The sequence below is a fragment of the Qipengyuania sp. CAU 1752 genome, from assembly GCF_054482615.1.
Genome location: NZ_JBTLRE010000001.1, coordinates 2,385,900 through 2,499,517 on the forward strand (window position 1 = coordinate 2,385,900; position 113,618 = coordinate 2,499,517).

106 protein-coding genes, 1 tRNA gene and 1 pseudogene (2 of these 108 cut by a window edge) are annotated in these 113,618 nt (G+C 62.3%); 45 read left to right on the forward strand and 63 right to left on the reverse strand.

The window, feature by feature from the left end; genetic code table 11:
* Both serA and ACXYL9_RS11700 read right to left on the reverse strand, forming a co-directional pair.
* Positions 1 to 1,258, reverse strand: partial view of a phosphoglycerate dehydrogenase gene (gene serA, locus ACXYL9_RS11695; protein WP_459039665.1) — the 5' portion only. 326 nt of this gene lie to the left of the window's left edge; 1,258 of the gene's 1,584 nt are visible here — the first part of the coding sequence; its start codon is at positions 1,256 to 1,258; the stop codon falls past the left edge of the window.
* 98 nt (positions 1,259 to 1,356) lie between these two features.
* Positions 1,357 to 2,523, reverse strand: coding sequence for a phosphoserine transaminase (locus ACXYL9_RS11700; RefSeq protein ID WP_459039666.1), 1,167 nt, complete (start codon positions 2,521 to 2,523; stop codon positions 1,357 to 1,359).
* A 174-nt stretch (positions 2,524 to 2,697) separates the two neighbouring features.
* On the opposite strand from ACXYL9_RS11700, the gene ACXYL9_RS11705 reads away from it, so the two are divergent.
* The gene (locus ACXYL9_RS11705; protein WP_459039667.1) at positions 2,698 to 3,843 is read left to right on the forward strand and encodes a glycosyltransferase family 4 protein; all 1,146 of its coding nucleotides are present in this window, start codon (positions 2,698 to 2,700) and stop codon (positions 3,841 to 3,843) included.
* Here the strand turns inward: ACXYL9_RS11705 and ACXYL9_RS11710 are convergent.
* The 3 genes from ACXYL9_RS11710 to ACXYL9_RS11720 form a co-directional block, all read right to left on the reverse strand.
* Positions 3,840 to 4,298, reverse strand: a complete 459-nt coding sequence (locus ACXYL9_RS11710; RefSeq protein WP_459039668.1) for a hypothetical protein — start codon at positions 4,296 to 4,298, stop codon at positions 3,840 to 3,842. The genes ACXYL9_RS11705 and ACXYL9_RS11710 overlap by 4 nt on opposite strands.
* A gap of 19 nt (positions 4,299 to 4,317) precedes the next feature.
* Complete coding sequence (locus ACXYL9_RS11715; protein ID WP_459039669.1) at positions 4,318 to 4,773, reverse strand: hypothetical protein; 456 nt, start codon at positions 4,771 to 4,773, stop codon at positions 4,318 to 4,320.
* A gap of 106 nt (positions 4,774 to 4,879) precedes the next feature.
* Positions 4,880 to 5,470 (reverse strand): PadR family transcriptional regulator, encoded by a 591-nt coding sequence (locus tag ACXYL9_RS11720; RefSeq protein WP_459039670.1) that lies wholly within the window; start codon positions 5,468 to 5,470, stop codon positions 4,880 to 4,882.
* A gap of 140 nt (positions 5,471 to 5,610) precedes the next feature.
* Here ACXYL9_RS11720 and ACXYL9_RS11725 point away from each other — a divergent pair, with 140 nt between their 5' ends.
* The 3 genes from ACXYL9_RS11725 (at position 5,611) to ACXYL9_RS11735 (ending at position 7,919) form a co-directional block, all read left to right on the forward strand.
* Positions 5,611 to 6,933: a replication-associated recombination protein A gene (locus ACXYL9_RS11725; RefSeq protein WP_459039671.1), complete on the forward strand. Its 1,323-nt coding sequence runs from the start codon at positions 5,611 to 5,613 to the stop codon at positions 6,931 to 6,933.
* On the forward strand, positions 6,926 to 7,807 hold the full coding sequence (locus ACXYL9_RS11730; RefSeq protein ID WP_459039672.1) for a hypothetical protein: 882 nt from the start codon (positions 6,926 to 6,928) through the stop codon (positions 7,805 to 7,807). The genes ACXYL9_RS11725 and ACXYL9_RS11730 overlap by 8 nt, the downstream gene beginning before the upstream one ends.
* Positions 7,808 to 7,843: 36 nt before the next feature.
* A tRNA-Thr gene (locus ACXYL9_RS11735) sits at positions 7,844 to 7,919 on the forward strand.
* A gap of 24 nt (positions 7,920 to 7,943) precedes the next feature.
* On the opposite strand, the gene queF is transcribed toward ACXYL9_RS11735, so the two are convergent.
* Complete coding sequence (gene queF, locus ACXYL9_RS11740; RefSeq protein WP_459039673.1) at positions 7,944 to 8,417, reverse strand: preQ(1) synthase; 474 nt, start codon at positions 8,415 to 8,417, stop codon at positions 7,944 to 7,946.
* A 116-nt stretch (positions 8,418 to 8,533) separates the two neighbouring features.
* On the opposite strand from queF, the gene ACXYL9_RS11745 reads away from it, so the two are divergent.
* The 9 genes from ACXYL9_RS11745 to ACXYL9_RS11785 all read left to right on the forward strand — a co-directional run bounded on the left by ACXYL9_RS11745 (position 8,534) and on the right by ACXYL9_RS11785 (position 17,113).
* A complete protein-coding gene (locus ACXYL9_RS11745) occupies positions 8,534 to 9,688 on the forward strand; it encodes a hypothetical protein (RefSeq protein WP_459039674.1) in 1,155 nt (384 codons plus the stop codon).
* 4 nt (positions 9,689 to 9,692) lie between these two features.
* Positions 9,693 to 10,586, forward strand: coding sequence for a sulfurtransferase (locus ACXYL9_RS11750; RefSeq protein ID WP_459039675.1), 894 nt, complete (start codon positions 9,693 to 9,695; stop codon positions 10,584 to 10,586).
* Complete coding sequence (gene metC, locus ACXYL9_RS11755) at positions 10,538 to 11,791, forward strand: cystathionine beta-lyase (protein WP_459039676.1); 1,254 nt, start codon at positions 10,538 to 10,540, stop codon at positions 11,789 to 11,791. The genes ACXYL9_RS11750 and metC overlap by 49 nt, the downstream gene beginning before the upstream one ends.
* Positions 11,788 to 13,020 carry a mechanosensitive ion channel family protein gene (locus tag ACXYL9_RS11760; protein WP_459039677.1) on the forward strand — a complete coding sequence of 411 codons (1,233 nt, stop codon included), beginning with the start codon at positions 11,788 to 11,790 and terminating at the stop codon, positions 13,018 to 13,020. The genes metC and ACXYL9_RS11760 overlap by 4 nt, the downstream gene beginning before the upstream one ends.
* Positions 13,021 to 13,153: 133 nt before the next feature.
* Positions 13,154 to 13,948 carry a uroporphyrinogen-III C-methyltransferase gene (gene cobA, locus ACXYL9_RS11765; RefSeq protein ID WP_459039678.1) on the forward strand — a complete coding sequence of 265 codons (795 nt, stop codon included), beginning with the start codon at positions 13,154 to 13,156 and terminating at the stop codon, positions 13,946 to 13,948.
* Positions 13,936 to 14,232, forward strand: coding sequence for a DUF2849 domain-containing protein (locus ACXYL9_RS11770; protein WP_459039679.1), 297 nt, complete (start codon positions 13,936 to 13,938; stop codon positions 14,230 to 14,232). The genes cobA and ACXYL9_RS11770 overlap by 13 nt, the downstream gene beginning before the upstream one ends.
* Positions 14,232 to 15,866 carry a nitrite/sulfite reductase gene (locus ACXYL9_RS11775; protein ID WP_459039680.1) on the forward strand — a complete coding sequence of 545 codons (1,635 nt, stop codon included), beginning with the start codon at positions 14,232 to 14,234 and terminating at the stop codon, positions 15,864 to 15,866. The genes ACXYL9_RS11770 and ACXYL9_RS11775 overlap by 1 nt, the downstream gene beginning before the upstream one ends.
* A complete protein-coding gene (locus ACXYL9_RS11780) occupies positions 15,859 to 16,335 on the forward strand; it encodes a DUF934 domain-containing protein (protein WP_459039681.1) in 477 nt (158 codons plus the stop codon). The genes ACXYL9_RS11775 and ACXYL9_RS11780 overlap by 8 nt, the downstream gene beginning before the upstream one ends.
* Entirely contained in the window at positions 16,328 to 17,113 is a 786-nt protein-coding gene (locus tag ACXYL9_RS11785; RefSeq protein ID WP_459039682.1) for a phosphoadenylyl-sulfate reductase, read from the forward strand. The genes ACXYL9_RS11780 and ACXYL9_RS11785 overlap by 8 nt, the downstream gene beginning before the upstream one ends.
* A gap of 61 nt (positions 17,114 to 17,174) precedes the next feature.
* On the opposite strand, the gene ACXYL9_RS11790 is transcribed toward ACXYL9_RS11785, so the two are convergent.
* The 30 genes from ACXYL9_RS11790 to ACXYL9_RS11935 form a co-directional block, all read right to left on the reverse strand.
* Positions 17,175 to 17,567 carry a hypothetical protein gene (locus ACXYL9_RS11790; RefSeq protein WP_459039683.1) on the reverse strand — a complete coding sequence of 131 codons (393 nt, stop codon included), beginning with the start codon at positions 17,565 to 17,567 and terminating at the stop codon, positions 17,175 to 17,177.
* Between the two features lie 93 nt (positions 17,568 to 17,660).
* The gene (locus tag ACXYL9_RS11795; protein WP_459039899.1) at positions 17,661 to 18,560 is read right to left on the reverse strand and encodes an NAD-dependent epimerase/dehydratase family protein; all 900 of its coding nucleotides are present in this window, start codon (positions 18,558 to 18,560) and stop codon (positions 17,661 to 17,663) included.
* A gap of 20 nt (positions 18,561 to 18,580) precedes the next feature.
* Positions 18,581 to 19,723 carry a glutamate 5-kinase gene (gene proB, locus ACXYL9_RS11800; protein WP_459039684.1) on the reverse strand — a complete coding sequence of 381 codons (1,143 nt, stop codon included), beginning with the start codon at positions 19,721 to 19,723 and terminating at the stop codon, positions 18,581 to 18,583.
* Positions 19,708 to 20,763 (reverse strand): GTPase ObgE, encoded by a 1,056-nt coding sequence (obgE, locus tag ACXYL9_RS11805; protein ID WP_459039685.1) that lies wholly within the window; start codon positions 20,761 to 20,763, stop codon positions 19,708 to 19,710. Before obgE ends, proB begins: the two co-directional genes overlap by 16 nt.
* A gap of 154 nt (positions 20,764 to 20,917) precedes the next feature.
* The gene (locus tag ACXYL9_RS11810) at positions 20,918 to 22,075 is read right to left on the reverse strand and encodes a hypothetical protein (RefSeq protein WP_459039686.1); all 1,158 of its coding nucleotides are present in this window, start codon (positions 22,073 to 22,075) and stop codon (positions 20,918 to 20,920) included.
* A 205-nt stretch (positions 22,076 to 22,280) separates the two neighbouring features.
* Positions 22,281 to 23,027: a Bax inhibitor-1/YccA family protein gene (locus ACXYL9_RS11815; protein WP_459039687.1), complete on the reverse strand. Its 747-nt coding sequence runs from the start codon at positions 23,025 to 23,027 to the stop codon at positions 22,281 to 22,283.
* Between the two features lie 124 nt (positions 23,028 to 23,151).
* Positions 23,152 to 23,970: a pyrroline-5-carboxylate reductase family protein gene (locus tag ACXYL9_RS11820; protein WP_459039688.1), complete on the reverse strand. Its 819-nt coding sequence runs from the start codon at positions 23,968 to 23,970 to the stop codon at positions 23,152 to 23,154.
* Between the two features lie 58 nt (positions 23,971 to 24,028).
* On the reverse strand, positions 24,029 to 24,535 hold the full coding sequence (locus tag ACXYL9_RS11825; protein ID WP_459039900.1) for a type III secretion system chaperone family protein: 507 nt from the start codon (positions 24,533 to 24,535) through the stop codon (positions 24,029 to 24,031).
* 146 nt (positions 24,536 to 24,681) lie between these two features.
* Entirely contained in the window at positions 24,682 to 26,436 is a 1,755-nt protein-coding gene (locus ACXYL9_RS11830; RefSeq protein WP_459039689.1) for an SPOR domain-containing protein, read from the reverse strand.
* Positions 26,437 to 26,559: 123 nt separating this feature from the next.
* Positions 26,560 to 28,275, reverse strand: a complete 1,716-nt coding sequence (gene ftsZ / locus ACXYL9_RS11835) for a cell division protein FtsZ (protein WP_459039690.1) — start codon at positions 28,273 to 28,275, stop codon at positions 26,560 to 26,562.
* Between the two features lie 149 nt (positions 28,276 to 28,424).
* A complete protein-coding gene (gene ftsA / locus ACXYL9_RS11840) occupies positions 28,425 to 29,678 on the reverse strand; it encodes a cell division protein FtsA (protein ID WP_459039691.1) in 1,254 nt (417 codons plus the stop codon).
* The gene (locus ACXYL9_RS11845) at positions 29,678 to 30,505 is read right to left on the reverse strand and encodes a cell division protein FtsQ/DivIB (protein WP_459039692.1); all 828 of its coding nucleotides are present in this window, start codon (positions 30,503 to 30,505) and stop codon (positions 29,678 to 29,680) included. The genes ftsA and ACXYL9_RS11845 overlap by 1 nt, the downstream gene beginning before the upstream one ends.
* A gap of 64 nt (positions 30,506 to 30,569) precedes the next feature.
* Positions 30,570 to 31,541, reverse strand: a complete 972-nt coding sequence (locus ACXYL9_RS11850; RefSeq protein WP_459039693.1) for a D-alanine--D-alanine ligase — start codon at positions 31,539 to 31,541, stop codon at positions 30,570 to 30,572.
* Positions 31,538 to 32,065: a DUF4262 domain-containing protein gene (locus ACXYL9_RS11855; protein WP_459039694.1), complete on the reverse strand. Its 528-nt coding sequence runs from the start codon at positions 32,063 to 32,065 to the stop codon at positions 31,538 to 31,540. Before ACXYL9_RS11855 ends, ACXYL9_RS11850 begins: the two co-directional genes overlap by 4 nt.
* Positions 32,066 to 32,074: 9 nt before the next feature.
* The gene (murB, locus tag ACXYL9_RS11860) at positions 32,075 to 33,046 is read right to left on the reverse strand and encodes a UDP-N-acetylmuramate dehydrogenase (protein ID WP_459039695.1); all 972 of its coding nucleotides are present in this window, start codon (positions 33,044 to 33,046) and stop codon (positions 32,075 to 32,077) included.
* Entirely contained in the window at positions 33,043 to 34,467 is a 1,425-nt protein-coding gene (gene murC, locus ACXYL9_RS11865) for a UDP-N-acetylmuramate--L-alanine ligase (protein ID WP_459039696.1), read from the reverse strand. The genes murB and murC overlap by 4 nt, the downstream gene beginning before the upstream one ends.
* On the reverse strand, positions 34,464 to 35,738 hold the full coding sequence (locus ACXYL9_RS11870) for a UDP-N-acetylglucosamine--N-acetylmuramyl-(pentapeptide) pyrophosphoryl-undecaprenol N-acetylglucosamine transferase (protein ID WP_459039697.1): 1,275 nt from the start codon (positions 35,736 to 35,738) through the stop codon (positions 34,464 to 34,466). Before ACXYL9_RS11870 ends, murC begins: the two co-directional genes overlap by 4 nt.
* A complete protein-coding gene (locus ACXYL9_RS11875; protein ID WP_459039698.1) occupies positions 35,735 to 37,006 on the reverse strand; it encodes an FtsW/RodA/SpoVE family cell cycle protein in 1,272 nt (423 codons plus the stop codon). Before ACXYL9_RS11875 ends, ACXYL9_RS11870 begins: the two co-directional genes overlap by 4 nt.
* The gene (gene murD, locus ACXYL9_RS11880) at positions 37,003 to 38,379 is read right to left on the reverse strand and encodes a UDP-N-acetylmuramoyl-L-alanine--D-glutamate ligase (RefSeq protein ID WP_459039699.1); all 1,377 of its coding nucleotides are present in this window, start codon (positions 38,377 to 38,379) and stop codon (positions 37,003 to 37,005) included. The genes ACXYL9_RS11875 and murD overlap by 4 nt, the downstream gene beginning before the upstream one ends.
* Positions 38,376 to 39,446: a phospho-N-acetylmuramoyl-pentapeptide-transferase gene (mraY, locus tag ACXYL9_RS11885; RefSeq protein ID WP_459039700.1), complete on the reverse strand. Its 1,071-nt coding sequence runs from the start codon at positions 39,444 to 39,446 to the stop codon at positions 38,376 to 38,378. Before mraY ends, murD begins: the two co-directional genes overlap by 4 nt.
* A gap of 17 nt (positions 39,447 to 39,463) precedes the next feature.
* A complete protein-coding gene (locus ACXYL9_RS11890; protein ID WP_459039701.1) occupies positions 39,464 to 40,930 on the reverse strand; it encodes a UDP-N-acetylmuramoyl-tripeptide--D-alanyl-D-alanine ligase in 1,467 nt (488 codons plus the stop codon).
* On the reverse strand, positions 40,927 to 42,411 hold the full coding sequence (locus ACXYL9_RS11895; protein ID WP_459039702.1) for a UDP-N-acetylmuramoyl-L-alanyl-D-glutamate--2,6-diaminopimelate ligase: 1,485 nt from the start codon (positions 42,409 to 42,411) through the stop codon (positions 40,927 to 40,929). The genes ACXYL9_RS11890 and ACXYL9_RS11895 overlap by 4 nt, the downstream gene beginning before the upstream one ends.
* Entirely contained in the window at positions 42,408 to 44,129 is a 1,722-nt protein-coding gene (locus ACXYL9_RS11900) for a peptidoglycan D,D-transpeptidase FtsI family protein (protein WP_459039703.1), read from the reverse strand. The genes ACXYL9_RS11895 and ACXYL9_RS11900 overlap by 4 nt, the downstream gene beginning before the upstream one ends.
* Positions 44,126 to 44,689 carry a hypothetical protein gene (locus ACXYL9_RS11905; protein ID WP_459039704.1) on the reverse strand — a complete coding sequence of 188 codons (564 nt, stop codon included), beginning with the start codon at positions 44,687 to 44,689 and terminating at the stop codon, positions 44,126 to 44,128. Before ACXYL9_RS11905 ends, ACXYL9_RS11900 begins: the two co-directional genes overlap by 4 nt.
* On the reverse strand, positions 44,686 to 45,624 hold the full coding sequence (gene rsmH / locus ACXYL9_RS11910; RefSeq protein ID WP_459039705.1) for a 16S rRNA (cytosine(1402)-N(4))-methyltransferase RsmH: 939 nt from the start codon (positions 45,622 to 45,624) through the stop codon (positions 44,686 to 44,688). The genes ACXYL9_RS11905 and rsmH overlap by 4 nt, the downstream gene beginning before the upstream one ends.
* Positions 45,621 to 46,118 carry a division/cell wall cluster transcriptional repressor MraZ gene (locus ACXYL9_RS11915; protein WP_459039706.1) on the reverse strand — a complete coding sequence of 166 codons (498 nt, stop codon included), beginning with the start codon at positions 46,116 to 46,118 and terminating at the stop codon, positions 45,621 to 45,623. Before ACXYL9_RS11915 ends, rsmH begins: the two co-directional genes overlap by 4 nt.
* A 299-nt stretch (positions 46,119 to 46,417) precedes the next feature.
* A complete protein-coding gene (locus tag ACXYL9_RS11920) occupies positions 46,418 to 47,173 on the reverse strand; it encodes a Gldg family protein (RefSeq protein ID WP_459039707.1) in 756 nt (251 codons plus the stop codon).
* 1 nt (position 47,174) lies between these two features.
* On the reverse strand, positions 47,175 to 47,558 hold the full coding sequence (locus tag ACXYL9_RS11925) for a hypothetical protein (protein WP_459039708.1): 384 nt from the start codon (positions 47,556 to 47,558) through the stop codon (positions 47,175 to 47,177).
* A 34-nt stretch (positions 47,559 to 47,592) separates the two neighbouring features.
* Entirely contained in the window at positions 47,593 to 48,606 is a 1,014-nt protein-coding gene (locus ACXYL9_RS11930) for a cysteine synthase A (RefSeq protein WP_459039709.1), read from the reverse strand.
* Positions 48,607 to 48,648: 42 nt separating this feature from the next.
* Positions 48,649 to 48,966, reverse strand: a complete 318-nt coding sequence (locus tag ACXYL9_RS11935; protein WP_459039710.1) for a 2Fe-2S iron-sulfur cluster-binding protein — start codon at positions 48,964 to 48,966, stop codon at positions 48,649 to 48,651.
* Positions 48,967 to 49,071: 105 nt separating this feature from the next.
* Here ACXYL9_RS11935 and ACXYL9_RS11940 point away from each other — a divergent pair, with 105 nt between their 5' ends.
* The 3 genes from ACXYL9_RS11940 to ACXYL9_RS11950 are packed head-to-tail and all read left to right on the forward strand — an operon-like array spanning position 49,072 to position 52,544.
* A complete protein-coding gene (locus ACXYL9_RS11940; RefSeq protein ID WP_459039711.1) occupies positions 49,072 to 49,689 on the forward strand; it encodes a DNA-3-methyladenine glycosylase family protein in 618 nt (205 codons plus the stop codon).
* Between the two features lie 46 nt (positions 49,690 to 49,735).
* Positions 49,736 to 51,700 (forward strand): S9 family peptidase, encoded by a 1,965-nt coding sequence (locus ACXYL9_RS11945; protein WP_459039712.1) that lies wholly within the window; start codon positions 49,736 to 49,738, stop codon positions 51,698 to 51,700.
* A gap of 34 nt (positions 51,701 to 51,734) precedes the next feature.
* Positions 51,735 to 52,544, forward strand: coding sequence for an SDR family oxidoreductase (locus ACXYL9_RS11950; RefSeq protein ID WP_459039713.1), 810 nt, complete (start codon positions 51,735 to 51,737; stop codon positions 52,542 to 52,544).
* Between the two features lie 5 nt (positions 52,545 to 52,549).
* On the opposite strand, the gene ACXYL9_RS11955 is transcribed toward ACXYL9_RS11950, so the two are convergent.
* A complete protein-coding gene (locus ACXYL9_RS11955) occupies positions 52,550 to 52,840 on the reverse strand; it encodes a 4a-hydroxytetrahydrobiopterin dehydratase (protein WP_459039714.1) in 291 nt (96 codons plus the stop codon).
* A gap of 62 nt (positions 52,841 to 52,902) precedes the next feature.
* Between ACXYL9_RS11955 and ccmA the strand changes: the two genes are divergently transcribed.
* Positions 52,903 to 53,481 carry a heme ABC exporter ATP-binding protein CcmA gene (gene ccmA, locus ACXYL9_RS11960; RefSeq protein WP_459039715.1) on the forward strand — a complete coding sequence of 193 codons (579 nt, stop codon included), beginning with the start codon at positions 52,903 to 52,905 and terminating at the stop codon, positions 53,479 to 53,481.
* The gene (locus ACXYL9_RS11965) at positions 53,478 to 54,137 is read left to right on the forward strand and encodes a heme exporter protein CcmB (protein ID WP_459039716.1); all 660 of its coding nucleotides are present in this window, start codon (positions 53,478 to 53,480) and stop codon (positions 54,135 to 54,137) included. Before ccmA ends, ACXYL9_RS11965 begins: the two co-directional genes overlap by 4 nt.
* On the opposite strand, the gene map is transcribed toward ACXYL9_RS11965, so the two are convergent.
* Both map and ACXYL9_RS11975 read right to left on the reverse strand, forming a co-directional pair.
* Positions 54,134 to 54,964 carry a type I methionyl aminopeptidase gene (map, locus tag ACXYL9_RS11970; protein ID WP_459039717.1) on the reverse strand — a complete coding sequence of 277 codons (831 nt, stop codon included), beginning with the start codon at positions 54,962 to 54,964 and terminating at the stop codon, positions 54,134 to 54,136. The genes ACXYL9_RS11965 and map overlap by 4 nt on opposite strands.
* Positions 54,965 to 55,008: 44 nt before the next feature.
* Entirely contained in the window at positions 55,009 to 55,833 is an 825-nt protein-coding gene (locus tag ACXYL9_RS11975) for a DUF4163 domain-containing protein (protein WP_459039718.1), read from the reverse strand.
* A gap of 66 nt (positions 55,834 to 55,899) precedes the next feature.
* On the opposite strand from ACXYL9_RS11975, the gene ACXYL9_RS11980 reads away from it, so the two are divergent.
* From ACXYL9_RS11980 to ACXYL9_RS12010, 7 genes are all read left to right on the forward strand, one after another.
* Positions 55,900 to 57,297, forward strand: coding sequence for a leucyl aminopeptidase family protein (locus ACXYL9_RS11980; RefSeq protein WP_459039719.1), 1,398 nt, complete (start codon positions 55,900 to 55,902; stop codon positions 57,295 to 57,297).
* A 79-nt stretch (positions 57,298 to 57,376) separates the two neighbouring features.
* Entirely contained in the window at positions 57,377 to 57,718 is a 342-nt protein-coding gene (locus ACXYL9_RS11985; protein ID WP_459039720.1) for a hypothetical protein, read from the forward strand.
* Complete coding sequence (argC, locus tag ACXYL9_RS11990) at positions 57,718 to 58,650, forward strand: N-acetyl-gamma-glutamyl-phosphate reductase (RefSeq protein ID WP_459039721.1); 933 nt, start codon at positions 57,718 to 57,720, stop codon at positions 58,648 to 58,650. Before ACXYL9_RS11985 ends, argC begins: the two co-directional genes overlap by 1 nt.
* A 245-nt stretch (positions 58,651 to 58,895) precedes the next feature.
* Positions 58,896 to 59,234, forward strand: a complete 339-nt coding sequence (locus ACXYL9_RS11995) for a P-II family nitrogen regulator (RefSeq protein ID WP_459039722.1) — start codon at positions 58,896 to 58,898, stop codon at positions 59,232 to 59,234.
* Between the two features lie 25 nt (positions 59,235 to 59,259).
* Positions 59,260 to 60,669: a type I glutamate--ammonia ligase gene (gene glnA, locus ACXYL9_RS12000; protein ID WP_459039723.1), complete on the forward strand. Its 1,410-nt coding sequence runs from the start codon at positions 59,260 to 59,262 to the stop codon at positions 60,667 to 60,669.
* A gap of 167 nt (positions 60,670 to 60,836) precedes the next feature.
* On the forward strand, positions 60,837 to 61,808 hold the full coding sequence (locus ACXYL9_RS12005) for a hypothetical protein (RefSeq protein ID WP_459039724.1): 972 nt from the start codon (positions 60,837 to 60,839) through the stop codon (positions 61,806 to 61,808).
* Positions 61,809 to 61,820: 12 nt separating this feature from the next.
* Positions 61,821 to 62,378, forward strand: coding sequence for a fasciclin domain-containing protein (locus ACXYL9_RS12010; RefSeq protein WP_459039725.1), 558 nt, complete (start codon positions 61,821 to 61,823; stop codon positions 62,376 to 62,378).
* Positions 62,379 to 62,436: 58 nt separating this feature from the next.
* Here ACXYL9_RS12010 and ACXYL9_RS12015 read toward each other — a convergent pair whose 3' ends face one another.
* Both ACXYL9_RS12015 and ACXYL9_RS12020 read right to left on the reverse strand, forming a co-directional pair.
* Positions 62,437 to 63,267, reverse strand: coding sequence for an arginyltransferase (locus tag ACXYL9_RS12015; RefSeq protein WP_459039726.1), 831 nt, complete (start codon positions 63,265 to 63,267; stop codon positions 62,437 to 62,439).
* A gap of 158 nt (positions 63,268 to 63,425) precedes the next feature.
* On the reverse strand, positions 63,426 to 64,679 hold the full coding sequence (locus ACXYL9_RS12020; protein WP_459039727.1) for a threonine ammonia-lyase: 1,254 nt from the start codon (positions 64,677 to 64,679) through the stop codon (positions 63,426 to 63,428).
* 85 nt (positions 64,680 to 64,764) lie between these two features.
* On the opposite strand from ACXYL9_RS12020, the gene ACXYL9_RS12025 reads away from it, so the two are divergent.
* From ACXYL9_RS12025 to ACXYL9_RS12040, 4 genes are all read left to right on the forward strand, one after another.
* Complete coding sequence (locus ACXYL9_RS12025) at positions 64,765 to 65,670, forward strand: NAD(P)-dependent oxidoreductase (RefSeq protein ID WP_459039728.1); 906 nt, start codon at positions 64,765 to 64,767, stop codon at positions 65,668 to 65,670.
* The gene (locus ACXYL9_RS12030) at positions 65,667 to 67,325 is read left to right on the forward strand and encodes an amidohydrolase (RefSeq protein ID WP_459039729.1); all 1,659 of its coding nucleotides are present in this window, start codon (positions 65,667 to 65,669) and stop codon (positions 67,323 to 67,325) included. Before ACXYL9_RS12025 ends, ACXYL9_RS12030 begins: the two co-directional genes overlap by 4 nt.
* 115 nt (positions 67,326 to 67,440) lie before the next feature.
* On the forward strand, positions 67,441 to 67,650 hold the full coding sequence (locus ACXYL9_RS12035; RefSeq protein ID WP_459039730.1) for a hypothetical protein: 210 nt from the start codon (positions 67,441 to 67,443) through the stop codon (positions 67,648 to 67,650).
* Between the two features lie 170 nt (positions 67,651 to 67,820).
* Complete coding sequence (locus tag ACXYL9_RS12040) at positions 67,821 to 68,042, forward strand: hypothetical protein (protein ID WP_459039731.1); 222 nt, start codon at positions 67,821 to 67,823, stop codon at positions 68,040 to 68,042.
* A 179-nt stretch (positions 68,043 to 68,221) separates the two neighbouring features.
* Here the strand turns inward: ACXYL9_RS12040 and tatC are convergent, their stop codons facing one another.
* The 9 genes from tatC to ACXYL9_RS12085 form a co-directional block, all read right to left on the reverse strand.
* Complete coding sequence (gene tatC, locus ACXYL9_RS12045) at positions 68,222 to 69,025, reverse strand: twin-arginine translocase subunit TatC (RefSeq protein WP_459039732.1); 804 nt, start codon at positions 69,023 to 69,025, stop codon at positions 68,222 to 68,224.
* A 9-nt stretch (positions 69,026 to 69,034) separates the two neighbouring features.
* The gene (gene tatB, locus ACXYL9_RS12050; protein WP_459039733.1) at positions 69,035 to 69,445 is read right to left on the reverse strand and encodes a Sec-independent protein translocase protein TatB; all 411 of its coding nucleotides are present in this window, start codon (positions 69,443 to 69,445) and stop codon (positions 69,035 to 69,037) included.
* Between the two features lie 21 nt (positions 69,446 to 69,466).
* Positions 69,467 to 69,697 carry a twin-arginine translocase TatA/TatE family subunit gene (tatA, locus tag ACXYL9_RS12055; protein ID WP_459039734.1) on the reverse strand — a complete coding sequence of 77 codons (231 nt, stop codon included), beginning with the start codon at positions 69,695 to 69,697 and terminating at the stop codon, positions 69,467 to 69,469.
* Between the two features lie 61 nt (positions 69,698 to 69,758).
* The gene (scpB, locus tag ACXYL9_RS12060) at positions 69,759 to 70,430 is read right to left on the reverse strand and encodes an SMC-Scp complex subunit ScpB (RefSeq protein ID WP_459039735.1); all 672 of its coding nucleotides are present in this window, start codon (positions 70,428 to 70,430) and stop codon (positions 69,759 to 69,761) included.
* Positions 70,427 to 71,239, reverse strand: a complete 813-nt coding sequence (locus ACXYL9_RS12065; RefSeq protein ID WP_459039736.1) for a segregation and condensation protein A — start codon at positions 71,237 to 71,239, stop codon at positions 70,427 to 70,429. Before ACXYL9_RS12065 ends, scpB begins: the two co-directional genes overlap by 4 nt.
* A complete protein-coding gene (gene nagZ / locus ACXYL9_RS12070; RefSeq protein ID WP_459039737.1) occupies positions 71,236 to 72,252 on the reverse strand; it encodes a beta-N-acetylhexosaminidase in 1,017 nt (338 codons plus the stop codon). The genes ACXYL9_RS12065 and nagZ overlap by 4 nt, the downstream gene beginning before the upstream one ends.
* Positions 72,253 to 72,348: 96 nt before the next feature.
* Positions 72,349 to 73,098 carry an SPOR domain-containing protein gene (locus ACXYL9_RS12075; RefSeq protein ID WP_459039738.1) on the reverse strand — a complete coding sequence of 250 codons (750 nt, stop codon included), beginning with the start codon at positions 73,096 to 73,098 and terminating at the stop codon, positions 72,349 to 72,351.
* A gap of 1 nt (position 73,099) precedes the next feature.
* Positions 73,100 to 74,845, reverse strand: a complete 1,746-nt coding sequence (gene argS / locus ACXYL9_RS12080; protein ID WP_459039739.1) for an arginine--tRNA ligase — start codon at positions 74,843 to 74,845, stop codon at positions 73,100 to 73,102.
* Between the two features lie 86 nt (positions 74,846 to 74,931).
* Positions 74,932 to 75,588: a hypothetical protein gene (locus ACXYL9_RS12085; RefSeq protein WP_459039740.1), complete on the reverse strand. Its 657-nt coding sequence runs from the start codon at positions 75,586 to 75,588 to the stop codon at positions 74,932 to 74,934.
* Between the two features lie 70 nt (positions 75,589 to 75,658).
* Here ACXYL9_RS12085 and ispH point away from each other — a divergent pair, with 70 nt between their 5' ends.
* From ispH to rnhA, 3 genes are read left to right on the forward strand one after another with little or no spacing between them, the layout of a single operon-like run.
* Positions 75,659 to 76,636: a 4-hydroxy-3-methylbut-2-enyl diphosphate reductase gene (ispH, locus tag ACXYL9_RS12090; RefSeq protein ID WP_459039741.1), complete on the forward strand. Its 978-nt coding sequence runs from the start codon at positions 75,659 to 75,661 to the stop codon at positions 76,634 to 76,636.
* A gap of 10 nt (positions 76,637 to 76,646) precedes the next feature.
* The gene (gene thrB, locus ACXYL9_RS12095; protein WP_459039742.1) at positions 76,647 to 77,618 is read left to right on the forward strand and encodes a homoserine kinase; all 972 of its coding nucleotides are present in this window, start codon (positions 76,647 to 76,649) and stop codon (positions 77,616 to 77,618) included.
* 29 nt (positions 77,619 to 77,647) lie between these two features.
* A complete protein-coding gene (gene rnhA, locus ACXYL9_RS12100; RefSeq protein ID WP_459039743.1) occupies positions 77,648 to 78,085 on the forward strand; it encodes a ribonuclease HI in 438 nt (145 codons plus the stop codon).
* A 26-nt stretch (positions 78,086 to 78,111) separates the two neighbouring features.
* Here the strand turns inward: rnhA and ACXYL9_RS12105 are convergent, their stop codons facing one another.
* The 3 genes from ACXYL9_RS12105 to ACXYL9_RS12115 form a co-directional block, all read right to left on the reverse strand.
* Positions 78,112 to 78,288, reverse strand: a complete 177-nt coding sequence (locus tag ACXYL9_RS12105) for a YegP family protein (protein WP_459039744.1) — start codon at positions 78,286 to 78,288, stop codon at positions 78,112 to 78,114.
* 63 nt (positions 78,289 to 78,351) lie between these two features.
* Positions 78,352 to 79,446, reverse strand: coding sequence for an NAD(P)/FAD-dependent oxidoreductase (locus ACXYL9_RS12110; RefSeq protein WP_459039745.1), 1,095 nt, complete (start codon positions 79,444 to 79,446; stop codon positions 78,352 to 78,354).
* 15 nt (positions 79,447 to 79,461) lie between these two features.
* Entirely contained in the window at positions 79,462 to 80,451 is a 990-nt protein-coding gene (locus ACXYL9_RS12115) for an alpha/beta fold hydrolase (protein ID WP_459039901.1), read from the reverse strand.
* Between the two features lie 81 nt (positions 80,452 to 80,532).
* Between ACXYL9_RS12115 and ACXYL9_RS12120 the strand changes: the two genes are divergently transcribed.
* From ACXYL9_RS12120 to ACXYL9_RS12150, 7 genes are all read left to right on the forward strand, one after another.
* On the forward strand, positions 80,533 to 81,036 hold the full coding sequence (locus ACXYL9_RS12120; RefSeq protein WP_459039746.1) for an A24 family peptidase: 504 nt from the start codon (positions 80,533 to 80,535) through the stop codon (positions 81,034 to 81,036).
* Between the two features lie 87 nt (positions 81,037 to 81,123).
* On the forward strand, positions 81,124 to 82,236 hold the full coding sequence (gene cpaB / locus ACXYL9_RS12125) for a Flp pilus assembly protein CpaB (protein ID WP_459039747.1): 1,113 nt from the start codon (positions 81,124 to 81,126) through the stop codon (positions 82,234 to 82,236).
* A gap of 77 nt (positions 82,237 to 82,313) precedes the next feature.
* Complete coding sequence (locus ACXYL9_RS12130; protein ID WP_459039748.1) at positions 82,314 to 83,951, forward strand: type II and III secretion system protein family protein; 1,638 nt, start codon at positions 82,314 to 82,316, stop codon at positions 83,949 to 83,951.
* A 14-nt stretch (positions 83,952 to 83,965) separates the two neighbouring features.
* Positions 83,966 to 84,625, forward strand: coding sequence for a CpaD family pilus assembly protein (locus ACXYL9_RS12135; RefSeq protein ID WP_459039749.1), 660 nt, complete (start codon positions 83,966 to 83,968; stop codon positions 84,623 to 84,625).
* Positions 84,625 to 85,908 (forward strand): AAA family ATPase, encoded by a 1,284-nt coding sequence (locus ACXYL9_RS12140; protein ID WP_459039750.1) that lies wholly within the window; start codon positions 84,625 to 84,627, stop codon positions 85,906 to 85,908. Before ACXYL9_RS12135 ends, ACXYL9_RS12140 begins: the two co-directional genes overlap by 1 nt.
* A gap of 74 nt (positions 85,909 to 85,982) precedes the next feature.
* Positions 85,983 to 86,954 carry a type II secretion system F family protein gene (locus ACXYL9_RS12145; protein WP_459039751.1) on the forward strand — a complete coding sequence of 324 codons (972 nt, stop codon included), beginning with the start codon at positions 85,983 to 85,985 and terminating at the stop codon, positions 86,952 to 86,954.
* Positions 86,955 to 86,969: 15 nt separating this feature from the next.
* The gene (locus tag ACXYL9_RS12150; RefSeq protein WP_459039752.1) at positions 86,970 to 87,965 is read left to right on the forward strand and encodes a type II secretion system F family protein; all 996 of its coding nucleotides are present in this window, start codon (positions 86,970 to 86,972) and stop codon (positions 87,963 to 87,965) included.
* A 57-nt stretch (positions 87,966 to 88,022) separates the two neighbouring features.
* On the opposite strand, the gene ACXYL9_RS12155 is transcribed toward ACXYL9_RS12150, so the two are convergent.
* From ACXYL9_RS12155 to ACXYL9_RS12175, 5 genes and pseudogenes are all read right to left on the reverse strand, one after another.
* Complete coding sequence (locus ACXYL9_RS12155; RefSeq protein WP_459039753.1) at positions 88,023 to 88,490, reverse strand: MarR family winged helix-turn-helix transcriptional regulator; 468 nt, start codon at positions 88,488 to 88,490, stop codon at positions 88,023 to 88,025.
* Between the two features lie 52 nt (positions 88,491 to 88,542).
* A complete protein-coding gene (mtnP, locus tag ACXYL9_RS12160) occupies positions 88,543 to 89,415 on the reverse strand; it encodes an S-methyl-5'-thioadenosine phosphorylase (protein ID WP_459039754.1) in 873 nt (290 codons plus the stop codon).
* Positions 89,412 to 90,283: pseudogene (locus tag ACXYL9_RS12165) on the reverse strand (crotonase/enoyl-CoA hydratase family protein). Before ACXYL9_RS12165 ends, mtnP begins: the two are co-directional and overlap by 4 nt.
* Before the next feature lie 159 nt (positions 90,284 to 90,442).
* Positions 90,443 to 91,228 (reverse strand): SDR family NAD(P)-dependent oxidoreductase, encoded by a 786-nt coding sequence (locus ACXYL9_RS12170; RefSeq protein ID WP_459039755.1) that lies wholly within the window; start codon positions 91,226 to 91,228, stop codon positions 90,443 to 90,445.
* Between the two features lie 30 nt (positions 91,229 to 91,258).
* Positions 91,259 to 92,431 carry an acetyl-CoA C-acetyltransferase gene (locus tag ACXYL9_RS12175; RefSeq protein ID WP_459039756.1) on the reverse strand — a complete coding sequence of 391 codons (1,173 nt, stop codon included), beginning with the start codon at positions 92,429 to 92,431 and terminating at the stop codon, positions 91,259 to 91,261.
* 137 nt (positions 92,432 to 92,568) lie between these two features.
* Between ACXYL9_RS12175 and ACXYL9_RS12180 the strand changes: the two genes are divergently transcribed.
* Genes ACXYL9_RS12180 through ACXYL9_RS12190 form a run of 3 tightly spaced genes read left to right on the forward strand, consistent with a single transcriptional unit; the run spans position 92,569 to position 95,896 of the window.
* Positions 92,569 to 93,312: a 2OG-Fe(II) oxygenase gene (locus ACXYL9_RS12180; RefSeq protein WP_459039757.1), complete on the forward strand. Its 744-nt coding sequence runs from the start codon at positions 92,569 to 92,571 to the stop codon at positions 93,310 to 93,312.
* 2 nt (positions 93,313 to 93,314) lie between these two features.
* Positions 93,315 to 94,997, forward strand: coding sequence for a 2OG-Fe(II) oxygenase family protein (locus ACXYL9_RS12185; protein ID WP_459039758.1), 1,683 nt, complete (start codon positions 93,315 to 93,317; stop codon positions 94,995 to 94,997).
* The gene (locus tag ACXYL9_RS12190) at positions 94,994 to 95,896 is read left to right on the forward strand and encodes a class I SAM-dependent methyltransferase (protein WP_459039759.1); all 903 of its coding nucleotides are present in this window, start codon (positions 94,994 to 94,996) and stop codon (positions 95,894 to 95,896) included. The genes ACXYL9_RS12185 and ACXYL9_RS12190 overlap by 4 nt, the downstream gene beginning before the upstream one ends.
* A gap of 173 nt (positions 95,897 to 96,069) precedes the next feature.
* On the opposite strand, the gene ACXYL9_RS12195 is transcribed toward ACXYL9_RS12190, so the two are convergent.
* A complete protein-coding gene (locus ACXYL9_RS12195) occupies positions 96,070 to 99,042 on the reverse strand; it encodes a TonB-dependent receptor domain-containing protein (RefSeq protein WP_459039760.1) in 2,973 nt (990 codons plus the stop codon).
* Positions 99,043 to 99,261: 219 nt separating this feature from the next.
* Here ACXYL9_RS12195 and ACXYL9_RS12200 point away from each other — a divergent pair, with 219 nt between their 5' ends.
* Positions 99,262 to 99,801, forward strand: coding sequence for a hypothetical protein (locus tag ACXYL9_RS12200; RefSeq protein ID WP_459039761.1), 540 nt, complete (start codon positions 99,262 to 99,264; stop codon positions 99,799 to 99,801).
* Between the two features lie 97 nt (positions 99,802 to 99,898).
* Here ACXYL9_RS12200 and ACXYL9_RS12205 read toward each other — a convergent pair whose 3' ends face one another.
* From ACXYL9_RS12205 to ACXYL9_RS12220, 4 genes are all read right to left on the reverse strand, one after another.
* Complete coding sequence (locus ACXYL9_RS12205; protein WP_459039762.1) at positions 99,899 to 101,893, reverse strand: alpha/beta hydrolase family protein; 1,995 nt, start codon at positions 101,891 to 101,893, stop codon at positions 99,899 to 99,901.
* 117 nt (positions 101,894 to 102,010) lie between these two features.
* A complete protein-coding gene (locus ACXYL9_RS12210; protein ID WP_459039763.1) occupies positions 102,011 to 105,472 on the reverse strand; it encodes a TonB-dependent receptor domain-containing protein in 3,462 nt (1,153 codons plus the stop codon).
* Between the two features lie 334 nt (positions 105,473 to 105,806).
* Positions 105,807 to 108,386, reverse strand: a complete 2,580-nt coding sequence (clpB, locus tag ACXYL9_RS12215) for an ATP-dependent chaperone ClpB (protein ID WP_459039764.1) — start codon at positions 108,384 to 108,386, stop codon at positions 105,807 to 105,809.
* A 144-nt stretch (positions 108,387 to 108,530) separates the two neighbouring features.
* Positions 108,531 to 109,970, reverse strand: a complete 1,440-nt coding sequence (locus tag ACXYL9_RS12220) for an ATP-binding protein (RefSeq protein WP_459039765.1) — start codon at positions 109,968 to 109,970, stop codon at positions 108,531 to 108,533.
* Positions 109,971 to 110,097: 127 nt separating this feature from the next.
* On the opposite strand from ACXYL9_RS12220, the gene ACXYL9_RS12225 reads away from it, so the two are divergent.
* A complete protein-coding gene (locus tag ACXYL9_RS12225) occupies positions 110,098 to 112,311 on the forward strand; it encodes an acylase (protein WP_459039766.1) in 2,214 nt (737 codons plus the stop codon).
* Positions 112,312 to 112,360: 49 nt separating this feature from the next.
* Positions 112,361 to 113,618 carry the beginning of a M16 family metallopeptidase gene (locus ACXYL9_RS12230; RefSeq protein WP_459039767.1) on the forward strand. 1,655 nt of this gene lie beyond the right edge of the window, so 1,258 of the gene's 2,913 nt are visible here — the first part of the coding sequence; its start codon is at positions 112,361 to 112,363; its stop codon lies off the right edge, out of view.

Consider the following 113,618-nt stretch of genomic DNA (forward strand, 5'->3'; position numbering starts at 1 on the left):
TGGCAACGGTCACACGCACCAGCGTGTGAAACACGCCTTCGTGACTGTTGCGAATCTCGCGCACCTCGATCCCCCGTTCTTTTGCCAGATAAGGTGCGTTGACCATGTTCACGCTGTCCGAATAGCGCCGCATGAGGCCGGCCAGAACCGCGCCGGTGATCGGCTTGGGATTGAGTTCGGCGGCATCGCCTTCGAGCTCGATACTGATCTTGGGCAGGTTGCCGTGGGAAAGCTGCCCGACCAGCGAGCCGAGATTTTCCGCCAGCGCCATATAGGGCCGGAGCTTGGGAGCTTCCTCGGCGCTGAGGCTGGGCATGTTGAGCGCATTGGTGACGCCGCCATTGACGAGGTAATCGGCCATCTGCTCGGCCACCTGCAGCGCGACATTGACCTGCGCCTCGGTCGTGGATGCCCCCAGGTGCGGAGTCGAGATGAAGCCGGGCGTGCCGAACAGTGGGCTGTTCGTAGCCGGTTCGGAGGCGAACACATCGAGAGCGGCGCCCGCGACGTGGCCGGTTTCGAGCAAGTCCTTGAGAGCTTCTTCGTCGATCAGTCCGCCACGCGCGCAATTGACGATGCGAACGCCCTGCTTGGTCTTTCCCAGGTTTTCGCGGCTGAGGATATTGCGCGTCTCGTCTGTCAGCGGGGTGTGGAGCGTGATGAAATCGGCCCGCTCGAGCAACGCGTCGAGGTCGACCTTCTCCACCCCGATTTCGACTGCGCGTTCGTCTGTCAGGAACGGATCGAAGGCGATTACCTTCATCTTGAGCCCCTGCGCGCGGCTGGCGACAATCGAACCGATGTTGCCGGCGCCGATCAGGCCCAGCGTCTTGCCGGTAACCTCGACGCCCATGAAATCGCTTTTGGGCCATTCGCCGGCCTGGGTGCGGCGATCAGCGGCGGGGATCTGGCGAGCCACTGCCATGATCAGCGCGATGGCGTGTTCGGCGGTGGTGATGGAATTGCCGAACGGCGTGTTCATCACCACCACGCCCTTGCCACTGGCGTAGGGGATGTCGACGTTGTCGACCCCGATCCCGGCGCGGCCGATGACCTTGAGGTTCGTCGCGGCGTCGAGGATTTCCTTGGTCACCGTGGTCGAGGACCTGATGGCGAGACCTTGGTACTCGCCGATCCGCGCGGCGAGTTGTTCGGGGGTTTCCCCGGTGATCACGTCGACATCGCAACCGCGCTCTTCGAAAATGCGCGCGGCATTGGGATCCATCTTGTCGGAAATCAGAACCTTGGGCTTGCTCATGACGAAATCTCCTCGTCAAAATCCGGCTATTGCCGGACAGAATTGTGATGGGGGACGGTGTCGACCCGTGCTGACAATGCAGCAGGGCCGTCAACCGATCAGCCGTGCTTGAGGCTTTCGTAAGCCCATTCGATCCACGGCAGCAGGCGCTTCAGGTCCTCCTGCTCGACCGTGCCGCCGCACCAGATGCGCAGGGACGGCGGAGCGTCGCGATAGCCGTTGAAATCATAGCCCACGTCGCGCTCTTCGAGCATCTTGGCGATTGTCTTGGGCACCGCTGCCTGGTCCTCTGCGGATAGGCTTTCGTACCACTCGCCCTGGAAGCGAAAGCACACGCCGGTGTTGGTACGCATGGCTGGATCGGCGACCATATTGCGCAGCCACGGCGTGCTCTCGATCCAGTCGCTCACGATCTTGGCGTTGGCGTTGGCGCGTTCGAACATCGCCTGCCGCCCGCCAATCGACTTCGCCCATTCGAGCGCCGCGATATAGTCCTCGGTCGCCAGCAACGAAGGTGTGTTGATAGTCGCGCCTTCGAAGATGCCGGTGTTGATCTTGCCGCCCTTCTTGAGACGGAACAGCTTGGGCAAAGGCCATTCGGGATCGTAGCTTTCAATTCTCTCCACCGCCTTGGGGCTGAGGATCAGCATCCCGTGCTGCGCTTCCGACCCCATGACCTTCTGCCAGCTATAGGTCGTTGCATCGAGCTTGGCCCAGTCCATTTCCATCGCGAAGATGGCGCTGGTCGCATCGTTGATGGCTAGGCCCTCGCGGCCGGGGGCAAGCCAGTCGGTATCAGGGATTTTCGCTCCGCTGGTAGTGCCGTTCCAGGTGAAGACGACATCGTTGTCCTGCGGGATCGAGGCGAGATCGGGGATTTCGCCGTAATCGGCATCGAGCGTAGTCAGCTTGGGCAGCTTGAGCTGCTTGGCCGCGTCTTGAATCCAGACATTGCCGAAGCTTTCCCATGCCGCCACCGTCGCCGGGCGGGCCGGATCAAGCATGGTCCACATCGCGCATTCAAGCGCGCCGGTGTCCGATGCTGGCATAATGCCAACGAGGAAATCATCGGGAATGCCGAGCAGTTCCTTCGACAAGTCGATGGCATATTTCAGCCGCGCCTTGCCGATGCTCGAACGGTGCGAGCGACCCAATGAATCGGTTTTTAGCTTATCAAGGGACCAGCCGGGAAACTTGACGGTGGGACCGGACGAAAATTGAGGACGATCCGGCTTAAGTGCCGGTTCGCTGGCATGCTTAGTCATGTATTCTCTCCTTCCAGAGAGCTCGCGCGGCGTTGGGACCGCGTGGCCCACCGGCGGCACTAAAGTTGCTCGGAATTAAGTCAATGCGAAATAGGTATGCATCGGCGAATAGCTTCGTGGATCGGATCAACGCCCTCTCGCCAAGCTCGTTCCTGATGCCTATGGACTTGGCCTATGAAGACGAACGATTTGCGGATTGCGTTATTCAGTGGGAACTACAACTACACCCGCGACGGCGCGAACCAGGCCCTGAACAGGTTGGTGGACTACCTTCTGAGGCAGGGGGCATCCGTCCGCGTCTTCTCACCCAAGGTGGCCGAACCCGATTTCGAACCGACGGGTGAATTGTTCGACGTTCCCAATATCCGCATGCCGGTGAAGGGTCGTGGCGAGTACCGGATGCCGCTCGGGCTCAATGCACGGGCGCGCAAGGCGCTCGACAGGTTCGAGCCGAACATGGTCCACGTCTCGTCACCCGATCCCACCGGCCACGCGGCTCTGAAATGGGCGCGCAAGAACGGCATCCCCGTTGTCGCATCGGTCCACACCAGGTTCGAGACCTATCCGCGGTACTACAACGCTGCATTCCTCGAACCGGCGATTGAATGGATCTTGCGGCGGTTCTACAATCGCTGTGATGCCCTGGTGGCCCCTTCCCAAAGCATGATCAACGAATACAAGGCGATGGGGATGCACCAGGATATCAGCCTGTGGACGCGCGGGGTCGACCGCGAGATGTTCGATCCCTCGCGCCGTGACCTCGAATGGCGACGTTCGCACGGGCTGGCCGATGACGATGTCGCCATCGCCTTTCTCGGCCGATTGGTGATGGAAAAGGGGCTCGACGTCTTCGCCGAGGCGATCATCGCCCTGCGCAAGCTGCAGGCGCCGCACAAGGTGCTGGTGATAGGCGACGGTCCGGCGCGCGAATGGTTTGAGAAAGCCCTGCCCGGAGGCATTTTCGTTGGCTTCCAGACCGGTAGCGACCTCGGCCGGGCGCTTGCGAGCGCCGATATCTTCCTCAACCCGTCGATCACCGAGACCTTCGGCAATGTCACTCTGGAAGCCATGGCGAGCGGGTTGCCGGTGGTCGCCGCCTCGGCCACGGGCGCTTCAAGCCTGGTTATCGATGAAGAGACGGGCCGCCTGGTACCGCCGGGCGACACCGACGCTTTCGCCGAGGCGCTTGCACCATACTGCACCGACGATGCGCACCGCCTCGCCCACGGTCAGGCCGGCGAAAAGCGAAGCCGCGAATACAGCTGGGACGCAATCAACCAAGCGGTGGTCGAAACCTATCTGCGGGTCGCCAATCGCTAACGCAGCACACCGGCGGCGGTCATCTGGCGCGCGTAGAATGCGAACAGGATGATCGTAGCCCAGATGACAATCGAGAATATCACGGTGAACGGCGAATTGAGCGCTTCTGGCATTTCGGTTGTGTAAGTGTAGATCGTCGAACCGACGAGCCCGATCATAGATACGATCATTGCGTGATAAGCAAACCGGCTGCGCGCCAGTAGCAGCAGCGCACCGGCCACCGCAGCCCACACGCTCAGCGCCCACATCGCGTCAACCCAGGCCGGGAAGGCATCGTAATAATCGAGAATCACCTGCAAATCGGTGCCGACGCTCTCGGCCATCTCACCGAGATAATCCTCATTGCGTAGCTGCGTCTGGACATAATCCCATGCGCCCCCGGCGAACCACAGCACACCGAAGATCCCTGCGACCCACAAATGCCAAGGAGCCCTTGGCCGCATAGGTTCATCCATTACCTGATCTGCCAGCCGATCAGCTGAGTAACCCTCGCTTGCGCATTACCCATGCGTACCAGAGCAGCATTGCCGCGATCAGCAACACCACGCCCATCATCGGCGAATTGCCCATCTCTTCGAGTTGGGGCGGATAATCGACCCCCGACTGGTAGATCATCGAGACGAGAACACCGGCAATCGACACCGCGAAGGCCATCACGGCCCAGCGGCTCCGGAACAGCAGCAGGAGCGAGCCGGCAAGTCCGCCCCAGACCCCGAAGGCCCAGGCGGCATCGGCCCAGGCCGGAGCCTGTCCGAGCAATTCCAGCATCGCATCGGTTGTTGCCTGATCGATACCCATGCTGGCAAACCAGCCCTGGTTGGCGGTTTGCGTCATGGTATAGTCGATCGCGCCGAAACCATTCCATAAGGTGGCCGCTATGCCGACCACCCACAGGTGCCACGGCGTAGTTTGCTTGCCCAATCTGTTCATAATGGCCCTCTCCTCGCCACCGCCCTTCACTGGGACGATTGGAAAACCATGCTAGCACGTCGGAACCTGCCCTCAAAACGCGTTAATTTGTTGTGAGCCAGACCCTTCAAAGCCGCTCGATCTTGCGCGCCACCTCGTCGATCATGTCAACGATTTCGCGTCGCGCCTTTTCGTCGAGTTCGCCAGCTTTGAACTTGTATTTAAGCACATTGGCAAGATTGCCCGCCGCGCGGAACAGTTCATGCGGCGTGCCTTCACTAGCCGACCGCCGACCATAAGCGGTGAGACGCTCGATCAAGGCCGCGACTTCATCGGAACGATCATCGAGTTCCCCCCGGCCGCTGGCGGTGACTTCATAGGCTTTGCGGCTCTCGTTTCCTGACGCCTCGGCTATTGCGCCTTCGTCCTGCAACAAGGACAGCGTAGGATAGATCGTACCCGGACTTGGCGAATAAGCGCCATCGGTCATGTCCTCGATGGCCTTGATCAACTCGTATCCGTGGCGCGGCTCGTCCGCCACGAGCTTGAGCAAGACCAGGCGCAACTCGCCAGGACCGAACATGCGCCCCCGCCGGCGCCGACGGCCGCGATGCATTGTGGACCCGTCCCAGCCGCCCCATGCAGCGTCCGCCCCCGAACCAGACCATGAACCCGACTGCGATGCAGCCATCATGGCGATGAATGGCCAGCCGTTCATTCGCATCCTGCGGCGATACCGATGCCCATGCATAATCGTCCTCCTGCGTAACAGTTAAGATTGCTCTAAGATATATCTTAGAAGCATCTTAGCAAGTCTCCGATGCATTTTTCCGACCAAGCGCCTATCTATCCCGATCAATGGCCGACCTGTTCCAAGACGATCCCCCCTCGCCCCCTTCGAAGGACCAGCCGCAAGATGATGCGCCGCTGGCCGATCGCCTGCGCCCGCGCACGCTCGACGAGGTCATCGGGCAGGAGCACCTGACCGGCCCCGAGGGTGCGATCGGACGAATGGTGTCGGCCGGTCGGCTGTCGAGCATGATCTTGTGGGGCCCGCCGGGCACCGGCAAGACCAGCACCGCCCGGTTGCTGGCCGATGCCGTGGGCATGCGCTTTGTTTCGATCAGCGCGGTGTTCTCGGGCGTGGCGGACCTCAAGAAGGCCTTTGCCGAGGCCGACAAGATGGCGACGGCAGGCCAGCGCACCTTGCTGTTCGTGGACGAGATTCACCGGTTCAATCGCGCACAGCAGGACGGATTCCTGCCCTTTGTCGAGCGGGGCACGGTAACGCTGGTGGGCGCGACGACCGAGAACCCCAGCTTCGAGCTGAACGCCGCCCTGCTCAGCCGCGCGCAGGTTCTGATCCTGCACCGGCTCGATGCGGCTGCACTGGGAAAATTGCTCGACCGGGCTGAGCAACTTGCAGGCCCCCTCCCCCTCACCAACGATTCGCGCGAGGCCTTGATTGCCAGCGCCGACGGTGACGGGCGCTTCCTGCTCAACCAGGCCGAAACGCTATACAATGCCAAGATTGATGTGCCGCTTGATCCGGCCGCGCTGGGCCAGTTCCTGCAGCGGCGCGTCGCAGTCTACGACAAGGACCGCGAAGGGCATTACAACCTCATCAGCGCGCTGCACAAAGCGTTACGCGGATCGGACCCGCAAGCATCGCTTTATTACCTCGCCCGGATGCTCACCGCAGGGGAGGAACCGCTATACCTCCTGCGGCGGCTGGTCCGGATCGCCAGCGAGGATATCGGGCTGGCCGATCCGCAGGCACTCGTCCAATGTCTCGCCGCCAAGGATGCCTATGAATTCCTGGGCAGTCCGGAGGGCGAACTCGCCATCGTCCAAGCCTGTCTCTATTGCGCCACCGCACCCAAGTCGAACGCTGCCTATGCAGCGCAGAAGGCTGCGTTTCGCAGCGCGCGGGAGACTGGCAGCCTGACGCCGCCGCAAAATATTCTCAACGCGCCGACCAAGCTGATGAAAGACATCGGCTACGGCAAGGGATACGCCTACGACCACGACGCCGACGACGGCTTTTCTGGTGACAATTACTGGCCGCAGGAGATGGAACCGCAGACTTACTACGTCCCCGTCGAACGCGGTTTCGAGCGCAAGGTTCGTGAACGGATCGAATATTGGGACAAGCTCCGCCAGCAACGCCGCGATGCGTGAATTCGGACATTTCCTCGCCATCGACTGGTCGGGCGCAAAGGGCGAACGCCAGAAGGGCATTGCGCTAGCCTTGGCCGACGCTTCGGGCGAACCACCTGCGCTGCTCCGTCGTGCCAAGCCGTGGAGCCGCGCGGAAGTACTGCATTTCCTGCGTGACGACCTCCCGCCCGACACGCTGGTTGGCATGGATCTCGGCATCGCCCTCCCGCACGCCGATGCGGGTGCATACTTCCCTGGCTGGGAGGCCAGCCCGGCAGACGCGCGGGCGCTGTGGGAACTGATCGACCGTACCTGTGAAAATGATCCGAACCTCGAATGCGGCAGCTTCCTCGCCCATCCGCAGGCGGCGCGCTATTTCCGGCACGGAGGTGGCGAGATCGGCAACCTGTTCCACCTCGACGATGCACCTACCCGCGAAGGGCGGTTTCGCCAGGCCGAACATGCCCAGAAGGCTCACGGCGTGCGGCCGGTGAGCAATTTCAACCTTGTCGGCGCGGCTCAGGTCGGCAAGTCGACGCTAACCGGCATGCGCCTGCTCCACCGACTGCAGGGTAGTCTGGCCGTGTGGCCGGTCGATCCACTGCCAGCAAGCGGTTCGGTGCTGGTCGAAATCTACAGCTCGATCGCGGCCCGCAGCGGCGGTGTGAGCGGCACGCGCAGCAAATTGCGTAACTACACGGAACTCAACCAGGCGCTGGCACAACTTGGGTCGCCACCTGTTGCAGGGACCGGCGCAATTGACGACCATTCTTCCGACGCACTGCTGACCGCCGCCTGGCTGCGCAAGGTCGCCCACGACCCCGCATATTGGAATCCCCACGGGCTGACTCCCGAACTGGCGCAAACAGAGGGCTGGACATTCGGCGCGTTATGAGAGTAGCGGCGGCGCGCACCTCGCAAGGATGCAAGGGCCGGCTTAGCTCAGTTGGTAGAGCAGTTGATTTGTAATCATCAGGTCGGGGGTTCGATTCCTCCAGTCGGCACCACCCCCATGGCTGTGGGAACCAACATCAACCCCGGCCGCGATACCCCGGCACGCCCTGGTCGGGTACCCATAGGCCTTCTGGCGCGGGACCGGTCTGCCAGAACACGTCGATGGGGATACCGCCGCGCGGGTACCAATAGCCGCCGATGCGCAGCCACTTGGGCTTCATCTCGGCCGTCAGACGCTGCCCGATGCCGACCGTCACGTCCTCGTGAAAGCCGCCGTGGTTGCGAAAACTGCCGAGAAACAGCTTGAGGCTCTTGGACTCGACGATTTTCTCGTCCGGCGCGTAGTCAATTACCAGATGCGCAAAATCGGGCGCGCCCGTCACCGGGCACAGGGAGGTGAATTCAGGCGCGGCAAAGCGCACCAGGTAGAGCGCTCCCTCGCGGGGATTGGGCACGTAATCGAGCCGCGCCTCCTCGGGCGAGCCCGGCAGCGGAGTCGATTGGCCAAGAAATTGCGGGCCGTTGGCTTCATGTGCTGGTGTGTCGCTCATGCCGCGCATCTGCCGCGAACTTGCGCAAAGGGCAAGCTGGCCGTTTGACGCGTGTGATTCAGAGCCTATTCAGCGCCGCCGCCCATTGAGCACAAACGTCCGGGGCGCCAGAACACATGAAGACAAAGATATTCCTCCCTCTCCTGGCCCTTGGCCTGGCCGCGGCACCCGCCGCGAGCGTCCTTGCGCAATCTCCGGGCACGTTCTCGCTGCCACCCAATCCCACGCCAACGCCAACCCCGAGAGTGCAGGGCCCAGTTGACGATACCGGCGTCGTGCCAAGAGGTCCGCGGGTGATCCCGACCGCGTCGCCGACGCCTGCCCCGACTGCGACGCCTACGCCGACACCAACCCCGACGCCAACCGAAACTCAGCGCCCGCGACCGACGGCCACCTCGACCATTCCGGCCCCGCGCCCGGGCATCGCAGCGCCGACGCCTGCGCCTTCTCCGGTCCGGCCCACTCCCGCAGCAACTGCTTCGCCATCCGAGCCGCGCGACGAGGGTTCGCGGCCGGCTCCTGGCCAGCCGGATGCGCCCACGGCAACTGATCCACTCCCTTTCCCGCAGAACACCGCTGCGCCGACAGAAGCCGCCACTGATATCCTCGACGAAGGTGAGTCGATCGGCTGGGGCTGGATCATTGCTTTGCTGGCGGTGCTGGGGATCGCGATCGCTGCTTTCGTCTCGTGGCGACGACGGTTCGGCAGCGTGGAGGCTCCCCAAATCGTCAAGCCCGTAGTCGCGCCATCCGGCCCGGCGACAGGCGCGGGCGCTGCTGCGCTCGACGATCCGATGCGTTTCCTCAAGATCGAGCTTGAGCCGGTCCGGATGAGCCGTTCAATGATGGCTACAACGCTGACTTATCGACTGACTCTTTCCAATCGCGCCGATGTCGCCATGCGCGGTATCGTCATCGCCGGCGATCTTACCAGTGCGCACGGCCGCGCCCCGATCGCAGAGCAGATGGCCGATGGCACGACCATGCTGCCTGACATCCATACGCTCGAGCACCTCGGCCCTGGGCAAAGCAAGATCCTGGGCGGAGACATTCGTTTGCCGCTCAAGGATGTCCGGCCAATCCATCAAGGCAATGTGCCGATCATCGTACCTCTGGCGCGGATCAAGCTCGCGGTGGCGGGTGGCGACCCCACGCCCTTCACCTTCGTCATCGGCAAGCGACCTGCCCAGCTCGGCGGGCGGTTGCAGCCCTTCCGCCTCGATACGCCGCCGCAGACCTATCAGGATATCGACAGCCGACCGCTCACCTGAACGGTTGAGCATCTCGACGCGGGCAGCGCGGCCCGCTACCGCTGGCGGCATGGAAATGCTGGTATCGACCGAGTGGCTGGCGCAGAACATGGGCGAAAGGGATCTCGTTGTCCTCGACGCTTCGCTGCACCTACCATCCGCCGAGCGTGACGCTGTCGCCGAATTCGCCGCCGCGCATATTCCCGGCTCCCGCTTCCTCGGCCTCGCCTCGCTCCATGATCCTGCCTCCTCCATGCCCGGCAAGATTCCTGATGCCTCAACTGTCGAAAAGCGTTTGAGCGAGCTGGGTATCGGAGACGACACCCAGATCATCCTGTACGACGATTCCACCTTGCGCACAGCTTGCCGGGCCTGGTTCCTGCTCAACCTGTACGGGATCGAGCGACTGGCCGTACTAGACGGTGGCCTGGGCAAATGGCGCAGCGAGGGCCGCCCTCTGGTCCACGGCGATGAAAAGCCTGCCCGCGGCGATATTTCCTGCCGCACCCCGGACCGTATCGCCTTGCGCACAAAAGCAGATATGCTGGAAAATATCAGAAGCGGCACCGAACAGGTCGTCGATGCGCGCGATGCGGAGCGTTTTGCGGGAACCGTGGAGGACCATGTCCACGGCCTGCCCGGTGGCCACATCCCCGACGCCTGCAGCCTGCCGTTCCCGCAGCTACTCAATGAAGACGGCACTTTCCGTCCGGCGAGCGAACTGCGCGCCGCGTTCGAGGCGGCCGATATCGATATCACGCAGCCCGTCGTCACCACCTGCGGCAGTGGCGTGACCGCCTCCGTATTGGCCTTCGCCCTGCGATTGATCGGCGCGTCCGATGTGGCGCTCTATGATGGAAGCTGGGCCGAATGGGGTGCGGACCCGGATACGCCCAAGGAAACGGGAGCAGCACGCTGACCGGGAAACGCTCAAAGCGCACCGGCACGCGGCTGGTCGGGGCCGGGAGGCGCAAGGACTGGACCGGGCCGGTGGTCAATCCGCCTATCTGGCGCGCGAGCACACATCTTTACGAGAACGAGGCCGCCCGCTTGGCGGCCCAGGGCAACAATGTTGACGGTCAATTCTATTACGGCCGTCGCGGGGCACCCACCCAATGGGCGCTGAGTGAAGCACTGACGCAGATCGAGCCAGGTGCCTTCGGTACGGTTCTCTATCCAAGCGGGACAGCGGCGATTGTGCAGGCGCTGATGGCGGTGCTGCGCCCCGGCGATGTGTTGCTGGTGACCGACAATGCCTATGAACCCAGCCGCAATATCGCCAGCGGCATCCTCAAGAAGTTTGGCGTTGAGCCGCACTTCTTCGACCCGCGCGATATCGGCGCTTTCGCGGACGCATTCTGCAACAAGACCAGGGCTGTGCTGCTCGAAAGCCCTGGCAGCCTGACGATGGAGGTGCAGGACGTACCCGCGCTCGCCTCCGTCGCGCGCGAGAAAGGCGCAGTCTCGCTGCTCGACAACACCTGGGCTTCTCCGCTCGGTTTCCCCGCGCTCGATCACGGCTGTGATATCTCCATCATGTCCCTGACAAAGCACGTTTCTGGCCATTCCGACGCGATGATGGGCTCGGCCGGTGCGCGCGACGAGCGTCTCTACAAACGACTGCGCCAGACCGCGCAGCAGATGGGCAACGTCGTCTCGCCCGACGATGCAGCACTGATGCTGCGGGGGCTAAGGACCATGGAGGTCCGGCTCGAACGTGAGACCGCGAGCGCGTTTCGCATCGCCGACTGGCTGGCCGGGCGTGACGAGGTAGCGCATGTGCTGTGCCCGATGCGCGCCGGTTCACCCGGGCATGAACTTTGGCAGCGCGATTTCACCGGTGGCTGCGGATTGTTGTCCTTCGTACTGCGCGGACGGTCCGAGGCGCAGCGTGCGGCATTCATCGACGCGCTCGAGCTGTTCGGCATCGGCTATAGCTGGGGCGGGTTCGAAAGCCTCGTCATCCCGTTCGATCCCGCCAGTATCCGCACCGCCACACCGTGGCCGCCGGCAGGCTGGGAGGTGGACGACAGGCTCGGCATTCGGCTATCCATCGGTTTGGAAGACCCGCATGACCTGATCGAAGACCTCGCGCAGGCGTTGGGAGCAATGGAAACAGCATGACTCCTGGCCTGCCGAAGACACCGATAGCCACGCCAACGGCGTCGCCTTCTGCGACTCCCACGTCTGGACCTGTCCCTCTCGTCGATCCGGCCACCGGCAAACCGCTGCTCGACCCGGAAACAGGCGAACAGTTGATTGGCATCGCCGCCCCGCAGACGACCCGCTACCTCGATCCCGAAACCGGCGAGTTGCTGGTCGACCCTGAAACGGGTGAACCGCTGCTGGCGGCCACCCCGCCATCGCCCGAACCCAGCCCGACAGAACCGATCAAGGCAGCGAGCGAAGCCAAAGACGCGGTGGCCGAGCAAAGCGAGACCATTGGCGACATGGTCGCGGCGATGGATTCGATGGCCCTCAAGCTTGGCGATATGAGCATTTCGCTATGGGATGTCGTTTTTGCAGCCGGCATCATGCTGCTCGTCATCATGGGCGCCTGGATAATGTCCCGGCTCGCCCACGCGGCGGTGTCGCATTTCACCCGTTTGGACGATACCCAGAAGTTGCTGTCGGAAAAGCTCGTCAGCATCGTTATCTGGGCGACGGCATTCTTCGTCGGCATCGACTTGTTGGGCATCGACCTGACTGCGTTTGCTGTGTTTTCCGGTGCCTTCGGCCTCGCCATCGGTTTCGGTTTGCAGAAGACCTTTGGTAACCTGATTGCCGGGATCATCCTGCTCATGGACAAGTCGATCAAGCCGGGCGACGTCATCGCCATTGCCGACCAAGCCGGCCAGTCGACCTTCGGCCAGATCCGCAAGATCGGCATTCGTGCAGTTTCGATCACCACCCGCGACCAGCGTGAATATCTCATCCCGAACGAGAACCTGATGATCAACCAGGTCGAAAACTGGTCCTATTCCAGCCGTAACGTCCGCATCCAGGTGCCGGTCGGCATCAGCTACAATTGCGACATCAAGCTAGCCGAGAAACTGATGCTGGAAGCAGCCAAGAGCTGCAAACGGGTCAAGAACACCCCGCCGCCGGTCACATGGCTCGAAAGTTATGGGGACAGCTCGGTCAATTTCGTTGTCCATTGCTGGATCTCTGACCCGGAAGATGGGGTCGGCAACGTCAAATCCGAAGTGCTCAAGAAGCTGTGGGAACTGTTCCAGGAATCCGACATCGAGATCCCCTTCCCCCAGCGCGACATCAACCTGCGCGGGAACCGGCAATTCGACCAATTGGTCGCGGCGATCAGCCAGCGGGTCAAACAGGACGGGAAAGACTAGCTAGGTGCCGGCAAACCGCGGCTGCTGAAATATCGTCTTCGGGCGGCGATAGGTCCGATTTCAAAATGCAAACTACCAATGGCTCCAGCCATTCTCGCTGGCGGTCCGTGTCGTGCGCGTCGATTGTTGCAGCATGGCAAAGACTGGAACCATCTATCTTGTTGGCGCGGGCCCGGGTGATCCCGACCTGCTAACACTGCGCGCGGCGAGGCTGATCGAGCGCGCCCCTCTGATCGTTCACGACGGGCTGGTAGACCCCGCCGTTCTCGCTCTGGCGCAGCCCACGGCCCGATTGGTCAGCGTTGCCAAGCAGCGTTCCCGGCACACGCTGCCGCAGGACCAGATCAACGCTTTGCTGGTGCGGGAAGCTTCGGCCGGACTTGATGTCGTACGGCTCAAAGGCGGTGACCCGTTCGTGTTCGGGCGCGGAGGCGAAGAAGCCGAGGCGGCCCGAGCCGCCGGCGTGCCGGTCGAAATCGTCCCCGGCATCAGCGCTGCCAATGGCGCGGCGGCGGCTGCGCACATTCCGCTGACCCACCGCGACCATGCCAGCATCGTCAGCTTCGTTGCCGGCCAATGCAAAGGGCTCACCGAGCAGGATTGGGCTGGCCTTGCCGGCAAGGGTCGCACGCTGGTCATCTACATGGGTGTCAAGACCGCCCCCCAGATCGCCGAGAAACTCATGGCCGACGGGCTTGCCCCGGATGTCCCGGTGGCGGTGATTGAAAACGCAGCCCGCCCGCAGATGCGGGTGCTGCGCGGGCTGCTCGCCGGCCTGCCGGAACTCATATCGCGAGAAAAGGTCGTTTCACCGGCCTTGATCGTGATTGGCGAGGTCGCCGCACTTCCCCCGTCTAGCGGTGACCTCGCCTCCCTCGATATGGCGCTTGTGGCGCACTCAACGGAGGTTGCGAAATGCGTATCCTGACCGGCAATGATTTGAAATCCGGTGCGGTCGTGTGGTGGGACGGCGCTGACTGGTCGCTGCATGTCGATCACGCGGTCGATGTCGGTGAAAGGGCCGAGGAAATCGCCGCCCGCGAAGAATCTGCACGCCGGGTCAACGTGCCCTACGCGATCTTGGCGGAACGCGATGGCAATGGCATCCGCCCGGCCCATATCAAGGAACGCGTACGCGCACTGGGCCCGACTGTGCGCCCGGACCTGACCCTCAAACCTACCGAGCCCGATGCCGGCAACTGGGTAATCTGATGTACGCTTATGACCAATACGACCAGGCAATGGTCGATGCGCGGGTAGCGGAATTCCGCGACCAGGCGCAACGCCGTCTCGACGGCAAGCTAACTGAAGACCAGTTCAAGCCGCTGCGGCTGATGAACGGGCTGTATCTGCAGCTTCATGCCTACATGCTGCGTGTCGCCGTCCCCTATGGCACGCTCGACAGCCGACAAATGCACGCGCTGGCCGAAATCGCCGACAAGTACGACCGCGGTTATGGCCATTTCACCACCAGGCAAAACATCCAGTACAACTGGATCAAGCTGGAAGATGCCGCAGATATCCTGGCCGATCTGGCCAAGGTCGAGATGCACGCCATCCAGACCAGCGGCAATTGCATCCGCAACATCAGTTCGGATCATTTTGCCGGAGCCGCTGCGGATGAGCTGATCGATCCACGCCCCTATGCCGAACTGCTGCGGCAGTGGTCGAGCTTCCACCCTGAATTCAGCTACTTGCCGCGCAAGTTCAAGATCGCGGTAATCGCCAGCGACACCGACCGCGCAGCGATGAAGCTGCACGATATCGGCATCCAGATTGTCCGCAACGATGCAGGCGAAATTGGTGCCGCATTCTATGTCGGCGGGGGCATGGGGCGCACACCGATGATCGCGCCGTGCATCCGCGAATTCGTGGCACTGGATCAGTTGGTCACCTATGCCGAGGCATGCCTGCGAGTCTACAACCGCCACGGTCGGCGCGACAACAAGTACAAGGCTCGGATCAAGATCCTCGTCCACGAATTGGGTGCGCAGGAATACGCGGCTCAAGTCGAGGCGGAGTTTGCACATCTGCTCGACCAGGGCGTCGAGCCGCCGCTGGCCGAGCTCGAACGGATCGCGACCTTTTTTGCCGACCCGCCTTTCGAAGATGACGCTGCTGCCGAGATCGACCGCTCGGACCCCGATTTCGCGCTGTGGGTCGATCGCAATACCCATCCACACAAGGCGTCTGGCTATGTCTCGGCTATTATCAGCCTCAAGCCAGTTGGCGGTATTCCGGGTGACGCCAGCGCCGATCAGATGCACCTGATGGCCGAACTGGCGAAGGACTACTCCTTCGACGAATGCCGGGTCATGCACACGCAGAACATTGTCCTGCCGCATGTAAAAATCGCCGATCTCCACGCGCTTTGGAGCAAGCTCGACGAAGCGGGGCTGGGTTCGCCCAATCTCGATACGGTCGAGGATATCATCGCCTGTCCGGGGCTCGATTATTGCAGCCTTGCCAATGCCCGTTCGATTCCGGTGGCTCAGAAGATCCAGCGACGCTTTGCCGACACCGGTCGCACGGCCGAACTGGGCGAGCTGAAACTGAAGATATCGGGCTGCATCAACGCTTGCGGCCATCACCACGCCGGGCACATCGGTATCCTTGGCGTCGACCGCAAGGGGACCGAGAACTACCAGCTCCTGCTCGGCGGGAGCGAGGCTCAGGACACCTCGCTCGCCAAGATCACCGGCCCCGGCTTCGACGAGGATGGCATCGTCGACGCGGTCGAGAAGGCCACCGATGTCTACCTCTCCAACCGCCAGGACGGCGAGCGTTTTCTCGATACCTATCGCCGCATCGGCATGGCCCCGTTCAAGGAAGCTTTGTATGACTGAAAGCCCATCCCCCGCCACCGATCGCGTCGCCGGCACCAGCCCCGATGACGTGCAGTTCCGCTTCCGCGACGACGAGATGGCCGATCATGCCCAGGTCACCGTGGACGCTTTTCTCGAACAGGCCGAAGCCGCTGCTGTGCGGATCGAGCCAGGCGACGATGCCCGCGCTCTGATCCCGCATCTCGAACGCCTCAAACTGGCCGAAGTGAACTTTCCGGCCTTCGGTGACGGGCGCGGCTACTCCTCCGCCCGGGTCCTGCGCGAAGCTGGCTATGCCGGTGAATTGCGCGCCGTGGGTGATGTGCTGGTCGACCAGCTCGGATACATGCGCCGCTGCGGCTTCGACAGTTTTGCCCCCGATGCTCCGATTGCCGCGAGCGATGCCGAGGCTGCCCTTGCGCGGTGGCCGCATGCTTATCAGAACGCCGCCGATGTGCGCCGCACCATCCCCGAGGCGCGCCATGAATGAATTGCGCGCAATCGACCGGCTCGATGCCGCTCCGCGCTTTGATGACCAGGATGCAGTCCGCCTCAACCGCATGTTCCGTGGCAGCAGTACGCAGGAGATGCTCGAAGGGGTAATTCAGGACGATCTCGCGGGGGAGGTCGCCGTGGTCTCCAGTTTCGGCGCCGAAAGCGCAGTGTTGCTGCACCTGATTGCGCAGATCGATCCCGGCGTGCCGGTGCTGTTCCTTGAAACCGGCAAGCATTTTCCCGAAACGCTGGCCTATCGTGACGATCTGGTCGAACAGATCGGCCTGAAAAACCTCGTCAACCTATACCCTTGCCTCGGCGAGCTCGAAACGCGTGACGAGACGGGGCTGAGGTGGTCCTATGATCCCGATGGTTGTTGCGAACTGCGCAAAGTCCGTCCGCTGGCCCGCGCCATGGCGGGCTATGATGCCAGCTTTACCGGTCGCAAGGCATTCCAGGGGGGCCAACGCGCCAATCTGCCGCGGTTTGAAATCGACACTTCGGACGCGCAGGGGCGGCTCAAGATCAATCCGTTGATCGACTGGGACGCGAGCAAGATCGAAGGTTATTTCATCCAGCACGATCTGCCGCGCCATCCGCTGGTGGCGCTCGGCTATCCTTCGATCGGATGTTCGCCCTGCACCCACAAGGTCGCCCCTGGCGAAGACCCGCGCTCGGGTCGCTGGAAGGGCTGGGACAAGACCGAATGCGGCATCCACACGCCGCTCACCGACGATGGTGAACTGCCTCCGGGCTACGATCCCGCATTCTGATCAGTGAATGGCGAGGCGGACACCGGCCTCGTGAACGGTGCCCGCCTGCCGTTATCTCGCGTCAGCTATCGACGCGTTCTACGACCGACGTCTCACCGTCGGGATTGGTCGAGCGCCAGACACCGTCTTCGTCGATCTCTTCGGTATTACAGATCTGCGAGGACCCTTCAGCGTCGGAGGTGTAACAATAGGTGGCTGCATCCTTTTGCTCCCAGCGACCGGTTTCGGTCACTTCGCCGTCCACGGTCGTGGAGTAAGTGCCATCTTCGCGCACATCTTCCATCACGACAGAGCCGTCGGCACGGGTGACGCGATACTGGCCCGGTGTCGGCGCGCCATCGGCGGCCAGCGCCACTGCGGTCACGTCTTCGGTAGGCGCGGGTTCGGGCGCAGGCTCGGACTGCTGGCAAGCAGCCAGGCTGCCTACGGCTGCCAGTAGAAATAGATTTTTCATGGGGTTCCCCTGCTAGTGGTGGCAGTCATTGCTGCCTCGATTCGCGACCCCGTTGACGACGCTAGGACCAAACCTCACGGCGCCCTAGCAAATTTAGCGCAGCCACCCCTTGTCACGATACCACTGAGCGGTGGCCTTGAGGCCTTCGCGAGTGGCGATGACTGGTTTCCAGAGGTTTTCCGGTGGCTTGGCAGCAGGTGTTGAGACCCAATCGGGGTGGCACATATAGCCGACCCGATCGGGCGTTAGCTTGGCATTGTCACGGCGCACCAGCCCGTCGAGCTTCGCTGCCACGCCCAGCACTGCATCCGGCAGCCGCGGAACAAACGGGCGCTTGCCTACCGCCCAGCCAATTGCACGCGCCAGTTCGCCATGCTCCCACCCGGTGGGCTTGCCATCGTCTGGCTCGTAAATCTGCCCGTGGGTTTGCTCGTCCGAAGGTGCCATTGTCAGCAATAACCGGGCCAGGTCATCGACATGGATCAGCGAAGCGCGGCCCTGCCTGGGCATCGGCACGATACCCAGCTTCGCCATTTCGAACAGCTCGAGCATCTCTCCGTCTCGCGGGCCGTAGACGGCTGGTGGACGCACGATGGTCCAGTCCAACCCGCTCGCCGCAACCAGCTTTTCCGCGCGCCGCTTGGATGCACCATAGCGCGACAATTCGGGCTCGCGTGCAGCCAGGGATGATACAAAGATGAAGCGCCGTACCCCCACCTCGCGCGCGGCGTCGATCATGTTGAGCGTACCGGTGACATTAGCCGCTTCGAATTCACGCGGATCGCGTGCGCGAACCTGCCCGGCAACATGGATCACTGCGTCGGCACCATCGACCAGCCGCGTTAGCGCCGCCCGGTCGGCCAGATGGCCCTCAACCCACTCGACCGAGCGCCTGTCCGCAGGTACGCGCCGCGCGAGTGACCGAAGCGCGACATCCATTCGTTCGGCACAGTCGACCATCGCCTGCCCGACAAACCCCGTCCCCCCAGTCATCGCGATCAGGTTCGGCTGGCTCACAGCATCACCATGTGATCGCGATGGATCACCGCCGCACGCGGGGCGTAGCCAAGGATTTTCGCCTGATCGCTGTCGCGCTTGCCGGCGATGGCCTTTACCTCGGCCACCGCATACTCGCTCAATCCTTGCGCCAGTGGCTCACCCGAGAGTGCACATATCTTGACCAGATCGCCGCGAGAGAAACTGCCTGATACGCCCACGATTCCTGCTGCAAGCAGGCTCGCTCCGCCGCGCAGCGCCTCGCCACAGCCTTGATCCACCCGCAAGGCGCCGAGCGCTGCCATGCGTCCGCCGAGCCAGCCTTTGCGTCCACCGGGTCCGCCGCGAGCCAAGAATAGTGTGCCGACGCCGTTTTCGAGAACCCGGGTCAGGGGGTGGTCGACCGTTCCATTGCCAATCGCCAGCGCGATCCCCGCGCGGGTGGCAATTTCGGCAGCTTGCAGCTTGGACACCATTCCACCCGAACCGAGGCCAGAGCCACTATCGGCGCTGGCCATGTTCCGCACGCTGTCGTTGATCCTGTCGACCACGGGAATCCGCTGCGCATCTGGTGCCGAGGGGTGGCGGTCGAACAGTCCGTCGACATCGCTCAGCAGCAGCACCGCGCTCGCCCCTGCCGCCTGGCCCACCCGCGCAGCGAGCCGATCGTTGTCGCCAAAGCGGATTTCCTCGGTTGCAACTGCGTCGTTCTCGTTGATGACCGGTACCGTTCCGGCATCCAGCAACCGTTCGAGTGTCGCCGCGGCATTGAGATAGCGGCGCCTGTCTTCGAGATCATGCAGGGTCAGCAGCAATTGCGCCGCCGTCAATCGATGTTCGGCAAGGGCTTCGGACCATGCCCGTGCCAGGGCAATCTGCCCAACACAGGCTGCCGCCTGTGCATCGGCAAGCGAACGTCGCCCACGTTCTGCGAGGCCGAGCTTTGCCGCACCGATTGCAATCGCGCCCGAACTGACGATGACGATCTTCTGGCCCGCTTCCCGCCGCGCGGCAATTTCCGCAACAATGGAGCGTAGGCGCTTTTCGCGTGGCCGCCCGTCAGGACCGACCAGCAGGGCCGAGCCGAGCTTGATCACCAGCAACGGACACGCCGCCGGATCGCGCAGCTTGGCCAGGCTGTCGATCAGATTGGCGACCATTCGGCGTCATCCCCGGTGTCTTCTTCCGGCGCGGCATTGGTTTCCGTCGATGTACGATCAGGTAGGTAACCAAGCACCGAATCGAGCAAGGCCTCGAGTCCCGCCCCGGTAGCGCCCGAAATCGCGAAGACCTCTGCGGCCCCGGCATCGAGCAGTTCCTGAGCGAATGCTGCGACCAATTCCTCGTCGGCGAGGTCGAGCTTGTTGAGAGCAACCAGCTGCGGCTTGTCGACAAGACCGGCCCCGTAGGCTTCCAGCTCACCATTGACCGTAGCAAAGGCCTCTGCCGGGTCGGGTCCAGCGATGTCGATCAAGTGGATCAGCACGCGGCACCGTTCGATATGACCCAGGAAACGGTCGCCGATCCCGGCGCCGTCGGCCGCGCCTTCGATCAGGCCGGGAATATCGGCGATCACGAACTCGCGGCCCTTGTGCCGAACTACGCCCAGCTTGGGCACGAGGGTGGTGAAGGCATAGTGCCCAACCTTGGCCCCGGCGTTGGAAACCGCATTGATCAGCGTGCTTTTGCCGGCATTGGGCAGGCCTAGCAGCCCGACATCGGCAAGCAGCTTGAGCCGCAGCCAGACCCACATTTCCTGGCCCGGTACGCCGGGCTGGTGCTGGCGCGGGGCGCGATTGGTCGAGCTCTTGTAGCTGGCATTGCCGCGTCCGCCCATGCCGCCTTCAAGGAAGACCATGCGCTGTCCGACCTCGGTAAAGTCGGCCAGCACCTCTTCCTTGTCCTCGGACAGAATCTGGGTGCCCACCGGCACCTTGATGATCATGTCGGGCGCGCCCGCGCCGGTCTTGTCCTTGCCCTGGCCGTGGGCGCCGCGCTTGGCCTTGAAATGCTGCGAGTAGCGAAAGTCGATCAGCGTGTTGAGGCCCTGGACCGCCTCGAAGATGATGTCGCCGCCCTTGCCGCCATTGCCTCCGTCAGGCCCGCCGTATTCGACGTATTTTTCCCGTCGGAACGAAACCGCTCCGGGGCCACCGGCCCCCGATTTCAGGTAGATCTTGGCTTGGTCAAGGAAATGCATAGCCGCCCAACTAGTGACTCGGCGGCAAAAGCGCCAGTATCAGCGCTGCGAAATCGTTATGCGCAGGATGCAGCTGGCGAAGCGCCCGACTGTTGCTCACCGAAAACGCACTAGGCCCGGCGCGCCAAATCGCGGCGCGCCGAGGAGGCGAGCCTTACTCGTCGTCGTCCTGTGGAGACGGCTGCACGACTGGTTCGGAGGTGAAAACCACTTCCTGTCCGGGCGCGGGACGGGGCGCCACGGGTGCGGTCCCGAAACCCGGCGTTGCAGTCGCCGCTTCCATCGTGGCGGACGCTGGCAGGTCTGCGGCCGCTGGACCCGATTGCAAGACTGGCTGCTGCTGGATTGTCGGCGCAAGGTCGACGGCGCTTGCGCCGGGATCCAAGCTTGGCAGCGTCGTCGGGGCCTCGCTGCTCACAGACGGCAGTTGCGAAACAACAGGCGCCGTCACCATATCGTCATTTGCCGGCAATTCGGCCACGACCACCGGGGCACTCTGCCCAGGGGCCGGCAACACTTCGACCGTGCCGGTTAGAGCATCAATCGCCAGCCCTTCGGGTGTTTCGCGGTAGATGACCTGCTCACCCGGCGTCGGTGCGAGCGAGCCAGTACGAATGCCCACGGGAGCCGGAGTGCCGGGAATTGCATACGGCCCGTAGGTTGCCGTCCAACTGGCCAGATTGCTCTGGTAGGCAGCGTAGGAATTGTAAAAATCCTGGAATACGGTTTCGAGCTGGGGCAGCGCAGTGGCGGCAAACCCTTCGAGCGTTGCCGCGTCGACCATCAGCGAGTTGTTACTGACTTCCAGGGCCGCGTCGCAGAACGGCCGCATGGCCGGGGGTAGCGCGTAGTAATTATAGACCTTGGTCATGTAGGTGTCATAGGCGGCCATGCCCTCGGACCGGCCGTAGCTGTCGCGAAATTCCGCGATGACGGAGTTGTTGGCCGCCCGCAGAGGACGCTCCAGCCGGTCGAGGAACGACTTGTAGTTGGGCAGGATCGCCGCATAGCGCGGATCGAGACAATTGAGCGCCGCCACGTTGAGCGCCGAGCGCAGGTTCCAGATCCTTTGCGCGTCCGAAATCCCGCTGTTCACCGTCAACCGCGAGCCATCAAGGCCAACCGCCGGGATTGCCATCATCGCCGCGGCGCCCATTGGCGGGCGCGGCTTGGCCGGGATCAGTTCTACTGGCGGCGGCGGCGGAGGAGGAGGAGGAGGCGGTGGCGGTGGCGTGGCACAGCCTGCCAGCAGTGCGAGGCCTGCTGCGGCGGCGGCGACGCGCAGCCGTAGAGCGGCAGGGCGGGGATTCACTGAATTAGCCGGGGAAATGACATTCATGCAGGGTGACTCTCTCTCACACGCGATAATCATGTCTCGCGCACTCTGAACGGCGAGTGATGAAACGCGACCCTAATCACACCTGCGCAATAAGAAAATGCCCGAGGTGCGGATTGCACCCCGGGCACGTTCAAGTGAGTCTTTCCTGCGACAGTTGCCGCCTGGTGACCCGCGCGTGTCAGTCGCGCGCGGCGCCCATGAAGCGTAGGAGGAACAGGAACATGTTGATGAAGTCGAGATAGAGGTTCAGCGCCCCCATGATCACGACCTTGTCCATCAGCGGCGTTCCGCGCACCGAGGTGTAGATGTTCTTGAGCTTCTGGGTGTCATAGGCGGTGAGGCCTGCAAAAATCAGCACGCCGAGGAAACTGACAGCCCACATCAGCGCAGGTGACTGCAGGAACATGTTGATGACGCTGGCGATAATCAGGCCAACGACGCCCATGATCAGGAAGCTGCCCCAGCCGCTCAGGTCCTTCTCGGTGGTGTAACCCCACAGGCTGAGCCCGGCAAAGGCACCGGCGGTGGCGAAGAATGTCACCGCGATGGAGCCTTCGGTGTAGGCGTAGAACAGCGTCGAGAGCGACAGGCCCATCAGGGTCGCGAAACCCCAATACATGAGCTGCAATGTGCCCTTGCTGAAGCGGTTTTGGCCGAAGCTCATCGCGATCACGATGGCGAGCGGCGAGAGCGCCACGATCCACATCAGCGGACCGCCGATGAAGTTTGCTGCCAGGCCGCTACTGAAGGTCAGCATCGCGACGATGCCGGTCAGCAGGATGCCCGAAGCCATGTAATTGTAGATCGACAGCATGTACTTGCGCAGCCCTGCGTCGAAGGTCGTGCGCGAAGCAACGTCGCCTCCGGCGCGCGGGACAGATCCGAAGCCCTGCTGCGTCTGCCGAGGTTCGTTCCAGTCAGCCATTTCGATACATACTCCTTTGGCCGGCGGCACTATAGCGCCAGCTTCCCCGCCAATATCGGGGCAAAATCGCTCGATTTCAAGGAAAACCGGAGAGTTTCGCCCCGGCAAGACGCCGGTCGAAGCGTTAACCCTGTTTGTCGACAGATTGGCGCGCCTGCGCGGCCATTTCCGCCCCCCGGTCGCGTGCCGCCCGCAGGGTTCCCACCATCAGCTCTACCAGCGCATTGTCCGCGTCGAGCACGTCGAGGCCCTTTTGCGTCATTCCGCCGGGACTGGCGACACGCCTCGCCAGTTCGCCCGGACTGTGCGGCGAAGCAGCCGCCAGTGCCGAGGCACCCTCGACCATCTGTACGGCCAACCGTCCGGCTTGCTCTTCTTCGAGGCCAAGCCGGGTCGCGGCCCTGCTCAGTGCGTCAATGAAACGATAGGTAAATCCCGGGCCCGATCCGGCCAATGCAGTTACGAGATCGAACTGGCTCTCGTCGTCGAGCCATTCGGCTGTCCCCAGTCGCTCGGCTAGCTGGGTGACAGCTTCCCTCGCCGAATCCGCCAGCCCTTCGCCAACGAGCCCGTTGGGCGACTTGCCGAGCGCGCAGGCCAGGTTCGGCATCAGCCGCACAACCGAGCCGGCTTGGGGGAAGCGAGCGCGCAGGCTGGCCAGTTCGACGCCGGCAAGAACCGATATGACCGTGGTGTCGGCACTGACTGCCTTGCGAAGGCCGGGCGCGATATCGTCGAGCATGTGCGGCTTCACACCCAGCAGAACCGCGTCGAACGCAGCATCTGGCCATTCGGTCACCAATTGCACACCCTCGGGAACATCCTTGCCGCGCGGATGGTACACGGTGAAACTCTGTGGTGACATGCCGGCGCGCAGCCAGCCATCCACCATCGCCCCGGTCATCGTTCCGAAGCCCACTATCAGCATGTTGGTAATTTTCATCAGGCGCCCATAGCGGGGCTGCGCGGCGCTGTCAGGCCCGTGCCGCGTTCAACTGGCCTCAGGCTTCACCCGCCGCGTCGACCAGCGCCGCATCCAGCGCATCTTCCGGCGACTTGTCGCCCCACAGCACAAACTGGAAAGCGGGATAAAACCGATCGCAGTCCTCCACCGCCGATTCGATCAGCGCCTGCGCCTGGTTGACGCTGAGCATTCCGTCATCGCTGAGCAGCACGCCATGACGATAAATGATGACGCCGCCGTTCGACCAAAGATCGAAATGGCCCAGCCACATCTGTTCGTTGACCAGCGACAACAGCTCGTAGGCCGCTGTACGCTTGTCCTTGGCCACGCGAATATCAGGCACGCATATCAGTTGCAGGACATTGTCCATGCTCCGCCAAACAGCCTTGATCTGATACTTGGCCCAGCTGCCCTGAATTTCGCCGGCGATCTCGTCTTCGGTGTGTTCTTCGACCGCCCAACCTCGCGCTTCGAACAGCGCGGCGAGCATATCGACCGGCGCCGCGTCGGCCGATCCGGGGTATTGTTCGAGGGTCGAAGACATCATGCGAAAACCTTGGCGGGGGGAGTGTTCAACTGCATGCAAGCGACATGGCCCCAGCCGCATGGGTGAAGCAATGGGACGCTTGCGGTTGCTTGGGGAGAACCAAAGTCGCTTGTTCAAAGCATGTGCACAACCTGCCTTCGCCCTCAGCGCAGTTCCTCGATCTCCTGCCCTTCGGGGCTGGTGAAAGTGAAGGCATCAAGACCCTTTTCGGTCAGCGCATTCAACGCTTTGCGTGCCGTATCGCGGTCCGGATAGGGGCCCGCCAGAAGGCGATTGGTCTGTCCCCACTCTGTCACAAATGGACCTTTCCCGTCGAGCAGCCCCTGCGCGCTGCGTGTAAAACGACGCCAGTCGAATCGCAGTGCGGCCCGATCCTTGCCGGTCGCCACCTGAACCCAATGGCGGCTCGGGTGGATGGGCTTGGCCGGCTCCGGTTCGGGCACAGGTTTGGGAGCGGCTTCGCGGCGTACCTTGATAGTCTTTATATCGACCGCGCCAGCAACGGGTCCGGTGACGGCGGGCGTGACCGGGGTCGAAAGGTCGGCAAAGGCATCGGCCACAGTGGCCGGCTGCGGGGAAGCGGCAGCCAATGCGGGCGCTTCCTCTTGCTGCGCCGAGGTTTGGCGCAAAGCACTTTGCGAAAGATCAAAACCCGGTCCGGGCGGCGTATTTTCCAGCGTCGCAACGACGACGGGACCCGCGGCAGGCGGCAATTCGCCCGTTGCGCTGGCGGTGCTGAGGGAAGCGACCGGCTGCGCATCCGCAACGACCGCAGTAGCAGGCGGCGGTGACGGCGGAGGGGGTGGGGGTGGGGGTGGGGGTGGCGGCGTAGGCGTCGCTTCCCGCTCGATAATGCGCGGACGGCGCCGCGTGCGCGAGAGCGGGTCTGCAGCCACCTCACGGCGGGCCGAGCGCACGGTTCGTTCCGCTTCCCTGCGCGAAGGGGTAGCCACGACGACCGCTTCGTCGTCCAGCTCAGTCGCGACGTTCGATGGCGAGTTTGCTTCCGCCGCCGCTCTGACTCCAAGGGGCGCACCGGCTGGGGCGAGCCCTTCATCAGCATTGCGCGACCTCCGAGCGGACGGAGTATCAGGAACCATCAATGCGGCGATGCGCGGATCGTCGCGTCCGATGCGGCCGGCAGTCGGGTAGATACCCAGATTGCCGGCGGCGGCCTGTTGGGCCTTGGTCAACCGCGGCATGAAGCGCAGATAATCCTCGATCCGGCGCGCCATGTCGCGGGGCATGACCGCTTCGGCTATGGCCACGGCCTCATCCGCCCGGCCCAGTATGGCGAGGCCGAAAGCGCGCGTCCGATAAGCGCCGAAATCGCGATTAGAGAGCAGCGGACGCAAGGTTTCCTCGAACCCGCTCTCGTCCCCCGCGATTGCCAGGCTGAGCGCCAATCGGCGCACGACCTCGTCGTCCGCCCGCCGGGCCAGCGCCATACGGTACCGAGCCTGCGCTTCACGGTTGTTGCCGACCAGATCATAGGCGAGCCCATAGTCCCCGCTCAGGCGGACGATCTCCACGCCAGCGGATTCGGCTTCCTCGAACAGTTTGAGCGCTTCGACCGGCCGCTGCGTTCGGACATAGGCGGCGGCCTGCCCTGCCTTGATCCGCGGGTCGCTGGGCGCAAGGTCGTAGGCGCGGCCGAAGAAACCAATGGCCGCATCGACATCGCCAAGTTCCAGCGATGCCGTTCCGGCGGCGATCAACGCATCAAGGTCCCGCGGAGTGCGGGCCAGCCGCGACAAAGCTTGTGTCAGCTCGTCAGATGCCTGCGATGGCAGGGCCTGGACCACTTCACGGCCCTGGGCGACCGCACCGCTAGACCAGCTTGCCGCGCCAATACCAGCCATGGCGAGTGCAGAGGGCAGGAAACAGATTTGTCGCATCGGCGCTTTCATCGGCGCGAGCCTATAGAACCGGTGATGAACCCAGCGCAAACGAAGTCTCGCAAACAAGCGCAATCATGCGCGAAATCAACATGGCCGTGCTAACCGGCCTTTCGCCGGGGATTACTGGTTGTTTTGCCGGCCGAGGAAGCGGGGAATGTTGACCGACCCGCCGTCCTCATCTTCATCCTCGTCTTCTTCGCTATCCCCGTCCTTCGAAGGAGCACTGCCGCGCGACAGGTTGGCCATGCGTTCGAACAACGTACTTCCGCCGTTGTCTCCGCCTGAACCGCCCCCGCTGCCACCGGCGACGAGGCCGCGCCTGCGACCGCCACCCTGTGCGGGCGGTTCTTCCACCGGCGCGTCCTTTTCGGCAAGCCGATCGGCGTCGAGCAGCAATTCATCGCTGTTGGAATCGTCACCGGCTGCTTCCGGATCGGAGGTCTCCTCGGCATCGGTCAGGTTGAGCGCGTCGCTCCAGTCGTCATCCGCATCGGCATCATCGCCGCCGAAATCTGCACCGGTTTCGTCTTCGCCTACCTCGTCGTTTCCACCTGCGAGGTCGAATTCATCGTCGCTTTCGTTGCGAAGTCCGGCAAGCGGGTCGACGATGCCGTCGACATCATCGTCATCGTCTTCGTCATACTCATTGTCGCCGTCATCTGCTCCCATGCCCGACAGACCGGCCAGTGTTGCGGGTACGTCATCTTCGGTTTCGGCCGCGAGTTCAGGTTCTGCCACCGGCATGGTGTCGAGCGCATCTTCATCCCCTTCATCCGCTTCGTCTTCCTCGGGCAATTCGAGGATCGGACGCTTGGGCGGCCGCGCGCCGCCGAGCGACATCGACTGCGCGCTCGGCGCATCGCGTGCCTCGCTCTGGTCGATGCCGGTTGCAACCACCGATACGCGGATCTTGCCATCGAGGTCCGGGTTGAAAGCCGAGCCCCAGATGATGTTGGCATCTTCGTCGACCAGTTCGCGGATATGGTTGGCCGCTTCGTCGACCTCGAGCAGCTTCATGTCATCGCCGCCGATGATCGAAATGATCACGCCACGCGCGCCCGCCATGCTGACCCCGTCCAGCAGTGGGTTGGCTATGGCGCGTTCGGCTGCTTCGAGAGCACGGTTTTCGCCCTCGCCCTCGCCGGTGCCCATCATTGCCTTGCCCATCTCTTCCATGACCGACTTGATATCGGCGAAGTCGAGGTTGATGAGGCCCGGCATCACCATCAGGTCGGTGATCGAACGGACACCCTGCTGAAGCACTTCGTCGGCGAGCTGGAAGGCTTCCTTGAAGGTCGTTTCCGCCTTGGCGATCAGAAACAGGTTTTGGTTCGGTATGACGATCAGCGTATCGACGTGGCGCTGCAATTCCTCGATCCCCGCCTCGGCAGCGCGCATCCTGCGGGTGCCCTCGAACAGGAACGGCTTGGTCACCACGCCGACAGTGAGGACGCCCTTGCGGCGGGCGGCCTCTGCAATGACCGGGGCGGCACCGGTGCCGGTTCCGCCGCCCATGCCGGCCGCGATGAAGCACATGTTGACCCCGTCCAGCAGGTCTTCGATCTCGTCGGTGGTTTCCTCAGCTGCCGCCTTGCCGACCTCAGGCCGGGCCCCGGCACCAAGTCCGCCGGTAATATCAGGGCCGAGCTGGATGCGGGTTTCCGCAGCAGATGTATTGAGCGCCTGGGCATCGGTGTTGGCAACGATGAATTCGACGCCTTCGATGTTCGCGTCGATCATGTTGGCAATCGCGTTTCCGCCCGCGCCGCCGACACCGATCACGGTGATACGGGGCCGCAGCTCATCGCTGGTTGCAGGGCCGATATTGATGCTCATGACGGTAATCTCCATGGGCCGGCAGGGCCCGAATGATGTCTGTCAGTCTGACATAAAGCAGTTAACGCTAGAATCTCGACTTGCGACCTTATCCACAGTGGTTTCAACGTAGTTTTCAACAGTTCTGCGCCCCTGTCGGCCACAATCAATCAGAAATAGTCCAGCGCGGCTCGCCAAATCCGGCTTGCCAGCCCCGCGCTGCCCGGCCGCACTGTTTCCTGCCCCCGGTTTCCAACCCGGCGGATGTCGACCGGATCGTCGGCGGCGTAGATGCAGAGGCCTGCCAAAGTTGCGAAGCCCGGATTGCGCATCGCGTCGGGCAATCCGCGCAATTCGGGCGGCTTGCCAACCCGCACCGGGCGCCCGAGAGCGCCTTGCATATACTCGGCGATACCGGCCAGCTGAGCCCCGCCGCCCGACACCACGACCTGCCCACGCGCGCCGGCATAATCGAGCGACTTCAAAGCCTTGCCAATCTTGTCTGCCAGCGTTGCCAGTTGTTCGGTGATCACTGACACCAGTTCGGCCCGGTTGATCCGGTGATCTTCGCTGACTCCATCGCCGGGCGCGTTGACCGGCACCATTTCCCGATGGTCGGTGGGACTGGCGATGGCAGAACCGGCTAGGCACTTGAGCCGTTCCGCCTGAAACCTGCGAATACCGAAAGCGCTGGCGATGGCGTCGGTGATGTCCGTCGATCCCAATGGAATCGATATCAGGCCGGTCAGCATGCCGTTCTTGAACACGCCCACATTGGTGACCTCGCCTCCGAGCTCGATCAATGCGGTGCCCAATTCACGTTCCTCTGGGCTCAGACTGGCATAGCCCGCGGCGATCGGCGTTGCCACCACGGCCTCGACCGAGAGATGCGCGCGCTCGACCGAATCTTTGAGATTGCGGACCGGCGCGCCGTCGGCCAGCATGACGTGGATATCGACACCGAGCCGCTCGGCATGAAGGCCGCGCGGATTGGCAACACCATGCGCCCCGTCGAGCGTGTAGTAGGCTGGCTGGGCATGCAGAACCATGCGTCCGTCGGGTTCGATACTCTCGCGCGCGGCGACGAGCAGGTACTCGATATCCTCTTCCTCGATCTGGCGTCCGCCGATCGGCACCTCGACCTGGGCAACGCGGCTGGTCAGCCCGGCTCCGGCGCAGCTGACCCATACGCTCTGGACCCGTGTCCCGGCGTTCTCCTCGGCCCGTTCAACCGCATTGCGCACGGCATAGGTTGCTGCCGCCATGTCGGTAACATAGCCACGCCGCACGCCCTGTGATTGGCGATGGCCCGATCCGAGCACGATCAGTTCGCCGGTTTCTGACTCGCCCATGATCATGGCCGAGACCCGGAAACTCCCCATGTTCACGGCACCAAATACCTTGGCGATGCGCGGCAGGCCCATCAGCGCGCCCTCTCGCCGTCGAGCAATTCCCGGTCGCGACCCGGAATGCGCATGTAGACCCGCTCCGGCACCCGCATATCGAAGGTTGCCACTTTGCCGCCGAGCAGGCGGTTCTGTCCATCGAGACGGGCGAAGTTGATGAGTGCGGTCGCTGCTTCTTCGTCACCTTGCGGCAGCGCTAGCACCTGGTCGGTCCGGAATGTCAGGTTCCACCGGCGATTGCCGATCCATTCGGCGGCAGTTACCTGCTCCTTGAGCGCGGGAGCAGTATCGAGCAATTGGCGCAGATCCGCCACCTGGCGAGCCGCGCCAGGCCCCGAGACGCGCAGCATTCCCTTGGCATTGGCCTGTGTAATCGGTTCAAGTTCAACGCCTTCGGGGTCGATCAGCACCAGTCGGCCGGGTTTGGCGAGCACCGCGTGCGGCTGTCGTTCGACAATGTCGATCACGATTGTTTCGGGCAGCTGCCGCGACACCCGTGCATCCTTGACCCAGGACATCTCCAGCAATTGCGCGCGCAGCGCCTCCAAGTCGACCTGAGGCATCGGGGTTTCGCGCTGGCCATAGGCCGCCTCGTAAACCTTGTTCTGGTTCATCCGGTCGATCCCGCTGACCCGTACCCGGCGAACCTCGAAACCGGCATCGGATGCCAGCGTGGCAATTTCGGCACTGGCCATTGCCGGGACGCCCGCCAAGCTAGCAACAAACCAGGCCAGGGCGACGGCCCCACCAAGGATCACGGCAAGGAATATCCGCTGCAGTTGCTCGTCAGTGAAGGGCAGCAGGGCCATGCCAGCATCGATCACGCCGCGACCCTGCTTGCGCACTTGTCGCGCCTTAGCCGCACGGTTCTGGGCCGCAGCAGAGCGCCGCACCCCCTGTCCCTTTCGTCTAACCTTGGTCGCCATCGTTCTCTCCAACGGCTCGGCCGAAATGATCAAGCGCGTCGGCCACGATCGCCTCGACCAGGTCTTCGTAGCTCATACCGGCATACTTGGCCTGTTCGGGAACCAGGCTGAGCGGCGTCATTCCCGGCTGGGTATTGGTTTCGAGCACAAACAAGCCATCCTCGCCTTGCTCGTCATCCCAGCGAAAATCGGTCCGACTGGTACCGCGACAGCCGAGCAAGCGGTGTGCCTCGAGAGCGTATTTGAGGCACAGCGCCTCGATTTCGGGCGGGATTTCGGCAGGGCAGACATGCTCGGTCAACCCATCGGTATATTTGGCATCGAAGTCGTAAAACCCGCTTTTGGGCTTGAGTTCGGTTACCGCGAGCGCCTTGCCGCCAACCACCGCAGTGGTCAGCTCGCGTCCGCGGATAAACGGTTCTGCCAGCAATGAGGCGAATTCCTGCCAAGGACCGGCGGCATCGCGGCGGATCGGATTGCCGCAATTGCTGTCATCGGTGACGATGGCCACGCCGACCGAGGACCCTTCATTGACCGGCTTGAGAACATAGGGCCGCGCCAGCGGGTCTCTTTCATAAAGGTCCTCGGATCTCACGACACGTCCGCCGGGCATAGGAATGCCATGCGGGACCAGCGCCTGCTTGGTCAGTTCCTTGTCGATCGCGATGACAGAGGTGGCGAGGCCCGAGTGGGTATAGGGAATGCCCATCAGGTCGAGCATTCCCTGCACCGTCCCGTCTTCGCCCGGCACGCCGTGGAGCGCATTGAAGACCACATCAGGTGCAGCCTCGGCAATCCGAGCGGCGACCTGCCGGTCCATATCGATGCGAGTGACGCGGTGCCCGCGGGCTTCAAGCGCCTTGGCGACTCCTTCTCCGCTCATCAGCGAGACTTCGCGCTCGTGTGCCCAGCCGCCCATCAACACCACCACATGGAGTTTCGCCAGCCCGCTCATTTCGGCCCTCCCCTCGGATAAAGACCAACTTGCCACTCGACGATATCCTGGCCGCAACCGTCCTCCCACGGATAGGCGCGGGATTCCGGATCGGGCCAGACGATTTGGCAGGCACGCTTGAGCACCTGTCCCTGCTCTTCGCGCAGATACCATGCGGCGAGTCCGAAATGGGTCAGCCGTGCACGTGGATCGTCGATCATCCGAGCCATGCATTCATAACCCTCGATCAGGTTGCCGAGCTTCTGGCCATCTGCGAGATCGAGGCCCTCGTCTCTGCATTGGCGAAAGACCTCGTTGATCATCGATTGGGCCAGATCCTTGTTGAGACCGTAGACGAGTATTTCGGGCTGGCCGACATTGGCTTCGAACCCGACCGAGAAGCTGAAGCTGCGATCGGGAACGCCTGGATCGGGGACGTTGACGACGGCGCAGCCATGCTCGGCCACGTGGTCGACAATCGCCTTCGCCATCTGCGGATCGGGTCCGGGCAGCGGGACATCGTTATTGGTTTCAGTGTCGCTCATATCCAACCTTCAGGGTCGCCCGACCCGCTGGATTTCCCACTCCAGCTCAATACCCGAATGCTTGTAGACCCGGGCCTTCACTTCTTCGCCCAACCCTTCGATGTCGGCGCTAGTCGCGTTATCGACGTTGATCAGGAAATTGGTGTGTTTCTCGCTCACCTGGGCACCGCCCATCCGAAGACCGCGGCATCCGGCTGCATCGACCAATTGCCAGGCCTTGTGTCCCGGCGGATTCTTGAAGGTCGATCCGCCGGTCTTGGTGCGCACCGGTTGGGATTGCTCGCGTGCTTCCGCAATCTGCTCCATCTCGGCACCAATAACGTCTGGATCGCCAGGCTTGCCCTGGAGCCGCGCGGAAACGACCACTGCACCATCCGGCAAGGCGCTGTGACGATAGCTGTATTGCAGATCTGCTGCCGGCAGGGTCGCCAGATTGCCGTCGGGCATAATGACATCACAATCGATCAGCACATCGGACGTCTCGCGGCCGTAAGCGCCCGCATTCATGCGCACGAATCCGCCGATAGTGCCGGGAATGCCGCGCATGAACTCCAGTCCCGCGATACCGGCGTCGCGGGCGGTCGAGGAAACCAGCACGCCATGGGCACCGGCCCCGCAGGTGACCGTGTGATCGTCATGTGTATCGACCTGCGCGAATGGCTTGCCGAGCCGGATAACTACGCCCGGCACGCCGCCGTCGCGAATGATCAAATTCGATCCCAGGCCCAACGCCATGACGGGCAATTCTCCGTCAAGCCGGGCCAGGAAAATATGCAGGTCTTCCAGATCAGCTGGTTCGAACAACCAATCTGCCGCGCCTCCGCTCTTGAACCAGACGAGCTTGGCGAGCGGCGCATTTCGGGTCAGCTTCCCGCGCAAGCCTGCGGTGTCGACGGGCCTATTGACCCCGCCTTCGACCTCGGCATTTGGCGCTTGGCCGCTATCATTCATAGCCCAGTCGTCGGGTTGTTCTTGCCTCATTCGGACCGCTCCGCAGCGATGGCATCGGCGAGGCCAGCTGCCCATTTGGTGATGTCTCCGGCACCTAGGCAAACAACGAGGTCTCCGGGCTCGATTTCCTGAGCCAGCACCTGCGCGAGTTCGGCGCAGTCCTCGACGGTGGCTGCGTGGCGGTGACCGCGCGATTTGAGTCCTGCCACCAGTGTAGCCGCATCGACACCTTCGATTGGGTCCTCGCCAGCGGCATAGACCGGGGTGATATAGACCGCATCGGCTTCGTTGAAGCAGCCCTGGAAATCATCCATCAGGTCGTTCAGCCGAGTGTATCGGTGCGGCTGGGCAACAGCGATAACGCGGCCGACCTTGTTGCCCGACAAAGCTGCCTCACGCGCGGCCGACAGGACCGCGGTAATCTCGACCGGGTGATGGCCGTAATCGTCGATGATGGCGACGCCGTCGACTTCGCCGACCTTGGTGAACCGGCGGCGCACTCCGCCAAAATTGGCAAAGCCGCTTTGAATCACCTCGTCGCGGCAACCCATCTCGATTGACACCGCGATGGCCGCCAGCGCGTTCTGGACATTGTGCCGCCCGGGCATCGGCAGGTGCACATTGGCAATCCGGCGGTCTTCCTCGCCGCGCTGGCGCACGATGACATCGAACACGTTGCCGCCGCCTTCGGGCCGGATGTTGACCCCGCAGATATCGGCCTGGAGCGAGAACCCGTAAGTCAGCACGCGCCGGTCGCGGACCTGCGCGATGACCGCCTGCACCTCGGGATGATCAATGCACAATATCGCAGCTCCGTAGAACGGCACGTTGTGAATGAACTCCACGAAGGCGTTCTTGACCCCTTCGAAATCGCCATAGTGGTCGAGGTGTTCGGGATCGATGTTCGTGACCACGGCAATGGTCCCGTCGAGCCGCAGGAAACTGCCGTCGCTTTCGTCGGCCTCGACCACCATCCATTCGCTGTCGCCAAGTCGCGCGTTGGAGCCATATTGCTCGATAATGCCGCCATTGATGACGGTGGGGTCGATATGGCCGGCATCGAGCAGTGCGGCGATCATGCTGGTGGTGGTGGTCTTGCCGTGGGTGCCAGCTACTGCGACCGTGCTCTTGAGCCGCATCAATTCGGCCAGCATCTCGGCCCGGCGGACCACCGGGATACGATTTTCAAGCGCCGTGGCGACTTCGGGATTGGTCCGCTTGACGGCTGTCGAGGTCACCACAACGGCTGCATTCTCGACGTTTTCAGGCGCATGGCCGATCATCACCGTGATGCCGCGTTTGCGCAGCCGTTCGACGCTGACGCTTTCGGCAATATCGCTGCCCTGCACGCTGTAGCCGAGATTATGCATGACCTCTGCTATGCCGGACATGCCGATGCCGCCAATGCCGACAAAATGGACAATGCCGATGTCGGTGGGAACGCCCCTCACTGCGACCGCTCCCGCGCCGCACCCTGTCCCGCAGCAACCCCTTGCGAAGCTGCCCGGGCATTGTTGCCGCCGACTTTGATCACGTCCATCATCTCGGCCCCGCCGAAGCTCTCGACCAGGTCGGCGAGATCTTCGACCGCGCGTGGTCGGCCGCAGTTCCATGCCCCGTGGGCGGCCGTCGCCAGCGTCTCGGGACGCTGTGCCATAGCCTGTATCTGCTTGGATATATCCTTGCACAATTGCTGCAGGACGGCCTCCTGCTGGCGCCGGATTGCGTTTCCGCGCGTTTCGCCCAAATCGTCGGGATCCTTGAGGGTTACCCTGGGCTGGCGGATCATTCGCGCACCGCCTGCCTTGACCATTTCAGCGGTGTTGTGAGCTTGGTGATCGTCGGTCGCGATCGGCAGCGGGATAAGTATGGCCGGTCGCCCTACCGCAGTAAGCTCCGCAATTGTCGAGGCACCCGCGCGCCCGATGAACAAGTGCGCGTCTGCAAGTCGCGGGGCCATATCTTCAAAATAGGTCGCCAGTTCTGCCGGGATATCGTGGCTGGCATATTGCTCGCGCACCCGCTCGAGGTCCTCGGGCCGGCATTGCTGCGTGACCTGCAGCCGCTGGCGCAGCGCCGGCGGCAACATCGACAGAGCGGTCGGCATCACTTCGCTCAGGATCCGTGCGCCCTGGCTGCCCCCGGTGATCAGTATCTTGAGCAGGCCGTCCTCGGTGAAGGGAGGAAATGGTTCGTCGCGCAGCGATAGCACCCCCTTGCGCACCGGATTGCCAACCAGGTGCACCTTGCGCTTGTGCTTGGCATCGAGCCGCTGAATATCGGGATAGGCGGTCGCGATCGCATTCACCTTGCGTGCGAATAAGCGATTGACCCTGCCCAGCACCGCATTCTGTTCGTGGATGATGGTGGGGACATCTTCGCCAGTGGCCGCCCACATGGCCGAAAAAGCCGGATAACCGCCAAACCCTACGACCGCGCTGGGCTGGAAGGCTTCAAACAGACGCTTGGCCATGTCGCGTCCACGCAGCATGGCGCGGATACCACCCCACCAGCGCAAGGGATTTTTGCCCAGCCGACCAGCGGGCAGGACATGGGCCGGAAGGAAATCGGGCTTACCTGGAATTCTTGCACCGCGTTCGTCGGTAATGAGCGCCACGTGGTGGCCGCGCCGCTCCAGTTCCGCTGCCAGCGCGAATGCAGGCAGCAAGTGCCCGCCGGTCCCGCCTGCAGCGAGAACATAATGTCTGTTGGCGCCGGTCATGCGCCTTTCTCCTTGTCGATCGCCGCGCGTTCGCGATTTGCCTGCTCCGCGCCCCCACGATCCGCCAGCATGGCGCGCAGGCCCGGCGTTTCGCGCGTCAGGAACGGGTTGCGGCGAGTCAGAGCCAGCAACAGGCCCATACCAAGACATACGGCAATCGTCGAAGAGCCGCCATAGCTCACCAGCGGCAGGGTCATCCCCTTGGATGGGAAAAGCTGCAGGTTGACGAGGATATTGATGAACGCCTGCCCCCCGATCTGCGTTGCCAGACCGGCCGCTGCAAGCAGGGCAAACAAGCTCTCCTCGTCGGCCAGCCGGACGAGCACACGGGCGATGATTGCAAGGTAAAGCAGCACCACGACGGCGCAGACGATCAGACCGAACTCTTCCCCGATAACTGAAAATATATAGTCGGTATGCGCTTCGGGCAGGCTCATCTTCTTCATGCCGAGCCAAAAACCGGTCCCGCTCCAGCCGCCGCCGAGCAAAGTCTTTTGCGCCAGATCAACCTGATCAAAAGCGGTCCCGCCGCCGAGGAAGGAATCGATCCGATACCGCGCGTTGTCATAAAGGAAATAGGCCGCCGTCAGCCCCGCGATGCCAACGCCTACCATCCCGCCGATGCGTTTCGCCGAAACCCCGGAAAGCATGACGAGGACGAACCACACGCCCAGGAACAAGACAGTCGAGCCCAAATCCGGCTGCAGCATCAACAGCACCGCCACCACCGCCATGAGGCCCGAGACGATCGCAAGAACCGGCAAGTTCGGGTCTTTCAACCGCCATGACAGAATCCATGCCAGCGCAATTGCAAAACCAGGTTTCAGAAATTCACTCGGCTGCAGGGTCAGTCCGAACCCGATCCAGCGTTTCGAACCGTTGACCTCTTGTCCGATTATCGGAACAAGCATGAGTGCGACCAGCATCGCAGCCGCCAGCACGATGCCAAGCCGGCGAGCATTGTCCCGACTGAGGAAGGACGCGCCGACCATCACCGCCACCCCGACGATCTGCCAGCGCAAATGCGCCCAGTAGAAATACAGGTCGGGCAGTTTTTCTGCCGACGTCGAAAGTCGTCTCGCACTGGCCGGCGACGAGGCCGCTACAGCGATGGTGCCGATCACCATCAGCGCCAAAACCAGCCCCAGCACAACGCGATCGATCTCGCGCCACCAGATCTTGATCTCGGCCGAATTCGACCCGCGCCGGGACTCACCATGTGCCAGCCTGTCGGTCAGACCCGGAACATAGGGTTGCGATTGGCTCACGCTGCCATGCCTCCGTTATCGGCCGGGTTCATGCAGCCCTGCGCCGTGCATCCGGTGAGAGCGCAGACGATTCTCCGAAAATGTTCGCCGCGTTGTTCAAAGTCGCGAAATTGGTCGAAGCTGGCGCAGGCCGGAGACAGCAACACGACATCGCCTCGCGAGGCATTGCCAAGTGCTTGTTTCACGGCTTCGCATATGAGTTCGCAGCGCTCGACCGCAACCCGCCCTTCGAGAAGCTCCGCAAAGCGGGGACCGGCCTCGCCGATGGTATAGGCTTGCTTGATCTCGCCAAGATAGTGCTCGCATTCGCCCAGACCGTCCTCCTTGGGCAAACCGCCGACGATCCAATGTACGCGCGGTTCGCCATCGGCGGGCCAGGCGGCCAGCGCAGGGGCGGCAGAGGCGGGGTTGGTCGCCTTGCTGTCATTGATGAACAACACGCCTTCATGTTCGCACACCACTTCCATCCGGTGCGGCAGCCCCTTGAAGCTCGCCAGTGCTGGCTCCCATTGGGTTCGCCTAACCCCCAGCTCTTCGACCAGCGCGACCGCCGCGGCGACATTCTGCAGATTGTGCGGCCCCTGCAGTGCTGGCCAGTCCAGCTGCATGGCTGCGTATTGCGTAGTATCGAGGCAGATCGCACGACCTTCAGCCCGGCGTGCGCGGGCAGCTTCGTAGACAGCGCGTGTCGGCGCGTCGGCACAACCGAAGCAGGCGAACTGGCCGCTGCCCTGCATGGTGAACAGGCGCCCCTTGCTGAAAGCATAATCCTCGAACCCGACATAGCGATCGAGATGATCGGGGGTAATATTGAGCAGCGCCGCCGCCTCGCAGGAAAGCGAACGGGTGAGGTCTATCTGGTAGCTCGACAATTCGAGAACATATACCCCGGCGCCGTTGTCATTGGGCTCGAGCGGCTCTTCGCCAAGGATCGGCACACCGATGTTACCCCCCATGCGGGCCGGGATGCCGGCAGAGCGTATGATGTGGGTGACCAGCGCCGTGGTGGTCGATTTGCCATTGGTCCCGGTGATCCCGACAACCCTGTGCGCAGGCAAGTTCCCGCGTGCCTCGGCAAACAACTCGATATCACCGATGATGGGCACGCCGAATTGTTCGGCCCGGCCAGCGATGGGGTGGGTATTGAGCGGAACGCCCGGCGACACGACCAATCCGTCAAAGCCGGTCAGGTCGATGCTCATCGGATCGCCGATGATGGCCCTGCCCTCGAATGCCTGGCGCGGTTCTTCCTGCCGGTCCCAGACCGTCACCTCGGCCCCGCTGGCGAGCAGCGCCTCCGCCGCAGTCTGGCCTGACCGGGCAAGACCGAGGACCGCAAACCGTTTGCCGGACCAGGCGGGACAAGTGATCATCGCAGTTTCAACGTCGCCAGGCCTATCAGCGCGAGCACGATGGAGACGATCCAGAAGCGGATCACAACCGTCGATTCGGCCCAGCCCTTCTGCTCGAAATGGTGGTGGATGGGGGCCATGCGAAACACGCGCTTGCCCGTCCGCTTGAACCAGAACACCTGGATGATCACGCTCAGCGCTTCGAACACGAACAATCCGCCGACGATGGCCAACACGATCTCGTGGTGGCTGGCAACGGCGATCGCGCCCAGCGCCCCGCCCAGCGCCAGACTGCCGGTATCGCCCATGAACACTGCCGCTGGCGGTGCGTTGAACCACAAGAAGGCGAGACCTGCGCCCATGATGGCGGCGCAGAAAATTGCCAGTTCGCCTGCGCCCGGCACATATGGAATGCCTAGATAGGCCGAGTAGTCCACGCGCCCAGCTAAATAGGAGATGATGGCAAATGCACCGGCGGCCACGATCACCGGCATGATCGCCAGCCCATCGAGACCGTCGGTCAAATTGACGGCATTGCCCGCGCCCACGATCACAACGGCTGCAAAGACATAGTAGAACGGACCCAGCGGGATCGCCTTGTCGGACACGAAGGGAATGTAGAGCCAGGTGCTGATCTGACTTACGATCAGATACGAGGCGATACCCGCAACTACAAATTCCAGCAGCAGGCGGGCCTTACCCGAAAGCCCCTTGTGGCTGTTCTTGGACACCTTGTCGTAATCGTCGAGGAAGCCGATCACGCCGAAACCGGCAGTGACCGCGATGCAGGCCCACACGAATGGATTTCGCAGATCCATCCACAACACCAAAGACATCATCAGCGAGACGAGGATCATCAACCCGCCCATCGTGGGCGTTCCGCGCTTGGCCAGGTGTGTTTGCGGCCCGTCCTCGCGGATCGGCTGGCCCTTGCCTTGGCGCACGCGCAGCATGTTGATGAACCGCGGCCCGATGATGAGGCCAATGACCAATGCGGTCATCAGCGTCGCCCCGGCACGGAAGGTCTGGTAGCGGACAAGGTTGAAAACCCCCGCGAAATCCAGCCATTCTGCAATCAGGTAGAGCATTCGGTTCCGGCCCCCGTTCAAACCCGGCTGGTGAAGTGCTCCACCAGCTTGCCCAGGCCGACCGAATTGGAGCCTTTCACTAGGACCGCATCGCCCGCGGCGAGCCCGTATTCCTGCAGCGCCGCAATCGCCTCGGCAGGTCCATCGCAATGGGCGAAGGAAAGCCCCTTGCCAAGCACCGCTTCGCCCGCTTTCCCCAAGTGCCGCGCGAGCGCGCGCATCTCGTCGCCGACGAGCACCGCGTAATCGACTTCCGCCTCGATGATCGGCTCGGCTAATTGCTCGTGGAAACCACGCCCGAAATCGCCCAGTTCCTTCATGCTGCCAAGCACCGCGATGCGCCGTGTCGCAGGGGTCTGCCCGAGCTGGCGTAATGTCGCGCGCATCGATGCGGGATTGGCGTTGTAGCTTTCGTCGATCAACAGCGCCTTGCCACCGGCGGCGGCAACCTGATGGCGCGCGCCCCGACCTTTGAGTCCGCCCATTTCGGCCAGCGCGAGGCCAGCAGCACCAAGGTCTCCGCGCGCAGCATAGACTGCGCCCAACACCGCCAGCGAGTTGGCAATCCAGTGGTCGCCGGGTTCGGCCACAGTATAACACAGTCGCCGATCGGCGATCTGCGCGGTGACCAGCGAGCCACCATTGGCGGCCGGGATGGCATCGAGCAGGCGAACATCGGCATCGGCCGCGCGCCCGAAGGACAGCACTTTCGCACCCGCCTTGAGCGCCGCGTCGCGTAGCTGGCCGAATTGTTCGACATCGGTCGGGATGACGGCTGTGCCACCTTCGACGAGGCCGTTGAATATCTCGGCCTTGGCATCGGCAATCGCCTCGATCGAGCCGAGATTTTCGATATGCGCCGGCGCGATTGTTGTCACGACGGCGACATGAGGGCGAACATGGTCGGTCAGCACGGCGATCTCGCCAGCATTGTTCATGCCCATTTCGAACACGCCGTAGCGGCTGCGAGCGGGCATTCGCGCAAGAGACAGTGGCACACCGACATGGTTGTTGTAGCTGCGTACCGAACGGTGGGCCTGGCCCCTGCTCGAGCGTTCGAGAGCCGCGAAAATGGCTTCCTTGACCCCGGTCTTGCCGACCGAGCCGGTCACGCCGATGCGGACGGCGCTAGCGCGCTCACGGGCAAAGCCGGCAAGCGCGTAAAGAGCGTGTGTAGTGTCCTCCACCAAGACGTGGGGGCCATCGATTGGGCGATCGACCAGCGCGGCGACGGCGCCGGCTGCAAAGGCTTTGTCAACGAACTTGTGCCCGTCCATCGCTTCGCCGCGCAGCGCCACGAACAGGTCACCCGGACGCACGTCGCGGCTGTCCATTTCGACATTGGCGCATTGGAAATCGGAGCTCGCTGTGCCGCCGGTCGCGGCTGCGATCTCGTGCGCGCTCCACAGCGCGAGCGGCAGGGCATCGCGCTTCGTGCGCGGCCAGGAAAGGACAGCCTTGTGTGCGAACCGAGGGGCAATCATGCGGTGTCCCCCTGCCCGGCTGCACATTCGCGCGCAACCGTCACATCGTCGAATGGCAGCACTTTCATGGACTCTCCCGACCCGATTATCTGGCCCTGTTCGTGGCCTTTACCGGCGACGAGGACGATGTCCTTCGCTCCGGCCAATTCGATGGCAGTGGATATCGCAGCGCGTCTATCCCCGACTTCACGTACGTCCGCGCCTGCTTCTGCATTGGTGCCAGCCAGGATCGCAGCACGAATGGCGCCGGGATCTTCGCCGCGCGGATTGTCATCGGTAACGATGGCGATGTCGGAGGCGCGAGCCGCGACCTGGCCCATCGGTCCACGCTTGCCCTGATCGCGGTCGCCGCCGGCACCGAAAACCGTGATCAGTTTCCCGCTCACATGAGGGCGCAGGGCTTCGATAGCCGCTTCTAGCGCATCTGGTGTGTGTGCGTAATCAACGTAGACGGGCGCACCCGAAGGCGTAATGACAGCCCGTTCGAGCCGTCCGCGCACCGGCTGTAACCGTGCCACTCCGTCCCACACTTGCCCGGCATCGCTGCCGGTGACCAACGCTAGCCCGGCGGCAGTGAGCGCGTTGGAGACCTGGTATTCGCCGATCAGGGGAAGCCGCAGTTTGCGAACCTGGCCGTCATGTTCGATTTCGAGCTCCTGGCCCAGTTGTGTTGGGGTACGGGCAAGCAGGCGGATGTCTTTGCCCTGTTCACCGACCGTGAACAGACGTAGACCTCTTGCCTGCACCCGCTCAATGGCGCGAGTGGTCCACTCGCTATTGGCCGTCCAGACCACGGCCGTGCCGTCCGCGTCGACGCCTTCGTCGAACAGGCGCATCTTGGCTTCGAAATACTCTTCCATGCTCGCGTGGTAATCGAGATGGTCGCGGCTGAAATTGGTGAAGGCCGCGGCAGCTACCGGCAATCCCTCGTTACGATATTGCGACAGGCCATGGCTCGACGCTTCATAGGCGACGTGGGTCACGCCTTCGCGCGCCAGCCCGCTCACATTGGCAAGGAAGGTGACGATGTCGGGCGTGGTCAGCCCGGTCGAAACGCTCTCATCCGGCGTAGTCACGCCAAGCGTACCGATACTGGCCGCACGCTCGCCCGCCATGCGCCACAGCTGGCGGGTCATCTCTACGGTCGAGGTCTTTCCGTTAGTTCCGGTAACCGCGACGATAGTAGAAGGGACGGGCTGGAAGAATTGTGCTGCCAGCCGTGCGAAGGCGCGCCGCGGGGCCGGATCGGCAATATGCAACGCGCCAGCCACTCTGGCTTCCGGGCGTGCGACTACAGCGATGGCACCGGCGGCGATCGCCTGCGGGATCACGTCCTCGGCATTGAAGCTCGCGCCCTGGAACGCACCGAATACGGTACCGGGTGCGACCTTCCGATGGTCGATGGCAAAGCCGGTGACCGAAGCCTCGGCATCACCGTCAATCGCAATTCCCGCAGCTGCGGCGAGCTTGATCAGTTTCACTCGCCACCCCCTGAAATCAGCGGGCGCAGGTCGGAGATATCGACATCGCGGCTCATGTCGGGCCGGACGCCCAGCATCGGTCCGATACGGGGCACCAGATTGCCGACGATAGGCGCCGCATTCCAGGCGGCAGTGCGCTGGAACGAACTGGCGGTCGTTCCCTTGGGCTCGTCAAGCATGGTGATGACGACATAGCGCGGCCGATCCATCGGGAAGGCAGCGGCAAAGGTCGAGACCAGGCTCTTGCGACGATAGCCGCCAGCACCCGGCTTCTCGGCCGAACCGGTCTTGCCGCCGACCCGATAACCCGGCGCATCGGCATTCTTGCCGGTGCCATAGACCGCGATCATGCGCAGCAATTGCCGCATCCGGCTGGAGGTCGAGGCCTTGAACACGCGGTGTCCCTTGGGTGCATCGCCGGCGGCGATCTTGTTGAGCGTAGCCGGGCGCCAGATGCCGCCATTGACCATCGCCGCGTAAGCGCTGGCGAGGTGCAGCGGCGTTACACCGATAGCGTGGCCGAAGCCGACATTCATGGTCTTGAGCCGGCCCCATTTGCTGGTCTGCCAGAGCGGATGACCGCGCGCGGGCAGCTCGATATGGGGACGGTCGTTCATGCCGAGGTCCGTCAGCGTCTGGCGCAGGCGCTTCTCGCCCAGTTCGTCCGACAACCGCGCGGTCACCGTGTTCGATGAATGGATCAGCGCCTCGGGGATGTTGAGCGTAGCACCGAGGTTGTGGCTGTCAGAAATGGTATAACCGGCAATGGGCACCGGGCTGGCATCATAACGCTTGCCGAAATCACGCACTACGCCGGCGTCGATGGCGGCCGCAACGGTCAATGGCTTGAAGGTCGAGCCAAGTTCGTAGACCTGGTTGGTAACCCGGTTGAACATCAGGTCCGCGCCCTTGGCGTCGATCTTGTTGGGATCGAACTCGGGCAGCGAAGCCAGCGCCATGACTTCGCCGGTGTCGACATCGAGGACAATGCCCGCCGCGCCCATGGCGTTGACTTGGAGCATCCCGCGCCGCAGCTCGTCCTCGAGCGCACCTTGGACGCGCATGTCGATGCTGAGGCGGACCGGCTCACCGCGAAAACGCGGATCGACCAGCCGCTTGTTGAGCACCTGCTCCATCCCGAGCTTGCCGCTGCCATCGGAAGCAACAAAGCCCAGCACATGCGCGGCCATCGATCCTTGCGGATAGTGGCGATCGTTTTCCTGCGGCAGTTCGAGTGCAACTTCGCCGAGGTCGAACACGCGGTTGGCTTCTTCAGGCAGTACCCGGCGGCGCAGATAGCCCGCGGTGCCGGTGGCGAGCATCTTCAGGACGCGCTTCTCTTCGAGGTCAGGGAATATCTGCTTGAGTTCCTTGACGACTACGGCCGGCGACTTGACCAGCGGCGGGCCGCCCTCGCCGAGCGCATCGGGGTTGAACCAGAGAGCGTGAGCGGGGTAATTGCGCGCCAGTGCGATGCCGTTGCGGTCGCTTATCTCGCCCCGTGGTGGAAGCAGTGCGTCTTCGAGGGACGTGGGACCGGTCGTTCCGCCAGCAACGCCCAGCAGGACGATCCGCAACACTGCAATCAAGGCCAGAACAGCGAATCCGACGGCGACGAGGAGCACGCGGATACGCGCAGTGAGCAACGCCTCCTGCCGGTCGGACACCAGCCGCACCCGACCCGACGAGATCGCCGTGCTGACCGTCATTGTGCTCATTCGGACACCTTGGCGCTGGGCCCGAAACCAGACGCGGAGGCGGACAGGTCGACCCCCATCCCCAGTCGTTCGGCCAGCGAAGGACGTTCGCTCCCGCGTGTTTCGGCCCGCAGTTCGCGGCCAGCCTGATTGCTGTCGGAAGGACGATAGGAGGCCGGTGTCGGCTTGGCAGGTGCTGCCCCCAGGGGCGAGACCATGCGCGGCATCTCGATTTCATCAGCACTGCGAGCAACCCGGATCGGCGCTGGCGTATCGGGCGAAAGCGGCTGCGACAGGCTGGCAAGCTGACGCTCGCTTTCAAGATACTGGTCAGCGCGTGGCGCGATGTAGCCGAAATCGACCGCGTTCCAGTTGGCCAACTGCTGCTGATTGGCCCGCGTCTCGAATTCGGTTTCGAGCCGCATGGTCTCCTGCTTGAGGGCAATGATCTGACGCTCGGCGCGGACAACCTCGCTTTTCACGGCATTGACGCGGAAGGTCAGGCCGAGGAACGCGGCAAACACAATGCCGAGCGCCATGGCCCAGCCGATCTGACGCAAGCGACTGCCGCCGACCATCATGCTACCCCCTCGCGAGCCGGCGCATCGGTGCGCACCGCATGGCGCAGGGTCGAGGAACGCGACCTGGGGTTGCGCTCGATCTCGTTCGTAGAAGGCCGAATAGCTTTCGAAACTTTAGAAAAAATGGCCGGCGACCCCTCGGTTTGGGGAAGATGACGGGAGGTGCCGCCGGCCTTTCCTGAAGCGTCATTGAAGAAGCGCTTCACGATACGATCCTCTAGCGAATGAAAACTCACCACGGCGAGCCGACCGCCACTTTTGAGCAGCTGTTCTGCAGCGAGCAGGCCTTCGCGCAGTTCGTCTAGTTCGCCATTGATATGAATTCGGATGGCCTGAAAACTGCGCGTGGCGGGGTCTTTCGGCGCACCAGGACGATATCCGAGCGCCTTGCGCACCGTGCGAGCCAACTCGCCAGTGGTCTCAAGCGGACGAGCAGCGATAATGGCTCGTGCGACGCGGCGCGACTGGCGCTCCTCGCCGTAGGTGTAGAGCACATCGGCTATCTCGTCCGCTTCGGCAGTGTTGAGAAATTCGGCTGCCGACATGCCCGACTGGCTCATCCGCATGTCGAGCGGACCATCGGCAGAGAAAGCAAAGCCGCGCTCGGCCTGATCGAGCTGCATCGAGGACACGCCGATATCCATCACGACGCCGTCAACCTTTGCGACGCCGATCCGGTTCATCTCCGCAGCCATCTGCGAAAAGCGATGCGGGTGCAGCGTCAGCCTGCCATCGAACTCGGCTTTCATCGCTGCACCTTCGGCGATTGCATCCGGGTCACGGTCGAAGGCGTGGACGTGCGCTCCGCGATCAAGGAGAGCGCGGCTGTAGCCGCCAGCCCCGAAGGTCGCATCTACCAGCACGTCGCCCGGTTGCGGGTCGAGCGCAGCGACGACTTCGTCGAGCAGGACGGGGATGTGCGGAGCGGCGCTCATTTCTTCTTCGCCTTGGCCTGTGCTTCTGTGACCAGCGCTTCGCATGCAGCCTTGGCGGTGGCCCAGTCATTGCCCATCCGGGCCAGTTCGACCGGGTTCCACAGGGTGAAGAAGCGTCCTCCGCCCTGGAAGAAGATGCCGTCCTCGATATCGCCCAGCCCGCGCAGATATTCGGGCATCACGAAGCGGCCCGAATCGTCGAAGGGGATTTCGGCAAAGCCGTTGAGTTGGGAAGAGCGCGTTTCGCGATCGAATTCACGGCCAAACTTGAAGGCCATTTCCTCTTCGCGATCGAGCTGGGTTTCGAATTCGAAGCGGCGTGAGGTCCCGAAACCGACGAGACAATTCCAGCGATCATGACCCGTCAGACACAGGACCTTGCCGTTGGAGCTTTCCTTGACTGCCTTGCGGAAGAGCGGAGGCAAGACGAAACGACCCTTGTCGCCAGCCGGCGAGAAGGCCTGTCCGCTATATCCTGCAAACCCCTGTTCCACTCCCCGCTCGTCCCCGCAATGAGCGCCTCGATCTGGACAAACCTTCCCCGTCGCTCGCCGCGCGTTCGCAGCCAGCTCGCTCCCTGCTTTTGGAAGCGCGCATCAATACAGCTTGTCCTGTTGAAATGCAGTCATATCGCGGGCTAACGCGGGATTAAAGGGGAAAACTGGGAATTCTGCGGGATTAAATGGTAAATATATGATTTACCTTAACAATTCTAACACGCTTTAGGCCCCCTGGCTCGCCCACAATGTGAAATACCTAGCCCGAATCCCTGAAATCACGGCCGAATCCCAGATCAGCGGGCCCGATTCCCGCCAGCGTCCCGCGTCATCCCCAAAAGCGCCGCCAGCGCCGCAGGCGATCCTCTCCCGCCCTCCGGATCTTCAAGCAAGGTAGCATCGGCGAGCATGGTCACCCGGCCAGCGCCGACCGTGCAGCGCGCCAGCACGGCCTCCAGCGACAGGGCGCACTCAGCACCCTCTGCGGGCACCCGGCGGAACTGTCCGGCCGCAGCTACCACCATGTCGCTACCACCCATGGGAACAGCGCGCACTGTTGCGGCATCGTCTCCCTGCAAAAGCTCCACCCCCCAGCGGGCCAGGATCGGGCTCAACAAAACGGTGTCGAGGGGACGGCGCGGATCACCGAGCGGGAAGTCATAATCTCCGACAAGCTTGGGATCGGCGAACAGCAGCACCTGGCCACCGCCACGCACCCAATTGTCGAGCGCAACATTTTCCGCCGGCGACAAAGCGCGCGGCTGCGCGAGCACAAGCGTGTCCAGTCCGGCGAGCGAGGCGTCGTCGAGAAGATCGATCGGCTGAAGCTGGTAGTCTGTTCGTAGCGCGTCCTGCGCCCAGTGGGTCGAAGTATCGCCCTTGGCCAAGGATCCGAAGGCATCATTGCCCGCCCACAGGATCGGCAGCGAGGTGAATAGCCCCAATCGAGGATTGTCGGTAGCCGGCGAGGCAATCTTGTCCATTGCCGGCGAAACCGTGTTGTCGCCGCATCCGGCGAGCGCGAGAGCAAGCACAGCGAGCAGGAGCCGCATGTTACTGGCCGTCGATATTCTGCCCATTGCCCTGTTCCGGGACCACCGGCCCCTGCGGCAAAGGCTCGGCCCCAGCACCGACCGGCAAATCAGGCACGACACCCGCATTCTCGAGCGCCTTGTTCTGGCTCGGCGAAGGCCTAGGCTCGACCGTCGGCGCAGCTGCAGGCACCGCGGCATCTTCCGTCAGCTGCGCACGGTCCATGATCATATCAGCCACGCCAACTAGCAACACCATTGCGCCCAGCGCCAGCAATCCGACTTGCAGGCGATGGACTGTCTCGCCTTCGCGATTGGCGACCGAGCTTTGTGAGAAGTAGTTCGCGTGCGGACGCAGGAATTGTGGCAGCAAGTTCATCGCGGTCGACTTTAGGGTCTTGGACATGAACGTCAAATAACCTCGTTGACCGCTCATGGGCTCAGCTCCCTTCGAGCCAGCCGAACACCGGCAGCCCTTTTGAGCGCAACCAGTCGGCATTGTAGAGCGAGGACAAGTAACGAAAGCCGGTGTCGCACAGGATGGTGGCGACGCGCGCATCCTTGCGCCCTTCTGCTACCAATTGCTTGCCGAGCGCGACGGCTCCGGCGACGTTGATCCCGCTCGACAGACCAAGGCACAGGCCTTCTTCGCGCAAGAGTCGGGCCACCCAATCGAGCCCCTCTTCGTCCGACACGCGGAACTGGGTATCAATCGGCGCACCTTCGAGATTACCGGTTATCCGGCCCTGTCCGATGCCTTCGGCGACCGATGACCCTTCGGCCTTCAGCTCGCCATTTGCATAGTAGTTGTAGAGCGCTGCTCCGTGCGGATCGGTCAGGGCGATGACGATTTTGCTGTCATGCTCCTTCAGGCCCATCCCGACACCGGCGATGGTGCCACCGGTGCCCGCCGCGCAGGTAAAGCCGTCGATCTTGCCGTCCAACTGTTCCCAGAGTTCTTCGGCCGTCCCTTCGAGATGCGCCTTGCGGTTTGCGGTATTATCGAACTGGTTGGCCCAGACCGTCCCTGGCGTCTCCTCGGCCAGCCGGCGCGAGGTGTGGACGAAGTGATTGCAGTCAGCAAACTTGGTCGGGGGCACCAGCACCAGTTCCGCACCAAGCGCCCGCAGCGTGTCCATCTTCTCTCGCGACTGGTTGTCGGGCATGACGATAATCGTCTTGTAGCCGCGCGCGTTTGCGACCAGCGCTATGCCTATCCCGGTGTTGCCGGCTGTCCCTTCAACCACGCAGCCGCCTGGTTTGAGCTCGCCGCGGTCTTCGGCATCACGGATGATGTAGAGCGCCGCCCGGTCCTTCACCGAGGCACCGGGATTAGCAAATTCGCATTTGCCATAGATGGAACAGCCCGCGGCCTTGCTCGGCCCTTCGAGCCTGACCAGCGGCGTGTTGCCGATCAACGAGATCGTGTCTTGATATGGCGCAGTAATGTTCATGCTGGGCGAGGTAGGCATTGCCCGCCCGCGCGCCAACAAAGATCAATCTTCAGGGGCGATAGTAACCTTCAACCCATCGAGATCGCCAGTGAACGGGATCTGGCAGGAGAGCCGCGAATTGGCCTCGCGGTGATCCGAGGATTCGAGCAGGTCGTCTTCGTCTTCGCTCATCTTCGGCAGCTTTTCCGAGAAGGCCGGATCTACATGGACGTGGCAGGTTGCACACGAACAACAGCCACCGCACAGCGCCAGCAATTCATCGAAACCGTTGTCGCGGATCGCTTCCATCACCGTCAGGCCGTCCTCGACCTCGACCGCGCTTTCATCGCCGTCCCGATTGACTACTACCAGTTTGGGCATTGCTTGCTCCGCTATCGCCGAATTCGTGTTGGCGGCCTATCGGCCTTCGGCGAGCGCTGCTAGGCGGTGCGCTTGCGGAACGCAAGACAGCAAAGGTGACAGGGCATGGGACTGACCCGGGAACAGATCAGGGAAGGTCTCGATTTCGCGGCCGAGCGAGAGCCACGGATCGGCGCTGCGCTGCGCATCGCCGGCTATCCCGAACCACGCCTGCGCCCGACCGGTTACAAGACGCTGCTGCGGACCATAGTCGGCCAGCAGGTCTCGGTCGCTGCCGCGACATCGATGTGGAACAAGCTGGAGGCCGAACTGGGTGAGGATTTCACCCCGTCCTGTCTGCTTGCCCGCGATGACGAGACCCTACGCGCTTGCGGCCTGTCGCGTCAGAAACAGGGCTATGCCCGGTCGTTGTGCGAGCTGGTGGATGATGGCGATCTCGATTTAGACGGCCTGCCGGTGGAGGACGAAGCCGCGATCGAAGAGTTGACCCGGATCAAGGGCATCGGCCGCTGGTCGGCGGAAATCTATCTGTTGTTTGCTGAAGGACGCGTCGACATCTGGCCGGCCGGCGACCTGGCGGTGCAGAAAGCGGTCGGACGCATCATGAGCGAAGACGGCTTGCCTTCCGAAAAGCGTGTGCGTGAATTGGCCGAAGACTGGCGTCCGCATCGCGGTGCGGTCGCAATTTTCTCCTGGCATACCTACAATATGGACGCGATCTGAGCCGCGCCCGCGCAGCCGACTCCCACACTAAAAGCATGGAATTCAGATGACCACTTCGCTTGATGCCTTTCCGCTCATCCCCCGCGATCACCTGTTCGGCAATCCGACCCGCGCCGCCGGTCAGATCAGTCCCGACGGACGCTGGCTGAGCTGGCTCGCGCCACGGGATGGAGTGCTCAACATCTGGATGGCACCAAGCGATGATCCCGACGCTTCGCGGGCGATGTCGGCCTCCACCGACCGGCCGATCCGAGAATATATGTGGGCGCCCGACAGCCGCAGCCTGCTGTACATCCAGGACAAGGGCGGCGACGAGAATTTCCTGCTTTATGGGATTGATGTCGAGAGCGGCAAGGAAACCACTCTGACACCGTTCGAGGACACCCGCGTGATGCTGATCGGCGGGTCCGAGAAATATCGCGACCGCATCCTGATTGGTCTCAATAATCGCGACGCCCGGTTCCACGATGCCTATTTGCTCGACCTCAACAGCTTCGACCTGACGCTGGTACTCGAAAATAACGCCTATGCCGGCTTCATGGCCGATGACGACCTGCAATTGCGGCTGGCGGTGCTGCCCAATGCCGAGGGCGGGACCGACTATTTCCGCATCGTCGACAATGTAGTCGAAGACACTCCATTCAAGTCGACCGGGATCGACGACGCGCTGACCACTTCACCAGCCGGTTTCACCCGTGATGGCAAGACAATCTACTGGCTGGAAAGCGAGGGCCGCGACACCGCGGCATTGCTGGCGATGGACTGGGACAGCGGAGCAACGCGCCTCATTGCCGAAGACGAGCGTGCCGATATCGGTGGCACGCTGCGCGACCGCCAGACCGGCGAGGTACTGGCCTATTCGGTGACCTACCTGAAACGCGAGTGGAAGGCATTCGACGAGAATATCGCCGCTGCTTTCGCTTTCCTTCGCGAACAGCTCGAAGGCGAATTTGGCATTTCCAGTCGGACCGACGACGACCGCAAGTGGATCGTGTCCAACGATCCGGTCGTGAAGCCCGCGGCGAGCTATCTGTTTGACCGCGATGCGGGCACCTTGACCAGGCTTTATACCACGCGGCCCGAGCTCGAAGGTGCTCCATTGCAGCCAATGCACATGCTCGAACTGACCAGCCGCGACGGGCTGACTTTGCCATCTTACCTTACCCTCCCCCCTGGCAGCGACAGCGACGGCGACGGCGTGCCCGATGTACCGGTGCCCATGGTGCTGTTCGTCCATGGCGGGCCGTGGGCTCGCGACGGCTATGGCTACAATAGCCACCACCAGTGGCTCGCCAATCGCGGCTATGCGGTGCTGAGCGTCAACTTTCGCGGCTCGACCGGGTTCGGCAAGCATTTCGTCAATGCGGGCAATCTCGAATGGGGCCGCAAGATGCACGACGACCTGCTCGACGCGGTCGACTGGGCGGTCGAAGCTGGTATCGCTCCACGCGAAAAGATTGCCATCATGGGTGGGTCCTATGGCGGCTATGCCACCTTGGCGGGCCTTGCCTTCACACCCGAAGTCTTTGCCTGCGGAGTCGACATTGTCGGCCCGTCGAACCTGGAAACCCTGCTCGAATCGATCCCGCCCTATTGGGAACCGATGGTAGCGCAGTTCCACACTCGCATGGGCAATCCCAACACCGAGGATGGGCTGGCGATGATCAAGGAGCGTAGCCCGCTCTACAAGGCTGGCGAGATCGTCCGCCCGTTGCTGATCGCACAGGGTGCCAACGATCCGCGCGTCAAGCAGGCCGAAAGCGACCAGATCGTCGATGCGATGAAGGAGGCCGGAATACCGGTCACCTACCTGCTCTATCCGGATGAGGGCCACGGCTTTGCCAAGCCAGCCAACAATATCGCCTTCAGCGCGGTGGCCGAGAACTTCCTCGCCACCAATCTGGGTGGACGGGCAGAGCCGGTCGGCGAGACGCTCGCCAAGTCGACCGCCGAGATACCAGCCGGATCGCAGTTCGTGTCCGGACTGGCCGAGGCGCGCGAGAGCGCCTAGAAACCGGCAAGAAAAACGGGGCTCGGGAGGGATCATGGCGCGCAAGGCAATCTTCATCACCGGTGGCGGTTCGGGCATAGGCCGCGCCATCGCGCGCAAATTCGCAAGCGAAGGCTGGTTCGTCGGGCTCGGCGACATCAGCGAGAGCGGCATGGCAGAAACCGCGCGTATCGTGGGCGAAGACAATACCTATTGCCACGTCTTCGACGTGCGTGACCGGCCCGCCTGGGATGTTGCGCTGGAGGCGTTCTCGATGGCGGCCGGTGGGCGGATCGACGTGCTCGCCAACAATGCTGGCATTCCCATTGGCGGCTCGCTGCACGAAAACAGCGAGGACGAGATTACCCGCTGCCTCGACATCAATCTCAAAGGCGTGCTGTTCGGTGCCCAGGCCGCTTATCCGCACCTGAAGAAAACTGCGCCGGATTCCTGCCTGCTCAACACCGCCAGTGCGGCTGGCATCTATGGCAGTCCAGGCGGCTCTGTTTATTGCGCCACCAAGTTCGGAGTGCGCGGTATTACCGAAAGCCTCGATGGCGAATGGGCTGACGAGGGTATCAATGTCCGCTCGCTGATGCCCAGCTTCATCGACACGCCCTTGCTCGACATGGTGCCCAATGCCCACACCAACGAACATATCCGCAACCGCGTGCAGGCCTCCGGCCTTGAAATCACTCCGGTCGAGGACGTCGCAGAGGCGGCTTGGAGCGCGGTGCATGGCAAGAAATTGCACTGGGTCGTAGGCAAGACCGCCAAGCGCATCGCCTTTGGTGCGCGCTGGATGCCAGGCCGGGTGCGCAAGCAATCGCGCGACCGGGCCAATATGCAATTGCTGGGCGACTGACCCGGCTAGGTCAGCGCATTTATCGCTTTGGCCAGATCGACATCGCGATGCGACAAGCCATCGGCATCATGGGTCGTCAGCGTGATCTCAACGCGGTTGTAGACGTTGAACCATTCGGGATGATGATCGGCCTTTTCCGCCAACAGCGCGACGCTATTCATGAAGCCCCAGGCGGCGACGAAATCGTCGAGCGTGAATGTCTTGACGATCGCATCCTTCCCCTTGGCCATTTCCCAGCCTTCCAGCTGGGGCAGCAACTGCTTGCGTTCATCATCGGTAAGCTTGGCAACAGACATGATTTCCTCCGCTGCGGGCTCCCGCTTGTGAACGCCCGCCATTGCGCTTAGTGCCGCTCGCTATGGAAGCCGCACTCGCCGCATGCAAGCTTGCCTGCCGTCGTGGCGACCGGCTTCTGTTTGCAGGTCTCGATTTCGATTTGAAGCCCGGTGCGCTGCTGCATGTCACCGGACCCAATGGAATCGGCAAGTCGAGCCTGCTGCGCATCCTCGCCGGATTGCTGCGCCCGTTCGAAGGCACTGTCGAGGCGCGCGGCCAACTCGCACTTCTGGACGAGCGGATGGCGCTTGATCCCGATTGGCCGCTCGGCCGGGCGCTGGCGTTCTGGGAACGGCTCGACGGTTGCACCGACCCGGCCGTGCCGATCGCGCTGATGGAGCTGGAGCCGCTGCTAGACATCCCGGTGCGCTATCTTTCGACCGGGCAGCGCAAACGCGCAGCCTTCACCCGCTTGCTCAGTGCGCCGCACGCGATCTGGCTGCTCGACGAACCATTTAACGGGCTCGACGCGGCAGCCTGCGCCAAGGTCCGGGCCTTGATGCAATTGCATTGCGGTGGCGGCGGCATCTGCGTTGTCGCCTCGCATCAGGATATTGCAGTGGATGCGCAGATTCTCGCGATCGAGGATTTTGTCGCATGAGGGTCTTCGTCTCCCTGTTACGGCGCGATTTAGCGCTGCTGCTGCCAGGCGGTTCCCACGGAGGAGCGATCCTGCCGCTCGTCTTCTTCCTCGCCGTAGCGATGCTTTATCCTTTTGCAGTTGGCCCCGATGCACCGCTGCTCGCAAGGACAGGGGGCGGTGTGCTCTGGGTCGCCGCGCTACTGGCGGCAATCCTGCCGCTGGACCGGCTGGTGGTGGAAGATCTGAATGGCGGCGTGTTCGATCAGCTCGCCTTGCGGGGCATTGCCGAAGAGGTTGCGATGGCAAGCCGCCTGGTGGCGCATTGGCTGGCCTTTGCACCCCTGCTCTTGATTGCCTGCTTCCCCGCCTCAGCGCTGCTGGGGCTGGACGGCGAGACACTGTATGTCCTGCTGTTGGGTCTAATGGCCGGCACTCCGGGACTGGCCGCCATTGGCCTGATCGTCGCCGGGCTCATGGCATCCTTGCGTGCCGGGGCGGCGCTGGGCGGTCTGCTGCTCTTGCCGCTGGCGGTGCCGATCCTGATATTCGGGGCTGGCAGCCTGCTGCAGGGAGACCTTTCGGGAATCGCCTTTGCCGCCGCCATCAGCCTTGCGCTGTGTGCTCTTGCTCCCTTCGCTGCCGGGGCCGCGATCAGGGCTGCGCGCGAAAGTTAGCCGTAAGGCGGCTTGTGCAACCCCTTGGGGCTCTCGGTGAAAATCTCGATACCGTTCTCGGTAATGCCGAGCGAGTGTTCGAACTGCGCGCTCAGGCTCTTGTCGCGAGTCACCGCAGTCCAGCCGTCCTTGAGCACTTTGCCCCAGGGCTTGCCGAGATTGATCATCGGTTCGATGGTAAAGAACATACCGGGCCTCAGCTCCGGACCGGTCCCGGCCTTGGCGGCGTGCACAACTTCGGGCGCATCGTGGAACAGCCGCCCCAGCCCATGGCCACAAAATTCGCGCACCACGCCGTAGCGGTGAGCTTGCGCATGGGCCATAATCGCGGCGCCAATATCGCCGAGCCGTGCTCCCGGTTTGCCGGCCGCCTCTATTCCCAGCATCAGGCATTCATAAGTCACATCGACCAGCTTCTTCGCCTTCAGCGGAGGTTCGCCGGCAAAATACATCCGGCTAGTATCGCCGTGCCACCCATCGAGCAGCGGGGTAACGTCGATATTGACGATGTCGCCTTCCTTGAGCGTCTTTTCGCTCGGGATTCCGTGGCAGATGACATGGTTGATCGAGATGCAGCAGCTATGGGTATAACCGCGATAGCCTAGCGTTGCGGGCACCGCCCCGGCATCGAGCATCATCGCGCGGATCGAAGCATCGATGCTGTCGGTAGTGACGCCCGGTTGCACCAGTCCGACCACTTCGTCGAGGATGTCCGCCGCCAGCCGGCCAGCCTTGCGCATCCCGTCGAATCCCTCGGGACCGTGCAGCTTTATAGTGCCGTCGCGCTGGACGTCGTCGTCGCTGGTAATGACCTGATATTCACTCATGGCGGGATATGTAGCGATGCGATCGCGAAATTGCGAGCCGTCGATTACCGGGCAGCAAACGCGTCCCGATAGGCCGGTCGGACCGCTGCCAGCACTGCAGATGTCACCGGCAGAGTGATTTCATACGCGCCCTCGGCATAAGGCCCGACAACGTAAGGGTCGGCGATCAGCCCGATGCGATCGAACCGCTTGCCACTGCTCGACCCGAGTAGAACAGTCAGCTTCTTGACTGCGGGACAGGCATCGAACGGGTTATCCACCGCGTCCAATTCCTCGCCCCGCCGTTTCACTCGCTCCGCGTCCAGGGCCTCGCAATAGCGACCCTCGATGGCATTGGTCAGCGCAGTCGGCGAGGTGAAAAGATCGAGCGGTTGCAGCAGCCGGTCTGTCTCGCGGTCCCAGATCAGCGAGCTTGAACCATAATTGGGATGAGCCCCCCCGGTGTAGCTGTATTGGCTTGCCGACAGGCTGAGGAACCGCGGGGTATCGGCGACGACCTTCCATTCGGTGCCCTCGGCAAAGGCGTTATAAGGAAAGCCGTTTTCGCGCGCTTCCGCCCTGCCCATCCGAGCCGATCGGATCAGCCTGTCGCGCGCCGCTTTCATCTCCTCGTCGAGATGCTCGCGCAGTTCGGGGATCGCCGCGGCAGGTTCGGGATAGGCGTAGTCGAAGGAATAGAGGTCGGAATTCTCCTCGACAGCAACCGCAGACACGTCGGACTGCTCAGCCTGCCCGTCTCCTGCACCTGCCTCACCGGCATCGCTCAGCGCTGCAGCGTCGGCTTCATCCCCGACTTCTTCCGGATCGTCCGATACTGAACACGCAGCAAGCAGCGTCACCGCTGTCACTACAAGGCTGAACCGCCGCATCGCGTTTGACTCCTCTAGGCGCGCTTCCCATTAGCAGTGCCCTACGCCAATCCAAATGGACAAACGATGACCAAAAGCAAGCTTATCAAGCCCGATCAGGATCAGGATGCCTTTGCCATCCATCTCGTCAATGAAGCCGGCTTCGCGGATTGGAGCAAAAGATTGAGCGCTGGACAGCGCGCAGCTTTGGCTGCGCAGAAATTCAGCGGGAGCGGCTTCCAGGTGGGAATAGTCCCCGACGGGGACAGCTGGTTCGCCGTCGGCGGAGTGGCCGATCCCGAGGAATTGTCCAGCTGGTGCATGGCCAAGCTTGCCGAAAGCCTGCCCGAAGGGACCTACCGCCTTGAAGGACGCGAGCCCGGCCCCGCCATGCATGGCTGGCAGACTGCCCAATACCGCTTCACCCTCTACAAGAAAGACGACAACGCGACTGGCCCGCGGGTGCTTCTGACCAAGGACGTCAAGGCCATCGAACCAGCCATTGCCGAAGCCAGGGCGGTCAATCTGGTGCGCCGCATGGTCGATACGCCGGCAGAAGACATGGGGCCCGAAGCGATCGAAGCCGAATGCGAGGCGCTGGCGAAAGAGCACGGCGCCAAGCTCAGCGTTACCAAGGGTGAGACGCTGGAGCGCGAATATCCGATGGTTCACGCCGTTGGCCGGGCCGCTGCGCGCCACCATGCCCCGCGCATGTTGCACCTGACCTGGTCGCGCAAGGGCGGCAAGAATAGCGATCCAGTGCTGACAATCGTCGGCAAGGGGGTGTGTTTTGACAGCGGCGGGCTAGACGTAAAATCGGCCACCGGCATGCAATTGATGAAGAAGGACATGGGAGGGGCTGCTCACGCCATCGCGCTGGCCGGTCTTGTCATGGGCGACAATTTGCCGGTCCGTCTCCACCTGCTGGTCCCGGCAGTGGAGAACGCCATTTCGAGCAACGCCTTTCGCCCTGGCGATGTGCTCAAATCGCGCAAGGGCCTGACGGTGGAGATCGGCAATACCGACGCCGAAGGTCGCCTGATCCTGGGCGATGCGCTGACACGGGCAAGCGAGGAAGATCCTGACCTGATAATCGATTTTGCTACTCTGACCGGAGCAGCACGCGTGGCGCTGGGTCCGGATTACCCGGCCTTGATGTCGCGTCGCGACGAAACCGCAGATGCGCTGATTGCCGCCGGCAAATCCTGCGACGACGAGCCGTGGCGCCTGCCGCTTCCCGATGCCTATGCCGAATGGCTCAAGTCCGACATTGCCGACATGGGTAATGCCCATGGCAACGCCTATGCCGGGGCAAGCGTTGCCGGGCTCTTCCTCGATCGGTTCGTTGGCGAAGGCCTCGACTGGGCCCACTTCGACACCTTCGCCTGGCGCCCCTTCCCCAAGCCAGGGCGACCCAAGGGCGGCGACGCTTACGGCTTGCGGGCCAGCTGGCGGATGTTGCAGAAACGCTACCCGAACAATTAGGGCCGCCGACTTGCGAGCCGCCAGCGCGCCGTATAAGCGCGAAAATTGCGACAATAACAGCAGGGCACGACCAAGGACTGTGAGCGAAAACGCCGCCTATCCCGTTCCGAACAGGCAATTGGGGCTGACCGGCCCGGTTGACAGGCCGCGTCCGGGCACCCTGCCCATTCGCGGCGATGTCGCCCATATTGCGCTCGCGGACCGCTATCTCGTGCCGCATTACGTCGTGCCGCGCCCGATCAAAATTGCCTCAGGCCCGGTGTCTCTGCTGCTGACCGAAGACAATGGTGCCGAGGTGCTTCACGAGCTTGCAACTGGCGACACGCTGGAGATGCTCGACATCACCAGCAGCTGGGTCTGGGGCTGCCTGGGCCCGGATGGGCCGACTGGCTACATCAAGCGCGAGGCGCTCGACATCTGATGACGCAAACCGTCTTCATTGACGGCGCCGTGGGGACGACCGGTCTGGAAATTCGCGACCGGCTGGCCGATCGCGTCGAGTTCGAGCTGATTGTGCTCGACGACGCGAAGCGCAAGGACGCCGCTGCCCGGCGCGAGGCGCTCAACGCTGCCGATTTTGCCATTCTGTGCCTCCCCGACGATGCCGCTGTCGACGCTGTCGCCATGATCGATGGAACGAGCGGGACGCGGATCATCGATGCCTCCAGCGCGCACCGCGTCGCCGATGGGTGGACCTATGGACTGCCCGAACTAACAGGACGAAACGAGGTGGCACAGGCGCGCTTGGTGAGCAATCCTGGTTGCTACCCTACTGGCTTCCTTGCTTTGGTAGCGCCACTCATTCGTGCAGGGTTGCTGCCGTCGGATTGGCCGTTCAGCGTCAATGCCGTGTCGGGATATTCGGGCGGCGGCAAGGCACTGATCGCACGCTTCGAGCAAGAGGAAACCGACCTGGCCTTTCGCGCCTATGGCCTCGGCTTCGGTCACAAGCATCTGGCGGAGATGCAGCGGCACGCAGGTCTAACCGTTGCTCCGTTGTTCGCACCAGCGGTGATCCCGGCTTTTCGCGGGATGCATCTTGAGGTGCCGCTCACCTTGGAAGCAATTCCCGGAACGCCTTCAGCCGACGCGTTGCGCGATTGCCTGCGGGATTTCTACACTGGCAGCGACGTGATCAACGTCAGCGATGATCGGCTCGGCGAGCTTGTCTTGCGCGCGCACGAACACCCGCATGACGACATGGAGCTCATGGTCTTTGCGTCGGAAGACGATACGCAGGCACGGCTGGTCGCCAGGCTCGACAATCTGGGGAAAGGCGCGAGCGGCGCAGCGGTGCAGAACCTCAATCTCATGGCTGGCCTCGAAGAAACCACCGGCCTGAAACTTTCCTGAACTCCAATGCCTATAAAACAGGCAGACCAGCCTGTTGTTTGAGCACTTGAGGTCGGGCGCCTCTGCTGCACTCTTTCGCGTCGACACCGATTGCCCTAGGCATTGGACTTCGCGCCCACCCGGGCATGATTCTGGCACGATTCTTGGATTGTGCGCGGGTGGTTGATCAATAGCCTGCCGCTCGTCGCTTTCGGAACAACTATCGCGCGTCCGAGTCGGTAGCTCATGCAAGGGGACAGGACGCGGTGAAAAAGATCGAAGCGATCATCAAGCCGTTCAAGCTCGACGAAGTGAAGGAGGCGCTGCACGAAGTGGGCGTGTCCGGCATTACCGTGACCGAGGCCAAGGGCTTCGGACGGCAGAAGGGCCACACAGAACTCTATCGCGGCGCCGAATATGTCGTTGATTTCCTGCCCAAGGTGAAGCTCGAAGTCGTGGTGGCCGACGGCATTGCCGAGCGCGTGGTCGAGGCCATTGCAGCCGCCGCGCAGACTGGTCGCATCGGCGACGGCAAAATTTTCGTTTCCTCGATCGAGAGCGCGCTGCGCATCCGCACGGGTGAAACCAACGAAGACGCCATCTGAATTCAATCAAGCAAGGAAATACCCAATGTCCAGCGCCAAAGACGTCATTAAGCAGATCAAGGACAACGAGGTCGAATGGGTCGACCTGCGGTTCACTGACCCCAAGGGCAAGTGGCAGCACCTCACCATGGTCGCCAGTGTCATGGGTGAGGACGAACTGGAAGACGGGCTGATGTTTGACGGATCGTCGATCGCGGGCTGGAAGGTCATCAACGAGTCCGACATGATCCTGAAGCCCGACCTTGAGCGGGTCTATATGGACCCGTTCAGCGCGACTCCGATGATGATCATGTTCTGCGACATTGTCGAACCGGGCACGGGCGAACTGTATTCGCGCGATCCGCGCAGCACGGCCAAGCGCGCGGAATCCTATCTCAAGACCACGGGTATCGGCGACACAATCTACGTCGGGCCCGAAGCCGAGTTCTTCATGTTTGACGACGTCCGCTTCGAGGACGGCTATGCCGCATCGGGCTTTGCCCTCGACGATATCGAGCTGCCGACCAATGCGGGCAAGGAATACGAAGGCGGCAACATGGCTCACCGTCCACGCGCCAAGGGTGGCTACTTCCCGGTCGCTCCGGTCGACAGCGCCGTCGACATCCGTGGGGAAATGGTATCGACCATGCTCGAGATGGGCCTTGCCTGCGACAAGCACCATCATGAAGTCGCCGCTGCCCAGCACGAGCTTGGCCTGACATTCTCGACGCTGGTGAAGACCGCCGACGAAATGCAGATCTACAAGTATGTCGTCCACCAGGTCGCCCATGCCTATGGCAAGACCGCGACCTTCATGCCCAAGCCGATCAAGGACGATAACGGTTCCGGCATGCACACCCACATGTCGATCTGGGATGGCGACAAGCCGACCTTCGCCGGCAATGGCTATGCCGGGCTGTCGGAAAGCTGCCTCTATTACATCGGCGGCGTCATCAAGCACGCCAAGGCCCTCAACGCCTTCACCAACCCGACCACCAACAGCTACAAGCGGCTGGTGCCGGGCTTCGAGGCGCCGGTTCTGCTTGCCTATTCGGCGCGCAACCGTTCGGCTTCGTGCCGGATTCCTTACGGCGCGGGAGACAAGGCCAAGCGGGTCGAGTTCCGGTTCCCCGATGCCATGGCCAACCCCTACCTAGCCTATGCAGCTCTGCTGATGGCAGGTCTGGACGGGATCCAGAACAAGATCCATCCGGGCGAAGCCATGGACAAGAACCTGTATGACCTCCCCCCGGCAGAATTGGCCGAAGTGCCGACCGTGTGTGGTTCTTTGCGCGAAGCGCTCGAGGCGCTCGAGGAGGACCATGAGTTCCTGCTGGCCGGTGACGTCTTCTCGAAAGACCAGATCGAATCATACTGCGAACTCAAATGGGAAGAGGTCGTCCGCGTCGAGACGACCCCCAGCCCGGTCGAATTCGACATGTACTACAGCAGCTGACACAAGGTCTGGCTCGCAAAAACCAATGGGCCGCCCGGGAAACCGGGCGGCCCTTTTTGCATGCCAGTTCTGCGCACGCCTGAGTTCCAGCTTAATAAACGCACAAACGCGACCAACCGAAGAAACCAACGTTGATACGGGTCGTTGTCACGGCAAAGGAACGAGATATGCGTATTTTTCTGACGTTTTCCGCCGCAGTCGCGCTTGTCGCCTCCGGCGCTGTTGCCCAGCCCGGCAAGAATGATGAAAAAGGCAACGGTAAGGACAAGAGCCCTGCTGCCATGTCGCACAAGGCATCGAAGGCAGATCACGGCAATGGTGCGAAAAAAGACAGCGCCAAGCCGGGCCAAAGCGCCAAGGCGGAACGCGGCGACAAAGCCGCGCCAAAGCTGGACCAGCGCAAGGCAGACGGAAATCCCGACAGGATCAAGAAAGTCGGCCCGGCACGCTGGACCGATGGCAAGAACAAGAATTCCGGCAGCGAGAGCAAACGCGACCAAAAGGATCGCCGAGTCGTGGACTATGTCGACCGCGGCGACGATCGCGGTTTCTTCCGGGATTACGACCGCCGCGCCGGTTTGATCGAGGGATGCCCTCCAGGGCTCGCCAAAAAATACAATGGCTGTCGTCCTCCGGGGCTCGCCAAGAAACAAGCTGCCTACAACCCGTCTTGGTTCGGCTATCGCGACTACGGGGATGCCCGTTTCTACTACGATGATGGCGCTCTCATTCGACTGGGCCAGAATGGAGCAATTGCCTCCCTGCTCCCTTTGCTTGGCGGAGCGCTCAACATTGGCAACCAGTGGCCCAGCTATTACCAACCGGTCGAACTGCGGCCCTATTACCAACGGTATTTTGACCTAGAGCCGGACGGCTATCGCTATGCCAATGATGCGATCTATCGGGTCGACCCGCGGACATCGGCGATCACCTCAATTGTCGCGCTCCTGACCGGGGACGAGTTTGTCGTCGGTCAGCCCGCACCCGCCGGCTACGGCGTGTACAATGTACCGCTGCAATATCGTGACCAGTATCGCGATGGGCCGGAAGGCTCTTACCGCTATTCCGATGGCTACGTGTATCGGCTCGACCCCGAAACACGGATAGTCGCCGCTGCAATCGAACTGGCCTTGAGCTGAAGGAAAGCACCTATGAAACTGACAATAATCGCTCCGCTGGCGATGGCGGCTGCAGGTCTTGGCGCATGTAGCGACGGCGCAGGCGATGTGACGGATGACGAAGCGAGGGTCGAAGCCCGGGTCTCTTCGGTTCTCGCCAATGGCGATGATCTGGGGATCTTGAACAAGGCCTTCGAAACCACCGGCCTCGCCACTTTGTTCGATTCACCGGGGGCCAGTTATACCATCCTGGCCCCGCAGGACTCGGCTTTCTCCGGAGTGAACACCAGCGAAGACCTGCCCACTCCCGTGCTCGCAGCAATGCTGCGTGAACATATCCTGCCGGGTCATCTCGACCGTGCTTCGATAGTTGATGCCATCGAGGCGAACGGTGGTCCGGTGACGATGAATACAGTGGGCACTGGGATGATCGAGTTCTCACTCGACGGCGAGACGCTGACAGCCACCCATTCGAACGGCGGGCCGCCGGCTAAACTTTCGGATAGCGACGGCGAAGCGCAGAATGGTGTCGTACTGACGATCGACTCCCTGCTGGTGACGCCGCCAGTGCAGGACAAAAGCGAAGGTTAAATGCGTGATCAGCGCGCCTGTTAGCGCGCGCCACTCAGGACGACGAGGCTCAGGTTGCTCAACCGGCGGTGCTGAATCGGTCGGCTCGTTCCATCTTGGAAGGGGCGACATCATCGCGCTTCTCGGTCGCGCCACGAACCAGTCGGTCCTGCTGCTGTGCCGACATCCGCTCCCAGCCGCGGTTGGTCAATTGCTCGATCGGACGATAGCGGATCTTGTAGTTCATCCGTCCAGACCCCTGGACCCAATAGCCGAGATAGACGAACGGCAGGTTTTCCTCGGCTGCGAACCGGATGTGGTCGAGGATGATGTAATTGCCCAGTCCGCTGCGGCCTTCATGCTCGGGATCGAAAAAGCTGTAGATCATCGACAGCCCGTCACCTTGACGATCGGACAGGCAGGCACCGACCAGCTTGCCTGGTGACCCGTCCTCGGTCGGCTCGCGATATTCGATCACCGTCGTGCTCACCGGCGTGTGCTCGACCATGTCGGCGAAATCCATCTCTTCCATCGCAGCCATTCCCCCTTCGGGGTGGCGAGTGGCGAGGTAGGCGCGCAGCAAGTCGAACTGCTCGGACGTCGCCCAGGGACGGCATTCGGTACGCACGAGGTCGCTGTTGCGTTTGAGCGTCCGCTTCTGCGAGTTGGAAGGTGCAAATTCACCTGCCACCACACGAACCGAAACGCAGGCCTGGCAATCGATACAGCTCGGTCGGTAGGCAACCGTCTGACTGCGGCGGAAACCAATCCGTCCGAGTGCTTCGTTAAGCTGGTCGGCATGTGGGCCCTTGAGCTCGGTAAAGACCTTTCGTTCGGTCTTACCCGGCAGATATGGGCACGGCGCGGGGCTCGTTACGAAAAAGCGGGGGAAGCGAACGGGTGCCGTCACGGCTCTGCTTAAGCTCCTGTCAGGCAGTGTTTCGAAGCAATGCGATGAAGGAACTATGCCCGAGCGAAGGGGCCGGTAAAAGACCCTTAACCATATAACACGGTTAACTATTGATTATTTTACACAATTTCTGAAAGGTTGCTGCCGCGACCCGTCCCTTACTTGGCCAGTTCGACGGGCTGGACCTCGTATCCCTTGTCCCGCAGTGCCGAAACCAATGCCTCCAGCTGCTTCGAGTCCCGCGCCTCGCACTCGATATCGGTAATCAATCCCTTGGCCGGCAGGTTGGTAAATATGCGCTGGTGATAGATTTCGATGATGTTGACATTGTGGGCAGCAAATTCGCCCATCACGCTATAGAGCGCGCCAGGCCGATCCTTCAGCGTGATCCGCAGCCGCGCCAACCGGCCGGCCCGGGCCAGATCGCGCAGCAGCACATTGGCCAACAGGCGTGAATCGATATTCCCCCCGCACAGCACCAGGCCGATCTTGTGTCCGGCGAACGCCTCGCGATTGGATAAAACTGCCGCCAGTCCAGCGGCCCCAGCACCCTCGACTACGGTTTTCTCGATCTGCAGCAGCAGCGAAACCGCGTTTTCCAGGGCTGGCTCGCCCACCAGCAGAATTTCATCGACCTGCTTGGCGATAATCTTCGAGGTGAACTCGCCCGGCGCCTTGACCGCGATGCCTTCCGCGAGCGTGTCTCCGCCACAGGTCCGGTCCAGCCCCTTGACCTTGGCATACATGGACGGGAAGAGCTCTGCCTGCACGCCGACGATCTTCATGTCCGGGCGCAAGGCGCGGGCCACGGTCGACATGCCACTCATCAGCCCGCCGCCGCCGATCGGAGTGACGATGCAATCGAGATCGGGCGCATCCTCGAACATCTCCAGCGCCACGGTGCCGGCGCCGGCTGCGACATGCGGATCGTCAAACGGGTGGACAAAGGTCAGGCCACGCTCCTTTTCGAGCTGTCGCGCATGGGCATAGGCCTCGTCAAATGTTTCGCCGAACAGCTCGACCTGTCCGCCGACAGCTTCGGTCTGCATGACCTTCACCGTCGGGGTGGAGCTCGGCATGACGATAGTGACCGGAACGCCAAGTCGCGTCCCGTGATAGCTCAACCCTTGCGAATGGTTACCGGCAGAAGCCGCGATGACGCCGCGCGTGCGCTGCTCGTCAGTCAGCTGCAACAGCGCATTGAGCGCGCCGCGCTCCTTGTAAGCCGCAGTGAATTGCAGGTTTTCGAACTTCAACCAGATTTCCGCGCCGGCGATTTCCGACAGCGTCTTGGAATGCAAGGTCGGCGTGCGCACGACCGCGCCTTCAATCCGCTTGGCCGCCGCGCGGACATCGTCGATTGTCAGAGACAGCTCTTGGCTGACGGATTCCGTAGGGTCGTTCCTGCTCATGGTCCGCGCCCTACGGGCGAAGAGACCAAGGTGCAAATCGAAAGAATGTTGGCACGGGCAAACATTGCCACTACCCCGCAGCCGCATGAACGAAATCAAGACCATCGCATTCATCGGCCTTGGCGTGATGGGCGGGCCAATGGCGGGGCACCTTGCCCGCGCCGGCTATGCGGTGACGGGCTACAATCGCACAGGCTCGCGCGCCGAAAGCTGGGCGGCCAACCTTTCGGACGAGGGGCTGGGGGTCGCGACTGCGGCCACTCCCGCCGAGGCGGCAGCGGACAAGGACGCGGTGCTGACCTGCGTCGGCAATGATGCGGATCTCGAACAGGTTCTCCTCGGCCCCGATGGCGCCCTGCCTGCAATGGCCGAAGGCGCGCTGCTGATCGACCACACCACCGTCAGCGCTACCATGGCTCGCCGCATCGATGGCGAGGCATCCAAGCGCGGCGTAGCAGCAGTCGACGCGCCGGTTTCGGGCGGTCAGGCCGGGGCCGAAACGGGTGCTCTTGCCGTGATGTGCGGTGGCAGCGAGGCTGCTGTTGAACGTGCACGTGCCGTGATGCAGGCGTTTGCCGCGCGGATTGTCCATGTTGGCCCTGCGGGTGCGGGGCAAACCACCAAGATGACCAACCAGATGTGTATCGCCGGAACGCTCGCAGGGCTGTCCGAGGCAATCCGTCTGGCCCAAGCCTCGGGGCTCGACCTGGACGCGGTCCGTGAGGCGATATCCGGCGGCGCAGCGCAGAGTTGGCAAATGGACAATCGCTGGGACACAATGGCCGCCGGTGAATTCGACTTTGGCTTCGCCATCGACTGGATGCGCAAAGACCTTGGTTATGCGCTGGAGGAGGCACGCGGCCTCGGCCTCAGCGCGCCGATCACGGCTCTGGTCGATCAGTTCTACTGCGAGATACAGGCGATGGGCGGCGCGCGGCAGGATACCAGCGCCCTCATCCGCCGCCTGCCCCAAGGGAAGAAAGATACATGAAACTGCGAACCATCCTTGCGGCCATTGGTCTGGCCGTCATCGCCGCCCCGGCGGCCGCCGACACGCTCATCTTCAATGTCGATGGCATTCGTATCAACGAACAGCGCGAGATCGATCGCTTCGCCGCGATGCTGATCAGCGACGAGGGGCGTATCCTGCAGATTCTCGACCGGAAGGCAAAATTGCCGCCGGCGGAATACGCGGTCGATGGCAAGGGCCGCACCGTCATCCCCGGCCTGATCGATGCCCATCTGCACGTCATGGGGGTAGGTTTTGGTGCGCTGACACTCGACCTTTCGGAAACGCGCTCGCTGGCCGAGGCGCAAGCGAAGATTGCAGAGTTCGCCGCTGCCAATCCGGGCGGACAATGGATCATCGGGCGTGGCTGGAATCAGGAATTGTGGGGGCTGGGGCGGTTTCCGACCGCCGCCGAGCTCGATACGGTCGTGGCTGATCGTCCGGTCGTTCTCGAGCGTGTCGACGGCCATGCGACATGGGTCAACAGCAAGGCGATGGAACTCGCCGGCGTCACCGCGCAAACACGCGATCCGGCTGGCGGTCGGATCGAGCGGGTTGCAGGAACGCGTAATCCTTCGGGCGTATTCGTCGATGCTGCCAGCCCGCTCATTTACAATATCGTTCCCGAACCGCGCCCACGCGAGCGCGACCTGGCCTTGCAGAAAGCGCAGGACAAATTGCTTTCCATGGGTATCACCGCCGCTGCCGATATGGGCACCAGTCTCGACGACTGGCAGGCCTTCCGCCGCGCCGGTGACCGCGGCTCGCTGAAATTGCGAATCATGGCCTATGCCGCCGGGGTCGAGGCGATGGAAAAGATTGCCGGCCCGGGCCCGACGCCATGGCTGTATGATGACAAGCTGCGCCTCAACGGCGTGAAGCTCTATCTGGACGGTGCGCTGGGATCGCGCGGTGCCTGGCTCAAGCGGCCCTACAGCGATGATGCTGGTAATACCGGCTTGCCGATCCTGCGCCCCGACCAATTGCGCAACATGATGAGCCGCGCGGCGATGGATAATTTCCAGATCGCCGTGCACGCTATCGGGGATGCGGCGAATGATGAAGTGCTGTCAGCGATCGAGGAATTGGCCGCTACTTATGAAGGCGACCGGCGCTGGCGGATCGAACACGCGCAGGTGGTCGATCCGGCAGATCTCGGCCGGTTCGGCAAATATGGCATTATCGCCTCGATGCAGCCGATCCACCAGACTTCCGATCGCCTGATGGCGCAAGCGCGGCTGGGCCCGGACCGGCTCGACGGTGCCTATGCCTGGAGAAGTATTGAGGAGGCCGGTGCCCGGCTCGCCCTCGGGTCCGATGCCCCGGTTGAATCGCCCGATCCTTTCGCCGGATGGGCCACGGCTTTCACCCGCGAAGACGCTCAGGGACAGCCGTTCGGCGGCTGGTTGCCACAGGAACGCGTGACGCGAGAAGAAGGGCTTGCCGGCTTTAGCGCCGATGCTGCCTATGCCGGCTTCGCCGATGGTCGCTTCGGCCGCTTGGTAATCGGCGAAAGAGCCGATTTCGTGGTGCTAGACCGCGACCCGATGCTGGCTAGTCCGGAGGGCTTGCGCTCGGCCCGGGTCCTCGAAACCTGGATCGGAGGCGAGCGGGTTTTTGCCGCCGATGGCAAATAAAGGCGCGAACCCTGCGTGTTATCAGCAGAGCGGATTTTAACCTGAAATTTACATTGTCGCGACAATGCCTGATGTTCACCTTTACGCGCCTCGTTGAAACCGGAGATCGATTTCCATGCAACTGCGAAATATTGCCCTCACCGCCGCCGCTCTCGGCCTTGCCGCAGCTCCTGTGGCTGCAGAGACCTATCGGGCATCTGCGCCTGTCACGGCCAGCAGCGAGCTTGAAGGGCAGAGCGATCTGTTCATCATCCTCGGAGTTGCTGCGCTGATTGGCGGCATCATCGTGCTTGTCGCTGACGACGACGATCCGGTTAGCCCCTGAATCAAAAGGGGTTTGGGGGGATGGTTCGATTGATCGCCCTTTCCCAGAGTGAGCTTTTTTTATCCCGATAACACTGAAATTATCGCCTTTTTCGGGTTGCGCTCGCTGGAACCGTCGCCTAAGACGCGAATTGAACTGAAACACAGAATCTTCCTCAAGGAGGGCAAATAATGAAAATCCGTGGTGCTTTGGCTGCTCTGGCTGCCGTTACTCTCGCTGCCGCACCGGCAGTTGCTGAAGGCGAATTCTCGCGCGTTTCGGCTCCGGTTGAAGGTACTAGCGAAGCTGGTGGTGGTTCGGGCGCTGTCGTGCTCGGCATCTTCGCTCTCGCTGCTATCATCGGCGGCATCATCATTGCTGCTGGCAGCGACGATACCCCGATCAGCGCCTAACAGCTGCTGACAACAGAATTTCGAAAGCGGGGCCCTCGAGCCCCGCTTTTTTTGTGTGCTGAGAAGATGAGACGCCTGGTTTCGCGGTTGGGTGCCTAGGCAAGCGCGGATAGGCGCTCTCCAAAGGCGACCCGCCGTTTGCGCAGGACGCCTGCGGTAGACCGACTGGCCATCGGTGTTCAGGGAACCGTTGCTTCTTTCTCGTCCTGGCCAGCTTCACTCTCGGCAGCCCGGCGGCGCTTGCGCTCGGTCAGCCACATCAGCACCAGCGATGCCTCGAACAGTAGATAGAGCGGGCCGGCCAGGATCAGCTGCGAGCCGGGATCAGGTGGAGTCACGATGGCAGCGACTGCCACGACGCCGACAATGACATATCTACGCGCCTTGACGAACTGCGCCCGGCTGACAATCCCCGCCGCGTTGAGCAAGAGCAGCAATACCGGCAGCAGGAAGCTGATCCCGAATGCGAGGATAAACTGCATTGCCAGACCCAAGTAATTGCCTGCGCTCGGTAGCGCCTCGACATTGAGACCGCCGACCGTCCCTTCAAAGCCGAGAAACCAGCGGAACGCCGTTGGCATGACCACGAAATAGGCCAGAGCTCCACCAAGCGTGAACAGGATCGGTGTGGCGATGAGGAAGGGCAGGAAGGCCTTTTTCTCGCGTGCATAGAGACCCGGTGCAATAAACGCCCACATCTGGTTGGCGATGACCGGAAAGCTGACGAAAAAGGCTGCGAACAGGGCCACCTTCAGCTCGACGAAGAACACCTCGTATAGCTGGGTGAAGATCAGCCGCCCCTCCCCCTTCGGGAAGGCGTCGGTAAGTGGCCTTACAAGGAAGCCAAGAATTTCATCGGCGAAATAAAAGCATACTGCGAACGCGACGGCGAGCGCGAGCACGGATCTTAGCATTCGGCCTCGCAACTCGATCAGATGATCGAGCAAGGGGGCCTGCGTCTCGTCGATATCCTTGATAGCCATCGAGCCCAATCAGTCCTTCTTGTCCGACGGGGGCTCGAGCGTGTCGCGCGTCTCAGCCGTATTCCTCTCATTCGTACCGGTGTCGACTTCGGATCGCGCGTGGGCCAGCCTCGCCTCTGCCGCCGACAACGCTGTATCGCCTTCCTTGGGCGCAGCTTGTGGCAGCGGTTCCATCTGCTCTTCCGCGGGATGCGCTGCCATGATCGCCTCGTTCCGCTCACGCCATTTCCGGTCGAGGTCTTCCATCTCCGCCTCACGCACCATGGCGTCGAGGCCGGTTCGAAAATGGCTGGAGACACGCCGGATCTTGCCGATCCAACGTCCTGCCGTGCGCAGTGCAAGCGGCAGGTCCTTCGGACCAATGACAAGAATCGCGACAACCGCGACCACCAGCAATTCGAAGGCGCCGATATCAAACATGACGGCGTGCTACGCCTGCGCCTAAACCTGCTTGTCGGTCGGTTTGGTTTCGGAAGCGGCCGGAGCCTGCGCCTTGGGCGGCTCGATCTCGGCCGAAGGCTTGGCCGGCTCTTCGTCTTCCTTGAGACCTTTCTTGAAGCTTGAGACGCCCTTGCCGAAATCACCCATCATGTCGGAAATGCGTCCGCGCCCGAACAGGACGAGAATCACAACCGCGACGATAAGAATCTGCCAAATGCCAATCTGTCCCATGGGACCTCTTCCTCAATAGCTGGTTGCATCGAATATAGGGACTGCCGACGGCAAGCGCCAGTCAGGCTTGGCCGCTGGCATCTTCCTCGCCTGCGTCGGTTACGAGGGACGAAAAATCCTCATCCTCGGCAGGATCTTCCTCCGGATCATCCTGAATCCCGTCGCCATCTTCTCCGGTCAAGGCATCGAATGCCTCGTCGACCGGATCGAGCAGGCCCGCGGCCTTCAATTCATCAAGTCCGGGCAAGTCCTTGCGGCTGGACAGGCCGAAGTGTGCGAGAAAATCGGGGGTCGTGGTGTAGATCACTGGGCGACCTGGTACCTCGCGGCGGCCGGCGGCTCGGACCCAGCCTGCCTCCATTAGCACATCGAGCGTTCCCTTGGCAGTCTGCACCCCGCGGATTGATTCGATTTCAGCCCTGCTGACCGGCTCGTGATAAGCGATGATCGCGAGGACTTCGGTCGCAGCGCGACTAAGTTTTCGCACCTGTTCGCGTTCGCGCCGCAAAAGATGTGCGAGGTCGGGCGCGGTCTGGAAATGCCATTTCCTGGCTCGCTCGACCAATTCGATGCCACGACCATCATAGTTTTCCGCCAATGCCCGCAAGGCTTCGCGCACGTCGCCTACTTCAGCATCACCGAGGTGGGTAGCCAGAGATTCCACGCTCATCGGCTCTTCGGAGGCAAAAAGTGTAGCCTCGATAGCGCGCTGCATTTCATCGGGGGCGGTCATGTTTGCACCCGCCGTAAGCGCAACAGGCCGAACGCCTCGTCCTGGTGCAGCTCGGCCTTGCCCATCCGCGCCAGTTCAAGGGCGGCGACAAAGCTCGACGCCTTGGCGCTTCGGCGCAGTTGCGGATCGGCATGGGGCGGCAGGAAGTCCTCAAGAGCCATCCAGTCCAGCGTAACCCCGAGCATCGAGGATACCCGGTCGAGCGCGCTGTCGAGGGTCATGACCAGACGATCTGCAACCATGTGTACGACCGGAGCAGTGCGCGCCTTCACCTGGCCGTAGGCCTGGACTATATCGTACCATTCGGCCTGCCACTGGGTCTTGCGGTCGATCCGCAGTCCCTCCGGCGCCCCGCGCAGGAAGACGTCGCGCCCGATCCGGTCGCGCGCCATCAGCCGGGCAGCGGATTCGCGCATTGCGCCCAGCCGCTGCAACCGCAGTTGCAACCTGAGGGCGAGCTCTTCGGGGCTGGGATCCTCCTGCTCTTCCTTGGGCAACAGCAGCGATGATTTGAGAAAGGCTAGCCATGCCGCCATCACCAGGTAGTCGGCGGCCAATTCCAGCTTCAGCGCACCGGCCCGCTCGATATAGTCGAGATACTGGTCGACCAGCGCGAGGATCGAAATCTGCCGCAGGTCGACTTTCTGCCGCCGCGCCAGGTCGAGCAGCAGGTCGAGAGGCCCTTCCCAGCCGTCGATGGCGAGGTAGAGCGCCCCTTCGTCCTTGCTACCGGGTGCTGCGATACCGGCCCAGTCCCCGCTATCGCCGTCGCCGATTTCGCTGGAGACGATGAGCGACTCGTCGGTCATGCCGGTGTCCCCTCGACCCTGAGAAGTGCATCCCGCTTCGCCAGCAATTCGGCCTTTTCATCCTGTTCCGGAGCCTGCCGGGCCGCAAGAGCTCGTTCAAGACGGAGGACACTGTCTGCACGCATCGTCCCGCACTTCTGCGCAATCCCCTGCATATCGTCCATCTTGGCCCAGCAATTGAGCACGACATCGCATCCGGCCGCTATGGCGCGCTCACTCCGCTCCGGGATTGAACCGCTGAGTGCTTCCATGTCGATATCGTCGGTCAGCAACAGGCCATCGAAGCCAATCCGCTCGCGGATGATCTCCGAAATGATCGTGGACGAAAGTGTCGCCGGATTGTCCGCGTCCCATACCGGAAATAGCAGGTGCCCGGTCATGCCCACCGGAGTATCGGCCAGCGCCCGGAAAGGGGCAAGATCGGTCTCAAGCTGTTCTTCGCTTGCATGGACCGTGGGAAGGTCCTTGTGGCTATCGCAGGTGGTACGGCCATGACCGGGCATGTGCTTGATACACCCCAGCACCCCGCCCCTGCCAAGGCCATCGAGCACGGCACGCCCGATCGCTGCCACCTGCATCGGTTCGCTGCCAAAGGCTCGATCGCCAATCACATCATGCGCACCCGGCTGCCGCACATCGAGCGGCGGGTGACAATCGACACTGATCCCCACTTCGTAGAGGTCCAGCGCCAGTGCCTGTGCATTGACTCGCGCAGCTTCTATCGCAGTGGCCGGCGCCAGCTGATACAATCTGTCGAACACAGCGCCGGCCGGATAGGCCAGCCATTCAGGCGGACGCATCCGCGCGACCCGGCCGCCTTCCTGATCGATACAGATAAAAAGGTCGTCGCGCCCTTGCAGTTCACGCAATTCGTCGGTCAACGCACGGACCTGCGCGCGGCTTTCGATATTGCGGCCAAAAAGGATGTAGCCCGCCGGATCGGCGTCGCGGAAAAAGGCGCGTTCGTCCCCGGTCAGTGTCAGGCCGGTCGTGCCGAAGATGGCGGGCGTCATAAGAGGTTGAGACTCGCAAGAAAGCCCCCCCGCCGCAAGGGCCGGGGGGCTGAGCTTTGTGGATAGGTGCAACCCCGACGAAAGCCGGGATTCAGCCTATTTGACGATACAATCGACCCCGTCGGCCTTGAGCGCGGCGCACAATTGCCTGGCCGCCGCCTTGTCCCCGGCCAGCGCCTGCAGGCGATAAACCGTTCCGTTATCGATCCGCGCTTCCTCGACGCGGTATTTGAAACCGCTCAAGGCATCGCTTCGACGCGTGAGTTCGCGCCATTTTTCATCGGCACGCGAACGGTCGGCTATCGCCGAAACCTGCACCACCGTGCCCGGGGCCGCAGACGGGCCCGAAGAAGACGAGGTGCTGGGCGCATCGACGCTCGGCTTAGCGGTAGTGGGTGCCTTGGTCGGCGGAGCCTGCTCCGCTCCGTCGGCGATCCGTCCTTCGCGGGTCTGGCCTTCGCCAACCGCGGGTGCAACATCGCCGGTTCCGGCAAACTCCTTGCCGCCGGGTTCGTCGGGACGTTCCTTGTAAGGGCCGTCGTCGGCTGCAATCGTGCTGCCATCAGCGGCCAGTTCGGGATCCGGGCCGCGGCTGGTGAAGAACCAGAACAGTCCGATCAGCAAGCCAAGTGCGAGAAGGGCGAGGATGACGAATCCCACGATCCGCCCCGTGTCGACGCCTTCATCTTCCTCGTAATCGGAGGATTCGAGCCATGGCAAAGGCTCATCGTCGTCGAGGTCCAATTCTTCGACCGCGGTTTCATCTTGCTCGTACGCGTCTTCCGTCGTTTCGAGATCCTGCGCCTCGTCGCGTGGATCGTCGTCCCTGTCGCCAAGCCCCGTCATGCTACATCTCCTCCACAGCCTCGACCCCGAGCAGGCCCAGACCATTACGTATCACTTGCCCGATTGCAGCAAAGAGGAAAAGCCTCGCCGCCGAAAGCTCGGGATCCTGTGCCAGGATGACCCGTTTTGCCGGGTCATCATTGCCGAGATTGTAGAAGGAGTGGAAGGCGCTGGCGAGATCGTAAAGGAAAAACGCGATTCGGTGCGGTTCGCGCGCGCCAGCCGCAGCCTCAACAATGCGCGGGAATTGCGCCGCCTGCTTGACCAGTGTCCGCTCGTCTTCGCCCAGCCGCTCGAGCGCGTCGACAGAAGGGGCGAGCCCTTCAGCCTGCGCCTTGCGCATGGTCGAGCATATCCGAGCATGGGCATATTGCACGTAGAATACCGGATTATCCTTGGACGCCTCAACAACCTTGGCGAAATCGAAATCCATCTGCGCTTCGGGTTTACGGGTCAGCATGGTGAACCGCACAACGTCCTTGCCCACTTCGTCGACCATGTCGGCAATGGTTACGAAATTTCCCGAACGCTTGGACATCTTGACCGGCTCGCCGGCACGCATCAGCTGGACCATTTGCACGATCTTGATGTCGAATGGGATCGGCTTGCCCTGCCCCTCGCTCAGCGCTGCAACAGCAGCCTTGATCCGCTTGACCGTCCCGGCATGATCGGCACCCCAGATATCGATCAGCGCATCAGCCGCTTCGGCCTTCTGCATGTGATAGGCGAGGTCGGCGCCGAAATAGGTCCATTTGCCGTCGGATTTGCGGATCGGCCGGTCCTGGTCGTCGCCAAACTTGGTGGAGCGGAACAGCGGCAGCTCGACCGGCTCCCAGTCTTCGACCACCTTGCCCTTGGGCTGTTCGAGAACGCCGTCGTAAACCAGGTCCTGCTCGCGCAGCCAGACCTCAGCGTCGGCGGGTTTTCCGGCGGAATGCAACGCAGCCTCGGAGGCGAAAACATCATGCCGGATGCCTAGTTGTGCGAGGTCCGAGCGGATCATTTCCATCATCTGCTCGACCGCTTCGGCACGGAATATCGGCAGCCACTCGTCTTCGGATGAGCCAACAAACCTGTCGCCATGTTCGCGGGCCAGATGCTGGCCGACCGGGACCAGATATTCGCCCGGATACAGCCCTTCGGGGATGGTCCCGATATCCTCGCCCAGGGCCTCGCGATAACGAAGGTGCGCCGAACGGGCGAGTGTGTCGACCTGACCCCCGGCATCGTTGACGTAATATTCTCGGGTTACTTTATGGCCGGAAAATTCGAGCAAGCTTGCCAACGCGTCGCCGACCACCGCCCCGCGGCAGTGCCCCATGTGCATCGGACCGGTCGGGTTGGCCGAAACATACTCGATATTCACCCGCCGGCCGTCGCCTTGCACGGATCGGCCATAATCGTCGCCAAGCGAGGTGATGGCACGCAGCTCTTCCAGCCAGGCGTGATCGGCCAATCGCAGATTGATGAAACCTGGTCCGGCAATCTCCGCCGCTGTGATGTCAGGATCGCGTTGCAGATGCTCGACAAGCTTTTCCGCCAACGCGCGCGGATTGGTGGCAGCTTTCTTCGCCAGCACCATCGCAGCATTCGTGGCCAGGTCGCCATGCGAGGGATCGCGTGGCGGCTCGACCGCGACATTGCCGCGATCGACACCGGCGGGAAGCACGGCTTCGGCCTCAAGCGCGTTCAGGACGGCATCTATCTTCGCAGCAAAGGCAGCGTGGAGATTCTTGGTTTCGGACATATCGGTTTCAGGCCTGGTTGCGTTGGGGCACGCCGGCGCGGTTAGCCCCAATGGCCCCCAAGAGCAAAGCCGTTATGAAGCGGCCATCAGCGGGTGGCGTTGTAGGCCAGTTGATCCTCGCTCAACTGGAAGCCGACCAGAAGTTCGAAGGTCGCGCGCTGGAGCGCAGCGCGCACCTGCGGATCGGCCAACGGGTCGAGCGCCGCGTCTTGGTCCCCGGGCTTGCGCTTGCGGGTGATCCGTTCACGTACGTCGGCTGGCAGCGTCGCCTCGGCGCGATCGATGAAGGCGCCAGCCTGGCCGCTGGCGCTGGCCCGGGCCTGGCCATCGGCGAAGGCGACGCTAACGGTGCCAATCCGCTTGCTGACAACGGCGGAGCCACCGCGCAATACGGTTGCGAAATAGGGCAACTGAACGGTCCGAGCGCCGCGCGTATCGGCGCGGCTGGCCAGCACGTCGAAAGTGACATTGCTGTAAATCCGGTCGCCGGCACCTGCCTCGTCGCAGGTCGAGCGTACGTTGGTGATGGCGGCAGACACGTCGAGATCGCCGACAGTGCGCGAATCGGGCGAGCGGAAGGTCGTGATATCGCCGGTATAGTCGGGCACGCCCACCGACGGGCAGGCGCTACGCACGGCCGTCACCCCGACGCCTTCGGAGACGACGAGATCGCCTTCGTTCCGACAACCTGCGAGCACGACCAGGGCTGCGACAGGGATAAGCAAACGGAGATTGGGGGTCATTGAATATCCTTCGAACATGCGATCACGCGTGCCCTAGCGGGCAAGGCAGGAAAGCGCTAGAGGGCGGTCCATGAACGCGCCCTTTCCATCGCCTGGTGAAAGCCAGTCTGAAATGCCCGGCCTGCGGCTGCTTATCGCCGCTCCGCGCGGCTTCTGCGCCGGCGTCGACCGAGCAATTGAAATCGTCGAGAAGGCGATCGAGAAATATGGCGCGCCGGTCTACGTCCGGCATGAGATCGTCCACAACAAGTATGTTGTCGATTCGTTACGCGACAAGGGTGCGGTTTTCGTTGAAGAACTGGACGAGGTGCCCGACGGCGTGCCGGTCGTGTTCAGCGCACATGGCGTGCCAAAATCCGTCCCGGCCGAGGCCGAAAGCCGCAAGCTCCTGTATGTCGATGCTACCTGTCCTCTGGTGAGCAAGGTCCATCGCCAGGCCGAACGCCAGATCGAGAAGAGCCGTCATATCATCTTCGTGGGCCATGCTGGCCATCCAGAGGTGATCGGCACGATGGGTCAAGTCGAACCGGGCCAGATGACACTTGTCGAGACTGTCGACGATGTCGCAACCCTTCCCTTCGGGCCCGAAGACGAACTCGCCTATCTTACCCAGACCACGCTTTCGGTGGACGATACGGCTGACATCATCGCCGCGCTGGACAAGAAGTTTCCGCACATCCAGGGTCCCAAGGCCGAGGATATCTGCTACGCGACTTCCAATCGGCAAGCCGCAGTTAAACGGATCGCCCCGGACGCAGACCTGGTGCTGGTCATCGGCGCCCCCAATTCCTCCAATTCAGTACGCCTCGTCGAAGCCGCACAGCGGCTCGGCACCAACGCGAAACTGATCCAGCGCGCCAGCGAAATCCAGAAGGAATGGCTCGAAGGGGTCGAGACCATCGGACTTACCGCAGGTGCCTCGGCCCCGGAACAATTGGTCCGCGAAGTGGTCGACCGGTTATCGCTCTGGCGCGATGTGGAGGAATCCACGATCGCGGCGGCCGAGGAAAACATGGTCTTCAAATTGCCGCGCCAGCTGATGGACTGACCGGCCCGGTATGGCGGTCTATACCCACCTTCCCGCCGAGCAGATGGCTGCGTTGATCGGACAATACGATGTCGGCGCGCTGGTGTCCGCCAAGGGGATCGCAGAGGGTGTTTCCAACTCGAACTGGATGGTCGAAACCAGCGGAACCGGCAATGGGCCTGCGCGCTTCATCCTGACCATGTACGAGCGGCGCATTGCGCTCGCCGACCTGCCGTTCTTTCTCGACCTGCTCGATCATCTTTCAGCTGCTGGCGCCCCGGTGCCACGCACGATCCATGACAGCGCGGGCCGTTCGTGGCGAATGCTCGACGGCAAGGCGGTGGCGCTGATCGAATTTTTGCCCGGCGTTTCAATCGACACGCCGACCACGGCGCAGGCGCGCGCAGTGGGCGCAGCCTTGGCCAAAATGCATTTGGCAGCTCGCACCTTCCCGCAGGAACGTCCCAATCGGCTTGGTGTGTCGGCGAACCTCGCCACGCTCGAAATGTGCGGAACAGGCGCACTGGCGGGGATCGATCCGGCATTGCCGAATGTATTCGCACGCGGCCGCAAGCTGGCGGAAAATTGGCCTTACGACCTGCCGACGACTATCATTCACAGCGATCTCTTTCCCGATAACGTGTTGATGTTGGGCGACAAGGTAAGCGGGCTGATAGATTTCTACTTTGCCTGCACCGATTCCATGGCCTACGATTTGGCGGTCACCCACGCGGCTTGGAGCTTTACCCGGCCGGGTGCGCAATTCGATCCCGAGATCGGTTCGTCACTGGTCGAAGGATACGAAAGTGTTCGCCCGCTTTCGTCCCCCGAACGGGCAGCCTTGCCTATCCTGGCACAGGGTGCCTGCCTGCGATTCGTCGCCAGCCGGGCCGAGGACTGGATCGAAACCCCGGTAGATGCTCATGTGCGACGCAAGGACCCGATGGATTTCGTCCGAAAGTGGGACTTCTACGCCAATATGGGCGATCAGGCCTTCGCCTGAACCGCATTCGACGGTATGCGCACGATTTCATGAGGCATGTAGAGATTTTCACGGATGGCGCTTGCAAGGGCAATCCTGGCCCCGGGGGTTGGGGCGTCCTCTTGCGAATGGGCCGCCACGAGAAAGAATTGTCCGGCAACGAACCGGATACAACCAACAACCGCATGGAACTGCGAGCCGCTATCGAAGGTCTGAACGCGCTGATCGAGCCGTGCGAGGTGACTTTATACTCCGACAGCAAATACGTCGTCGACGGCATTACGAAGTGGGTTCACGGCTGGAAGAAGCGCGGCTGGGTCAATGCCAGCAAGAAACCGGTCCGCAATGACGACCTATGGCATGAACTTATCGAAGCCGAACAGCGCCATCGCGTGACGTGGCGCTGGGTCAGGGGCCACGACGGTCACACTGAAAATGAGAGGGTCGACCGCCTCGCGAGCGATGCGGCCGACCTCTTGGCAAGCTGAACAGCCTGCCCTGTCCTGGGCGATGATTAGCTGTTGTCTTCGATATCAGCACCCGGTCCGTTCTTCTTGAAGGATTCGATCGCGTTCTTGGCGCTGGCCTTGCTCGAATAGCCCTCGGTGGAAAACATCACCTCGGAATTGTATTTGAAGCGAACCCGAAATTCGCCCTTCTTGTCTTTCCAGATTTCGAACTTGTGAGCCATTTCAATCCTCTCATTGATGGTTGGACCATGCATCCCCCCAAGGACGCGACCTCTTGACCGAGGCTAGCGGAACCGGTCCGGTGTATAAAGGGCCTGATCCACATCTCGGGTTACGTCGTCAGGCGGAAGACCAAGCAATATCTGGGCTCCAAGCCGAGCAGCTGCCGGAGCGGTCTGTATGCCAAAACCGCCTTGCCCGGCGAACCAGAAGAACCCATCCGTGCGCGGGTCCCACCCGTAGACGGGCAAGCGGTCGGGAGCGAAGCTGCGTAGGCCAGCCCATTTGCGTTCTACTTTACGCACCTGCCAGTCGACGACGTTCTGAAACCGGTCGATAGCCTCGGCAACCGCCAGTTCCTCCGGTGCAGCATCGCATGGCGGGCTGGGCACTTCATCATGAGGGCTGAGCCAGAGCTTGCCTGCTTCGGGCTTGAAATAGAACTGCCCTTCAATGTCGAGCACCAGCGGCTGGTCGGCCTTCGGCGCAGGCTCGGTCACTAGTTGGGCTACCGTGCGGAGCATGGGTTGAATGCCTATTGGCTGCGCACCTGCCATGCCGGCCAGCGTATCGGCCCATGCTCCGGCCGCATTGACGAGCGTGGTAGCCGTCCAGTCCCGGCCATCTTCGGCGCGCATCCGCCAATGCCCCTCCTCGCGCAGAACCGAAGCAATCCGCGCCCGGCATTTCAGCGAGACCCCTCGTCGCCGGGCCTGACCAAGATAATGCTGATGCAAACCGGCCACGTCGATATCGCTACAAAGCGGCTCCCACACCGCTCCGACCCAGTCTTCCCTCAGACCTGGCACCATCGCTGCCAACCGTTCCTGACCGATCCTCTCTATGGTCGCGCCGGTGTCTGCGAAACGCCGCATGAATGCATCGAGGGCACCGAGACTGGTCCGCCGCGCGACATACAACGCACCGCGCGGGCTGAGAAACCCGTGCTCCCGCAAGAATGCTCCTGATGCCAGAGTGAGCGGCACGATTTGCGGGCCACCATAACATTCTTCCCAGAACGCAGCCGAACGCCCCGTGGTATGATAACCCGGCACGTCCTCGGCCTCGAGCAGCAGTACCTTTGCTTGGTCGGCACATTCGGCAGCGAGGCTCGCGCCGGCCATACCTGCCCCGATAATGGCAATGTCGAATTCAGCCATGCCTGCGGTCGCCAGTCAGTCCTGCCCCGGGGCGACCCGGTCCAGGAAATCCGCGATGCCGGCCATTGCCCTGTCGCGCACTTCGTCGACTTCGCGCAGAATTTCGTGATGGGCTTCTTTGCCAAAGGCCATCAGTTCGCCGTTCGGTAAACGCTCCGCGGCTTCAACAATCCGCGCATAACCCACCAGCTTGTCGTTTGATGTGCCGAGCAGCAGGACCGGAGTCTCTATGGTTTCGAGCCGGCTCGGCGCGAACAATGTCCGCATGGAGGCATAGGCGCGTTCAACCCAACCCCAACTGCCCGGCCCCATGACCAGTTCGGGCCGGTTTTCCCGCCACCACAATTCGTCGGCATAGCGGTCCTCGTCATGTGTCAGCAGGCCAAGCCTTCCAGCCGGGGTTTCACCTGGCTTCTCGCTCCACTTCCAGGCCGGACGGCGCGGATCGCCAATGCGGGCCATCAGGCGAGCCACGGCATGGGTCAAGCCGATCGGCAGGAACTGGGCGACGAAACCGAGCATGGGAGCCGAAAGGACAATGGCATCGGGATCAACGCGCCGGTCTGCCACCGCGCGAAGGACCAGGTGTCCGCCCATCGAATGGCCGGCCAGGATATGCGGGCCGGGCGTGCTAGCTTTCCACGCCTTCCACAAGGCTGCCAGATCATCGACCCAGATAGTAAAATCGGCAACGTGCCCGGTGACCTCGTCAGCACCAAGCCGGCCCGAGGCGCCCTGCCCGCGCCAATCGACGGCGGTGACGCGCCAGCCGGCGCGGTGCCATTGGTCGAGGGTTTCGAGATACTTTTCGTAATGGTCGCCGCGCCCGGGCAGAAACAGGATCGACCCGCGCTTCGCCGCGTCGCTGCTCCCCGGCCAGTCGATCCGGCGGATCCCGTGCCCGTCGGGCAGAACGAAATTGCTTTCTTTTGCAGACGCGGGAATCGCACGCCGATCGAACGGCTGGTCCGGCGTTTCGCTGCTGGCTGTCTCGCGATGGCTAATGGCGAACCTCCGGCCTTGGTTACTTTTTGGTAAGCGATGACCTGTAGCACCAGCATGTAACGGGGGCCCACGGGGGTAAACATGCTAGCCGAATATCTTCACTACGCACTGCTCGCAGGCTTGGCAATCGCCCTGCTTGTCGCGGCGTTTACCGACCTCAAAAGGCGCCAGATCGACAACTGGCTCAATGCCGGCATCGCACTGGGAGCCCCTCTGTTCTGGTGGACCAGCGGGCTGGAACTTTGGCCCGATATCGCCTGGCAACTCGGGATCGCAATCGCGACCTTCGCCCTGTGCGCCGGATTGTTCGCACTCGGCTGGATGGGCGGCGGTGACGTCAAGCTCCTGACTGCGCTGGCGCTGTGGATCGCACCGCTGCTGTTCCTGCGGCTGCTCATCATCATGGCATTGGTAGGCGGTGTTCTGACGCTCCTGTTCGGGATGTGGCACTTCATGCGCCGCCAGAAGGAACGCCTGGCAATTCCCTATGGCGTGGCGATCTCTGCTGCCGCCTTGTGGATCATTTCCACCGAGTATCTCTTTTTCGCCAACGACGTGTCCGGCCAGCAGCTGCTGGCGGGGTGAACCCGATTTTAACCATTAGGGCCGTAGAGACGGCAACTATACCTGCCCGCGATTTCAGCGGGATCGAATGAAGGGGGCTTGATAGCCATGGACAGGAAGAAGCTGGTTCTGCTGCTCGCAGCGCTGATTATCGCGGTAGGAACCGCACTGGCAGCGCGTAGCATGTTCGCTGGGGCCTCCACACCGCAGGCAGAGGCGGCCGTACAGGAACCGCGAGGGCCCAAGGTACTGGTCGCTCAGCGTGGTATGCCGGTCGGCACCATCATTACCGCTGACGCGCTGGGTTTCCAGCGGTGGCCGGAAGAGCTGGTGCAGGACGCCTACTTCATCGAAGGTGAATCCGATATCGCTCAACTGCTGGGTACGGTGGTCCGCCACCCGATCACGGCAGGTGAGCCCGTCACCCAAGGCTCGCTCGTGCGGCCCGGCGATCGTGGCTTCCTGGCTGCGGCGCTCGGCCCGGGCATGCGTGCTATTACCGTCCCTGTCTCCGCCAACACCGGCGTTGCCGGCTTCGTCTTCCCGGGCGACCGTGTTGACCTGATGTTGACGCAGGCCGTCAAGGGCGGTGACAACGACGCCGGACTCAAAGCCACCGAAACCATTCTCCGCAACCTGCGGGTGCTCGCTACCGATCAGCAAACTGAGCACACCTCGACCGAGGACGGCAAGACCGTGGTTCGCGCCTTCCGCACCGTCACTCTCGAAGTGACGCCCAAGATTGCGGAAAAGGTTGCCGTGGCCCAGACGATAGGCACGATCAGCCTCGCGCTGCGCTCGATCGCCGACAACCAGGCCGAGCTCGAACGCGCAATCGCATCGGGTGACGTCAAGATCCCTGATGGTGTTTCGAAGGAAGAAGAAGAACGTATCCTGCAGGCGGCCATGAACGCGCCGAATGACGGACCGACGTCCTACGTCACCGGTGGAGACGTCTCGCGCTTCCAAAATTCATCCCTGCCCCGCAGCAAGGAAGATCGGACCCAGGCCGCAGCTGCTGCCTTCATCGAATCTTCCAGGAATGATGGCGGTATCAAAGGGCAGGTCGTCGTCCGTGCGTTGCCGACTGTCCGCGTGACCCGCGGCAAGAATTCGCAGGATGTCGAAGTGGGTGCCACGGGCCGCGTGTTGAGCGGCAAACGCGAAAGCATCAACGACGCAGCCAAGGTCATCCCGATGGCCAGCGGCACGGTCCGGTGAGCCAGATCATGATCCACAATGCTAACCCTACCCGCAGCCGAACCTACACGGCACCTACTCAACCGAGGGGCAACTCCATGAAACGTCGCCTGATTGCCAAAGCGCTCATGCTCAGCATTGCTGCGCTGCCGATCGTGGCATCGCCAAGCACTGTGGCCAACGCCCAGTCGGTCGTGAAGCCGTCGCAGGACGTGGTCCTGTCGATAGGTCGCGGCGAACTGATCAGCATTCCTGGTGCGATGACCGATGTCTTCGTTGCCAATGATGCTGTAGCCGATGTGCAGGTCAAGTCGCAGCGCCAGCTCTATGTCTTCGGCAAGTCCGGCGGCGAAACGACGATCTACGCCAGCAATGCCAGCGGAGACGTGATCTGGGCCGCCAACGTGCGGGTCGGTTCGAATATCGACAGCCTCGACCAGATGATGACCCTGGCCATGCCGGAAGCCCGCATCGCCACTGCCACCATGGGCACTAACACCGTTCTCCTCACGGGTACGGTTGCAGCACCCGAGGACGCAGCAGAGGCAGAACGCCTGGTGAGAGCCTTTCTGGGCGAAGAAGCCAACGTCATTAGCCGGTTGAAGATGGCAACGCCGCTGCAGGTCAACCTGCAGGTGCGAATTGCCGAAGTTAGCCGCTCGCTGGTTCGCGAAATCGGGTCTAACCTGACCACTCGTGACAATACCAACGGTTTCCTGTTTGGCGTCAACCGCGGTCGTAGTTTCGGGAACATCACCGATCTCGACACCTCGAACTTCCCTACCCTCGATGCTTCGAGCCAGTTCGGCTTGCCAGCTGGTTCTATCAGCCTGCCGTTCAATCCGCAGACTGGACGTTTCGTCACCGGCGGGGCTGAATTCCCGGTCGCGGGCAACAACCCGGGCCAGACTGCGCTCAACTTCGCGGGCCGCCTGTTCGGCCTCGACATTGCCAGCGCTTTCGACGTGGGTGAACGGCTTGGTCTGATCACAACGCTGTCGAACCCCAACCTGACCGCGCTCTCGGGCGAAACCGCGACCTTCCTGGCCGGTGGTGAATTCCCGATCCCGATCAGCCAGGGCCTGGGCACGACATCGATCGAGTATCGCAACTTTGGCGTCAGCCTGAGCTATTCGCCGACAGTTCTTGCCAATGGTCGGATTTCGATCCGGGTCCGCCCGGAAGTGTCCGAGCTGTCGAGCCAGGGTGCCATCACCCTCAACGGCTTCCAGATCCCGGCGCTGACGACCCGGCGGGCCGAAACCACGGTCGAGCTCGGCTCTGGCCAAAGCTTCATGATCGCTGGCCTGATGCAGAACAGCTCACAGAACTCAATCGAAAAGACCCCGGGCCTCGGCGACGTGCCGATCCTAGGCAACCTGTTCCGTTCGACCTCGTTCAATCGCGGCGAGACCGAGCTGGTAATTGTGGTCACGCCGTACCTGGTCAAGCCGGTCGATGCGAACGAGATCAAGCTGCCGACCGATGGATATCAGGCGCCCAACGAACTTCAGCGCACGCTGGGATTCAAGGCAAATGACGGGATCACCGGCGGTGATCGACCCAAGCCGACAGCACAGGACCGCGACGCTCCGTCGCCTGCCGTATCGCGCATTGATCCGGCCGCCGTCCTGCCTGCACCCGAGCCCAAGCGCGACCGCAGCGCACAAAAGAAGAAGAAATCGAAGGCCAGCGAGCGCACCGCCGCTGCCGCCCCCGGTTTCAGCCTGAAGTGAGGGAAGTGAGAACCATGCCCACTATCAAAGCCAAATATGCAGGGGCACTAGCCCTGTCGCTCGGCCTCTCGCTGGCTGCCTGTGGCGGAATGCCGCAGAACCGGACGGTTTATTCGACCAAGCAGCCGGTCGTCGAGCGGACCAATTACACGCTCGACGTTGCTGCCGGACCTGGCGGCCTTTCGATCCCCGAACAGCAACGGCTGTCCGGCTGGTTCGAAGCCATGGACCTGCGCTACGGTGACCGCGTCTCGCTCGAGGACCCGATGATGAGCCAATCGACCAAGGACGCCGTTGCGGCGCTCGCCGGTCGCCACGGTATCATCCTCAGCGACGGTGCTCCGGTCACTTCGGGTTATGTCCAGCCGGGCAATGCCCGCGTGGTCATCACCCGCTCGACCGCCAGCGTTCCGGGTTGCCCGGACTGGTCGGTCCAATCGGACATGAATTATACCAATGGTACGCACCCCGGTTACGGCTGCGCCGTCAACGGCAACATGGCCGCGATGGTCGCCGATCCGGAAGACCTCGTCAGCGGCGACAAGGGCTCGGGAGAGACCTACGTCCAGCGCGGTAGCCGTGCTGTAGATGCTTATCGTGAAAAAGCCCCCGAGGGTGCAACCGGCGCATTGCCGAGTGCCCAGGGTGGCGGCGGCAATCAGGGAGGCCAGTAATGAACGCGCCATGGAGCGCCGGGATGCCCGGCAATCGTGATCCTTTCGCCGCCTATATCTGTGATGATACCGCGCTGGATATCCTGCGCCCGGTCATTATCGAGATGGGCTGGCAACCGGAGAAGTGCAACAAGGGTGGACTGCGCAACGCCGTCCAGTCGCTATCGGTAGCGGCGAGCCCCAATATCTTGATGGTCGACCTGTCGGAGAGCGGTGATCCGCTCAACGATATCAACGCCCTGGCCGAGGTTTGCGAACCAGGCACGGTCGTGGTCGCGATCGGCCAGGTCAACGATGTTCGCCTTTATCGCGACCTGCTCGCGAGTGGCATTCACGACTATCTCCTGAAACCGCTTTCGGCAGGCCAGTTGCGCGACGCGCTGAACCAGGCGCAAACCGTGTTCGCCGCCCCCAAGGGCGCCGATCAGGAAACCGCCAAGCGGCACATCTCGACCGCTGTTGTCGGAACGCGCGGCGGTGTGGGTGCCTCCATGATAGCGACTTCGCTGGCATGGCTGTTCAGCGACGATCACAAGCTGCCGACTGCGCTGCTTGACCTCGACGTCCACTTCGGGACCGGTGCCCTGGCGCTGGATCTGGAACCGGGCCGAGGGCTGACCGATGCAATCGACAATCCGAGCCGGATCGACGGCCTGTTCATCGAACGCGCCATGATCCGCGCCAACGATAACCTGGCCATCCTTTCGGCCGAGGCCCCGATCAACGCGCCGCTGATGACCGATGGCTCTGCATTCGTGCAGCTGGAGGAGGAATTCCGCCAAGCGTTCGAAATGACCATGATCGACCTGCCGCGCAACATGCTGATCAATTTCCCGCACTTGCTCGCCGACGTGAATGTTGTCGTGCTGGCGACGGAAATGACGCTGGCATCGGCGCGCGACACGATCCGACTGCTGTCGTGGCTCAAAACCAATGCCGCCCACGCCCGTCCGATCATTGTCGCCAACAAGGTGCAATCGGGCACAGTGGAGATCAACAAGGCCGATTTCGAAGCCTCGATCGAGCGTAGCATCGACTTCCAGATCCCTTACGATCCAAAGTCGGCCACCAATGCTGCAAAGTTGGGCCAGGTATTTTCCGACGCGAATCCCGGCGCCAAGTCGAGCCAGGTTCTCCGCCAGCTTGCCGAACGTATCATCGGCACCAGCGACGAAGATGCCGATGACGAAGCGGACAAGAAGAAGGGCTCGCTGCTTGGCGGCTTCGACTTCAAGTCGCTGCTCAAGAAGAAAGAGCCCGCCGAAAAGGCTCCGGCAGAATAGTTTGAATGTCGCGGCGACGGGCCTGGCCCGTCCCCACCGCGAGGGTCAGGAAAGACCAGAAAGGCAATTAGCGCATGAGCATTCTGCAGCTCCTGCTATTCGGAGGCGGCCTGATGGCCCTGATGGTTGTCGGCTATGCCGCGCTGGCAGGTCCTTCGGCGGCCAAGGAAAGCCAGCGGCGTCTCAATGCCGTGCGCTATCGTCACTCCGAAAGCACCGACACCAAGGTCGAATCGCAACTTAAGAAGGCGATCGCGGCCCGCAAACCCAAGGCCCACAAGGTCGCCGGTTCCAATTCCCGCATCGAGGCGCTGGAAATCCGGCTTGACCGGTCCGGCAAGGGCTGGACCGTCAGCCAGTATTTCTACGCCAGCCTCGGCATCGCCTTGGGCGTCGCGGTCCTGATCTACCTGCGCAGCGGGGCTGCATTGCTGGCTCTCGTGGTCGGCACGGTGTTCGGGGCCGGTTTGCCCCACTTCGTTGTAGGTTACTTTATCAAGAAGCGGACCGGGGACTTCAACGCCAAGTTTCCCGATGCCATCGAGCTGCTCGTGCGCGGTCTGCGCTCGGGTCTGCCGGTGACCGAGACCCTGGGGATCGTGGCGCAGGAAGTGCCCGGCCCAGTTGGTGCAGAATTCAAGTCCATCGTCGAGCGGACAAAGATCGGCAAGTCGATGGAGGAAGCCTTGCAGGAAACCGGCGACAAGCTGGGAATTCCGGAATTCAACTTCTTCTGCATCACGCTCGCTATCCAGCGTGAAACTGGCGGCAACCTGGCCGAGACGCTTTCGAATCTTTCGGAAGTTCTCCGCAAACGCAGCCAGATGAAGCTCAAGATCCGCGCCATGAGCTCGGAATCGAAAGCTTCGGCTTATATCGTGGGCGCCCTGCCCTTCATCGTCTTCACCATGATTTGGTGGATCAATCCCAGCTATATCGGCGGCTTTTTTACCGACGAACGGCTGATTGTGACCGGCCTAGGTGGCCTGGTCTGGATGAGCATCGGTGGATTCATCATGGCCAAAATGGTCAGCTTCGAGATCTAAGGGGAGATCAGAGACATGCTTTTGAACTCTCCCGGACCCACGCTGCTTGGCGTCGATGTTATCCTGGCCGGCACGGTGCTGGCCGGGGTCGCAGCCCTGGCCGTGATGATGGCGATTTATGCCGCCGTCACCGTGAAAGATCCGATGGCCAAGCGTGTACGCGCGCTCAACGAACGTCGAGACGAGCTGAAAGCCGGCATCGTCAAGGCGAGCGGAAAGAAGCGCCAGAGCCTCGTTCGCAAGACCGAGGGCACCGAAAAGGTCAAGGACACGCTGCAGAACATGAAGGTTCTGCAGAAGAGCCAGATCGAGATCATCCAGCGCAAGCTGGCCCATGCCGGCATCCGTAACAAGGAACTGGCGGTGTTCGTCATCGGCGCGCGGCTGATCTTGCCGCTGGTGCTGGGCGGGCTGACGGCATTGGTCGTCTATGGCATGGACTTCTTCCCCGATTGGGGCAGCTTCAAGCGCTATGGCGCCCTCGTGGCGGCGATGGGCCTCGGCTACAAGGGACCCGAACTCTACCTCAAGAACATCTCCAACAAGCGGACCGATGCCATTCGCAAAGGCCTGCCTGACGCACTCGACCTGTTGGTCATCTGCGCCGAAGCCGGCCTCACCGTCGATGCCGCCTTCAACCGCGTTGCCAAGGAATTGGGTCGTGCCTACCCCGAACTGGGCGATGAATTCGCGCTCACGGCCATCGAGCTGTCCTTCCTCAACGAACGCAAGCAAGCCTTTAACAACCTTGCCTACCGCGTCGACCTGGAAGCGGTGAAGGGCGTGGTCACGACCATGGTCCAGACCGAACGCTACGGTACGCCGCTGGCTTCGGCGCTGCGTGTGCTGTCGGCCGAATTCCGTAACGAGCGGATGATGCGTGCCGAGGAAAAGGCTGCGCGTCTGCCAGCCATCATGACCGTGCCGCTGATCCTGTTCATCCTGCCGGTGCTCTTTATCGTGATCCTCGGGCCGGCGGCCTGCTCGATCAGCGACGCATTCGGAATGTAACAAGCTTCCCCACCCCGGGAAAAGGAAACGGCGGCGAACCTCGGTTCGTCGCCGTTTCTATTTTGCCGCCAGTTCTATCCCATTGGCAGCCGCCCGCATCCGGGACAGCAGGTTGCGCAACTGCGCCTGCTCTGCATCGGTGAAAGGTTCGAGCAATTGCCGTTCGACATCGCGCGCGAGTGGCATGATCTGTCCATAGATGGCGCGCCCGGCATCGGTTAGCGCGACATGATGACTGCGTCCGTCGGCAGCATTGGGCCGCCGCTCGATCAGCGAGCGCTTCTCCAGCACCTTGCAGGCGCGGTTCACGGCCACCTTGTCCATCACGGTTAGCTCGGCCAGTTCGCGCTGGGTGCGTGCCGGCGCTTCTCCCAGTACGGCCATGATCCGCCATTCGCTGATCTTGAGTTCGAAACGGGCCTGGTACAGCTCGGCAATCCGCGCGCTGACCGCGTTCGACGCGATCGAGAGCTGGTAGGGCAGGAAATCCGCCAGCAAGGGCACGGTCTTGATATCGCTCGCCATGGCCTTAGTTTCCAACGAAACCATTCGATTGGCAAGCCACCGTCATGCCTGGTCAGCCCAGGACCCGTCCGGCCACAGCATCGAGCCGGGCGACGAGCGCCGGATCGCGTTGTTCGGGCGCGGTAATGATGGCGTATTCAAGCGCCGTATCGTGGGGGCTCGGCTCGCGCGCGGCGGGCAAGGCAGCTATCATTTTCTGCAAAGTTTGGCGCGCCCGGTCGGCATTGGCCTGCAACACGGCCAGGATATCGGCGGTTTCGACGCCGGCTTCCTCGTCGCGCCAGCTGTCGTAATCGGTGACCATGGCGAGCATGGCGTAAGGCAGCTCGGCCTCGCGAGCGAGGCGCGCTTCGGGCATCCCCGTCATGCCGATCACGTCCCCGCCCCATCCGCGGTACATCCGGCTTTCGGCACGGGTCGAGAATTGCGGTCCTTCCATCGCCACATAGGTTCCACCACGATGGACGGTCGTCCCAGCCGCCTCCGCCGCATCGGCCGCGATGCTGGAGAGCCGCGCGCAGACCGGATCGGCCAACGCGACATGTGCGACCAACCCTTCCCCGAAGAAGCTGGATGCGCGCCCATGCGTGCGATCGATAAACTGGTCGACGGCGACGAAGCTGCCCGGCACCATTGCCTCACGCAACGAGCCGATGGCGCTGATGGCCAGCAGGTCGGTCACCCCGCAGCGCTTCATCACGTCCACGTTGGCCCGGTAATTGACGCTGTCCGGCGAAATCCGGTGCCCGGCCCCATGGCGCGCCATGAAGGTCAGGCGGACATTGCCGATATGCCCAGTCGTTACCGGACCCGACGGCGCGCCAAACGGGGACGACACTTCGATAACCTGCTGTTCCTCGAGCGCTATGCCTTCGTAAAGGCCCGATCCGCCGAGGACGCCGATATGCCAATTGTTCTGGCTCACTTGTATTCGGGCTCCTGCCACCAGGGATAGAAATCGGGCATGTCCTCACTGACCTTACCCGGATAGTCGGGATCACGCTTTTCGAGGAAGCTGGCAATACCTTCCTTGGCATCGGCCCCGCGCGACAGGCGATAGATCGCCCGGCTGTCGATCCGGTGCGCCTCCATCGGGTGATCGCCCGAAGACAGCCGCCACATCATTGCCCGGGTCATCGCGACCGAAACGGCCGAGGTATTGTCGGCAATTTCGCGTGCAATACTGTGCGCTGCGTCCATCAATTCTGCCTGCGGATGGACCGAACGAACCAACCTGCCGTCCTTCGCTTCCTGCGCATCGAAAACCCGGCCCGAAAGCACCATTCGAGCGCCTGGCTGACGCCGACAAGCCGGGGCAGAAACCAGCTCGAGGCCGCTTCGGGCACGATGCCGCGCCGTGCAAAAACGAAGCCATAGCGTGCGGTATCTGCTGCCAGCCTTATGTCCATCGGCAGCTGCATGGTCGCACCAATGCCAACTGCCACGCCGTTACAAGCTGAAATCAGGGGCTTTTTTGCATCGAACAATCGCAGCGTCAGCCGCCCACCCCCGTCGCGCACGCGTTGGTCGGAAAGATCATCTACCTCGGTCGGATCGGAGAAGACCCTGCCCCCGCCCTCGGGCGTCAAATCGGCCCCGGCGCAAAAGGCGCGATCGCCCGCGCCTGTGAAGATCACTGCGCGAATATCGTCGTCGGCATCGAGATCGTCCATCGCAGTGATGATTTCCTGCATCATCACATTGGTGAAAGCGTTCATCTTCTCCGGCCGGTTGAGCGTGACTGTGGCGATGCCGTCCGCCTTGTCGACCAGGATCTGGGTAAAATCGGCCATCATTATTCGCTCCCGAATCCTACAGGATGGAACACATGGAACACTGTCCTGGAGAAGAAAACAGCGCCCCGGTCCCGGCGTGGAAGATTGCGGGATCGAGACGCTGCAAATATCATCGCGGCAAGCTAGCGCCCGCCGCTGCGGTAGGAAAGTCCACGCTCAGCGCGGCGCCATCCGGATAGCACCGTCGAGACGCACGTCCTCGCCGTTGAAATAGCCGGTTTCGATCATGCACACGGCCAGCTTGGCGTATTCGTGCGGCTCGCCGAGCCGCTTGGGGAACGGGACCGATGCGGCCAGCGCTTCCTTCACCTGCGGCGGAGCGGCATTCATCAGCGGGGTGTTGAAGATACCCGGCAAAATGGTGTTCACGCGGATGCCTTCGCGCATCAGGTCGCGCGCGATCGGCAAGGTCATGCCAACGATGCCGCCCTTCGATGCCGAATAGGCCGCCTGGCCGATCTGGCCATCCTCGGCAGCCACGCTGGCGGTGTTGACGATTGCGCCCCGGTCGCCTTCGTCGCTGAGCGGATCAAGGCTCATCATTCCTGCCGCCGACTTGGCAATGCAACGGAACGTGCCGATCAAATTGACCTGGATCACGAAATCGAAGGCCGAGATCGGGAAGTGCTTGATTTCGCCGGTTTGCTTGTCGCGGCTGGCGGTCTTGATGGCGTTGCCGATGCCGGCGCAATTGACCAGGATACGCTCCTGCCCATGGGCCTCGCGAGCCTTGGCAAAACCGGCGTCGACATCCTCGTCGCTGGTCACATTGACCTTGCAGAAGACGCCGCCGATGTCCTTGGCCACGGCTTCACCCTTCTCTTCGTTCATGTCGAAGATGGCGACCTTGGCGCCCTTGGCTGCCAGTGCGCGGGCGGTGGCTTCGCCGAGGCCGGATGCGCCGCCGGTGACGACTGCGGGGGTATTGGCTGAAACTTCCATAGCGGATTTCCTCTCGAGTTTGATGGGTGTCTAGACGGCTTCGATGATGGTGACATTGGCGACACCGCCGCCTTCACACATCGTCTGCAGCCCGTATTTCTTGCCGTGGCGATGGAGCGCGTGGACCAGCGTGGCCATAAGCTTGGTCCCGCTCGCGCCGAGCGGATGGCCCAGCGCAATTGCGCCGCCATGAACGTTGAGCCGTTCAGGATCGCCGCCGGTATGCTTGAGCCAGGCCATCGGTACCGGGGCGAAGGCTTCGTTGACTTCATACAGGTCGATATCCGCGATCTTCATGCCCGCACGCTCCAGCGCCTTGTCGGTCGCGAACAGCGGTTCTTCCAGCATGATGACGGGATCGCCGGCGGTGACTGTCAGATTGTGGATGCGCGCCAAGGGCTTTAGCCCATGCTGCTTGAGGTAGTCTTCGCTGACCACCAGCACCGCGCTCGACCCGTCGCAGATCTGGCTGCTCGATGCAGCGGTGATGATGCCGTCGGGACTGATCAGCTTTACCCCGGCAATGCCCTCCAGCGTCGCGTCAAAGCGGATGCCCTCATCCACCGTGTGCATGTCGGTGCCTTCAGGTGTCTCGATCTCGACCGGCACGACCTCGGCTTCGAATGCGCCGCTCTCGGTCGCCTTGATGGCCTTGGCATGGCTGCCCAGCGCAAAACTGTCGAGCTGGTCTTTGGTAAAGCCGTGCTTCTTGGCAATCATCTCGGCGCCCATGAACTGGCTGAACTGGATGCCGGGGAATTTCTCCTGCAGTCCGGGTGACATGTAGTGCCCAAGGCCTCCCTTCATGTGGAAGGTGGCGTTGCTGCCCATCGGCACGCGGGTCATGCTTTCTACTCCGCTGGCGATGACCGCGTCCTGCGTCCCGCTCATCACCGCCTGTGCGGCAAACTGGATTGCCTGCTGGCTTGATCCGCACTGGCGGTCGATGGTGACGGCCGGGGTTGATTGCGGCAGAGTTTTGGAAGCGAGAACGCCCATGCGGCCGATCTGCATCGCCTGCTCGCCGGCCTGGCTGACGCAGCCGGTCACGACATCGTCGATCGCCTTGGGATCGATCCCGCTGCGCTCGACCACCGCATCGAGGGATCTGGCCAGCAAATCGACCGGGTGGATCCCAGCAAGGCGGCCACCGCGCCGCCCACCGGCAGTACGAACGGCTTCGACGATATAGGCTGCTGGCATCAATCTATCCTCTCATGCGTTGCAATTTGCCACCTGCCTAGGGTCGGCTTACGTTTACGTCAACCGGCCAGGTCTGACAGTTGGTGGCAGGCAGCTTGCCAATTCGCGCCCTGACCGCATAAAGCGCAAGCACAATCATGGCCAAGAAGCTTTTCGAGATTAACCCGGATCTGGACCGGGAGGAACTGGCAGCGCGCTTTGCCCGCGACACGCGGGTGCAGGTGCGCGATTTCCTGACCCGTGAGACTGCCGAGGAGATCCGCACGATTCTGCAGAAGGCGACGCCCTGGGGTATCGCTATGCAAGCGGAGGGTTCACAGTTCTCCGGCCCGCAGCAATTCCTGCCCAAGGACCTGGCAACGCGCGAAGGACAGCAGAAGGCGCAGGCGGTGGGGGCGGCGACCGATGAATCGGCGGCCAAGGGCAATTACGCCTTTCGCTATGCCCAGTACCCGATCCTGCAGGCTCTGCAGGAAGGTTGGGCGCCCGGCAGCCCGCACGAGCTGATCCTGGAATATATCAACGCCCCTGACTTCATCCAGTTGGCGTGCGACATCACCGGCTTTGCCGATCTGAAAAAGGCCGACGGACAGGCGACATTGTTCGCCAAGCAGCAGTTTCTCGGCCGCCATATCGACAGCCACGTCGCCGAAGGGTGGAAGGTGGCCTATGTCATGAACTTCACCATCGATGACTGGCATCCCGACTGGGGTGGCTACCTCCAGTTCCTCGACGACGAGGGCAATATCGAGCAGGGCTTTCTGCCGCGGTTCAACTCGCTCAACCTGCTCAAGGTGCCGCAAGCGCATTCGGTCAGCTACGTACCACCTTTTGCGCCACTCGGCCGCTATGCCATCACCGGCTGGCTACGCGACCGCTGAGCATGGCTTCGCCGCAGGATTTTCATCTCCGGGCAAAGGACGCCGAGCGCGCCGGAAACCCCGCCCGGGCGAAGACCATTGTCGAACAGGGGCTGGCCGCCCATCCCGGAGATGCCGATCTCCTCAACAGCGCTGGCAATTTCGCGCTCAAGCGGGGCGAACCGGCGCGCGCGGCAGAGCATTTCCAATCCGCACTGGCGGCGCGTCCGGCCTCGGTCGACTTTGCCATCAACCTTTGCATTGCATTGTGCGGTGCTGATCGCCCGCGCGAGGCCATTGCTTCCCTCGTTCCGTTCGAGAGCGATGGATTGACCCTGCCACGCTATTGCTCGGCGCGGGCGGCGGCCGAAAGGCAGGCTGGTGAACCCGGCGAAGCGGCGCGCTGGTACGATCGTTGCCTCGCGCTCGACGCCGGCCATGTGCGCGCACTGCATGGCCGCGCACGAGCCGCGATAGAGCGTGGAGAGGCCGATGCAGTGGCGCGGGTCGACCGAGCGCTGGCCGCCAACCAGGGCGATGCCGATTTGTGGCTGGCCAGGGCCCAGGCACTCGACGTGGCGGGCGATGCGCAGGGAGCGCGGCAAATTGCCGAGCAATTGGTGGAGCAGGCACCGCACTGGCTTGAAGGCCTCCGTTTCCTCGCCCAGTTGCGGCACGCCGCCGGGGACCGCGACTGGACCGATCATTATCGACAGGCGGCCCAGCGCCTGCCGCAAGACCCCAGCATCCCGGCCGATCATGTCGCTCTCCTCGCCGGGCTCGACCATGCAGGAGAGGCCGCCGAGGTCGCCGCCGCCGCACGCAAGCGTTTCCCGAACATCCCGCAACTCGCGCTGCTCGAAGCGATCAATGCCGGCGCAGCCGGAGACGACGCCAGAGCCGACAAGCAGTTCGCACAGCTCGCCTTGCAAACACCCGATCGCTGGCTGCACGAGGCTCGACACCGGATTCGGCAGGGCGAGGTCGAGCGAGCGCACTCATTGCTCGACCGACTGCTCGAACAGCGGCCATGGGACATTTCGGGTTGGGCACTGCGCGGGATTGCGTGGCGTCTGGATGGCGATGCCCGCGCCGGGTGGCTGCACGAGCAGGAAGGGCTGGTGCAATTGCTGCCGCTCGCCGATGCCGCCACAGTGTTGCCGCCTGCGATCGAGCGGCTGGACGCGTTGCACGACAATTCGCCCATGCCCCTGGGCCAGTCGCTGCGCGGGGGATCGCAGACCCGTGGCATCCTTTTTCACCGTACAGAGCCCGAATACGCCGCGCTTGCAGAAGCGATAGCTGCGACACTTGAGAACTACCGCGCAAGCCTTCCGGCGCATGACGACAGCCACCCGCTGCTGCGACATCGCGATGCGCCGTGGCAGACGCTCGGTTCATGGTCGGTACGGCTGCTGGGCGGCGGCGACCATCACACCGCGCATATCCACCCGCAGGGGATCGTCAGTTCGGCCTGCTACCTGGTCCTGCCCGAGGGGCGTTCACCGGGCGATGGCGCGCTCGAAGTTGGCCGCCCCGCGCCCGACTTGCGGCTCGACCTGGGACCGCTGCGGACTATCGAGCCCGTCGAAGGCCATCTCGCGCTGTTCCCGAGCACGATGTACCACGGCACCTCGCCATTTGGTGCCGGGCGCCGGATGACCGTTGCCTTCGATGTCGTTCAGGTGGAAGACACGGCCCCATGAACGAAGTCAACGAACGGGCCTGGGGCGATTTCTGGGCCCAACAGCAAGGCCACAGCGACGGCGGCTGCCTGCCCGACGGGTATCGCGCCATCGAAACCGCGCAGCGACAAGCGTGGAGCCATTTCGCCGGCACGCTTGAACGGGGCTCAGCCGTGCTCGACCTTGCGACTGGCGATGGACGGGTCATGGCCTGGCTGCTCGCTGCGGGCGACGAGTTCGCCCTCACGGGAGTCGACTTGGCGCCCAAGCTCCCCCCTCCCCCGGCAGGTGCCGCGGTAAGAGCGGGTGTGGCGATGGAGGAACTACCCTTCGAGAATGGGCAGTTTGACGCGGTGGTGAGCCAGTTCGGCTTTGAATATGGTGATGTCAGCCGAGTGGCGACCGAGGTTGCGCGGGTGCTCAAACATGGCGGAACGCTCGCCATTCTGACCCACCGGATCGACGGTCCTATCCTTGCGCATAATGCCGCACGCAGAATGCAAATAGGGTGGATTTTCGACCGCAAGGACCTGTTCCGGATTGCTCACGAGGCATTGGAAGCCGGGGCAACCACTGCCCCGATCGCGGTGTTGCAGGCGGTCCAGGAGGGGGCGCAGCGCTTCGGGTCCGGATCGGCTGCCTGGGAGATTGCCGAAGCGGTTCGGCGGACCATGGAAATGCGCTCGCAACAGCCGCGCGAACAGGTCGCCGCTACGCTACGGATGATCGCAGAACGCGCCGCCAACGAGATTGCCCGGATAAATTCACTCGAAGCCGCCTGCCGGACCACGGCCGACGATCAGGGCTTCAAGGCTGCCCTTGATGGCGCAGGGTTCACCACGGCTGAAATGAAAGCCGTGTGCGAGGCAGAGGGGGCTTCGCCTTTCGCAGACTTCCGCGTCTACCGGCTGGCCCGGTAAAACCCCGGCGAGCCACCGGTTCGCTCCAGCCAATGAATCATGTTGCGCCCGTCAGGTTTGGGCGGCTGGCTCGCTATGCCTTTGCCGCGGCAGGAGCCAGTCTGCCATGGGCAAAGAAAAGGGCGACGGAGCCGAAGCCCCGCCGCCCGTTTTCTGTGTTGGACTAAATCGTCTTAGAACTTGAAGTTCGCGGAGACGAAGAAGTCGCGACCAAGCACGTCGTAGGTGCTCGGGTAGGTGTTGGCCTGCTCTTGGTTGTCACCAAGACGGGTACCGTCGTTCGGGTTGCTGACGACGATGCCGCCATTAGCGAACTCAGGAGCCTGCGGCAGCTTGTCGAACAGGTTGTTGACACCCAGTGCGAGGGTGAACTGCTCGGTCACATCGAACGAGAAGGTCAGATCGATGAGGTCGTAGGCCGGGATACGCTCAACGCCGTTAAAGGCCGCGTAATCGGTACCATCATCATCGTCTGCCACGCCCGAGAGGTGACGCCAGCGGATCGAGGTGGTCAGCGGACCGTCGACGAACGACAGACGCGAAGTCCACTTGTACGATGCCGTCGGCTCGCCACAGGTTTGGCCGAAGTTACCAGCACACTCAACAATGTCGGCGCCCGGGAACGCTTCGAAGAAAGCGCTATCGGTCCAGGTGCCGAGGAAGTTGAGGTTGACGGTCTGCTCACCAGTGTCGGTCATCAGCGAGAACGGGATGGTCGTGGTGTAATTGACCTGAAGGTCGACACCCTTGACGCCCAGCGATGCCACATTGAGTGCGCCGAGAGCCGGCGGGTTGCCGGTCACGATTGCACCCGAAGCGTTACGCACCGTGCCACCATTCGGGAAGAAAGGAGCACAGCTCGGAGCGTTCGGATCCTGGATCTGGTTGAAACACAGATCAAGGGTCTGCTGAAGTGAGATCGTGCTGATGGCATTGTCGATCTGAATGTCGAAATAGTCAGCCGTGATCGTCAGGCCCGGGATGAAGGTCGGCTGAAGAACGATACCTGCGGTAAAGCTGTCAGACGATTCTTCCTGGAGGTTCGGGTTACCCCCGAACAGAGCTGGAATCTGAGCATTCGGCTGGATCTGGGTTGGGTTACCCAGGTTAGCACTCGGAACACCGCTGGCGACACAGATGTTACCCAGGGCGCTGCCCGGAGTAGCTGCTGCGGTACCGCACGGGTCGGTTGCACCAGGGAAGCCGATCGACTGACCGCCGAACAGTTCACCCACGTTCGGAGCGCGAACGGCACGCTGGTACTGACCACGCAGGGTCACACCATCGATAATGCCGAATTCGACGCCACCAGCATAGGTCCACACACCGCCCACTGCTGCCAGCGAGTAATCGGAGTAACGACCTGCACCGGTCAACTCGAGACGGGTACCGCCATCGGTTTCGAAGACCGGAACGTTAAGCTCGGCGAAGACTTCGCGAACATTGTAGCCACCTTCCGTCGGGTTACCGGCGTTGAAGCCGATCACGTCGCCCGAAGCCAAAGCAGTGTCGGGAATAAACTGCGAAGCCACTTCACGGTATTCAGCACCGACTGCGAAGCCGATGTCGCCACCGCCGAAGCCGAGATCGCCGACGAAGCCCGACAGGGCAGCGTTGGCAACTTCAAGCGTCGAGATGTCGCCATTCTGGGCACGGATCGAGATCTGGTCGACCATGCTCTGGTTCAGCGTGCCGAGACCGAAGATGTTGATCGCCGGATCGGTTCCGTCGAGGCCGCGCTGGAAAGCCGACCGCGAGATGTTACCCTCTTGAACGTTGGCGTTCCGGGTACGAGCGTACATGTAGTACGAATCGTAGTTCAGCCAGTCGGTGATCGCTCCGCGAACACCGCCGAGAACGCGGAATGCGTTACGCTCGTCGAGGCTGTTACGCGCACCGGTTTCAACCGTACGACGCTGAACGAACATGTTGACCACGCCTGGATCGTCAGCCGAGCCTGCGAGGTTGTTGTTCGCGGTTTCAGCCTGGTCAATAGCGACCAGCTGCTGGTAGTCGCCCGGAACGAAGAAGGGGCGGACAGCTGCGAGGTTGATGTTGAAGGTACCAGTCACCGGCGTTGCAGCGAGTTCCTGCGCAACGCGGTTGTTGACCATGGACACTTCCATGTACGCTTCGTGGCCGTCGGCGAATTCGTAATCCGCATAGCCGCCCATGAGGTAACGTTCCTGCGGGATCTGCAGGTAGTTGACCGGTGCGTAGTTGTAGGTGTCACCCGTACGACGACGGAAGTCGCCCGGGGTGTTGTCAAACACGACAGCCGAGCCGAAGCCGCGACGGGCGGGGCCGAATTCGCTGCCAGCAGGCACATTGGTCGGCGTGTTGGCGCCGCCGAGATAGCGCAGGACGCCATTCGGAAGGGTCGACGAACCAAACTGCTGCTGCTGCACACCGAAGGTTTCACCGCCGAGTGCGAAGAACGAAAAGTCGCGGTCGCCCTGGAAGATGCCCTGGCGGTTGTAGTATTCAGCGAAGACGGTGGCGCTACCGCGGCCATCGTCGAACGAGGTGCCGATTGCACCATGGATCTGGTAACGTGCGCCGTCACCTTCCTGGGTCAGCGAGTACTGGCCGCCCAGTTCGATGCCTTCGACATCCTTGAGACGGAAGTTCACGACGCCGGACAGAGCGTCCGAACCGTAAACTGCCGAAGCACCACCGGTCACCACGTCGACGCTGTCGAGGAGGAAGTTCGGAATGGTGTTAAGGTCGACAACCTGCGATGTATCGTAGAACATCCAGCGACGGCCGTTGACGAGCACCATTGTGCGGGTCGAGCCGAGACCGCGAAGGTTCAGCGTGGCGGTACCGGTGCCGGGGTTGTTCGAGTTGGAGGTGAAGCCCGGAACGACCTGCGGCAGCGTGTTGACCACGTTCTCGACGTTGACCGTGCCGGAGAGCTTGAACTCTTCGTCTTGCACGACCGCGATCGGAGCGGCGGTTTCCACGTTGCGCTGAGCGATGCGCGAACCCGTGACAACGATCAGATCGGCAGGAGCAGCTGCTGCACCCGACTGAACGGCTGCCTCATCTTCCCCATCGGTCTGGGCGTATACTGGTGTAGCAACCATCGCACCGGCCAAAATCGAGCCGGTGAGAAGAGCCGCTTTATTAAAACGGTTGGACATTCCAATCCCCTTAATCCCGCGTACCCCCCTTGGGCACGCCTTGAACAGTTGGTGTTTCGGACGCAATGATCCGAATGATGCGCCTCTAGGCTACGTCAAAGCCCCGTATCAATCGGGAAACGGCGGAAACAGTGGATGTTCAACGGGGTGTGACTTTGAAGTTACAGTTGGCGCAAGGGGGGCTATATGGCACTTACAGGCTCTCATTTCGGAGGATTTATGCCACGTTTGCCTACCCTGGCGCTGCTGTGCACGCCCGCTCTCATGCTGCCGTTTTTCACCCTTGCGCCGGCCATGGCGCAGGAAACGGTCGTGCCAAACAGCAAGGATACAATCGACCAGCTGCGGGCCTGCCGCGGGATGACCGATCCGGACGCGCGACTGGCCTGCTACGACCGCCAAGTGGGTGCGGTGCTCGCCGCCACTGACGACGGATCGCTGCAGGTGGTTGATCGGGCCGATGTGGAGGAAACCAAGCGCAGCCTGTTCGGGTTCGTCATGCCGAAGATCAAGCTGTTCGGCGATGGCGACGAGGAAATGACCACGCTTGAAACCACCATAACCGGCGTTCGCGCGGTGGGCCGCGAGACCTGGGTGTTCCAGACCAAGGAAGGCTCGGTCTGGCGGATTGCCGAGAGCAAGCTGGGCTGGCGCCCCCCGCGCGAAGGGCAGCCGGTAGAGTTCAAGAAAGCCGCGATGGGAAGCTATTTCATCCGCGTGAACGGCCAGATCGGGGTCAAGGGGCGCCGGATCGAGTGATTCGTCGCCGGGCGCATCGTCTGGCGAGCCAAAGCAAAAGGGGCGCGACCGCAAGGCCGCGCCCCTTTTGCTTTGAATTCAGGCAGTTCAACGGGGTTTACAGCCCGCCGGGTCCGCAATCATTGGCGAGATAGTCGATCATCTTGGTGTAGAAGGCTTCCTGGTGCTCGTACATCAGGGTGCGCGAGAAATGGTCGGCGCCCTTCAGCGTCAGGTACTGGGCATTCGTCTTGCCCGCCTTGTCCATCGCTTCCTTGTAGTCCTTGAAGTTGAAATAAAGCACGCGGGCGTCGACATCGCCATGCACCATCAGCAGCGGAATCGACGGTTTGCCGACCTCCTTGATCGGGTTGATGCCGATCATCCCTCGGCGCTGGCTCCAGTCATCCAGAGCCTTGGCATCATTGGGGCTCCGACGCAGCATGTAGACCTTCTCGGGGTCGGCCACCGCGGCACCGGCGATAGCGCACTGGTAGAGGTTGTTTTCGCGCGTCAGCGCCACCAGCGCGGCATAGCCGCCATAGGACCAGCCAAACATGGCGACGCGGTCCGGATCGACCAGCCCCTGGTCAATCAGGTGCTTTACGCCATCGTCCTTGTCGTCCTGCATCAGCAGGCCATGCTGGCCGTAGGCATCGTCGAAGTGCTTCTGCCCCCAACCGACCGACATGCGATATTGCGGCTGCAGGACCATGTAGCCGGCATTCGCCAGCAATTGTCCCCATTCGTCATAGGTGACGACCTCTGTCACATGCGGTCCGCCATGCGGGAGCACGATCAGCGGAAACGGCCCCTCCCCCTTCGGCTTGGTGAGATAGGCCGGGATCATGTGCCCGTCGCGCGCCGGATACTTGATGAACTCGACGTCGGAGAGCTGTTCGGGCTTGAGCAGCGGATTGCGGCTGCCGAGCTTGGTGATGCTGCCATCCTTGACGAACCAGAACGAACCCGGGTCTTTCGGCCCGGTGTTCTGGACTACCATCGTTCCACCGTCGAGCGAACGGCTGGAGATGCTCAGCTGATGGGCTTCAGGGATAAGCTTCTGGAATTGCGCGTAAAGAGCCGCTTCTTCGGCATCGAACCAGGCGCGTTCGTACTTCTCACCCGGGTAGACGGCGGCCACCAGCTTGCTGGAGTTCGGCAATGAGCTCGTCGCGATACCCATCACGTCGGCATCGGGCGTCGAGAAGAGCTTTTCGCCGAACTGGCCGGTCTTGAAATCGAACTCCCACAGCGCCGCCTTGTCTTCGCCGCGATTGTCGATGATGTAGCCGATCGTGGGATCGTCTTCCTTGAAACCGGCCAGTCCCTGGAACCCGCCGAGCACACGGTAGAGGTTCTCATGGCTGTCGAGATCGAAGCCGGTACCGAATTCCGTCCACGAGCCTTCGCCCGGGAGACGGTAATATGTCTTCACGGTCTTGCTCGCAGCGTCGTAGGATTCGACGTAGCGCGGGTTGCCCTGGAGATCGAAGGTCGGCCGGGGGTACTTGACTGTCCCGCGCATGACCAAGGTGCGCTTGCCCGATTCGAGATTGTAGCGATAGTAGGAACGCGGCTTGAACGCGGAGAACGGATCGACCCCGGTCAGAGCGCTATCGTCGCGGCCTGTAGCGACAAGGACTTCCATATCTTCGTCGGGCAGCGAATTGACGATGCTGAATTCGCCATCGATCTGCTGGAACTTGTTCTTTTCCAGATTGTACGAATAGGTCGCGTATTCACGCACGTCCTCTTCGGGACCGTTCACCTTGCTGCGCTTGACCTGCCAAGCCGTGCCAAAGATGTGATTGTTGCTCACCCAGCGCGCACTGATCAGTTCCATCGGCTTGGCATTCAACCGCCGAAGTGGCTTTGACATCTCGTTCGTGTCGTAGATTTCGAGGATATGCTCGCCGTCGCGGCTTTCGGTCTTGAGGACAAGCAGATGCTTGCCGTCGGGCGAGACCTGAACCAGGTTCACCACGTCGCGCAGCGACCAGACTTCGAGCGGCACTGTCGGCTGGTTCTGGGGACCTGCAATGGCGGGCGCGAGGCCCAGCGTCATGACGGTTCCGGCGGCAGCCAAGCAGGCAGCTTTGAATAATTTCATGGTGTGGCGACTCTTTAGCTTGCGGAAAAAAGAACTGGTGGAGAGACCCTATGAAAAGGGCGGCACCGATGCAATCACCGGAGCCGCCCCTTCATGTCTCAAGAAGGATGAACCTTCTTAGAACGACTTCTCGACGGAGAAGAAGAACTCACGGCCGTCATAGTCGTAACCCAGACCGATGGCGGTGTTGTTGATAGCGAGGACTTCGTTGCTGTCGACGAGCGGCGGAGCAGTGTCGAAGAGATTGTCGACACCGACCAGGAACGACCACGTACCCGTGCGATAACGCAGCGAGATGGTGTGGAGGAACTGTTCCTTGGCGAAGCCTACGTCGCGGCAATAGATGCCGTCGCCGGCGACTACGCCGTTGGCCGAGCCGCCGCCGGTGCAGGTATCACCGATGAAGCCGGTCGGTTGGCCGTCAGGTCCGTTACCGAAAGCGTCGGAGAGCGGATCGATACCTTCGGCATCCTGCTCGACCGGACCGGTGTAACGGATCTGGTAGGTCAGGCGCCAGTTGTCGACGTCGGCGGTAAAGGTACCACGACCGGTCCATTCGGGCAGGCCGAATTCACCGGCGTCATCGTCAAAGGTTTCAGCGCCGGTATCGTCGACGAACAGCGTCGAACGCTCCATCAGGTGGTTGGCGCTGAACCGCAAGCCGAAATCAACCAGTTTGCCGAACACCGGGGTTTCAACACCAAACGAGGCGTTGAAGTCCATCCCCTCAACCTTTTCCTGGTTGAGGTTGATGAAGCCCGAGTTGAGGTTCGAGATAAGACGACGCGAGTTCGGATCCGAGTTCGGGATGATGCGATCACAGAACGGGCTGCGCTGGCCATCATCACGCGTATAGCAATCGTTGACGATGAACTGGCTGCTCGGTTCGATGATCGAATCCTTCAGCTTGATGCGGAAGTAGTTGAACCCGAGGCTGAAATCGATCGGACCAAAGGTTTCCTCGAAGGCGAAACCGGCCGTCAGCGAATCGGAGGTCTCCGGCTCGATATCGAGACTGCCGCCCGTCTTGATTTCGACGCTGGCGGTCTGAAGAGTGTTCAGGCCCTGGCTGTCGATACCCACGCGGGTCGGATCGCGACCTTCGCGGGTACAGTTGGTCAGCACCTGTGCTTCGCGATTGTCGAGCGCTGCATTGTAAGCCCCGCCTACGAATGCGTCGGTCGGAACTGCGCAGGGATCAAACAGCGTCAGGAAGCCGCTCTGCCCGAGCAGGAAGTTCTCACGCAGGTTCGGGGCGCGGAACGAGGTACCGTAGCTGGCACGAAGCAGCAGCGGTTCGATCGGACGCCAGCCAACCTTGGCCGAGTAGGTGTAGTTGGTGCCGTAGAACTCCTCGTTCGTGATACGGCCCGAGAGGTTCAAATCGAGCTGCTGGACACCCGGGACACCGGCCAGAAGCGGGAGATTGAGTTCCGCAAAGCCTTCCTGGATTTCCTTGTTACCCACGGCGCCCTGATCCGAGAAGAACCCGAAGAACAGGCCGTTCGAAGCGACGATGTCGGGCTTCGAATTGATTTCGTCACGGCGGTATTCGCCGCCGAGCACGAGACCGGCAGTGCCGCCCGGCAGTTCGAACAGGTCACCGGTGACGAAGCCCGTCCATGTGATCTGCTTGTAGGTGGTGTTGAAGACCCGCTCCCCGAACAGGTAGTCGCGTTCAGCCTGGGTGGCGAAGTCTCCGATCGGGGCACCCAGAACGCTGGGTGCAAACAGGTTGACCGGGACACAGCTGCTGGCGTTCAGATCCGGCGCGGCGAGCGACGGATTAGCGAGGCCGGCCGTGTTACATTCACCGATCCAGAGCGGATCGCCGAAGAGACCGAAGACATCGATGCCGTTGTTATAGTCGTCAGCGATGCCGTCACCGTTGTTGTCGACGATGCCGTCACCGTCGTAATCGCCGGTCGGGTCCAGACCCAGCGCCAGGGCCAGACGATCCTCGCGAATACCGCGACGGATCGATTTACCCTTGGAGCGCGAATAGACCAGCGAAGTTTCGAAGGACCAGCTCGGGCCGACGACGGGCATGTCACCGCGGACGCCGATAACGGCGCGGATCTGCTCCTGCGTCACATCGGTGTTGTCCCGATCGCCGCGGATGGCAGCGATCGGCGTAGTCGGCAGCGTGAACCCTGAAGACAATGCGAAGGGCGTTCCGGTAAGGCCTTGGAGGGCATTGTCCACCGCGCGGCAATCGACGCCGTTCGGGTTGGTGATGAAGTTACACGGGTTGAACCGGTTGAGGTCGGGCACGCTCGGGAAGACCTGCGGTGCCCCGCTGCCGTCTGCCTCGATCCGTGCGCGGCTGTAATTGGCCTCGAAGAACGGGGTGATGTTTGCTTCCCCGGCGAATGTATATTCACCATACGCCATGACGTTCAGCAGGCGCTGCTGGCTCAGGAAGATCTGGTCCAGATTGGCGCCATTGGTGTTGACGTTCTGGAAGTCCACATCGCGGATGCCGTCGCCATTGGTGTCGAGGTCCCGGCCGAAAGCATTGGTCGATTCGCCGAACGGGAACGGACGCCCGGTGCGCGGATCGATCGGGAAGTTGGCGATGTTGCCGTTGGCTGGGAAATACACCGAGCCGAAGCGCGCGAACGGCTGGAAGATACGGCCGGAAATGCCAGCGATCTTACAGGGGTTCTCGGAAACCGTAACGCCTGGCGAGCGAGCGCTGACAGCCGCATTGTCGGCGAGGCCGACGGTACGGATGTTACCGTCCTGGTCGACTTCGTAATGGTTGTCGCAACCCTGGAAGAAGTCGCGGTCGCGCAGGCGGATTTCGTCGCGATAGTCATATTCGACGCCGACGCCGAAGAAACCGCGGTCGGTGTTGAAGCCCCACGCGCCCGAGATCGTGTAATCGTCGCCGCCACCCATCGGGTTGACGTCGCCGCGTGCACGCAGTTCGAGACCGTCGAAGTCCTTGCGCAGGATAACGTTACCGACACCGGCAACAGCGTCCGAACCGTAGATCGACGAAGCACCGTCGAGCAGCAGGTCGTAGCGCTCGATCAGCGTACCCGGCAGGAGGTTGATCGACGGGTTGGTCGGCGCGCCTTCCACACCAGCCGGCGCGAGGCGACGGCCATTGACGAGGAGGAGCGTACGATCGGCACCAAGGCCACGCAGGTTCAGCGTCTGCGAACCCGGGCCGTTGTCGAGCACGAAGCCCTGGAAGGTGGCGTCGATCTGCGTACCGGAAGCAGCTTCGGAACGCTGCAGGATCTGCGAAGGATCGAACAGGCCGGCTTCGTTCTGGTCGTCGGTCGACAGGACCTGAAGCGGCGAGATGCTGGAGAATGTGTCCTGCTTGATGCGCGAACCGGTGACAACGATCTGGTCGCCCGTGCGCGGCGTAACCGGCGGCGTGGTGATCGTTTCGGCTTCGCAGCCATCGGGCAGTACGCCGTTGGCGTCAGCGATACATTCTTCGTCTTCCAGCTGCGCGGGAACCCCGGCGGTCTGGGCGAAGGCAGGGACGGACACGGCAAGCGCGACGACCGAAGCCGACGCCGCGAGGCCCCTTATCGAATGTGAGTGCAAGGTTTTCATGTTTTCTCCAGTCGCGACAACTGGAACAAGGTGCGCCCCGAACATCATTCCCTGAAGAATCTGACAGCCAAGCCACATCTTCGATAATGCTCAATTTTGCGGGAAACCCCCGTTCCGCGAATGAGAGGTCTGCAGCAACAGGCGCGCGAATGACAAGCCGCTTTTATAAACGAAAGTTAATGTCGGATAAGCTTGTTGCGCAAATCACACAGTTTAGGCTCCATACTTACTTACACGGAAGAAAGTTGCGTGTTGAAACGCAATTGCGCAACATCATTCGCCCCAGTCAGGTTCGAAAATCTGCAACTGACTGGGGCGAATCCCCTCACGGCTTTCAGCCGATCACCATTTGTAGTTCGCCGTCGCCCTCGTCGACACTGACCGTGCTGCCATCGGGCACCTCGCCCTGGAGCAGCATGTCGGCCAGAGGATCCTGCAAATATCGCTGCACGGCCCGCTTCAGGGGACGCGCGCCATAGACCGGATCATAGCCAACCCGCCCCAGCCAGCGCAGCGCTGCATCGGTCAGGTCGAGCGTGATCTTGCGATCGGCCAGCAGCTTGCCCACCCTTGCGATCTGAATCTCTACGATCGGCGCCATGTGCTCCATCGACAGCCGATGGAAAAGAATGATCTCGTCCAGCCGGTTGAGAAACTCGGGCCGGAAATGCCCGCGCACCACGTCCATCACCTGCGGCTCGACATCGGTCACTGTCTGGCCGTCTTCCATGTTGGCAAGATACTGGCTGCCGAGGTTGGAAGTGAGAATGATCAGCGTGTTGGAAAAATCCACCACCCGGCCCTGCCCGTCGGTCAACCGCCCGTCGTCGAGCACCTGCAACAGCACGTTGAAGACATCGCTATGCGCCTTCTCGACCTCGTCGAACAACACCACCTGGTAGGGGCGGCGGCGAACCGCCTCGGTCAACACCCCGCCCTCGTCATAGCCAACATAGCCCGGAGGCGCGCCGATCAGCCGCGATACCGCGTGCTTCTCCATGAATTCGCTCATGTCGATGCGAACCATGGCGTCATCATCGTCGAACAGGAACCCGGCCAGCGCCTTGGTCAGCTCGGTCTTGCCGACGCCGGTAGGGCCGAGGAACAGAAAGCTGCCGAGCGGGCGCCCCGGATCCTGCAGGCCCGCGCGCGCCCGGCGCACGGCCTTCGACACCGCCTCGATCGCCTGGCCCTGTCCGATCACCCGCTTGCCGAGTAGCTCCTCCATCTTGAGCAGCTTGTCGCGCTCGCCCTCCAGCATCCGGTCCATCGGAATGCCGGTCCAGCGGCTGACGACATTGGCTATGTCGTCCTCGGTCACTTCTTCGCGCAGCAGGGCGTTCTCGGTGTGACCGCGCGCCTCCTCCAGCTTCTTTTCCAGATCGGGAATTGTGCCGTATGACAATTCGCCTGCCCTCTGCAGGTCGCCGCCACGCTGGGCTTGCTCCAACTCGATCCGCGCCGCGTCGAGCTCTTCCTTGACCCGGCTTTCTGCATGGATCTTGTCGCGCTCGTTCTGCCAGCGCGTGGTCAGCTCGCTCGACTTCTGCTCGAGTTCGGACAGCTCCTTGCGAAGGGCCTCAAGTCGGTCCTTTGAAGCGGAATCGGTTTCCTTGGCTAGTCCCTGCTCCTCGATCTTGAGCTGGATGATCTTGCGATCGAGGTTTTCGATTTCCTCGGGCTTGCTTTCCACTTCCATGCGGATGCGGCTGGCTGCCTCGTCCATCAGGTCGATCGCCTTGTCCGGCAGGAACCGGTTCTGGATATAGCGGTCAGACAGCCGCGCGGCCGCAACCAGCGCGCCGTCGGTGATGTTGACCCCGTGGTGCAGTTCGTATTTCTCGACGATACCGCGCAGGATGCTGATCGTGTCCTCGACCGTCGGCTCATCTATATAGACCGACTGGAAACGCCGCTGCAGCGCCGGGTCCTTCTCGACATACTTCTGGTACTCATCGAGCGTGGTGGCCCCGATGCAATGCAGTTCGCCGCGGCTCAAGGCAGGCTTGAGCAGGTTGGAAGCGTCCATCGAACCTTCGCTCGCGCCGGCCCCGATCAGCGTGTGCATCTCGTCGATGAACAGGATGATCTGGCCGTCCGCGCCCTTGACCTCATCGAGCACGGCCTTGAGCCGCTCCTCGAACTCGCCGCGGAACTTGGCCCCGGCGATCAGTGATCCGAGATCGAGGCTCATCAGCGTGCGCCCCTTGAGGCTGTCAGGCACGTCGCCATTGGCAATGCGCAGCGCCAGCCCCTCGGCAATGGCAGTCTTGCCGGTGCCCGGTTCGCCGATGAGAGCAGGATTGTTCTTGGTCCGGCGAGCAAGAATCTGGATCGTGCGGCGGATTTCCTCGTCGCGGCCGATGACGGGATCGAGCTTGCCGTCGCGCGCGGCCTGGGTCAGGTCGCGAGCATATTTCTTCATCGCATCATAGGCTTCTTCGGCATTGGCGCTATCGGCCGTCTTGCCCTTGCGCAGCTCGGAAATCTCGGCCTCAAGCGACTTGGCATCGACGTTGGCTGCCTTGAGCGCCTGCCCCGCCGCAGTGGTAGTGGCGAGCGCGAGGGCCACCAAAAGCCGTTCGACTGTGACATAGCTGTCGCCCGATTTCTCGGCGATCTGCTCGGCCTGGTCGAGCACCCGCACAGCGTCGTTGTCGAGACCGGGGGTCGCCTGTGCACCGCTCCCGCTCACCGCCGGTATTTTCGCCAGCGCTGTGTCGAGCTCTTCTTCGACCATGCGTGGATTGCCGCCCGCGCGTGCGATCAGGCCCGAAGCCATGCCCTCGGCATCCTCGACCATCGCCTTGAGCAGATGTGCCGGAGTGATGCGCTGGTGGTTCAAACGAATGGCGACCGTCTGTGCCGCTTGCAGAAAGCCCTTGGCCCGGTCGGTAAATTTCTCGAGATTCATTGTGTGCCCTCAATTCTGACCCGGGAGATATAGTGTTGCCGATTTACAACACAAGCCCCCACCGCGTCTCGGCGAGGTGTGTTACCCGAATATAGGACCGACAGCGCATCCGAACAGGGGGCGTGGCCAATTTTCGTGTCCTCGCTACTCCGCGGGCTGTGCGTCGAGGCCGGCCACCAGCAGGGTACGCCCGCCGCCGAATTCCTCGCGCACGACAATCAGTCCGAGCCGTTCGAGGTGATCGAGCAACCGGCGAATCCGACCGGGTGAGCTGGTTCCGTAAACACGGGCCAACTCGTCATCCTCGGGCGCCGACAGGCCCTCAGACGCGGCCGCAGCGATCGCCAGGTAAGGCGCGAGGATATCGTCATCGACCTGTTCGCCCAGTGCCAGCACTCGCGCGCGTGCATCCACGTCCAGTCGGTCAAGCCGCGCGCTGGCAATGGCAAAGCGCCGCCGAAACGCTGCCATGTCGACCGGCACCCCGCCAATGCCCTGCTTGCGGCATCGCGACAGGAATGCCTGGTAAAGCTGGCTGGCCGAGCGAAAGGTCGCGCCCTCTTCGGTCGCAAGTTTGGTGAGGATCGCTTCAGCCTGCTCGGAACGGTCAGATGATTGGGTGGCAGGGCTCGAAGCAACCTCCTCCTTTGCCGCAGTTGCCCCCGGCACCAGTTCCGCCGGTTCAGGAGCGGGACCAGCGGGAGGCGGTGAAGCCACCGGTGCCTGCGCGGCGAGGTTGTCGGTCAGCAACGCCTCCATCCCCTCGCTCGGGGCATCGGGCAGCGGCAGCAACCCGTCGGCGCGCGCCTTGTGGCCGGTTTTCACCGGACCGATTTTCACCGCCACCGGACGACGGCTGATTGCAGGGCCAAGCGCGAGGAAATGTCCGCGCTCCAGGTCGCGGATTCGCTCGGCCTGACGGCGCTCCATGCCCAGCAAGTCGGCAGCGCGCACCATGTCGATATCGAGGAAGGTCCGGCCCATCAGGAAGTTCGATGCCTCGGCCGCGACGTTCTTGGCCAGCTTGGCCAGCCGTTGGGTGGCGACGATCCCGGCCAGCCCGCGCTTGCGCCCCCGGCACATCAGGTTGGTCATCGCCGACAGCGTCATGCGGCGCGTGTCCTCTGCCATCTCGCCGGCGACCGATGGAGCGAACATCTGCGCCTCATCCACCACCACCAGTGCTGGAAACCAGAACTCGCGCGGGGCATCGAACAGCGCATTGAGAAACTGCGCTGCGCAGCGGATCTGCTGTTCCACCTCCAGCCCCTCGAGCGCCAGCACTATGCTTGCCCGGTGTTCTCGGCAACGCCGAGCCAGCGCCTCGATTTCAGGCGGCGAGTATGCCGCGCCGTCGATCACGACATGGTCGAACGCGTCGGCCAGCGAAGTGAAATCGCCCTCCGGGTCGATCACAACCTGTTGCACTGCTCCGGCGCTTTCCTCCAGCAAGCGGCGCAACAGGTGGCTCTTGCCCGAGCCGCTGTTGCCCTGCACCAGCAGGCGGGTGGCCAGCAGCTCCTCGATGTCGAACAGCACCGGCTCGCCGCCCGCGTCGTGACCTATGGTGATTCCGGATTGCACGATTCGCTGACTAGCGCGCCTCGCCGCCCAGCCGGAAGTCGAAGCGGCGAGTTATCCTTAGGTCGATTGCCCCTTCACCCGCGCCACCCGGCTCGCTAGTCATGCGTGCAACGGGAGATAATTGCAGATGAAAAAGTGGCTCGTGCGCATCGCCGGCGCGCTTGGGGTGATAGCGCTGGTCACCCTGGTCGGGCTGATGACCTGGGAGCCATTTTTTGCCCGTGCCAGCGCCGCTCCAGCGGACGCTCGCAACTATACCGCACAGATCATGCGCGACGATTACGGCGTACCCTTCATCACTGGAGAGACCGACGCCGATGTCGCCTATGGCGTCGCCATCGCGCATAGCGAGGACGATTTCTTTACCCTGCAGGACGTGGTCGCCATGTCCAAGGGCCGATATGGCGCGATCGCCGGGCCCGAAGGGGCGCAGGTCGATTACATGTATCACCTGCTCGATGCGCGCGGCACAGCGCAGCGGCATTTCGGCTCGCTTCCGTCCGATACGCAGGCGCTGTTCGAAGCCTATGCCGCCGGCCTCAACGACTATGCCGCTGCACATCCAGAAGAACTGAAGCTGGCGAACCTTTTCCCTGTCGATGGCGAAGATGTCGCCGCCGGTTTCGCGCTGCGCCAGCCGCTCTTCTTCGGGCTGGCGAACGTGATCGGCCAGCTGGTGGATAACAAGCCTCCGCACCGCGAATTCGGGCCTGACATCCCGGGCTTTCCGCGCCCGCCTGAAACCGGTTCGTCGGCGACCCGTGGCGCAGAAGCTCTCGATCGCTCCGCCCGCGCTATGCCCTTGCCATGGGGCGAGATGGGCGCATTGTCAGGCTCCAACGCATTCGTCGTCGCGCCTGAGAAATCAGGCGGACCTACGACCCTTATCTCGAACTCGCACCAGCCGCTACGCGGCGGGGTGGCGTGGTATGAACTGACGGTCGAGAGTGGCGAAGGCTGGCATTTCACCGGGGCCAATTTCCCCGGCTCGCCCTTCCCCTTTCTCGGCCATAACGAGACGCTGGGCTGGACCAACACGGTCAATCGCCCCGACATGATCGATATCTATCAACTGGTGCTCGACGACAGCGGCACGCGCTATCGGCTCGATGGCGAATGGCGCGAGCTGGAGACGGAAACCGTGACGCTGGCAGTGCGAATGGGCCCGGTAGTGCTGCCGGTAAACCAGACCATCCATCGCAGCGTCCACGGGCCGGTTATCGTCAACGAAAATGGCGCCTTTGCCATCCGATATGGCGGGATCGATTCGATCGACCAGCTCGATGCCTATTACCGGCTCAACAAGGCGACCACGCTGGAGGAATGGCAGGCGATCCTGGCGCGAATGGACATTCCCAGCACAAATTTCCTCTATGCCGATGCCGCTGGCAATATCGCCTATGTCTATAACGCCGCCATTCCCGACCGGCCCAAAGGACACAATTGGCGAGGCGTTCTGCCCGGCGATCGATCCGACCTGATTTGGACCGACACGGTCAGCTATGACGCCATCCCCAAATATGTGAACCCGGCCAGCGGCTGGCTGATGAATTCCAACAACACCCCCTTCGTGGCCGCAGGCCCAGGCAGCGACCTCTTGCCCGACAGCGTCTCGCCTTATCTCGGGGTCGAGATGAAGACGACCAACCGGGCACGCAGGGCCTGGAAGCTGATGAGCGAGGCCGAGATCCTGGATCGGGCAGCGCTGGCGCGGATCAAGTACGACACGGCTTACGAGCGCAAAGGCTATGTTGCCGACCTGTGGGAGGAGCTCGCAGATTTGCGCACCGATGACAGTGAGCTGGCCGAGGCACGCGATCTCTTGCTGACCTGGGATTTCACCGCCGACAATATCGGCCGCGCCGACGCGCTCGCACTGCTGATGATCAAGGATTTCATGTCTGCCGAATACCAGAACAAGGAACTGCCCAGCGTAAATGCGAAGCTCAGCAAGGCAGCCAAGCATCTGAAACAGCACTTCGGGCGCCTCGATCCGCCGATGAGCGACCTGCTGCGCCTGCGGCTCGGCGATGTCGACCTACCGCTCGACGGCGGCTCCGACACCTTGCGTGCGTCGACCACCTGGGACGTCGATCCCGATGGCCGCCTGCGGCTGGTCCATGGCGACAGCTTTATCCAGTGGGTCGAGTGGAATCCGGGCGAACGGGTCTTCTCCCGCTCGATCCAGCCCTTCGGCGCAGCAACTTCGCGGACTGACAGCCCCCATTATACCGATCAGATGCACCTTTTTGTCGAGAAGAAGCTGAAGCCGGTCCACTTCTGGCACGAGGATGCGGTGCGCGCTGCACTGTCGCGAAAGACCGTGACCAGCGCCCGCTGACCCGATACAAAACCGCTTAAATCAATAATGTGAAAAACAGGGAGAGACTATGACCCGCCTGAATACGACCAGCCTCGCAGCGATTGCCGCGAGCCTCGCTTTTGCTGCCGCCAACCCCCTCGCCGCCAAGGACATCACCCCTGCGGGCATCAGCGCCGGGACTGCGACAGCCCCGGCAGTGGCAATGCAGGGCAAGGCCAAGGCAGCCAAGGCCGCCATTGCGCCGCTGCCCGCGCTGATCGACGAGGTCAGCATTCCGCACGAAAAGTTCCAGCTCGAAAACGGATTGACCGTGATCGTTCATGAAGACCGCAAGGCTCCCGTCGTTGGCGTCGCCGTGTGGTATAATGTCGGGTCGAAGGACGAGCCCGACGGCAAGAGCGGTTTTGCGCACCTGTTCGAGCACCTGATGTTCAACGGCTCGGAAAATGCGCCGGGCGATTACTTCCAGTACCTGCAGGAAATGGGCGCGACCGATTACAACGGGACCACCAATTTCGACCGCACCAATTACTTTCAGACCGTCCCGACCGGCGCGCTGGAACGTGCGCTGTGGCTGGAAAGCGACCGCATGGGCTATCTGCTCGGCGCGGTGACGGAAGCCAAACTGGAGAACCAGCGCGGAGTTGTGCAGAACGAGAAACGCCAGGGTGACAACCAGCCCGGCGGCCTGGTGTTCTACAAGATCATCGAAACGCTATTCCCGGCCCCGCATCCCTATGACCACACCGTTATCGGATCGATGGAAGATCTCGATTCGGCCAGCATGGACGATGTGCGGCAATGGTTTATCGACAAATACGGCCCCAATAATGCGACTTTGGTGCTGGCCGGCGATATCTCGCCTGCCGAAGCCCGCCCATTGGTCGAAAAGTATTTCGGTGCCATCAATCGCGGCCCGATCAACACCCCGGCTGACGCGGCAATCCCCGAATTGACCGAAGACGTCCGCACGGTGATGAAGGACCAGGTCGCGGCCACCAATATCGCCCGCTACTGGACCGCGCCCGGCCTCACCAGCCGCGATCTCGTCGCGTTGACTGTGGGGGCCGAAATCCTCGGCGGATTGTCCTCCAGCCGGCTCGACAACGCGCTGGTGCGGGACGAGAAAATCGCCGTCGGCGTCTCGGCCGGCAATTTCGCGTTCCAGCGGGTCGGCGTCCTGAATGTCAGTGCGACAGCCAAGCCGGGCACCGACCCGGCCATGGTCGAGAAACGAATGAATGAGATCATCGATCAGTTCATCGCCGAAGGACCCACCAAGGACGAAGTCCGACGGGCCGCGACACAGGATGTGGCCAGCACTA

Bases quoted from the DNA above. Each gene is read 5' to 3' on its own strand.
- ACXYL9_RS11700 (WP_459039666.1), bottom strand. From the start codon at position 2,523: ATGACTAAGCATGCCAGCGAACCGGCACTTAAGCCGGATCGTCCTCAA.
- ACXYL9_RS11705 (WP_459039667.1), top strand. From the start codon at position 2,698: ATGAAGACGAACGATTTGCGGATTGCGTTATTCAGTGGGAACTACAAC.
- ACXYL9_RS11710 (WP_459039668.1), bottom strand. From the start codon at position 4,298: ATGGATGAACCTATGCGGCCAAGGGCTCCTTGGCATTTGTGGGTCGCA.
- ACXYL9_RS11715 (WP_459039669.1), bottom strand. From the start codon at position 4,773: ATGAACAGATTGGGCAAGCAAACTACGCCGTGGCACCTGTGGGTGGTC.
- ACXYL9_RS11720 (WP_459039670.1), bottom strand. From the start codon at position 5,470: ATGAACGGCTGGCCATTCATCGCCATGATGGCTGCATCGCAGTCGGGT.
- ACXYL9_RS11725 (WP_459039671.1), top strand. From the start codon at position 5,611: ATGGCCGACCTGTTCCAAGACGATCCCCCCTCGCCCCCTTCGAAGGAC.
- ACXYL9_RS11730 (WP_459039672.1), top strand. From the start codon at position 6,926: ATGCGTGAATTCGGACATTTCCTCGCCATCGACTGGTCGGGCGCAAAG.
- queF (WP_459039673.1), bottom strand. From the start codon at position 8,417: ATGAGCGACACACCAGCACATGAAGCCAACGGCCCGCAATTTCTTGGC.
- ACXYL9_RS11745 (WP_459039674.1), top strand. From the start codon at position 8,534: ATGAAGACAAAGATATTCCTCCCTCTCCTGGCCCTTGGCCTGGCCGCG.
- metC (WP_459039676.1), top strand. From the start codon at position 10,538: ATGGGGTGCGGACCCGGATACGCCCAAGGAAACGGGAGCAGCACGCTG.
- ACXYL9_RS11760 (WP_459039677.1), top strand. From the start codon at position 11,788: ATGACTCCTGGCCTGCCGAAGACACCGATAGCCACGCCAACGGCGTCG.
- cobA (WP_459039678.1), top strand. From the start codon at position 13,154: ATGGCAAAGACTGGAACCATCTATCTTGTTGGCGCGGGCCCGGGTGAT.
- ACXYL9_RS11770 (WP_459039679.1), top strand. From the start codon at position 13,936: ATGCGTATCCTGACCGGCAATGATTTGAAATCCGGTGCGGTCGTGTGG.
- ACXYL9_RS11775 (WP_459039680.1), top strand. From the start codon at position 14,232: ATGTACGCTTATGACCAATACGACCAGGCAATGGTCGATGCGCGGGTA.
- ACXYL9_RS11780 (WP_459039681.1), top strand. From the start codon at position 15,859: ATGACTGAAAGCCCATCCCCCGCCACCGATCGCGTCGCCGGCACCAGC.
- ACXYL9_RS11785 (WP_459039682.1), top strand. From the start codon at position 16,328: ATGAATGAATTGCGCGCAATCGACCGGCTCGATGCCGCTCCGCGCTTT.
- ACXYL9_RS11790 (WP_459039683.1), bottom strand. From the start codon at position 17,567: ATGAAAAATCTATTTCTACTGGCAGCCGTAGGCAGCCTGGCTGCTTGC.
- ACXYL9_RS11795 (WP_459039899.1), bottom strand. From the start codon at position 18,560: ATGACTGGGGGGACGGGGTTTGTCGGGCAGGCGATGGTCGACTGTGCC.
- proB (WP_459039684.1), bottom strand. From the start codon at position 19,723: ATGGTCGCCAATCTGATCGACAGCCTGGCCAAGCTGCGCGATCCGGCG.
- obgE (WP_459039685.1), bottom strand. From the start codon at position 20,763: ATGCATTTCCTTGACCAAGCCAAGATCTACCTGAAATCGGGGGCCGGT.
- ACXYL9_RS11815 (WP_459039687.1), bottom strand. From the start codon at position 23,027: ATGGCTGACTGGAACGAACCTCGGCAGACGCAGCAGGGCTTCGGATCT.
- ACXYL9_RS11820 (WP_459039688.1), bottom strand. From the start codon at position 23,970: ATGAAAATTACCAACATGCTGATAGTGGGCTTCGGAACGATGACCGGG.
- ACXYL9_RS11825 (WP_459039900.1), bottom strand. From the start codon at position 24,535: ATGTCTTCGACCCTCGAACAATACCCCGGATCGGCCGACGCGGCGCCG.
- ACXYL9_RS11830 (WP_459039689.1), bottom strand. From the start codon at position 26,436: ATGCGACAAATCTGTTTCCTGCCCTCTGCACTCGCCATGGCTGGTATT.
- ftsZ (WP_459039690.1), bottom strand. From the start codon at position 28,275: ATGAGCATCAATATCGGCCCTGCAACCAGCGATGAGCTGCGGCCCCGT.
- ftsA (WP_459039691.1), bottom strand. From the start codon at position 29,678: ATGGGCCTGCCGCGCATCGCCAAGGTATTTGGTGCCGTGAACATGGGG.
- ACXYL9_RS11850 (WP_459039693.1), bottom strand. From the start codon at position 31,541: ATGAGCGGGCTGGCGAAACTCCATGTGGTGGTGTTGATGGGCGGCTGG.
- ACXYL9_RS11855 (WP_459039694.1), bottom strand. From the start codon at position 32,065: ATGAGCGACACTGAAACCAATAACGATGTCCCGCTGCCCGGACCCGAT.
- murB (WP_459039695.1), bottom strand. From the start codon at position 33,046: ATGAGGCAAGAACAACCCGACGACTGGGCTATGAATGATAGCGGCCAA.
- ACXYL9_RS11870 (WP_459039697.1), bottom strand. From the start codon at position 35,738: ATGACCGGCGCCAACAGACATTATGTTCTCGCTGCAGGCGGGACCGGC.
- murD (WP_459039699.1), bottom strand. From the start codon at position 38,379: ATGATCACTTGTCCCGCCTGGTCCGGCAAACGGTTTGCGGTCCTCGGT.
- mraY (WP_459039700.1), bottom strand. From the start codon at position 39,446: ATGCTCTACCTGATTGCAGAATGGCTGGATTTCGCGGGGGTTTTCAAC.
- ACXYL9_RS11890 (WP_459039701.1), bottom strand. From the start codon at position 40,930: ATGATTGCCCCTCGGTTCGCACACAAGGCTGTCCTTTCCTGGCCGCGC.
- ACXYL9_RS11900 (WP_459039703.1), bottom strand. From the start codon at position 44,129: ATGAGCACAATGACGGTCAGCACGGCGATCTCGTCGGGTCGGGTGCGG.
- ACXYL9_RS11905 (WP_459039704.1), bottom strand. From the start codon at position 44,689: ATGATGGTCGGCGGCAGTCGCTTGCGTCAGATCGGCTGGGCCATGGCG.
- rsmH (WP_459039705.1), bottom strand. From the start codon at position 45,624: ATGAGCGCCGCTCCGCACATCCCCGTCCTGCTCGACGAAGTCGTCGCT.
- ACXYL9_RS11920 (WP_459039707.1), bottom strand. From the start codon at position 47,173: ATGCGGCTCCTGCTCGCTGTGCTTGCTCTCGCGCTCGCCGGATGCGGC.
- ACXYL9_RS11925 (WP_459039708.1), bottom strand. From the start codon at position 47,558: ATGTCCAAGACCCTAAAGTCGACCGCGATGAACTTGCTGCCACAATTC.
- ACXYL9_RS11930 (WP_459039709.1), bottom strand. From the start codon at position 48,606: ATGAACATTACTGCGCCATATCAAGACACGATCTCGTTGATCGGCAAC.
- ACXYL9_RS11935 (WP_459039710.1), bottom strand. From the start codon at position 48,966: ATGCCCAAACTGGTAGTAGTCAATCGGGACGGCGATGAAAGCGCGGTC.
- ACXYL9_RS11940 (WP_459039711.1), top strand. From the start codon at position 49,072: ATGGGACTGACCCGGGAACAGATCAGGGAAGGTCTCGATTTCGCGGCC.
- ACXYL9_RS11945 (WP_459039712.1), top strand. From the start codon at position 49,736: ATGACCACTTCGCTTGATGCCTTTCCGCTCATCCCCCGCGATCACCTG.
- ACXYL9_RS11950 (WP_459039713.1), top strand. From the start codon at position 51,735: ATGGCGCGCAAGGCAATCTTCATCACCGGTGGCGGTTCGGGCATAGGC.
- ACXYL9_RS11955 (WP_459039714.1), bottom strand. From the start codon at position 52,840: ATGTCTGTTGCCAAGCTTACCGATGATGAACGCAAGCAGTTGCTGCCC.
- ccmA (WP_459039715.1), top strand. From the start codon at position 52,903: ATGGAAGCCGCACTCGCCGCATGCAAGCTTGCCTGCCGTCGTGGCGAC.
- ACXYL9_RS11965 (WP_459039716.1), top strand. From the start codon at position 53,478: ATGAGGGTCTTCGTCTCCCTGTTACGGCGCGATTTAGCGCTGCTGCTG.
- map (WP_459039717.1), bottom strand. From the start codon at position 54,964: ATGAGTGAATATCAGGTCATTACCAGCGACGACGACGTCCAGCGCGAC.
- ACXYL9_RS11975 (WP_459039718.1), bottom strand. From the start codon at position 55,833: ATGCGGCGGTTCAGCCTTGTAGTGACAGCGGTGACGCTGCTTGCTGCG.
- ACXYL9_RS11980 (WP_459039719.1), top strand. From the start codon at position 55,900: ATGACCAAAAGCAAGCTTATCAAGCCCGATCAGGATCAGGATGCCTTT.
- argC (WP_459039721.1), top strand. From the start codon at position 57,718: ATGACGCAAACCGTCTTCATTGACGGCGCCGTGGGGACGACCGGTCTG.
- glnA (WP_459039723.1), top strand. From the start codon at position 59,260: ATGTCCAGCGCCAAAGACGTCATTAAGCAGATCAAGGACAACGAGGTC.
- ACXYL9_RS12005 (WP_459039724.1), top strand. From the start codon at position 60,837: ATGCGTATTTTTCTGACGTTTTCCGCCGCAGTCGCGCTTGTCGCCTCC.
- ACXYL9_RS12010 (WP_459039725.1), top strand. From the start codon at position 61,821: ATGAAACTGACAATAATCGCTCCGCTGGCGATGGCGGCTGCAGGTCTT.
- ACXYL9_RS12020 (WP_459039727.1), bottom strand. From the start codon at position 64,679: ATGAGCAGGAACGACCCTACGGAATCCGTCAGCCAAGAGCTGTCTCTG.
- ACXYL9_RS12025 (WP_459039728.1), top strand. From the start codon at position 64,765: ATGAACGAAATCAAGACCATCGCATTCATCGGCCTTGGCGTGATGGGC.
- ACXYL9_RS12030 (WP_459039729.1), top strand. From the start codon at position 65,667: ATGAAACTGCGAACCATCCTTGCGGCCATTGGTCTGGCCGTCATCGCC.
- ACXYL9_RS12035 (WP_459039730.1), top strand. From the start codon at position 67,441: ATGCAACTGCGAAATATTGCCCTCACCGCCGCCGCTCTCGGCCTTGCC.
- ACXYL9_RS12040 (WP_459039731.1), top strand. From the start codon at position 67,821: ATGAAAATCCGTGGTGCTTTGGCTGCTCTGGCTGCCGTTACTCTCGCT.
- tatC (WP_459039732.1), bottom strand. From the start codon at position 69,025: ATGGCTATCAAGGATATCGACGAGACGCAGGCCCCCTTGCTCGATCAT.
- tatB (WP_459039733.1), bottom strand. From the start codon at position 69,445: ATGTTTGATATCGGCGCCTTCGAATTGCTGGTGGTCGCGGTTGTCGCG.
- tatA (WP_459039734.1), bottom strand. From the start codon at position 69,697: ATGGGACAGATTGGCATTTGGCAGATTCTTATCGTCGCGGTTGTGATT.
- scpB (WP_459039735.1), bottom strand. From the start codon at position 70,430: ATGACCGCCCCCGATGAAATGCAGCGCGCTATCGAGGCTACACTTTTT.
- ACXYL9_RS12065 (WP_459039736.1), bottom strand. From the start codon at position 71,239: ATGACCGACGAGTCGCTCATCGTCTCCAGCGAAATCGGCGACGGCGAT.
- nagZ (WP_459039737.1), bottom strand. From the start codon at position 72,252: ATGACGCCCGCCATCTTCGGCACGACCGGCCTGACACTGACCGGGGAC.
- ACXYL9_RS12075 (WP_459039738.1), bottom strand. From the start codon at position 73,098: ATGACGGGGCTTGGCGACAGGGACGACGATCCACGCGACGAGGCGCAG.
- argS (WP_459039739.1), bottom strand. From the start codon at position 74,845: ATGTCCGAAACCAAGAATCTCCACGCTGCCTTTGCTGCGAAGATAGAT.
- ACXYL9_RS12085 (WP_459039740.1), bottom strand. From the start codon at position 75,588: ATGACCCCCAATCTCCGTTTGCTTATCCCTGTCGCAGCCCTGGTCGTG.
- ispH (WP_459039741.1), top strand. From the start codon at position 75,659: ATGAACGCGCCCTTTCCATCGCCTGGTGAAAGCCAGTCTGAAATGCCC.
- thrB (WP_459039742.1), top strand. From the start codon at position 76,647: ATGGCGGTCTATACCCACCTTCCCGCCGAGCAGATGGCTGCGTTGATC.
- rnhA (WP_459039743.1), top strand. From the start codon at position 77,648: ATGAGGCATGTAGAGATTTTCACGGATGGCGCTTGCAAGGGCAATCCT.
- ACXYL9_RS12105 (WP_459039744.1), bottom strand. From the start codon at position 78,288: ATGGCTCACAAGTTCGAAATCTGGAAAGACAAGAAGGGCGAATTTCGG.
- ACXYL9_RS12110 (WP_459039745.1), bottom strand. From the start codon at position 79,446: ATGGCTGAATTCGACATTGCCATTATCGGGGCAGGTATGGCCGGCGCG.
- ACXYL9_RS12120 (WP_459039746.1), top strand. From the start codon at position 80,533: ATGCTAGCCGAATATCTTCACTACGCACTGCTCGCAGGCTTGGCAATC.
- cpaB (WP_459039747.1), top strand. From the start codon at position 81,124: ATGGACAGGAAGAAGCTGGTTCTGCTGCTCGCAGCGCTGATTATCGCG.
- ACXYL9_RS12130 (WP_459039748.1), top strand. From the start codon at position 82,314: ATGAAACGTCGCCTGATTGCCAAAGCGCTCATGCTCAGCATTGCTGCG.
- ACXYL9_RS12135 (WP_459039749.1), top strand. From the start codon at position 83,966: ATGCCCACTATCAAAGCCAAATATGCAGGGGCACTAGCCCTGTCGCTC.
- ACXYL9_RS12140 (WP_459039750.1), top strand. From the start codon at position 84,625: ATGAACGCGCCATGGAGCGCCGGGATGCCCGGCAATCGTGATCCTTTC.
- ACXYL9_RS12145 (WP_459039751.1), top strand. From the start codon at position 85,983: ATGAGCATTCTGCAGCTCCTGCTATTCGGAGGCGGCCTGATGGCCCTG.
- ACXYL9_RS12150 (WP_459039752.1), top strand. From the start codon at position 86,970: ATGCTTTTGAACTCTCCCGGACCCACGCTGCTTGGCGTCGATGTTATC.
- ACXYL9_RS12155 (WP_459039753.1), bottom strand. From the start codon at position 88,490: ATGGCGAGCGATATCAAGACCGTGCCCTTGCTGGCGGATTTCCTGCCC.
- ACXYL9_RS12170 (WP_459039755.1), bottom strand. From the start codon at position 91,228: ATGGAAGTTTCAGCCAATACCCCCGCAGTCGTCACCGGCGGCGCATCC.
- ACXYL9_RS12175 (WP_459039756.1), bottom strand. From the start codon at position 92,431: ATGCCAGCAGCCTATATCGTCGAAGCCGTTCGTACTGCCGGTGGGCGG.
- ACXYL9_RS12180 (WP_459039757.1), top strand. From the start codon at position 92,569: ATGGCCAAGAAGCTTTTCGAGATTAACCCGGATCTGGACCGGGAGGAA.
- ACXYL9_RS12185 (WP_459039758.1), top strand. From the start codon at position 93,315: ATGGCTTCGCCGCAGGATTTTCATCTCCGGGCAAAGGACGCCGAGCGC.
- ACXYL9_RS12190 (WP_459039759.1), top strand. From the start codon at position 94,994: ATGAACGAAGTCAACGAACGGGCCTGGGGCGATTTCTGGGCCCAACAG.
- ACXYL9_RS12195 (WP_459039760.1), bottom strand. From the start codon at position 99,042: ATGTCCAACCGTTTTAATAAAGCGGCTCTTCTCACCGGCTCGATTTTG.
- ACXYL9_RS12200 (WP_459039761.1), top strand. From the start codon at position 99,262: ATGCCACGTTTGCCTACCCTGGCGCTGCTGTGCACGCCCGCTCTCATG.
- ACXYL9_RS12205 (WP_459039762.1), bottom strand. From the start codon at position 101,893: ATGAAATTATTCAAAGCTGCCTGCTTGGCTGCCGCCGGAACCGTCATG.
- ACXYL9_RS12210 (WP_459039763.1), bottom strand. From the start codon at position 105,472: ATGAAAACCTTGCACTCACATTCGATAAGGGGCCTCGCGGCGTCGGCT.
- clpB (WP_459039764.1), bottom strand. From the start codon at position 108,386: ATGAATCTCGAGAAATTTACCGACCGGGCCAAGGGCTTTCTGCAAGCG.
- ACXYL9_RS12225 (WP_459039766.1), top strand. From the start codon at position 110,098: ATGAAAAAGTGGCTCGTGCGCATCGCCGGCGCGCTTGGGGTGATAGCG.